The sequence below is a fragment of the Paenibacillus pedocola genome, assembly GCF_031599675.1.
GTDB lineage: Bacteria > Bacillota > Bacilli > Paenibacillales > Paenibacillaceae > Paenibacillus_AQ > Paenibacillus_AQ pedocola.
Genome location: NZ_CP134223.1, coordinates 2,997,979 through 3,113,321 on the forward strand (window position 1 = coordinate 2,997,979; position 115,343 = coordinate 3,113,321).

Genomic DNA, 115,343 nt, shown 5'->3' on the forward strand with positions numbered 1-115,343 from the left:
AAGATCAGCTTCACACTGGATTCCAAGTTTAAAAAGACGGTGACCCGAATTCTTTATCCGGATAAGACCGTCATCCTTGATGGTCATGAAGTCGTACTTAGTAAGCTTGAATTGTCCCCGTTAATGATATCTGCACGGTTCACTCTAAAGAACCCGGATGAGAACAGCTGGGAAGTACGGCTGAAGATTAATGAGGCTTCTCTCAGAACTGTGATAAAGTCCAAGACTGAGGATGGCGCACTGGAGATGCCTATGGTTTCAGGAGGCGGAACAGAGGACGGGTTTGAGAGAGTGTATGCCAGTAATCTGTTGGATAATCCGGAATCTCTCATACTGGAGCTTACGACAAAAACAAGTAATGAAGCAGTGAAGCTGAGAATTAACCTTTCAAAATAGACGGAGGCTTTTTGGAGTCAGACTGATACTCGCATCAGTCTGACTCTAAAAGAGGGTATGTATTATCTCATGGACATTCCCAATAAGGTACACTTTCTCCATTTGTCTCCATAACTGCATCATTCCTTAATCTGAATGCTCAGCTCCCCGGCAAAAACGGCGGTGCCCGTAATTGCGACCTCCTGACCGTTTGTATTCACTGTTACCCTAACGCTGCCATTGCGTCCGATCTCCTGTCCTTGCTCAATGAGCAGTTCCAGATGTTCCTGATCCGGCCGGATGTATTTGGCATAATATGCACCCATTACGCCGGAGGCGGTTCCTGTTACCGGATCTTCAATGGTGCCTGAGTAAGGGGAAGAGAAGTGCCGGCCATGCATGTCCGCCTCAGCAGCATAGGTTTCCAGGCAAAAAGGATGCAGGGAAGCATGCGGCAGTTCCTTTAAAATATCAGGGAAGCGGTTATTATCCGGTGACATTCGTTTGAAGGCAGCGAGAGAACGAATAGGAAGCAGAAGCGTCCATAACCCCGTGCTTCCATACATTATAGGAAAGCGTGGATCGATATCCTCCGCCCAAAGACCAAGACAGGCGGCCAAGTCGGCAGGTGAGCCGTTGAAAGGCATGAACTCCGGTGCTGCCTGCTGCATGGTAATAAGAATTTGATTGGAGTGATCCTCTTTAATGTGAACGGGCAAAATGCCGGCTTTTGTTTCAATTGTTATTCCGGATTGATCACCCAGAAGTCCTTTGGTTTTCATAGCATAGATGGTGGCAATAGTGGCGTGACCGCAGAGGTTGACTTCATGGCCAGGTGTAAAATAACGGATTCTCATATCCGCCTGGTCAGAAGGCAGCAGGAAGGCCGTTTCATTAAATCCCACTTGTTCGGCGATTGACTGCATTTGTTTCTCTGTGAGTTCACCTGCGTTCAAAACGACCCCTGCCGGATTCCCCATACCCGCCTCTCTACTAAAAGCATCCACATGATATACTGTTACCCCGCTCATAAGAACCTCCTATTTGTTCCCGTTGTTAAATCTGAATACCATTTTTGTTCCGTCAAAGGTCTCTTCAACAGCTTCGTGGTAGTCACCCTTTGTATAACCCGCTACAGTCTTCCGCCAAAATTTCTGTCCGGTAATATTTTTTGCGGCCGGGTTGGTGTACAGCTCCCACACCCCTGCAAAACGTTCAAATACACGAAGTGCGGCTTGTGCTGCGAGACCTGTCCCTCTAAATGGCTGAAGTACAAAAAATTCGTTTACGAAAAAATCAACACCTTTTGCACAATGAGGAGGGGTGGCTATAAGTGCGAATCCCGCGGGGACAGAGCCAGCTTTGAACAAAAAAGGAAATAGGATTCCCGGTTTCTCCCACCATATATTTTGCGCATCATATTGCTGTTCCAAGGTGCGGATCTCCGGGTCGTCTTCAAAAATCCCATGCTGGTTCATCACGGTTCCTTCAGTAAATCCATAATGGCCGGATAGGTCATGGAGATAGAGCGGATAAAGATTTTTAATGATATGTGCTTCATGCTGTTCAGCCAGTTCAACGGTCAGGTTCATGATTTTCCTGCTTTCTGTAGTGGTTAGTTAATATGTTCCAAGTGTATTAACGCTTAAATGCCTGAGCAAGTGATTGTTTATTTTAAATTAAAAAATACTTGGAGAAGCAGGACTGGTATTGATAATGATTATCAATTAGAATGAAATATAGATTGAATTTTACTAAAATTGCCTAGGCGGAGAGAGACTCTTGCAGCTTATTGGCTCATTGGAGGTATAATCGATGTTCATTCAGACGAGATCCATTGTAGTTGAGAAAGGAAACAGTGATAAGGTCATTGAGAAATTCAGTGCACCGGGTGCGCTGGAAGAAATGCCGGGACTCATTGATATCAGTGTAATGGTCAATAAGAAAAGCAAAGACAATGAGGAGGTGCTGCTGCTGATCCGCTGGGAATCCGAAGACGCGTGGAAGAACTGGGAGAAAAGCGATGCCCATATCCAGGGCCACCGTAACAGCAGAGGGCAGGAGAAACCGGCTTTTATCCTCAGTACAACTGTAAATATGTATGAAGTGCAGAAGGTAAAAGAGGGAAAAATTTACGGTAAATAGGTTTACGGGGAAATTACAGCCAGAGGTTGCCTTAAAGTGGATTTTTCCACAAAGGAGGCAGCCCCTGGTTTTTTACTGAAAGGCTAATCCATATATTTGATATCTCTCGCTACCTCCAGAAAGACTGGGAGAACTGTTTCTTTGTTTCTGCTGAACAGCGGATTATGATCATTCCTTTGCTGCATAAATTTGATCCTATTATTTACACTTTATCCTCCGGCTGGGATACTCGAAAAGTTTTTAGCTCAGCCACTTGAAATCGCTAACACATAGAATTATAATGAGTTTATCGAAACGATTCGAATTAATTATTCGATTAATCAGCTTTAGGATCAGCTGCGGCACTCATTCACTTTTGAAAACGACTAAAATGTCGTTTTATCTACCGGATAATGGGTTAATAGTAACTGTGATGAAGGTGTAAACGCGAAAAACAACGAATAAACTCGAATTTTTTTTCGATAACAATCGAAACGTTTCGATGTAAGGGCTTTAATCATAGTAATCTTACGTTTGGCTCACACTAAAACAGGGGTGAAAGAGAATGAAAAAGAAAACTGGCTTTACCATTGCTTCATTGCTACTCAGCTTCTCGTTGGTTGCGGCAGGCTGCGGCAACTCAGACAATTCCGCTTCCGGGGACAGCAAGACTTTGAAAGTATGGTTCATGGGTACATCGGATACCGTTAAGCCGATTGCTGAAATGTATGAAGCTAAGAATCCTGGAATTAAAGTAGATGTTCAGGCGATTCCTTGGGACACTGCCCATGATAAACTGCTGACGGCTGTAGCTTCCAAGAACGGTCCTGACGTTGTCCAGATGGGAACAACCTGGATTCCGGAATTTGCGGCTGCCGGGGCCCTCAAGGATATGTCTCCATATATCGAGCAGTATCCAAGTATGAAAGCGGACAACTTCTTCGACGGGGCTGTTCAAACTACACAGTACGAAGGTAAGACGGTCGCTGTTCCGTTTTATGTTGAAACCCGTGCGATGTTCTACCGGACCGATCTGCTCAGCGGTGTAGGCTATCCTGAAGGCCCGAAAACCTGGGATGAGCTGAAGGATGCCAGTAAGAAGCTGGTCGAAAAAGGCGGAGCCGGACATTATGCTTTGCCGATTGAAGGAAAAGACTCCATCTACCCGGTCATTTTTGCCTGGCAGAACGGAAGTGAAATCATCGACGAGAACCGTCAGCCACAGTTCAATCAGCCGGCGTATGTAGAAACGGTTAACTTCCTGAAGAGCTTCTATGATGAAGGTTTATCTCCAAAAGGCACGGACCTGGATACCGTGGCAGCATTCAAAGACGGTACGATGGCGATGTTCATCAGCGGTCCTTGGATGATCCAGACGGTTAAAGAAAAGGCTCCGGAAATTGACGGCAAGTGGGCAGTAACTACGCTCCCGGCCAAAGTAACCAATACTTCATCCATCGGCGGTGCAGATCTGTCGATCTTCAATTACAGCAAAAACCCGGACGAAGCCGCTAAGTTCATAGCTTTCATGGCTGAACAGGAAGCACAGCTGAAATACTATGAAACCTCCAATTCCATGCCTGCCCTGAAGGCTGCCTGGACGAATGAAGCGCTTAGTGATCCGATGATTGCCGCTTTCGGCAAGCAGCTGGAGAATTCACGTCCTGCTCCAACGGTGAAGGAATACGAGGAAATTGCCCAGGCGGCAATGGCTGCTTTTGAACAGATTACAATTGGCGGCGCAGACACGCAAACCGAGCTGGATAAATTGAATGATAAGGCCAACGAGCTCCTTGGCAATAAATAATATCTGATTTTCCTTCAGGCGGACTGCCGGGATCTCCATCTGAGGTTCCGGCAGTAGGCTTGTTTCTCTTCCCGAAGGAAGAAAGTGAAAGAACGTGAAAGGGTGTGAGGCAAGTGAATTCATTTGTGAAGCAATGGAACAAGCATAAGTATCCTTATATGTTTATCGCTCCGGCAGTTATTCTGCTGACGCTGTTCTCCATTATTCCGATTATTATTGCACTGGTAATCAGCTTTACGGATATGGATCTGGTGGGGCTTGCGGATTATTCGAACATTCGCGGCGTTGGATTCAGCAACTATATTGATATTTTCAAGGATCCGATTTTCCTCAAATCGATGTACAATACGTTAATTTACGTGGTCATTGGAGTTCCGCTTGTTGTGATGGCCTCGATGGGCGTTGCCCTGCTGCTCAATTACGGCTCCGGCTGGCTGTTCAAAAGCTTCCGGGTCATCTATTATATGCCTTCCATCACCAATATTGTGGCGGTAGCAGTGGTGTGGGGCTATTTGTATAACGGCTCCTACGGCTTGTTTAACTATATACTCTCCTGGTTTGGTTTACCGGCGCAGCAGTGGCTTCAGGACCCCGTTCTGGCTAAATTATCTCTGATTCTGCTGGCGTTCTGGAAATCCATCGGACTCAATATGATCATTTTCCTGGCTGCGCTGCAGGGAATTCCGCGCTCCTATTATGAAGCGGCTGAAATCGACGGTGCGACCGGCTGGAAAAAGCTGCGCTATATTACCGTTCCTTTGCTTGGATTCGCTACTTTCTTTGTGACCATTACGACTTTGATCGGCTGGATTCAATTCTTCGAAGAACCGCTGGTAATGACCAAAGGCGGCCCGCTGAATGCGACCATGTCCATGGCGCTCTTCATTTACAACAACGGGTTCCAGCTGAGCAAATTCGGCTACGCAGCCTCGGGTTCCTTCGTGCTGTTCATTATCATCATTATCGTGACACTGATTCAATTCGCGGTCAAAAAGAAAGAAGTAGAATATTAAGCTTCCGCTATTGCTGAAGGCTTAAGAAGGAGGGAACTGGCATGGCACTCAGAATGAAAAGACTGGAAAAAGGAATAATGATCGCGCTGCTTGTTATCGGAGGACTGCTGATGATGGTGCCGTTCATTTGGATGATTGGCTCATCCTTTAAGCCTGAGAACGAATTTACGGTAATTCCGCCGTCATTATTTCCGAATCACCCTACGTTTAACAACTACCGCGATTTGTTTGTGAAAATGGACTTTCTGATCTATTTGAAGAACACGCTGATTATCGTGCTCTGTTCATTTGTCGGACTGTTCCTGAATGCGATGGCAGGCTATGCCTTTGCTAAATTTGATTTTCCCGGTAAAAATAAATTCTTTTATGTGATACTGGCGACCATGATGATTCCGGGTCAGGTTACCATGATTCCAACCTATCTGATTATCAATCAGATGCATCTGGTGAATACGATGGCGGGCATTGTACTTCCGGGTCTCGTAGGCGCGTTTGCGATCTTCCTGTTCCGCCAGTTTATGACCACAATCCCGATGGATCTGCTGGAGGCGGCAAGACTGGATGGAGCGGGCGAGCTGCGGATCTTTTTCCAGCTGATGGTGCCGATTGTGAAGCCGGTATTTGCCGTTCAAGGGATATTGACTTTTATCGGGGCATGGAACAGCTTCCTGTGGCCGCTGATTATTGCCAATGACGAGAAACTGTACACCTTATCCGTCGGCTTGTCGCTTTTGAAAGGACAATATGGTACAGCCTTTGGTCTGCAGATGGCGGGTGCTGCATTTATGGTTGTTCCGATCGTAATTATATTTATCTTCTTCCAGAAGCACATCATAGAAGGATATACGATCTCTGGCATAAAATAGTATATAGAAGCATATTGCAGTGCTGAGGAAGGATTGAACAGGATGGCAACGATCAAGGATGTGGCAAAGCTGGCAGGGGTGGCACTGTCGACGGCCTCCTATGCGATGAGCGGGGACAGTAAAGTCAGCGCAAAAACAAGAGAAAAGGTGCTGGAAGCGGCACGGCAGCTCAATTATCAGAAAAATGGTTTTGCCATGGATTTGAAACGGAGCCGCACCAATACAATCGCCCTTATTCTAAGGGACCTGTCAGGTCCATATTATTCGGAATTAATCCGCAGCATTCAAGATGTGGCCTTGTCCAACTCCTATGATCTGATTGCCTGCAGTTCAATGGGCGGAAAAGAATCAACCGCAGTCAGATACATGCTGGAAAAACGCGTAGACGGGGCAATCGTGCTGGCCCATAACATTACAGATGAAATTCTGCATGCGGCGGCGGGACCGCGTTTTCCAATCGTGGCGATGGACCGTCTGATTGCCGGTGAAGGTCTCATTAATGTTGTGGTAGATGGTGAACAAGGGGGCTATATTGCAACCCGGCACCTGATCGAAAAAGGGCATAGCTCCATCGCTTACATCAGCGGACCTGTCGATTCCTATGACAATGCGCTGCGTTATCAGGGATTCTGCCGGGCGATGCGCGAAGCCGGACTGACCGAGAAGACGAAATGGAAGCTTAGCGGGAACTTTGTACGTGAAGGCGGTTATAAAGCGACCAAGATGATGCTGATGCAAGGCGAACTGCCCTCAGCGGTATTCTATGCCAATGATGAAATGGCGGTCGGGGGATTGAAAGCACTGGAGGAAGCTAAAGTTTCGGTGCCGGATGAACTTTCGGTTATCGGATTCGACGATATTCAGCTGGCTGAATACATTCAGCCTTCGCTGACCACAATCCGCCAGCCGATGTACGAGTCCGGTTCTTTGGCGGGACATCTGCTCTTCCAGATGCTTAACGGAGACCTGGTCAATGATTTCTATAAGCTTAAGATTGAACTGATTGAACGGAATTCGGTTAAAACCAACAACTAACCGGTGAAGAAATAGCTTGGCTTATTAGCTGATGTCTTGTGGCTTCAGCTGAATGCTCCGCTCTGGGAGAGCGGGGCAGCGGTCTTATCCCGTAGAAACAGTGGTTTATCGAAAATTAGTGAAACGTTTATGAAAAATTAAAACAATATATAAATAAAACCTTATAAATAAAGGGATACGGAGAAAGAAACGATTCGATATTATTCGAATCGGTGGAGGAGTTACAACTATGACTGAGCATCTGTATAACAAATATGTAAAGAACATGACACTGGAAGAGAAAATAGCCCAGCTGCTGCAGCTGGCAGCTCCCTTTTATGACGAACCGGGTGATCATTCGGAGATTACCGGCCCCATGGAAGAGCTCGGCATCCAAAGCGAAACGGTACGCAATGCGGGTTCCGTGCTCGGGGTAGCCGGTGCAGCCAAAATGATGGCCGTACAGAAAGCTCATCTGGCGAATAACCGGCTGGGAATTCCGCTGCTGTTCATGGCAGACATTGTCCACGGTTTCAAGACGATTTTTCCCATCCCGCTGGCCATCGGCAGTTCATGGAATCCGGAACTGGCTAAGCAAAGTGCGGAGATCGCAGCTCGTGAGGCGGCTGTATCCGGCCTGCATGTGACGTTTGCTCCGATGGTCGATCTCATCCGTGATCCGCGCTGGGGACGGGTGATGGAATCTACCGGCGAAGATCCTTATTTGAATGGCGTCTTTGCCAAGGCGTTCGTACAAGGCTTCCAGGGAGATGACCTGGCAGGAGACACCAGCCGTGTGGCGGCCTGCGTCAAGCACTTTGCGGCCTATGGTGCTGCAGAAGGCGGGCGGGACTATAATACGGTCGATTTGTCTGAGCGCCAGCTGCGTGAGTATTATTTACCCGCCTATAAGAAGGCCCTTGATGCCGGAGCCGAAATGGTTATGACCTCGTTCAATATTGTAGATGGTGTTCCGGCTACAGGAAACCGCAAATTACTCCGTGACTTACTGCGCAGGGAATGGGGCTTTGAAGGGGTTATCATTTCTGATTGGGCCTCTATTAAGGAAATGGTTGCCCACGGTGCAGCTGAAGATGATAAAGAAGCAGCGTTTAAGGCGATACGGGCAGGTGTCGACATCGATATGATGACCACCAGCTATCTGCATCATCTGCCTGAGCTGGTTGATGAAGGACTTGTCCATGAAGCTTGGATTGACGAAGCTGTACTGCGCATTCTGCGGCTTAAAGAGAAGCTTGGACTGTTTGATAATCCGATGCGCGGTGCAGATCCGGTACGGGAGAAGGAAATTGTCTATTCTGCTGAGCACCGTCAGGCTGCGCGGAAGCTTGCCGAGAAATCAAGCGTGCTGCTCAAGAACGAAGGCGTGCTCCCGCTTCGTGCAGAGCAGCGGGTGGCGCTGATCGGGCCGTTTGCGGACAGCGGAGATATTCTGGGCTGGTGGTCCTGGACCGGCTCCAAAGAGACAGCAGTGAAGTTAAGTGATGCCATGCGGGCTGTAACAGGCAATCCTGATCATATAGTCGTTGCCGGAGGCTCAGGGATTGATTCCATTACGGAGGCTCAGAAGGAGGAGGCTCTAACGGCAGCAGCAGGAGCAGATGTGATTGTACTGGCCGTCGGTGAATCGTCCCATATGAGCGGCGAAGGCGGGAGCCGCACCAATATCCAGCTGCCGGATGCGCAGCTGGAATTAATCCGGCTTATGAAGGGGCTCGGCAAGCCAGTTGCCATTGTACTGTTTAACGGACGGCCGCTTGACCTTCATGGGGTGTATGATCAGGCCGAGGCTGTGCTGGAAGCCTGGTTCCCGGGCAGTGAAGGCGGAGCCGCACTGGCGGATCTGTTATACGGCAAGGTCAATCCTTCCGGGCGCCTGACCATGTCTTTCCCTTATTCTGTTGGCCAGGTTCCGGTGTATTATAATTCATTCAGCACCGGACGTCCGAAACCGGCTGTGGAAGATGAGAACCGGTATGTCTCCAAGTATCTCGACAGTCCGAATGACCCGCTTCTGCCTTTCGGTTATGGACTTAGTTATACGACCTTTGCTTATGAAGGGCTTATGCTCTCATCCGATACCATGAAAGAGGATCAGCCCATTGAAGTGAAGGTGATAGTCACCAATACGGGCAATACAGCCGGAACCGAAACTGTACAGCTGTATGTGCGTGACATTTCCGGGGAGGTTGTCCGTCCGGTCAAAGAGCTGAAAGACTTCCGGCAGATTGAATTGGCTCCGGGAGAAAGCGCTGAGGTCGTATTCTGCATGGAAGAAAAGCAGCTTCGCTATCATCATAGCGACTTGAGCCTATCCAGTGACCGCGGACTGTTCCATGTTTATGTAGGCAGCAACAGCCGTGATGTGCTGACAGCCGGATTCCGGCTGCTTAAATAACAGAAATGTGACTACTCATAATAGCGGTGCGAAGCCGTAATAGATAAGGAAGTGAATAGAAATGACAATCACAACGAAATCCAAGGTTTCACTTCAAAAAGGCGGGCTGAAATTTACGTTCCTGAACAGCGGTGATCTCTACCAGGCAACCGGCGGTACCACGATGATTAATCAGTTGTTGTCTAACAGTGTGGACGGAGCCCCGGGAAATATTTATGCGCGCCTGCATCTTCCAGGCGGCATTCAAGCGTTTCCGCTGCTTGGTGTGAAATCGGGCAGCCGTTTCCGCCGGGATGGTGAGCGGCTTATTTGGCAGGGGGAGATTCCTGTTAGCTCTGAGATCCAGGGCCTTCAGGAGAAACTCCGCTATCAGGTTGTATTTACATTAGCTGAAGGTGATGTGTGGTTCTGGGATGTGAAGATTGAAGGAAGCGGCGTAGAGCTGGATGTTCTCTATACCCAGGATGTAGGGATTGCCTCACCGGGGGCTGTTACCAGCAATGAAGCTTATTTGTCCCAATATATCGACCATGCAGTATTCAAGGATTCAGATAACGGCTATGTAGTCTGTTCCCGTCAGAATCAGCCACAGGGTAGTGAATTCCCTTATCTGCAGCAGGGCCTGCTGGGCGGAGCAGCCGGTTACTCCACTGACGGCTTCCAGTTTTTCGGGCTGTCCTACAAAGAAACCGACAGACCGGAAGCCTTGTATCAGCAGAATCTGGCCAATGAAATCTATCAATATGAATTCGCCTATACTGCACTGCAATCAGCTAAGCTACCGTTGAACGGTGAAGCCGCTTTTACATTCTACGGATTGTTCCGGGCGGACCATCCTGAGGCAATAACTTCACTGGAGTATGCCGATGCTGTGCAGGCTGCCTGGAGCAAGTCTCAGAATCAAGGGAATGCAACAGAGGAGGGGGGCTGGCTTGAACGCATATTTACTGCCCCGCAGATTGGAGCACCTCTGCAAACGGAGTCGATCTCTGAAGCAGAACTGGATTCATTGTTCCCTGAGCGGTTTCAGGAGGAACGGGTCGGCGGGGAATTGTTGGCCTTTTTTACCGAAACCTATGAGCATATAGTCCTTAAGCGTAAAGAGCTGCTGGTGGAGCGCCCGCACGGACATATTTTGATGAGCGGGAACAATGCACAGTTGAATGCCGAGGTTATGACGACTACCTCATATATGTACGGAATATTCAATTCCCAGGTTGTTGTAGGCAATACCAATTTTCATAAAATGATATCGAATGCCCGCAGTGCGCTGAACGTCTATAAGACATCGGGGCAGCGTATCTATGTGGAGATTGACGGGCAGTATCATCTGCTGACGATGCCTTCAATGTATGAGATCGGCTTTAATTATGTTCGCTGGTACTACAAGACAGCTGAAGATACCTTGGTGATCACCAACTATACAGCCGTCCATTCCCCGGAGATCAGACTGCATGTCCGTTCCGCGGAGGGGAAGGCGTACCGTTTCCTGGTCAGCAACCAGATTACTATGAATGTTGCTGAATATGAAATACCATATCACCTGTCAGAGGATGCGGACGGCGGACTAATCTTCCGTGCAGACAAGGCAGGAACGAGTGCTGCTGTGTATCCGGAGCTGGCATACAAGCTTATGCTAGAGGGAGCGGGCTATCAGCTGGGCGATGAAACCCTGCTGGCATCTGGGGCAGTTCCAGGCAGTGCTTCGCTGGTTGTTCTTGAACTTAATGCAAGCAGCGAGTGGACATTAACCTTCCAAGGGCTGCTTGATGGACAAACACGTTCTCAAGGGATAGCGTCGTTTGAAACCGAGAAAGCGGAATATCGTGAGTTTTTTGCCGGGGTCATGAATGGCTTCAAGCTTACTAAGGAAAGCGGAGCTGATGGTGAGCTGTTCAAGGTAAACGCTCTGGCCTGGTGGTACACCCATAATATGCTTGTTCACTATTCTGTACCTCACGGCCTGGAACAGTATGGCGGCGCCGCCTGGGGAACGCGGGATGTATGCCAGGGTCCAGTGGAGTATTTCCTAGCGACCCACAAATATGAGCAGGTCCGGGAGATTCTCCTGACAGTCTTCGCCCATCAATATGAAGATGACGGGAACTGGCCGCAATGGTTCATGTTCGACAAATACACGTCTATCCAGCAGGAAGAAAGTCACGGCGATATTATTGTCTGGCCGCTTAAGGTGCTGGGCGATTACCTGCGGGCAACCCGTGACTATGCTGTGCTCGATGAGCAGATTCCTTATACGCGCAAACACAGCTTTGACTTCACGGAGCGGACATATTCGCTTAGAGAACATGCTGTGAAGGAGTTGGATTACATTAAGTCACATTTCCTGCATGATACGTTCCTCTCCTCCTATGGGGATGGGGACTGGGATGATACCCTGCAGCCGGCGAATGCCCAGCTGAAGCAGTATATGGTCAGCAGCTGGACGGTAGCGCTGACTTATCAGACCGTTCTTGGGCTGGCTACAGTCATGAAGGAAACAGATGCAGACTGGTCGGATGAGCTGCGCGGAATGGCGGAGGGGATCAAAGGCGACTTCAACCGCTATATGCTCAGGACGAAGGTTATTCCGGGTTTCCTCTACTTCGAGGATCCGGAGCAAGCCAAGCTGTTGCTTCATCCAGAGGATAAAGAGACAGGCATCCAGTACCGCCTGCTGCCGATGACCCGCAGTATGATCGGGGAACTGCTTACCCCTGAACAGATGGAGGAGCATTATAAGCTGATCCAGGAGCAGTTCCTCTGCCCGGATGGCGTCCGTCTGATGAATCACCCGGCCCAGTACGCCGGCGGGGTCAGCACTCACTTTAAACGCGCAGAGCAGGCAGCCAATTTCGGACGTGAAATCGGTCTGCAATATGTACATGCACACATCCGCTTCGTCGAGGCGATGGCCAAGATCGGTAAACGGGATCAGGTATGGAAGGGGCTGGCTACCATTAATCCGATCGGGATCCAGGATGCCGTTCCTAATGCCGAGCTGCGCCAGAGCAACGCCTATTTCAGCAGTTCAGACGGTAAGTTTGCCAACCGCTATGAAGCACAGGAACGTTTTGGAGAGCTGCGTGACGGAACGGTTCCGGTAAAAGGCGGCTGGAGAATCTATTCCAGCGGTCCGGGAATCTACATGAACCAGCTGATCTCGAATGTCCTGGGTATCCGCGAGGACGGCGGCGATCTGGTCATAGACCCTGTATTGCCTCCTGAGCTTGACGGCACATGCTTTGACTTCGAATACGGCGGTGCCCCGGTATCCTTCATTTATCATTTGACGGAGGGAAGTCTCCGCTCTATCTCAGTAAATGGACAGGAAATACAGGCTGAGCGGCTCCCTAATCCTTACCGCCTCGGCGGACTTCGGGTTAGCCGTGAAGATATACAGCGCCTCGGCAGCACGGAAAAAACGACAATAGATATTTATCTGTAACAACAGCAGCGGCATGGTCTTAGCTTGTATCCGGATTACGGACCAAGCAGCCCATGCCGCTTTTTTTAACTCGTCTTCATTTTTGCTTGAATACGCCATTTTCAGTTTGGTATAGCCGGCATTAATTAGACAAGCAATATAAAAGTACCGCCTGATGCATGCATAATAAATTCTTTTTGAACTGGAATCCGGCAAAATAGGGGGAGTCTATAACCTCTGCGCTGACCTCTTCGTTCCGGTAAAAAGGAGGACAGGGGTTAAGCAAAGCGCCGGGACGGGTACGCTTCATCCGATCCAGAGTGATTTGGTATAGATTCAAGTACTCGGCATTCTTAAATTCACCGGGCAAAGAGTCGGTCAGAATGATATCACTTTCCGGCAGAACATCCTCCAGATTGGTTAGGTATGTATAGTTATTTGTATCCGGCCCCAGTGCATTTCCAGCCGAACAAACATGTTTAAAGGTAAGGTTCATAACTTTGGCCATTTCGTGCCAGGTTCTTGAAATATTGCTTGCAGGTCCTACGAAGGTATAAGTCAGTTCCCGGTAATTTTCTCTGATCTGGCTGATTGTATATAGATCACTTAAAATTTCGCAGGGGTGGTTACGGGCAGTCATTGCATTAATGATTGGTATAGAGGAGCGGGCAGACATTTCGGCCAGTTTAGTGAAGCTGGAATGTCTGGCTACAACACCATTGGCCCAATTTTCGAGATAATGGATCACATCGCTTGATTGCTCCCGCTTATCCAATGTTTCCGGAGGGAAGATCATATATTTGCCCCCCAAATCCTGAATGCCCTTTTCAAAAGTAATACGTGTCCTCAGGCTGGATTCAGGAAAGAACAGGATGAAGGTTTTGTCCTTCAAAAGCTGTGCCGGCTTTTCCGAGCTTAAATGGCTGGCCAATTGAAATAGCTCAATAATTTGCTGTGAACTCAGGCTTTCAAGATCCAATAGATGCATTTATCTCTCTCCTAAGGAACTCAAAACCATGAATGGTTTTTGAGTTCTCTTCATTTTTAAAGGGACAGTCATCTTCCCCTAGCGCTGGTACAATCAGATTGCAGTTATCGTTATTATTTGTGAGACGGGATCCGCGGAAAGTCTAAGCTTTGTTTTACCATCGTTGCTAAGCCGGTACAGGCTGTCATTGTCCAGTTCATTAATATAAAAGAGTCCTGGAATGTTCAGTGCGTAAGCCATATACTCCCACACTACTCCTGCAGCTTTAGTAAGCGACAAATCAGCATTTAGTACATAGGCATCGGTTTTGTTGAAAAATATCGTAGATCCGGCAGCCGCACCATACATTAGTGTCCGAACAGCAGTAGCATTACTTATTGGAAGCATTTTGGTGCTGGTTACTTTACCATTGGCTACTGTACTAACATAGGCTTTGCCTTTGGCATCAACATAAGCCAGCTTATTGCTGCTAATTTCACTGATTTCTACCACGCTGGATTGGCTTAACTGAAAAATCTTACCGTTTTTGTCGATCAGATATCCCTTGCCTGTGGAATAATTATACTCTCCGTTGGCATCTAACTTAATTCCTTTATTATACAGATAATAATTACTTGTTAATTTGCCGGAGAACACCTCATTTGTATCTAAAGGGGCTTTGGCATTGGCGGCCTTTGGTGCTCCGCCGTTGAATGGCAGACTATACAGCACCATGCAGTTGAGTGAATATTCGGTTTCCGACGGATCGGTATTTACCATCAGAGACAGAGTGGTATTGTTCTCTTGGATGTGTCTTGCTCCATAAACGGCTCCGCTGGCAATCCACAGGATATTACCGCTGCCGTCTTTTGCTTTTGAAGCTACCCAGGTTGTGGAGTTGCTTTTAAGGGCATTGTAATAGACCCGGCCTTTCACAATACTAAAGCTTGGGAAATTGGCATCGCCGTTGTCAATAATCCGCTTGATCTGGCTCTCGTCAGCTGCATCCGCAGGAGAGCGGTATATGCTGCCGGTGGTATCCATGAAATATATATAGTTATCATTAATTGTATAATTCAAAATTTCTTTATCTCCGCCAAAGCTTGTAATCAAGGCAGAGGGCTCGGTTAGAGAGAGGCGCTGTAGGCTTGTAGAATTCTCATCCATCATGAAATAAAGATACTTATTAGTTGATAGGCTGTAGGCACTCTCAAAGTTCTCTGTAATAAGCTGGGCTGATCCGCCGTTACTAGGGACCCGGTACAGATCGTTATCGGATATGTAATAGACATAAGCATTGCTGGATGCTGCCGAAGCGGGAAGTGTGTTCAGGCCACCTCCGGCTATACCGATAATTGTCAGTACACTTACAAGCAGCATGAGGGAAAATTTTTTGGCGTAGCGTTGATAATCGTTCATTGGAATGCTCCTTCTTAGGATGGAATATGTATTAAACTCTTCTATTGAAACTATCGGTTTGCTGCAGATTCTATAAATCAATCAAAAGTACTATTATTGTTTGCATTTTGATGAAAGATGACGGGATCATTTGTTCAGTACGAACTACTGATAGCTGTATCCGGACTGAATGATGTACCGAACGCTCCGAATGGAGGGAGCGGTAACCACAACCATTTTGTATAAAAAAAAGAGCACCGGCGGATGATCCCGCCAGGCTCTCCTTTAGGCATGTGGTTAACAGCTTTACAGTCCGAGAGTAGACCCTTTCTCCAGGCGCAGAATCTGCTTCTCGCCATTATCAGCCAATTCACGGAACTGGCTGATGGTTTCACGCATTTTGGGCAGTGCCTCCTGCTTGTAAGTGCTGATGGAGTCCAGTGCAGACAACACATCGGAGAACGCCTGCTTCAGCGTTTCGGCAGAAATACTGGTTTCAAGCGACTGCTTATGAATTGCAGCTCCTTGCTCTTTAAGCATTCTTGAGGTGCCGCTGATCAGATTGTCGGTTGTCTGATTCAGCAGCTCGATTTTTTTCAGCACAATCCTCTGGTTATATAAGGCACTGGCAACCGTAACTGAAATTTTAAGGGCAGAGACGGTCACGTTTCTGGCTCTGTCGACGCCCCGGATCAGCTCTTTGTTATTGCGGATGACGACCTCGATGGCCATTATTCCCTGCTGGTTCACGACCAGCATCTGCTGCAGATCCATCACCCGCTGGCGAAGAGGGAAAAGAACCTCCTCTGTAATAAAGCGGATTTTGTCCTCGGACTCACCGCGCACCTTGGCAGCCTCAATCTGTGTCTCAATCTCCTGATCCATCAGGAGCCCGAGCTGGATTTCCTTTTGCAGTTTTTTGGTCAATTCACGAAGAGTCTGCTGTTCAATTTCGAGTGTTGTATTATCGTTTTTAAGAATGGTCTTGCCTTTATCCAAAGATAGAATGATGTCAGAGATAACAGCGTCAGCTTTCTGGTATTTAGCGAAATAAGTGCGCAGCGGGTTAAAGAATTTGCCTAACAGCCCGCTTTTGGCAAAGTCGACGGCACTCGGGTCCAAATCTTTCAGCTGCAGATGCAGCTCTGTTAAACTTTTAGCGACCTGGCCGCCTTCATCGCCGGTTTTGGAGAGATTGCCCACGGAAACCTGAAGGAGGGAGTTCTTCTCCGATGAAGAGCGCATGGTGCCCATTCCGAAGCTGTCAATGGATTGCAGTACCGCCTTGCGTTGCTCCAGGGATTCCAGATTAAGTTCCAGGATGCTCGAAACATTGCTAATCGCAAGCTCTTTCAGCTCAGTAATCTCTTCAGGCTCGGGCTTTACCTCTTCGGCAATCGCAGACCTCAGCTTCTCAGCGCTTGGAACTTCCATCGTAAATGACATGACAGGCCTCCTTGTTAAATGTCTTACATTTGCACATTGAGCAGATTGCCGATTTTGTAGACGACGTCATCTGTATCTGCATTGATGTTCGCGGCTTCGTTGATGCTTGAAATGCTCTCCAGCGCTTTGATGTTAGCGTTATAGCCAATCGTGTAGACGGGGATTTTGTAGGTTTCGATCAAGCCCCTAATCTCATTGAGGGAATGGCCCTCGTTGGTTTCTCCGTCACTGAGCAGGAAAATCACAGGCTTTACCCCGGGGGTCAGGGCGATCTCATCCTGCAGCATTTTCATTGCCACCACCAAGCCGTCAAAAGTAGCTGTACCTCCCGCAGCCTGCAGGCTATTAACCGCACCGACAAACATCGATTGCTGGTTGGTATCATATGTGGCGATGGGGAGGTTGATGGTTACATCACTGGAGTACGAGACAAAGCCGATGCTGTTGTCTTTTCCCAGATTCTTCTGGCCTTTAAGCAGCGATTCCTTGAGACGGTTCAGCGGTTCACCGGCCATGCTGCCGGAGACGTCAGCCACGAATACCGCTGCGACCTTAGTGCTGCCGTTTTTCTTTTCCTTCCACAGCTTCTGCGCAGAGGAGAGGAGATTACCGTCCACCGGGGTCAGTTCGGAGACATAATCATTCAGGCCGTTGAACCCTTTGGCCTCTGCCGACTTCTGATACTTATCCTGTGCGGCAAATTCAGCGAACTTATGGATAATCTCCATCTTTGACTGCGGCAGATCCCCAAGAGCATAGAGCGGACTGTCATGCCGTACTCCAAACGGAGTGAAGACATAGCCGCTTTTCAGATCGGATGCATTGACAAAGGTCTGATATTCAAGGACAAAAGCATCGAGCATCCCGGTCTTGGCCGCATCCCGCATCTGCAGGGTAGTGGAGGCGATAAACGGTACATTAGCCTGGAATTTCTCGAACCCCTGAACCGCTTGCTCACTCAGCAGATCCGAGCTGTCAAAGGTACTTAAGGCAGTTACCAGAAAATTAAGGCCGGTCGAGCTGGCAAAAGGATCGGTGTATCCCATGGCCAGCTCGTTATCAGCAATCGCATCGGTAATTGTTTTGACGTTTATAGCGCCGTATTTCTCAACCAGCTCGTCATATTTTTTCTTGCCTGTTACAACACCTGCTACATTGCCGGCCAGCCGTTTGGACACGAGCTCGGTCTGGATTCCGTTTGCTTTTACCATCTCGCCCCATAGCTCATTAGAAGGTGTAAAAGCATCCGGGACGTACTTGCCGGATCTTATGTAATCGGCGGCCGTACCGGAAGCAATATTGCGGATTTTCACGGATACAGGTTTCCCGTCCACCAAGAGGTTGGAATCATTGAACGCTGATGCCACTTCATTCAGCCAACCGTCATTCCCCGTACCGGATTTCTCGGTGGAAGAGAAGATCTCAACATAGCTGTCAGTTGTATTCTCTACGGAGACCGGGAATTTGGAGATGTCAGGCAAAGAGTCTCCGACAGCTGCAGGGTCCAGATCTATTTGTCCTTTTACCGCCTGGGCCTGGGTTACTTTAATATCTTTATAGATCTTGTTCAGTCTTTTATCGGCATCTTCTGCCGTTATTTCTGTTTTGGATTTGCCCAAGTTCGAGGTTAGGGAAATTCCGAAATAGACTAGTGCAAAGACACCGGCTGCGATCAGCGTAAGGATCAAGAGTGTTCTGCCTTTCCTGGCCATATACATCCTCCTCCGGCTATTGATATAGTTTCGTCTGATTGATCAAGGCGCTTAGCTCCTGCATACAGGGCATTTCTTCGATCCTTTCGTAATTGGTGCTGTCCAGCTCCGAAATCTCCAGCAGCAGCTGATCCAGCTTGAGCAGAATCTCTTCATTTGCGCCCAGATAGCCTTTTAAGGCGGTAAAGAAGTCGTTATAAAGAGCTGTTTTCTTTTGGATCAGTTTCTCGGAGAATGGAGGAGGTTTGTGGGTATTGGCAAAAAGGGAGAACTCGGTGGTGTCGAACAAACTCAGCTTGTTAAGCATTCCCCTGACATTGAGATAAAGCAGCTTCTCTACTTCGGCAATTACAGAACTGAACTTCCTGTAGCTTAATTCCAGCGGATCAAACCGCCCGCCCAGCACACGGGTTAAGGTTGTTTTTTTCTTCTCCATCCGTTCCATCTGATCCAAGGCGAGAAGGATATCATTTTTCAGCACCTTCACATTTTTGTATTGGTGAAGCAGGGCAGCGTAATCTTCAGGTGAGGTTAACGGGCGGGCAGATTTAGGGGCCGGGGCTTTGAAGAGTAAAGTATAACTACCGTAGAGCACAACAAGCAGACTGATGAATAATAACGTTACACCTGAAGCTGTTTCCAGTGTGCTTACTCCACCGATTTCCACGTCCAGCAGACCAGGTGATAAAACAGCAATATTAAGAATGACAACACCGGCAATAACGCCAAGCAGCTTAACGGGTCCGGATCTGTTCAGCATTTACACCTCCCCTTAAGAGTATATTTCGTTAGCTTCTCTTGATTCATTTATCAGACAATAAGGGATCTGGATCCAAGATAAACATAAAATTTCCTGAAAAACAGGGTGAATGCGCAGATATATTTCTATTTATGTTGAGACAAGAATGAAGTTTCGCAGATATCCCTGGATAGACTGAAAAAGGCGCAAAAAAAGGATCATAGCAGATTGCATGAAGCAAGTCTGGCTTGATCTTTATTGAAAAACTTCAGGAAGAGGCGGAAAAATGTTTACATTTCATGTAATGTATATATACTTGTAATTTAAAGGAATATAAATCATCCGGAAGCTTCCGGCCAGGAGGAACATCATGAACAGACGGATTAGAGTAGGGATTGCAGGCTACGGCAACTTAGGAAAAGGAGTACAGCTGGCAATTAAACAAAACCCCGATATGGAGCTGGTTGCTATATTTACGCGCAGAGACCCGGAAGGACTGGCGAAGGAAACGGGGGTAACAGTGGAGCGCCTCGATAATGCCGGGCAGTACATAAACCGGATTGATGTGATGATTCTATGCGGAGGATCGGCGACGGATCTGCCGGACCAGACACCTCAGCTGGTGAAATTATTCAATACGGTGGACAGCTTTGACACACATGCCAAAATTCCGGAATTTTATGAAAAAGTAAACGCGGCTGCTGTGGAGGGCGGGAAGGTAGGAATCATCTCTACCGGCTGGGATCCGGGCTTGTTCTCCATGAACCGGCTGCTGATGCAGGCTGTTTTGCCTCAGGGGAAAGAGTATACGTTCTGGGGAGCCGGAGTCAGCCAAGGCCACTCTGATGCTATCCGCCGGGTACCCGGTGTTAAGGCTGGTGTTCAATATACAGTGCCGGTGCAGGAAGTGATTGACCGTATCCGCTCCGGTGAAACTCCGGAACTGACGACGCGCGAGAAACACCGCCGCAACTGCTTCGTCGTAGCGGAGGAGGGTGCGGACCAGGAAGCCATCCGCAGCACGATCACCCGGATGCCGGATTACTTTGCCGATTACGATACGACGGTGACATTCATTACGGAAGAGGAGCTTGCCAAGGACCATTCCGGAATGCCGCACGGCGGATTCGTCATCCGCAGCGGAGTTACCGGCAACGGAAGCAAGCAGATCGCAGAGTTCGGGCTGAAGCTGGACAGCAACCCTGAATTCACGGCCAGCGTGCTGATCGCTTATGCCAGGGCGGCCTCGCGCCTCAGCGCAGAAGGGGCGGCAGGAGCCAAGACGGTGTTTGATATTCCGCTTGGCTACCTCTCGCCTAAGTCACCGGAAGAGCTTCGCCGTGAACTGCTGTAGGAATGGACTTCACAGGTATGTTGTTAGATAAAGAAGACGCGCCGCTTGTTGATCAGCGGCGCGTCTTCTTGTGCTTATATTCAAAAACGATGACGTTCTCTTCATCGGCGGTCTTAGACCACTCCCTGGGCCAGCATGGCATCAGCGATCTTCAGGAACCCTGCGATGTTCGCACCGGCGACAAGATTGCCGGGCAGGTCATAATCCTCTGCAGCCCGGACGGCACTGCGATAAATATTCTTCATAATGAGCCGCAGCCGCTCATCTACCTCTTCGAACGACCAGGACAAGCGCATGCCGTTCTGGCTCATTTCCAGTCCTGAGACCGCTACTCCGCCTGCATTGGCTGCCTTTGCCGGAGCAAACAGGATTCCCTGCTGTAAAAAGTAATTGACCGCCGGCAGCGTGGAGGGCATGTTTGCTCCTTCTCCGACAGCCAGTACTCCGCCTGCCACCAGGGCACGTGCCGCTTCTTCATCAAGCTCATTCTGTGTCGCGCAAGGCAGGGCAATTTGACAAGGGAGGTTCCAGATCCCTGTGCTGCCCTTTATATATTCCGCATGCGGATGCTCTTTAAGATATTCGCTGATCCGGCTGCGGTTCTGTTCCTTCAACCGTTTCACCGTATCCAGCTTGATGCCCTGCGGATCATGGATGAATCCGCCGGAGTCGCTGCAGGCGATGACAAGCGCACCAAGCTGCTGTGCTTTTTCCATAGCGTAGATAGAGACATTGCCTGAGCCGGATACGACCACAGTCTGCCCCTCTAAGCCGAGTCCCTGCGCCGCCAGCATCTCCTGGACGAAATATACGAGGCCGTAACCCGTAGCTTCTTTTCTCGCCAGGCTGCCGCCATACAGCAGACCTTTGCCGGTCAGCACTCCGGCCTCATGTCCGCCGCGGATCCGTTTGTACTGTCCGAACATGTAGCCGATCTCCCGCGCACCCACACCAATATCTCCTGCTGGGATGTCCGTGTCAGGACCAATATGCCGGTACAGCTCTGTCATGAAGCTTTGGGCAAAAGCCATGATCTCCCGGTCAGACTTGCCTTTGGGATCGAAATCGGCACCGCCTTTACCGCCGCCGATGGGCAGGCCGGTTAAGGCATTTTTGAAGATTTGCTCGAAGCCCAGGAATTTAACAATCCCGGAGTAGACTGAAGGGTGGAAACGGATACCGCCTTTATAGGGACCTATAGCGCTGTTGAATTGAATCCTGTAGCCGCGGTTCACATGAATTGTCCCGGAGTCATCCATCCAGGGAACACGGAAGGAGAGACTGCGCTCCGGTTCAACGAGCCGTTCCAGTATGGCATTCTCCATGTATTGAGGATGACGCGCCAGTACAGGAACCAGGCATTCCAGAATTTCCTTCACAGCCTGATGGAATTCTTGTTCCAGCGGATCACGGCGTTTGACTGCCTCGAATACCTGCTGGACATAATTTGCGGCGGAAGCCGAAGCTTCTGATGAAATAGTGGACACTTGAATGAACACTCCCTGTCTGCATAATGTGGCTATCCATAAACGAATTATTAAAATTTTACTTAAACCTGACATCAAATTGCCAATTAATTCTTTTTTGATAGCCAATCAATTAATTCTATAAAACTAACAGATAGTGTTATATTTATGCAAATGGACAACCCTGGGCTGCATGATAAAAAGGCAAACGCAGCCCCATTAGGAACTTCGTTTGCCTATATGTTGTGCAGAGCGCCGTATTTAATCCGTGCTGATGACCGAACCGCCGGCTGCCTTGAGCAGCCTGTTCATTATAGCGGCACCTAGACCGGATTCGGGGCATGCCTCGGCAAGGATATAGGTAGCCCCGACTTCATCAAAGCGCCGCAGTGCGCCATAAAGTGTACGCGCACCTTCCTCCAGGGCGTTGAGCGAGCCCAGTGAAACCATGCAGCCGGCGGCAGCGGCGGGATACAAGGCCAGGTGCTCCTCGAAAAGCAACAGGCCGGTCTTCTCACCGCGGGCCTGAGCTGCTTCCAGCAGCGCAGCGGCTTGATCTGCCACACGCTGCTGCGATGACCCGCTCACGATGGTGAGCGAGCCTTGCGGCGCGTAGTGGGTGTACTTCATGCCCGGCGCACGCGGTGCCGGGCTGTTGCCGGCGGCCTCCTCCGGTCCGCCGGCTGCTTCTCCGCCAGCCGGGCTGACGGTCCCGGATGGCGGAGTGACTACAACACCGGGCACAGCCGCCAGCTGCTCGGCTGTGATCCCGCCCGGGCGGAGGATGGCGACCGTCCCGTCAGGCTGCACCTGCACGACGGTCGATTCCAATCCGACGCCGGTTGGCCCGTCATCGAGAACCCCGCCGATATAACCGGCGAGGTCTTCGCGGACATGGGCGGCCGTTGTCGGACTCGGCCGTCCCGAACGGTTGGCGCTGGGTGCCGCTACGGGGCAGGCAGCCGCGCTCAGCAGGGCAAGCGCCGTAGGATGAGCCGGCATCCGCACGGCGACTGTATCAAGCCCCGCTGTTACGCGAGTGGATAGCACGCCGGCGCGTACAGGCAGCACCAGTGACAGCGGGCCTGGCCAAAAAGCATCCATCAAGGCTTCTGCTGCTAGACTTACGCCGGCAACCATTTCAGCCAGCTGCTCACGGTCTGCAATATGCACGATCAACGGATTGTCAGCGGGACGTCCTTTTGCAGCGAACACGGCTTCAACAGCTGCCGTGTCGCGGGCATCGGCCCCTAATCCATAGACTGTTTCTGTCGGGAATGCTACCGTACCTCCGCCGGCTAATATTGCTGCAGCTTCCGCAATGGACTGCTTATCCTCGGCAGAATACTGCCGCTTCGCACCGGTTTCGCCGGCAGAACTGAGCAGCCAATATTGAGTATCACTGTATTGTCCTGTCTTCCTCTGAACAGCAAAGGAAAAGTTGTCAGACTTCATCGTTACATCACTAACTTTCTTCAAGAGTTTCTGCGCACATGCGTACTGAATTCCGGATTCAGTTTATCCTGTAAATAGTAACATATCTATTTTTCAAATTGAACCCAAAAGACTAAAGAACGGGAGAGGCTGGCTCTCCGTTCAGTATAATCAGACGAAGCTTCATCCATCCGATAAAGGTTTATATGGCTGGAGATAATTGGTAGAATAATAAAGATTCATTTCAAACCGGAGGCTATTGTTACAGTTATTTTCAATATACAAGGAGGAGATCTTGTGAATCGTCGTAAAGGATTTATACAGCTCTTGATAATGATGCTCGTGGCCGCGGCAATTGTTCCGTCAGGGGGTAGAGAGGTAAGAGCGGCGGCGGCTGCACATCCGGTAAGTGTATCTGGCGGTTATGCGCACGGGCTTGCTGCCTGGAGTGACGGTACGGTAACCGGCTGGGGCTATAACAAATATGGCCAGGTTGGCGACGGAACCAGTATTGATCAATTCATTCCGAAGAAGATTGCCGGTTTGACGGATATTGTGCAAGTGGCAGCCGGGAACAATGGCTCTTTTGCATTGAACGCAGCCGGAGAAGTATGGGGCTGGGGTCAAACCTATGGTTCATATATCAGCAATGATTCAGCTTTGCCTTATCAGAAAAGAGGCGGGCCGGCTAAGCTGGAAGGACTACAGCAAGTCTCCTTCATCACAACAGACGGTATAGCAGGGGTAGCAATCAGGAAAGACGGTACGGCGACACTATGGTACCCGTCCTATGATGAGAACGATAATATGCGTATGAAGGTCCGCTACCTGCCGCTGCCAGGGATTACCGGAATCCGTTCTGCAGTGATCGCCGGCAATGATGCGCTGTTCCTTACGGGCGGAGGCAGTGTGAAGCAATTGAGCATCTATAACACTACTATGGGCAGAATCCGCTGGGCAAGTGATCCGGTTACCGTAAACACGCTTGCCGCATCAGGGATAAAGCAAATGGCCTCTTCCGGGGATAATGCCTTCCTGCTGCGCACGGATGGACAAGTCCTGCGCTGGAACAAGACGCTGAAAGCACCGTCCGAAATAGCAGGCCTTAGCAGCGTCTATAAACTTCAGACTGGCTACAATAAGCTGTATATACTGAAAACTAACGGAACACTCTGGCAATGGAATTATAATTCAGGACCCCTGAACAAACCGTTTCAAGTCAAAGGCGCAGAGAGTATCACCGATTTATGGGGCAGCACGGGCAGCTTCGGATTTGTACAGGATAAGAAAGGCACGTTATTGGGCTGGGGGGAAGGATTCGATGGCGGATTAGCCACAGGCAGCAGGACGGTTACGAATGATGATTCAATCGCTGTTGTCCAGGTACAGACACCATTGACCTTTCTTGTAAACGGTAAGAACGTAGATTTCTATAGTACCGCAGGCATTATCGACGGGAAACTGTATGTTCCTTACAGCAGTGTGTTTAAGGCGCTAGGCGTGAAGATGAATATGACTCAGTCCAATCCCGATCCGAAGTTCAATAATTACCGCTTTAGAGTTTGGTCATTCGCATATGGCGGCACGGTTATTCATATCAAAGCCAGCGATCCGGAACAGCTGTTTATTAACGGTAAGAAGACTGAGCGTGCAATCATGCTAAAAGTCTTATCCGATACCACCCAGTTTCCGCTGCAGGATATCTGCGAGCTGCTTGGGATAAGCCTGAAGTGGAACACAGTCTCCGGAGAGGTTTGGCTTGGGGATAGCGGTGAATAGGAGATAAACCACAAATTTAAACAATTAAAGGTTGACACCATCTCACTTGCCGTGTAACATATGAAAAGTCGTCATGCTGATAATTATATAAAGTTCTCGTATAACCTCGCAGCCATTTAGGTATTTATAGGGCGAGGGTTTCTACAGGAAGCCTATTCTTCCTAACTACGATGATAAAGACCATGTTTATGGTGTTTATCCCGGAGTTAGGATTTTTTGCGTGTTACGGCCGATACAGAAGTTTCAGGAGGCATAATAGATATGAAGGATATGAAGTATTTAATTTCGGTTCTGGTAGGAGCGATGAGCTATGGCATCTTGTCGACTATAGTTGTACTCGCATACGGACAAGGATACCAGCTGGGAGAAGTGGTCGGCACGCAGCTGATGACCGGATGTATACTGGCCTGGTTGCTGGCTCTATATACCAAAGTTAGAGAGACACGTAAGCAGCGGAAACAAGGAATTACACCGGCAGAAGCCGGACGTCTATCCCTGCGGATGACATGGAAGCACAGAATGCTGCTTATGCTGGCCGGGGCACCGACAGTCGTTACGGGCCTGCTGTATTACCAGTCTCTCCGCTATATCCCGGCATCGCTGGCGATTATCCTGCTGTTCCAGTTCACTTGGATTAGTGTGCTAATTCAGGCTGTCAGCAAACGCCAGCGTCCGGATAAAATAACCGTATTAACGTTGTTTCTGCTGTTCGGCGGAACACTGCTTGCGGCAGGTGTGCTTGGAGAGAGTACAGCTCATTTCAATTTCTTAGGCATTACACTCGGTCTGCTGTCAGCGGTAAGCTATTCGATGTTTATCATCTTTAGCGGTAAAGCCGTTCCCTCTGTACATCCGGCTTACCGGAGTGCCTGGATGGTTACAGGCGGTCTGGTGCTGCTCTGCATCTTGTTCCCGCCGTATTTCCTGTTTAACGGCTTGCTGTGGGGACAGCTGCTGTTGTTCGGATTCCTGCTCGGGTTGTTCGGAGCGTTTATTCCGCCGGTGCTGTTTGCGATTGGCGTGCCCCATATCGGAGGCGGAATGGCCGGAATTCTCGGTGCAGCCGAGCTACCGGTGGCAGTACTGCTGTCCTCGTTCGTGCTGCATGAGCAGGTAAGCGGGCTGCAATGGACCGGGGTAGTTCTGGTATTGCTTGGGGTTGTAATGCCTGAGCTGTATAAACTGCGCTGGAGAAACACAGAGACGGTAACCTCTTGAGGTTGGCCGAAAATTACAAATAGTGATAAGCCATAAGCTTAAGAAGCCCGCATCCCATGCGGGCTTCTTGTTTTTTTATCATCTGTCTTAGGGAGGCAGGAGGGATTATTGTTTGCTGCTGCAAACGGCAATGTATTTCAGGTTTTTACCGCAAATACTATAAAAGATGCCGGATATGCTAGTCCACTATTGAGATTCCATCAACTCATCTTAAAAGGCATAAAAAAACGCCCCTAAATGTGGCGAAATTGTGAAAATTATAAAATTATCACCTTTATTATACCATAAAATAGCAGAAAAATCAAGTATTGTTTCGTATTCCGGCTGAATGGTACAACAGATGAGAGGTGATAACTAATGAAAAATAAAAGCATCACAGCGCTTGTAAGTGCATTTGCGAGAGCCTATCACGCAGAGCATAATCAGATCAAAATTTTTGATGACCGGCTCGCTAGAGAACTATTAACCAACGAAGAATACGCGAATATCTCCAGCAATATGTCGAAGGGGATAACCTTCTTCCTGCCGGAATTTACCGGCACACAGGAGGAGTGCCTGCGGGCAATCGTCGATTGGCAGCTGTCGCCGTCTCCGCTGGGGCGGGCTGCCTTTGCGGAACAGGCGCTTCAGAATGCGGTCACACTAGGGGCAAGGCAATATCTGATTTTTGCCGCCGGATATGATACCTTCGCTTACCGCCAGCCGGACTTTGCAGATAATCTGCAAATCTTTGAGATCGATCACCCCGCTACTGGTGATGACAAGCAGCGCCGGATCTCTTCGCTGCATTGGCATGTGCCGTCCAATGTGCATTACATTCCGGCTGATTTTCTTGACCCTGACTGGCAGAAGAGAGTGCTGGCCTGTCCCGCTTTTGACCCGGATCAGATCAGCTTCAGCAGCTTACTGGGCATCAGTTATTATCTGCCCAAGAATTCATTTAAACAATTATTGTCCGCTATAGTGTCGCTGCTCCCTAGCGGCAGCAGCATCGTTTTTGATTATCCTGATGAGCTTACCTTTACACCTCAGGCAGGTGAACGGGCGCAGAAGCAGTTAATGATGGCAGCGCAGGCAGGGGAGCCGATGCAGGCAAGCTACTCCTACCGGGAGCTGGAGCAGATGCTGGAAGAGCTTAATCTGCTGATCTATCGGCATCTGACGCCAGCTGAAATTACCCGACAGCTGTTCAAGGCATATAATGACAGCCAGCCGGCTCATCCCATTACGGCCTTTGATAATGTGAATTATTGCTTGGCGGTTAAGCGGTAACGATCTTAATTCTGCAATCCGAGCAAATCGTTTCCGGTGATCAGTCTACAGGTCAATATTTTCGCAGATCGTCCATGTTATTTACGGAAATAATCCATGTTCAAAAGGAGCAGATTTATCTATGATTATTGTGATAATGATTCTCATTATTAATAAGATCTGAGGTGGGGTAGCAGGCATGTTAAAAGGATTAAAAGGTTTAGTATTAGCTAGTGTAATGGTTTTGGGCATCGGATCAGCTGCAGGCGTCAACGCGGCACCGGTGAATGTAGGCAAAGCCACCACGTCGGCTACGCAGAAGATTACCTATAAAGGCAAGGTATATACGGTTCCTGCAAAGACCGATAACATTGTGATCGCCGGCGCCCTGGAGGCTCTTGAAGACGCCCTGGTGCTGAATTTCAAACCCAAGGGAGCCCTTACCGTTGGGGGTAAGTTTCCAGCGATGTTCTCCAAGATTACAACCGGCGTAACACCGGTAGGGGAGAAGATGGAACCCAACTTTGAGACCATCCTCAAGCTCAAGCCGGCCGTTATTCTTAGCAGTACCAAATTTCCGGCTGAGACCAATGAGAAGCTGGCAAAGATAGCTACAACCATTCCGGTATCTCATATCGCTACGGATTGGATGGACAACCTTAAGCTGCTGGCAGCACTTACAGGCAAGCAGAAGGAGTCGACAGCCGCCATTCTGAAATATCAGAATGAATTGAAAGTAGCAAAAGTGAAGCTCGCTCCTAAGTTTAAAAACAAGACGGTGATGGCTCTGCGTATCCGGACAGGCAACCTGTTCCTGTATCCGCAGGATATCTTCTTTAACCGGTCCCTGTACGCAGATCTGGGTGCAGCTGTACCAAAGGAAGTTCAGCAGGCGAAGGCCCAGCAGAACATTTCGCTGGAGGCGTTTGCGGCGATCAACCCGGATTATCTCTTCGTCCAGTTCTCGCCGGATGAGAACAAGGATAATCCAAAGGCCCTGGAAGAACTGCAGAAGAATCCGATCTGGAAGAGCCTGAAAGCCGTCAAGAACGGCAATGTTTATGTCAATCTGGTTGATCCGCTGGCCCAAGGCGGAACGGCATACAGTAAATTCACATTCCTGGAAGCTTTGATGAAAACGAAGCTTTATACAGGTAAATGAGTCAATATTCATACTAAGCATAATCGTACAAGAGAGCCGCAGGTCGGCTCTCTATTTTTTATGCATACCCTTCTTTTTGGAAGAAATATGGTTTTTAATCATTTCGGTTTATGGTATAATTTGGTTGATATGTCGAAATTGCTCGCTTGATTAGGGAATGGGTCGAAATGAGGAACAATACCGAACCGAAACTCTATAACAAAGAAAGTGGTGTTTTGATGAATCACAGATTTAGCGGGAAAGTAGCCATTGTAACCGGAGCGGGGAGCGGAATTGGAAGGGCTTCTGCCAAAAGACTTGCCTTAGAGGGGGCTTCTGTCGTTTGTGTAACCATTTCAGACTCTGGAAAAGCTACTGCGCGGGAAATTACTGAACTGGGAGGGGAATCGCTTTTTATTCAGGGGGATGTTTCAAAAGAGGATGTTGTTAAGGGCATAATCAAGGATACTATTGAGCATTACGGTAAAATTGATTGCCTGTACAATAATGCTGCTATTACCGGTGATAATCAGCTAGTGGAAGAATACTCGGTAGAGACTTTTGAAAGAGTAATCGACACGAATCTTATCAGCCAGTTTATGATGATGAAATACGCAATTCCGTACATGCCGTCCGGTTCAGCCATTCTAAATTGCGCTTCCCTTCATGGTACCATTGGGATGGCCGGTGATGCGGCCTATTCCGCAAGCAAGCACGCGATTATCGGTTTAACGAAGTCTGTTGCGGCTGAGTTGGGTCCGCGCAATATCCGGGCCAATGTACTGGCGCCAGGGCCTGTACCGACAGTCATGATGGGCCGTTATGAACGGCTCCTTTCGGATGACGTAGAAGGCTTACAATCTGCAATTGCCAGCGGGACAGCGCTTAAACGCTACGGAACCCCTGATGAGATTGCGAATTTTGTATGCTTTCTGCTAAGCGATGAAGCCGGCTTTATCACAGGCACTGTCCATCTTATCGATGGAGGATATTCCGCTACCAAATGAGCTCTCTTATTAAAGAGAAAACTGAAATTCGTTAAATACATTAATAAAATTTCCTTTTTCTCTCAACTCGCATTTAAGAATAGCCGATATAAATTTAGTAGGTACATATTTTATATTCATATTTGGAGGAATCAGCATGCCTTACACAATGGAAGTAAATGTTCAAAAAAATCAAGTGGTGGTAAAAGCATTAGGACTTACAGAAGCAGACGTGCCATCTTATATATCTGATTTTGAAAAAGCAATGAAGCAGCTTAAACCGAGCTTTACGGGAATAACTGACGTTACAGGTTCAGCGACCATTCTTTCCCCTGAGGTTGCAGGAATGCTTGCACCTACTGGCGAAATGGCTGTTGCTAACGGCCTCGGCGGATGGGCTTATGTAGCAAACTCCCCAATCTGGAAAATGCAGATGAAGAGACTTTTCGGAAGCTTTGCAGTGCATTATCCAACTTATGAAGAAGCAGATGCTTATCTTCAAAGCTTGTCTAAATAATTCCTCCACCTTAAGAGAAGGTCCTAAACGGGCCTTCTCTTTTTGTTATATACAGATAACGTTAAGGTCTGCGGGAGGGAGGAATGCTCTGCGGATTGTTAAAGACATTACCAGGGTCATATTTAGCTTTTACTCTCCGCAGCCTCGGATAATTACTTTACTTTCGGGAAACGGTCAGTATGGGGATCCCAATTTCTGCGTGCTTTTTCATAACCCGGATCTCCTTTGAAGATAACCCGTCCGGTAAGCTGCGTTTGTAATTTCATAAATCACAACTCCTACTTTAGTGATAAATTCGATGTAAGCAACTAAATCAAGACCTGATAGCTTATGAGGGGCATCCGTCCAGGGAGTGGGCGAATATAAACATTTTCTGATCCTGTTGTCTCATGAACCGCTAATAAATATAAGCGTGACCCTCCGGATGGATTTCGTAACCTAACTGCTTATTGTCCGTATAAGGATAAAAAGCTTGAACCGAAAGCATGCATTCTCCAAGGTGAATTGCAGCTATGTATATCAAATAAGACATTGAGGTTGTGCATTATATGAATGTGAATATTATGAATCATGTTAATGAGAGCTACCAACTGGCTGAGGAGAGGGCGGCCCGGTACTTTACATCGCTCTATAATCAGGTCAGGAATAAGTCTTATGTGCCAGCCCTGACAGAGGATATTCAAATATGGAAACGGAAGCATATGCGGGGTTATTCGGGCGTAAGCTTATTTTCACGGGGAAAGAACAAGCCGGATACCCGGGATTACTACCGGTACATTCAATGGCTGAATTACACAGGGAAATTGGATGATTACTTGGACCGCAGTGTCTCTTACATTTATTTGCGAGATCTGGGGAAAACGCTGGATTCATTGGTTACCCAGAACCGGATTCAGAAAACTGTGGCTGATTTGAACAAACATTTGCTAAAGTCCGTCAACACGAACAAAGGTGAGCAGCCGGAATTTATGAATCTGGCAGGGGTGTACAGGTGGGCCCAGAAGGAAGGTACTGAAACTGCAGTGATCTGGTTGTTCAAAAAACTAAGATCGGTAGCTTCACATATACCTGAGGGAATGAGTGCGGAGCATGCCCAGCGTAAGCTGATCAAGATTATTCTGGGCGTTGTTCTCCATGTGATGGATGAGCTGGGGGATGCTGCACCGCCCGGTGAGCGTTCCCGCAGGCTCGATGAAGCGATCAGGCTTGGATATTCCTATGGTCTTACCTATCCATTTATTGATGATCTGCTGGATTCTCAGATTCTGACTCTTCAAGAAAAAGCGCAATATTCCGATCTGATTCGTTCTGCACTGCTTACAGGAATTGTGCCTGCGCTGGATGTATGGAACGGGGAGAATGTGAAGCTGATTCGTTATATCCATTCGGAGCTCACAGAGGCTTTTGAGTATATTAAGCAGCATCAGAGCCCTGACACGCAGCAGACCTTTTTCGAGCAGTCCTATGTCTTTTTTCATGCTCAGGATATCGACCGTGTTAAGGTGCTTTCACAGCCCGGTTACACCAATGATGAACTGTATATCCCCGTTATTTTGAAGTCATCATCATCCCGGTTGGTTGCGCGTTCTGTAATCAGTGCGCCTGAGGATGCCGGCTTTGAAGAGCGGACCTTCTTTTTTGGGATCTACAATCAGCTTGCCGATGATTTCGCGGATATGGAGCAGGATCTGAAGGATGGTGCGGTGACACCTTATACTTATTATTTGCAATATCATGAGCAAAGACCGGATTTGATCAATCCCTTCGAATTGTATTGGGCAGTTGTATCCAATCTCATCCGCAGCGTTTATAATTCCAATGCTAAAGTCCGTGAGGTAATATTGGACCGGGCGATTAATGGACTTAAGCGTTTCAAGGAGCGGGCAGGGGCTGAGAAATACAACGAGACGATGGGGAGGTTTGCAGCCGGCCATCCGGAACTCAATCGGCTTATTCAGAAAATGGTGCGCAAAGCGGATGATGTGGACTTTTTCGATAAACTGCTGCGCGACCGGATGGTTGAGCATTTGAGAACGGAGGCAAGGGAACAGGAGGACTTCCACGCTACATTCAAAAGTGCCCGCAGTCTGATTAACAGCGAGCTGAAATTCACCAAGCCGCAGGGGATTACGGCAATGAAGGAACAGCTGATCGATGCGGCCAATTACAGTCTGGAAGGGGACGGGAAGCGGGTTCGTCCTATTCTGACCTGGGTCATGGGCGTGAATGAATACGGGTTGGAGTCTGAGGCCATTGTTCCGCTTCTGAGATCACTCGAATATATGCATACTGCATCCCTGATCTTTGATGATCTGCCCTCACAAGATAATGCGTCTACCCGCAGAGGGCGGGAGACCTTGCATCAGGTTCACAATAGTGCTACTGCCGAATTAACCGGGCTGTATTTGATTCAGAGAGCGATTGGAGAACAAGCCTCCCTGAACCGCTTCAAGGCTGAGACCGTTATTGCCCTGATCCGCTACTCGGCCCAAAAGGCAGAAGACATGTGTATGGGGCAGGCTATGGACTTGGATTCAAAAGGAAAGAATTTGACCCTGGAGCAGCTGAATATGGTTTGCTTTTATAAGACTGGTGTGGCCTTCGAGGCATGTCTGGTCATGCCGGCTATGCTTGCAGAGGCTAGCGAAACGGAAGTTATTGCCCTCAAAAAATTTGCCTACCATATGGGGATTGCGTTTCAGATCAAAGACGATCTGCTCGATGTGGAGGGAGATACGGATGTACTCGGCAAACCGGTCGGCAAGGATGTGGCGAACAATAATTCGAATTTCGTCTCGATTCTTGGAATCGAAGGTGCGAGTAAAGAAATGTGGGAACATTATTGTCTTGCTACGGAAGCGTTACAAGCGATTCCCCGCAATATACCGTTCTTGAAACATCTAATGAATTACGTGGTGAACAGGGAGCGTTAAGCCTGTAAAATGCGTGTTAGTTTGCACGAAATTCTCATTGTCGTTATTCACTATAACAAGCCCGCACAGGTTGCGGGTTTTTTTATTCGGTCCACGATGTAAAGAAAACTTGACACTGAGAATGGTTTGATATACATTGTGTATAACAAACTTAACTTTTAATTATTCTGTAGGGGGGGCACAGCATGACTTATCAGGAAAAGAAGAGCATCGTATCGATCATTAGCGCCATTCTCATTTTCGTATCTTTTAGCGCGTACAAGTATGTGCATTATCCTGCGGAAGGAATGGAGCAGACAGAGATGTATCACTACTGGGGCTCTTTTGTCCTCGTACTGACTTTGGTTTCCATCTTTGCGCATATCGTGATCAGTATCATTTTCAATATCGTTTTTCGGATCACAACCGGGGAGAAGGAGCCGAATTTCGCGGATGAATTGGATAAACAGATCGAACTGAAATCGCACCGTAATGGCTTCTTCATCTTTATTCTCGGTTTCCTTCTTGCCATGGGATCACTGGTCATCGAACAGCCAGTACAGGTGATGTTTGTCATCCTGATTGTCTCGGGATTCATATCCGATGTCGCGGGCTCCGTGACGAAGCTATATCACTACAGGAGAGGAGTCTAAAATGAGTAAAAATCTTGTTGGCAATCACATCCGCAAATTAAGATTCGAATATAACGAAATGACGCAGCAGCAATTGGCTGACAAGGTGGGTGTAACCCGGCAAACCATCGTGGCGCTGGAAAAGGGCAATTATTCGCCTTCGCTCGAGCTGGCTTTTCGCATCGCTCAGGCATTCAGCTTGCATTTGGAAGAGGTATTTTTTTATGGGGAACAAATTCGTAAAGAAGAAGATGGAGGTTAAAACATGAAATCAGCCAATTCAGCCAAATCAGCCGGGAAAGTCGTAGGGGTGCTGTTTATCCTTGCAGCGGCATCATCGATCGTTGCGCTTATCCTTTACAGTCCGATTCTCCAAGATACCGGTTACCTGAATGATGGTGCTGCACACGCAAACCAGGTGATCCTGGGAGCGCTGATGGAATTGATCCTTGTTGTTTCGGCGGTGGGGACGTCTATTACTATGTTTCCATTCTTGCGCAAGTACAATGAAAGCATCGCGCTTGGTCATGTTCTCTTCCGGTTTATGGAAGCAGTAGTCATTACTGTCGGCATCGTCAGCATATTGTCCCTGCTAACCTTAAGCCGGGAATATGTGGCTGCAGGCACCCCGGATCCTGCACCGTACCTGGCGTCCGGCACTGTATTGCAAGCCGTTCACGACTGGACATTCCTGCTTGGGCCTAACTTCATGCTGGGAGTTAATACATTGTTGTATAGTTACATCTTCTATCATACCAAGCTTGTTCCCCGATTTATTTCGATCTTGGGAATGACAGGTGGCGTCTCCGTTTTCATTGCTTCATTGTTGGAAATGTTCGGCGTATTTTCTCAGCTTTCAGTCTGGGGCGCCTTATTCTCACTTCCTGTAGCGGCGAATGAGATGATTTTAGCGGTATGGCTTATTGTCAAAGGATTTAATGAATCTGCGGTTGCACGTGTATACAAGTCGCAGGCTATTTGAAATGTTGAAGAGACGAGTTTGGAAAATAGCACTCTGGATGTTGGCAGCATGTGTTGCTCTGATAGCTGTCGGAGCCTGTTATCAGTGGTATTGTGCGGTTCAGGACAGGAAAACATACCAGCCGGTTGGAAGGCTGTATGAGGTCAAGGGAAATAAGATGCATCTATATTCGGATGGGGAAGGGGAAACAACCGTTGTATTTGCATCAGGTTGGGGGACAACGAATCCATACGCTGACTTTTCGCCTTTATACGAAGGACTGAAACAGCATGTGAAAATCGCAGTCTACGATCGCTTCGGTTACGGATTTAGTGACGTGACAGGCAAAGAACGGAATATTGATGAGATTACAGGTGAAATTCACGAACTGCTACAAGTCTCAGGTCATAAGCCGCCATATGTTTTTGTTGGGCACTCGATGGGTGCACTGGAGACGATCCGTTATGCCCAGCGTTATCCCGAGGAAGTGAAAGGAATCCTGACGATCGATGGCGGAAGCCCTGAATATTATGCCCTTAGCCCTGAACTGATGTTTATTCCAATCCTCTACAAGGCGCTCAGGACAACAGGTGTCCTTCGGACTTTATATCATTTGGAATCCTTTAAGAATTGGGCAGCCAGCGAAAGCAACGAAGAAAAATTGCTCCCTGAAGCGCAAAGGACATTAAACCGTAAATCAATGCTTCTGCTGGCCGGTAACCGGGATATGGTTGATGAAATGCGCAGGAGCCAAGAGAATGCACAGATTGTATTAGCCGGTGAGAAGCCACTGCATATACCCATTCGCGTTCTGACCGCAGATTATTTCGGCAAGCTGGCAGAGGATCGGGCATGGGCAGACAGTCAAGCCGAGCTGGTTTCATGGTCGGTTGACGGCAAGCAAATTATTGTAGAGGACAGTTCACATTACATCCACAGTTATCACCCTGATCTTATTATCAAAGAACTGTTGCAATTGATTGAGTAGTTCACCATACCCCGGTGAAAGCGTTGAATATAAAGCAGACAGCGGTTCTCCAGTACTGGGGGCCGCTGTTTGTTATGTGGAGGAAGTGTGGAGAACCGAAATCCGCATGTGGTTTATTTTACAAAATTATGCGCTTTTGTGTGAAAATTCTTGTTAGAATAGGAGAGCTGCAGGAATTTACTCGACTAAAGGAGAGGTTTTATTGTTAAGAAGAGGATTCACACTTGCGTTCTCGATACTATTATTGTTGTCTTTTAGTATCACAGAGTTTGCAACGGAGAAAGTTAGCGGTGGGGCAGGGGGGACAACCCCTTCCGGGATTTCGTTGGCTGGTTTGGAAGATTTTGTCAACGATTATGTAAAGGAATACATAGGAAAACATACCGTAGGTGCGTCTGTTGTTATGGTGAAGGATGGCCGGGTGGTACTGTCCAAGGGGTACGGTTACGCCGATGTGGAGAAGCAGATCCCTGTCTCGCCGGGTACGGTAATGGAGTGGGGCTCGATCAGCAAGCTTACAGTATGGACGTCCGTGATGCAGCTGGCAGAACAAGGGAAAATTGACCTGAATACAGATATCCGCAGCTATTTGCCGGAGAATCCTAACTAAACTGAAATATGATGATCCTATAACGATGTTCAATCTGATGAACCACAATGCCGGATTCGAGGAGTATATGTTCGATATGGCCTATCAATCTCCTCAGGAAGTGCGGTCGCTGGAAGAGGGGCTGCAGCTTGCCCAGCCGACACAGATTTACAGACCCGGTGAGGCTGTAGCCTATTCGAACTATGGCAACTCCCTGGCTGCATATATCGTGGAGAGAATCAGCGGCCAGCCTTATCATGAATATGTTCAGCAGCATATCTTTGATCCTCTGGGCATGAAAGATTCCATTGCCTATTCCGTCGTAGAGGACCGCCCGGAGCTGCTAAAGCATAAAGCTAAAGGGTATTTCTTCCAAGAAGAAGGGTCCTTTAAGCAGGGTTCATGGAATTATATGTCTATGTACCCTAACGGCGGGAATAACGGCTCTGCTGAGGATCTGGCAAAGTTTGCGATGGCATTCCTGCCGGCAGCCGGAGAACTGTCCCCCCTGTTCGAGAAACCTGAGACGCTGAACACGATGCTGGCACGGAGTTATACCTCAGCGGAAGGTATGCCGGGCAATGCACATGGGTTCTGGGAATATCCCGGGCTGCACCGGACGTTAGGACACGGCGGGAATACAATTGCTTTTGCCACTAATCTGCAGATCGTCCCTGAAGACCGGTTTGCGATCGTAATTATGTCTAATCAGGCCAGCGAATCCAATATTGTTTATGGCCTGACCAAAGCGATCGTTGGCATGCGTGAGCAGGCGGGTGCTGTCAATCTGCCCGATCCATCTGAGGTTCAAGGTAAGTTTATGGCCGCGCGCCGCCCTGGACATGGCTTCATGAATCTATTCCCTTACCTTACGCTGATGACGCTTGAGCCGCAGGGAGCAAACCAGCTCCGGGTATCACTGGCAGGCATGACCGGAAGCTATAAGCAGGTACAGCCTTATCTCTATCAGAAAGTTAGCGGAGACTCGGCGCTCGATGCCTGGCCCATGCTGCATGCAACAGTCAGTGATGGTAAGGTAAAGGCGATTTCGGTGTATACCACTGATTATTTGCCGCTGCCTGCCGGTAAATCGATGACGGTGCTGCTCTTGAGTGCTGCGCTCGCGGTGCTGGCCGTTGTCTATTTCTTGCTAGCCCCGTTTGTATTACTTGTGCAGACGGTCTTATCCAAACGGAGAGCGAGAAGAAGTCAGGCACCGGCACGTGCTGCCGTTAGCCGCAAGCTGGCTGTAGGCCTCACCTTAACCGGTACCGGCATTGTGGTGAACAATCTGGTCCTGGCCCTGCGGATGATCAGCAATAATGAGCGAGCCTATGCAGAAGTGTATCCGCAGATTATGGTTAACTATGGTCTGACTGGACTGGCGGTATTGTTCTTGGCGGCACTGCTGGTACCGAAGAAGAAAAAGCGGTCTGCTTCAACTGCCCGTGACAAGTGGTCGGCCATTCTTCCAGGGGCGATGATGGTTGTTCTGGTGAGCCTGCTTGTATTCTGGCAATTCTATAGTTAAGCTGGAAGTGTTCTGAGCTGAAGTGATTAGTAGAGGTGTTCCACAAGCCATTCGTATGGCAGTGGACACCTCTTTTTTTAAAATAAAAGCCTTGAAATTTAGCAGTTGCCGTGGTGATGAATAATTCGGAAACGTTTCCGATTAATGGTCTTGTCCGGATAATTTTCGTGTTATAATGCGAATTGAAATTATTAATTATTATGGGAGGTTTTGGATGGTGGATCGCTATAAAACATCCCTGGTTATATTGGCGGCATGTTGTATGTTAATAACTGCATCAGGTTGTACGGCAGCGCAACCGGACAATCAAGCGGAACCCAAAGCGACAGCAAATACTCAAGCGGTAAGCCCTGAGAACACAGTAACGGCAGAACACACTGATTTGAAATCGTCAACGGATCAGCCGGATTTTACTCAGCTGGTGAATACATACGGGCATCTGGGACTGATCGACGCTCATAATCATGATGCATCTGGCAAGCAGTTTCAAAGGATGGAGGATGTATGGACGAAGTATAAAGTGCGAAATGTCATTATTTTCGGAGACGTTTCCGAACATAGCGCAATTCTGACCGATTCTTACAGCTGGTACGCTTACCAGAGCAATCCCGACTTTTATATTCCCTATTTCTCCGGCTTCGATCTCCACGATCCTGGCAGTCTTGATGTAGTCAAAGACAATTTAGAAAAGGGTTACTTCGGCCTGGGCGAGATTGCTGCGGCTTCAACTCATTCTCCGGTACTTTCGAATGTGGAATGGAAGGCGAACGATCCCATGGATGGTTATCTTCCACAGATTTATGATCTGATTGCGAAATATAAGGCACCAATTCTTTTGCATATCGATCCGCCAAGCGGAGAGCCGGTAGCCAAGCTGGAGCAAGCCTTGAGCCAGCATCCGGATACGACTTTTATTTTCGCCCATATCAATGCCTACAACACTCCTGAAGAAGTCGATCGCTTAATGGCGAAATATCCGAACCTTTACGCTGATTTTTTTGCCGGCTTCTCCGTCTACAATCCAGAAGGGGGGCTGCACCCGGAAATCTTTATTCCTGTGATTAAAAAGTATCCCGATCGTTTTATGCTAAGCACAGATTCCGGATATGGACTTGATGGCGGGGAAGAGAAGGCCATTGAGGGTATGTACCGCATGCTGTATCTGTTAGACGATCCCCAGATAGCACAGATGATCGCCAGGGATAATCTCATGAACCTGATTCAAAGGCAACCAGCGACAGAGACGCAGTTGAGAGCCATTGTTGAACTGGAGAAAAGCACCGGTAAGTCCTACGGGGATAGTCTAAGCAAGCTGGAGGCAGGGGAAATACTTGCTCTGGCGGATAAAGGTTTATAGCATAGGCGGCAACCATTAAGGACTTGTCGAAAAAGGTTGGATGCTGCTCCATCAGGGGCAGCGGAGCGAATTGTGCGTAGCTACTGATTGAGAAGGTTCCGGATCTGACGGCAATTAGCTGCGCAACAATGTCCGTATATTGCTGAACCTCCAGCTTGCCGATGCATGAATATAATTTCAGCACAAAAAGCCCGCACCCCGTGCGGGCTCTTCCTGTTGACTATTCACCAGTGGCGATAGGGTTTGCAGGATAAGATATCCAGTCACCCCAGCTCCCTACATACAGCCGCACATTCTTATATCCGGCCTCGGTTAGTGCAAGCACGTTTGGACAAGCGGTGACACCTGCGTTGCAGTATACAGCATATTCAGCATGTGGCGGTAAGTCGGCAAACCGTTTTTTTTGCTCCACGGAATGTAAAAATACACCTTCGCCGGAGAGGCCATCCTCCCAGTAGCGGTTCAGCGCGCCGGGAATATGGCCGTTGACCGGATATTTGGTTGGTTGTTCGGCAGTATAACTGCCGTGTACCCTGGAATCAATCAGCAGCAGACCAGGGTCACTCAGTCGCCTGCTAATTTCGCTGGCGTCTATCGTCATTTCTTTGCAGATGTGCGGTGTAAACACGTTTGAGTTCGGAGCAGCAGGTGCTGCGGTTACGGCTCCGCCAGCTATACACCACTGCGTAAAGCCGGTGTCCAGCATTCGTACATCGTCATGTCCGTAATAGCGGAGCATCCACCACAGCCTGGCAGCAACGGCTCCCTTCTGGTCATCATAGACGATGACGGGTGTGGACGGGCCGATACCGGCTGCCCCCAGTTTGCGGGCGAAGAGGTCCGGATCAGGCAGAGGATGCCGGCCGCCATGCGCCATGATGGGACCAGAGAGGTCTTCATTCAGATCAAAATGAATAGCACCGGGAATATGGTTACGCTGGTAAGCCTCTTGTCCCGCAGTCGGTTCACCGAATGTGAAGCGGACATCCAGAAAGACGGTTTGTCCTTCCCGGAAGCGAAGGATGGCTTCTTCTACTGAAATCAGATGTGACATAGTACTCCTCCTCGGGTTTGTTGCTTGATTCTGTACAGCATTGCTGATCAGCAATGCTTCTCAGGACACGATGGGAACGATCAGTTCCGTGACATAATGCTCCGGGACACGGGTACTCCAAGGATCAATAATGTTTCGTTCATAAGCCGCGCCTTGAAATTTGAAGTTGTGCTGTCTGGCCCAGCCTGTAAGCTTGTGATATGTATCCGCAATTCGGCTGTAGCTGCCTTTGTGTATCGCCGTAATCGCCTGGAATCCGCCCAGGGTAAATGTTTCCACACCAGGATACTCCTCCTCAATTACAGAGGTGTAGGCGTCAAGTTCCCGAAACGTGCCGTTTATCCGTTCCTCAAGGCTGTTGAAGCGCAGCATAAACGGACCATACGCGAAAACGTCTTGGCGCTGGCACAGTTCAACAAAGGAAGGGCTGTACAGCATTTCCTCATGATTTTGCCCTTCTTTCAGTTCATACCGGAAATGAACGGTTTGATAAGAGGGAATTGTCCGCACATCGATACGCCCATTTGTGTCAGGTTGAGTGAGATAAGCTTCACCGTGCCGGAGCAATTTGCTCCATTCGGTAATCGCAAAATGTTTCTTTTGAAGATCAGCAATTTGTTTCTCTACAGACTTTAATTCTTTTGTGAAAAAATCGCTGAGGACGCCGATATCGAGTACCCCAATCAGTTCTTTGATATCATCTAGACGGAAACCAAGCTGTTTATAATATTTGATCAGCGGAATCTTAAGGGCACTTTCTTTGGAATAATACCGGTAGTGGTTTTCATCTGAAATTTTGTCCGGTCGCAGCAGACCGATCTCATCGTAGTAACGCAAAGTCTTAACGGGAATACTGCACAGCTTGGACACTTCTCCAATTGAAAAAAATTCCATGTTTTGCCCTTCTTTCCGGTTGCTACAGCAATGTTAGAATGTCTTCCTTGATGGAGAGCAGTTCACCTGAGACCAGCCGTTTCGTTTTGTCTTCGCGCAGCATGGGCAGGTGGAGCTCCCTGATGATCCGTCCCGGTCTGGAAGACATGATATAAAGCCTGTCTGACAACAGCAACGCCTCGTCGATATCGTGTGTAATGAGCAGAATAGACAGATTCAGATTTGTCTTGATGTCCAGGAGCCAGCGCTGCATTTTACTCTTGGTGATTGAATCCAGAGCACCAAACGGCTCGTCAAGCAGCATGGTTTCTTCAGAAGCGAGAAAGGTACGCAGAAAACTTGCCCGCTGCTTCATGCCGCCGGACAAGCGGTACGGGTACTCATCTTCATATCCGCGTAAACCCATCAGCTCTATATAAGAGTTTGCACGCTCACGTCCTGCTTTTCGCGATTCTCCCTTGAGTACCAGCGGAAGTGCAATGTTGTCCAGCACAGTTTTCCAAGGCAGGAGCAAGTCTTTTTGCTGCATATAACCGACACTGCCCTGGATCGACATGTGCCCGGAATGGTCATCAATCAAACCTGCAATCAGGTTGAAAATAGTGCTCTTACCGCAGCCGCTCGGTCCAATGATAGAGACGAATTCGCCGCGGTCCAGGTGAAGGGAAATATCTTTAATGATTTCGCTGGAACCGTAATGTTTCCCGACACCACCCAGTGAAACAAGTGTATCCAATCTAGCTGAATCGGTGGCAGACACGCTACCCCCTCCTTATAAACTATATATATTTCATTTCCAGTGCGTTACTTTTTTGGACACATAATCGATCAAATAGATCAACAACACACTAACAAGTGTAATGACGAGGATCGAAGCAAAGACCTTGTCTAGTGTATATGCTTTTTTGGCACGAACCATATAGACACCGATGCCCTTAACGCCGCCTTGCCATTCGCTAATGACAGCAGCCATTATCGTATACGTTGCCGCAATTTTTAAGCCTGAGAAAAAGTTCACCGCAGCAGCAGGAAGCTTGAGATGGAAAAAGACTTGTATTCTCGAAGCACCGTAAGAGCGAAAGAGGTTCAAATAATCCCGGTCCACTTTAGCGAACCCGTCTACAAGGCTGACAGCAATCGGAAAAAAGCAAACTAGAATAATAACCAAAACTTTGGTCAGCATCCCGAAACCAAACCAGACGATCAGAATGGGTGTCAAGGCGATGATCGGCACCGTTTGGGAGATGATCAGAATCGGGTAGAATGACTTTTTCACAATAGTGAAATTATCCATGATAATACTCAGAATGAATGCCAGAGCAACGGACAGAGAGAATCCGGTAGCGGCTTCAATAAGTGTAACTTTTGTATGCGCGGCGATCAGGGGAAAATCGGATACTAGTGCCTGAATGACCGCTACAGGTGATGGGAGGATATAGGACGGAAGCTGTGCGAGGGAGACAATAATCTGCCACAAGCACAGTAAAACAAGTACGGCAGCGACCGGATATACTCTGTCTGTTAGTCGGAGCGTTTTTTTGAACATGAGATCACGCCTTTGAATGTTAATAACTATTAATCACATTAAATTAATGGGTAATAAGCCTACGATAACAAAACCGCTGATCATCGTCAATATCAGAATGAGGCAGACGTCCACCGGGATTGCAGTTGCTCTAGCACATAGCGCCCCTCGAAACTATGGAACCAACGGGCATGTCCCAACAGAAATTCATGATACGCTAGATCCGCATTTTCCTGTGAGCCGACGATCCCGGCAAAATAATCAATTTCGGACAGGGCGTATTCAGCGTGCACCAGCGGCAGCATAAACGGTAACGCACTCCGCTCTGCTGCCGTCAAGGGACGTACAGCTTCATAACCGTCGAGCAGGGCGACCATTTGATCAGGGTGGAAAATGCTGCTCCGGCCAGGCTCGTCCATACGCAGCCATTCAATCGTATTTCGTTCAATCGTGGTCGCCAGATCGTAGACGGCATTGGTGCGGTCGGCCAGCCCGAAATCGAGAATGGCGGCGACCTGTGCATCAGCACCTTCACCGGTCCACAGCATGTTGGAGGCATGCAGGTCATTATGTGTCCAGAGCGGTGGAAGGGCCGGCAACAATGGAGCGAGCTTTTCATGGAAGGGGGAGAGCCACGCCATGATCTCACTCACCCAGTTACGCCCCTTTAAGTAGTCTAACAGGGCCGGCCTAGCCTCGACATAGGCGGCTAGCTGTGCCGACGGATCTATGTGCGCAAAGATACTGAAGCCGGAGACGAGCGGGCGCGGAGAGCGTGCCGGAGCATTATAACCTGCCGACGAGACATGCAGCTGCGCCAGTGCACGTCCTGCTTCGCGGGCATGGGACGCATGTAAAAAAGGCGTCCATGATACGGCATGACGGTAGAGGTCAGTCCCTTGTGCCAATGGCTGAAGCTCGTAAGTCCAATCGCCAATCGAATGAGCTGTTCTGCCATGCGCATCCGCCATGATTTGGCTTACAGCCGCGCCGCAGCTATGCAGATGCTGCAAAAAACGATGCTCTTCCAGTAAGCCTTCGGTATCCCGGACGGAGGAATGATGCCGCTTGACAAATACCGGTCCAGACTCGGTAATGACGATGGCTGCGCTGGAAAAAGGTCTTGGGCTGTGCCAGGCGATCTCCCGTAATTCACCTAGTGCAGCATAACGGGCAATCAACTCGGAGGCCTCTGCGGGTTCAATGATCTGCCAGTCGCGCGCAGTCGGTTCCAGCCCCATGCCGTGACCATATTCTCTATCCGATTGTGCAGACATAGGCTACACCTCCGCTGGTAAAAATTCATTTGTGTAACTTTCGTGCCAGCGTTCGGGATGCTGTAAGATACCGTGACGGGAGAGCCATGCGGCATATGGTTCGATCATTTCCTGTCGCTGATACCCCCAATGACCCTCATGCAGCCAGGTCCCGGCGATCAGTGGAAGCGACCTGGCAATCAGTTCGGCCGGAAAGTAAGGCAGAATGTGCTCATAGATGTCAGCAGCCTGTTTGGGATCGGCAGCAACAGCGTGAAAACCACGTGAAGTGACAGCAAGAAAGGTGCGGATTTCATCTGGACTCGCGGTAACTTTGTCTGTTCGTGTGCCCAACTGGTAACTGTGGTAAGGTGGAGCACCGATCTCATCCACGGGCCAGATGATTCTTTGTCCAGCAGGGACGGATGAATCCATCTGAAGTTCCCAGGCCCAGTAACTGCCAAAGGTTGCATCAATTTCACCCGGAACGATGGACTCTGCCGGAAGCTCGCGTACTCCGCTGTTCACCCAAATAATTTCATCCGGGTTGCCGCCGTCGGTGGCGACCAGATGCCGAACCATCGCAAGCCCGCGCGGGGTCGGATTGAGTGCAACCCGTTTGCCGCTAAGGTCCCGCGGACGCAGAATGCCTGTATGTTTCACAGTCTGTATCGTCTCCATAGCCCGATGATTGATAGCCGCAATGGCTTGCACAGTCGGGCTGCTTTCCCGCAAAACGAGCAGACGGTTGCTTGGGAATATGCCATAATCCGCTTCGTTCCGGTCCAGATACGCGAGAGTATCTCCCCGTCCCGGATCGGCAGCAACCAGTTCAACATCCAGACCGGCCTCTTCATACCAACCTTGCTGGCGCGCATAATAAAATCCGGCGGAGTTGGTCCATGGATAGAAATATTCAAGAATAACCCTAATTTTGGTTGTCATAGCTGTGGTCTCCTTTAGTTCCAGCCCCGGAAGGTTCAAGGCTGTGGCAGAAATTCATTGGTATAAGCTTCGCTTGCAGGCAAGTTCTTCGTAATCAGGCCCCTTTGTTTCAGGAAAGCGGTATAACGGTCCCACACTTCAGGTTTCATCTCTCCCCAGCGCGGAGCATCGTCAATATATTTGGATGCCAGAAACTTCTGGCTTTCCTTGGCCAGTTCCGGATTGATTTCCGGGGCGTATTTCAGCAATATTTCGGCACTCTCTTCCGGGTGTGCGATCGCATATTGATATCCTTTTTCCGTTGCTTTCAGAAATTTGCTGATTTGTTCTGGATGTTCCTGTATTGCTGTACGGTTTGTGATGAGCAGCGGGGTATAATAATCGAGCGCCGGATCAAGCTCACGAGCCGAAATATAGTTCAGTTCCATACCTCTAAGCTTTGCTTCAATACCAGTCCAGCCTTCGAAAATCCAGGCGAAATCAATGTTGCTTTGCGTAGCGGCAAAGAAATCGTCATCTCCGAAGTTGACCATCTTCAATTTGCTGAAGTCGGCACCGTTGTTATCCATAACGGCTTGGAGTACAGCTTCTTCCGATGCGGCTCCCCAACCGCCATAGAACTTGCCTTCAAAGTCTTTTACCGTTTTGATATTTTTGGAAGCAGGGGAGGCAAAGCCTGACGTGTTGTGCTGGATCAGCGCAGCGATCGCCTGGATGGGCAGCGGTTCCTCGCTGGTCAGCGCATAAGTGACATCCTCTTGGTAGCTTACGCCAAAGTCTCCTTTTCCGGCAGCAATCAGTGTTGCGGTTGTCCCGTCCGCTGGCTGGATAATATCAGTGTCCAGCCCAACTTCCTCGTAGTACCCTTTATCAAGGGCGACATACAGACCGGTATGATTCGTGTTGGGCGTCCAGTCCAGAATCACTGTCGTCTTTTCCAATTTGTCCGTCGTGTTTCCACTAACGGCACTGTTAGTTGCGGAGCAAGCGGACAACACCAGCAGTAAGGTAAGTCCTCCTGCCATCCATAGTGATGTGCGTGTACGTAATTTTTTCATAGCCTTTCCTCCAGTTCATCTGCTGCCCAATACTGATGTACATAAATTCAGATCAGGTTACTAGGTAATGAAGCTATAATAAACCCTCCCGTTAGGGGGAGGGTCAAGAACAAATAGTGCGGTCGCGTTCATTCCGAAAAAAGAACCAAAGCAGAATGTCGGAAAGATTGCAGATTTGCACCAATGTCTATATAGTTTTATACTTGTAGCTTACAGAATCGTATTACAGGGAGGAACGGTAACTATGGTGAAAAGTGGAAAATACATGCTTGCGGGTGCGCTTCTGACAGGGGTAGGCGTCTCTTTGATGACCTATACAGCTAGTCGCTATACTTCTTTTAAACGAATCGTAGCAAATACCATCCGTTTGGAAGACATCGCCTCTCTAGAAATCACGCGATTGTCGTCAGTTCCCGGTGAGAAGAAAGACGTCATTATTACTGATCCTGCAGTCATTGAGAGAATTTTTGCTGATTTTTCACATGTTCAGTTAATGAAATCGGCCCGAAATGTAAACTCCGACAATAAATTCAGCTACTATATTACGATCGTTCAGGCTGACCGCAAGCAACGATTTGATATTATTTTAAAGGGCAGTCAGCATATGATCATCTATGACAATGATTTGAACAATCCTCACTTGAATGCATATAAAATCATTAGCCCTTATTATCCGCAAGTGCTGGAACAGGTTTTTGACTGATTAGTGTTGACATAATCTGCTTCCGGGTATTATAAACAAGCTCTCATCGTTATAACTACAGCATAAAGAGCCTGCAGCTTGCGCAGGCTCTTTATGCTGTTCTCCGTATTATGAATAACAGATATGATTCTAAAAATAAGGTGTCGGTGCTAGCCGGAGTTCATATTCTGTTGTCAATTTATATGTAAGTGCATTATGGCGTAAATACAGGTAAAGCTCTGCCTTCGTGGCATTGATGTAGGGCTGGACGAATAATACGCCGATGCCGAGTGCCAGCAGGCCAAGCAAAATCCATCCAATAAAGCTCAGATCAAGCACAAACATGCGGAACTTATGTCCCTGTGTCATTTGCTTGCTTAACTCTACTGCACGGTTATATCCGATATTCGGATTGTCTGCTAGGATGTAAGGTACCTGACTGTACGCATAGGCTTTTACTATTCCTGGAATGATCAGCAACAGGAACCATAAGAAATTCAAAAAACCTCTCCAAAGCATAGTTAGAACTATAGCCCAATACCATTCCTTATTAAACGCATAGCCGATATTGCCCATACGGACTTCACCCTCGGCAGCCTGCTTGAAGTAACGCAATGAACCTACAGTAAGAGGAGAACCGATCAGGATATAGAATGCAATTCCAATTACCGCCATTATACCAACAATGAATAATACGATAACTAGGAAGGGGCCTAAAATTCCCCAATCCATGTCATGAACGGAGTTAGATAGTTCTGAACGAATTGATGAGGAGCCCATTCTCTGATCCAAGCTTGGGATACCCGAGCCTTCTCCAAGCAAAACCAGTATTAAACTCACCACAAAAGCCTTCCAATATGAAGTGCGCAGAACATCCTTAGCCCTTCGTTTTATTTCTTTACGATCCCACATCAAAACCTCTCCCTTTGTTTGCATTTTGTTCTTCGACTTACAATAGATACCATAGATTATGCCGAAAAGAAACAATTAATTGCCATTCGCACGAAAAAAACCGCGTGGGCCGCGGCTCATCTTTTTTTCGGTTGACCAACGATTCTCTGAGCAGAATATCTGCTGTTTACCGGTGAGAGATTCACGCTGCACACTACTTTCCATTCAAAATGGAAACAAAAAAGGGATATTTAAATTTTATTCTTATATTATGCTATTCGCTTCGGACAACATTTTCAGTTCTGAGACTAGTTCAGTCTTCAATACTTTGACAGCTTGAATACCGGCTTCATAATCATGCGGATCCAATAAGCAAATACAGTCGTTCCGGTCCATGAGCTGCGTTTATTCTGTAAGTATTGATCGTTAATAATATAAGTCCTGGTGGAGGCAGGGCTCTTTAACCCGAGCTTTTCCCACTCCGCCGGGTCATTCGTACCTCCGAGTCTTTCAAGCATATTTTCCGAGGCACTATTTACTTTAGACGGAATTTGCTCGTAGGCTTCGGTGATTTGCGCATGAAATTCGTCAATCGGATTACGGCTGGCAAGGCTCTCCAAATGGATGCTTTCGCGAAGGTAAGAAATGTATGCAAGATGTTCAGCCCAGAACTCGTCGATATAAAAAAGCCTGACCCGCTGCTCCGAAGGACTCATCGGCGTCTCACCTTTCAAAATTCGGAGCCGCTCCTCGTAAAGAATCCGTCTCTGATCCTCCACCATATCTGAATAGCAGTTCAGCTCCTTGTGGATATCGAAGTTTTGGCCCATAACAATACGCTGAATACTTGTGATCTTGCTGCCGAGTACTGGCTCTTCAAGAGCCTCATCCTGCTTTGGATCGCGAACCGCTTTGTAGATGCCGAAGCGAAGCAGCAACTCGTCCTCCATGCTTACATAAAATATGGAAGCTCCCGGGTCGCCTTGGCGGCCGGAACGCCCGCGCAACTGGTTGTCGATCCGCACGCTTTCGTTCACATGGGTGCCAATCACATATAACCCGCCCAGCTTAGCGACTTCCTCTGCTTGCGCGGGGTCGCCACCGCCAAGCCGGATGTCGACGCCGCGTCCCGACATATTTGTAGACACCGTCACTGCGCCGGTTTCTCCCGCTTTGGCGATGATTTCGGCTTCTTCAGCGTCGTTTTTCGCATTGAGAACATGGCAAGGTACACCGGCAGCCGCTAATGAGTCAGCCAGCATGGCAGACTCTTCGACGCTTGACGTACCAATGAGAATTGGACGTCCCGTTCGATGGACGGAAGAGATTTCTTGTACGAGTGCCTTAAGTTTGGCTTCTTTATGGGTATAGATCCTGTGCGGATGGTCGATCCGGATATTTGGCCGGTTCGGCGGGATTTGCACGACCTGCAGCGCATAAATATCTTGGAAGTCCATTGCCGAAGCATACGCAGTAGCCGTCATTCCGCAAATCTGCGGATACAGGCTGATGAAGTGTTGAATGGTGATCGTCCCGAGGATTTTTCCGCTGGTTGTAGAGGACAGCCCTTCTTTGGCCGTAAGCGCGGCTTGCAGCCCATCCGGCAAATACCTGTTCTCCGCCACGCGGCCGGTGTATTCTTCGATCAGCTCGATTTTGCCGTCCCGGACGATATAATCGATGTCTTTCATTAACAATGATTCCACATGCAGCGCGCAATTTAATGACGTCAGCAAGTGGCTGTTGTGGCTATCGTACAAATTGCCGCATCCCAGCAGCGATTCCGCTTTCTCAGCACCTGCTTCATTCAAGTAAACGTTCCGCTGGAAGTCGTCGAAGTCGTAATGTTCTGCTTGCTTGAGCTGCCGGGCCACTTCTGCGAAACGAAAGCCGTCGCTCCTGGAAGAGGCCGAATCGCCGCTGATGACTAGCGGCACCCGCGCTTCGTCGAGCAGAAGCGAATCTGCTTCGTCGACGATGACGTAGTGGAAAGGACGATGCACGGTATCAGCTTCGCTTAGTGCAATGGTGTCGCGCAAGTAATCGAATCCCGCTGTTTTAGCTGTAACATAGGTAATATCCTTGGCGTATGCTTCCCGTTTATCGTACAGGCTCATGCCAGCTTGAACCGAGTTTACCGTTAACCCGAGGAAACGATAGACCGGGCCCATCCACTCCGCATCCCGCTTAGCCAAATAATCGTTAAAAGTCAGCACATGAACGCCTTTGCCGGTCAGTGCATTTAGATATGCAGGCATAACAGCAGAGAGTGTTTTTCCTTCACCGGTATGCTGCTCGATCAGATTTCTCTCATGCAGAGCGATAGCTGCCATGATCTGGACATCGTAAGGCTGTAATCCGAGCTTTCTCTTTGCTGTCTCACAGACTAACGCATAAGCATCGACAAGCAGTTCGTCCAAGGGGGTATCTGACCGCGCTTCTTTTTGCAGCCGGAGGGATTCCGCTTGGAGCTGCCTGTCATCCCAGCCTTCCATATTCCGTTTCCTAATGAGCTCCGTTTTGTCCCGATAGACCTTCAGCTTATTCTGGTTATCAAGATTTTTGAATTTTCGCATGAACTTGACGGCTATATTCATATTAATCTGATCTCCCCTCGGTAGATATACGCTTAGTTTTGAACAACATTTGCGCTGATCTGTTGCCTACCCGCTTAATAGAATCAGATGTAGCTGATCCGAAAGTGATTAAAGTATAAGGTAAAACAAATGCAACATGCCGAGAAACTATGTGATTGAAAGGAATGGCGAACGTAGAGGAGTTTTCCAGTTATTGGTTGGGAATGATTGTAACTTATGTATTACACAATGTAAATACTATATTGCATTTTTGGAAAGCTTCCTAGAATCAAACAGTAGAAGGGATCTCTTATGAATAACTCCTATAATTTCACAACTGATTTACCGTCTATTTAAAGTACTCTAGCTCATTTCTCAAAATCTAAAAGGTAAGGCAATTGCTCCAAAATTTAAGATAAAAGAATGTAAAATGAACCAGCCACCATAAGAAAATACATATATAAGTTTGGGATCCCATCCAGCTCGTAGACTGTTTCTGTCGTGACACGGATGTTATTGGTTTAACCATGGCCTATAGTTTTATATAGGTGGTAAGGATAACATTACATGTTAAATTTTTCTGGTGTACAAAAAAAGGAGCATTCCTTTACGGGGAATGCTCCTTTTTGTATCACTCAACGAACCAATATTTTACCTTCACCAGCCAGTGTGCGCAGCATTTTTGGAAGGCGATCCTTGTCAGCTTCAGGAATGTCCAATTGAATGCCATAGTGAAAGCTATCAGATTCCTCCTTATACCATCTCAATGTTCCTTCTAAGTACATAGATTCTGCGGAGAGGGCCATATCCATGCCTATACGTACCAGGTTAGCTTCCGGGTTAATGTTCAAAGGAATCGATAATCGGCATCCCGAACGGCTAATGTCATATAGTTGTGCACTTACGGGTTTGGGGGGGACGGGGATACCGTTAATGGTAAGAATATGTAGATCAAATGTAGCAGGTTCTTTTAGAGTGTAGCGAAAAGGTTCAGTTCTGCGGTTACTGTTCATATGCTCCTCCATACTTTTCCATGTGTACTTAAAATTTATCGACACGGAAGCAGGATTAGTGAAGAGCTATAATCCCGGTGGTCCCAAGTTTAAGCCGTCATGCCACAGGCTGGCTGATTAGCGCCTCAACCAAATGCTGCGTTGCTTTTGGCTAATTTCAGAAAAATATGCCTGACTGACGTGATCATCTGACAGTCTATTGGCGGGATCATGCTCTAATAATGTCGTGTAGCGAACAAAAGGAAGAAATATCAAGAATCTATTGACAATAACATAGTTATCCTATAGGATTTAAAAAAGACAACTGACTGACGAATCAATCGGGAGGGGGAGATGGATTGCCCATAGATGATAACAACGGAAACATAGACCGCAGAACTCAGCTGATGCAGATCGCTCTGGAGAAGTTTGCCAGGCTGGGATATCATCAGACGAAAATATCGGACATCGTTCAGGAAGCGGGTGTAGCGCAAGGAACCTTTTACTGGCACTTTAAGAGCAAGGAAGCCATTGCGCTGGAGATTATCGAAACGGGCGAGGAACAGCTGCTGCAAGTGATTGCCCAAGGATATCGTCAAGATCCGGGAGATATAGCGGATATGGTAAAAGCATCAGAAGCACTGTTCCACCGGTTGTTCAATTTCGCCGCAGAGAACCGCCATCTTATGGAGATCCTCCTGATGGGAAATGGAGCCGACCAAACGATAAGGAAGCGTATTTCGGCAACCCGGAATGCGATGGAGCAAGCTTTTCGCCGCAATATAGAAAGAGCGATAGAGCTGGAAATGCTGCCTGAGGGTATAGAGGTTGAGCTTCGCGCTGCTCTGTTGATGAGTATGTGTGACGGCTTGCTCTCACGCTGGTTATTTGGCTCCGAAGACATTCATTCTAAGGTTGCAGAGGCCTCGGCACAGCAATTAGCGAGTGAGTTGGCCAGTTTCGAATTTTACGGATTGTTGGGAAAAATATAGATAAAAGGGAGAGAAACAATAATGATAAAACGTAAATTTGCTATGGTTACAATAACTGCTCTGGCAGTGTTCGGTCTGGTTCTAAGCGCTTGCGGAGGGAACTCGGACTCGGGAACTACGGCTGCGAATGAACTGGAACAAATTAAAAAAGCGGGCGTGATCAAGGTCGGTACCATGGGAACCTATCCGCCGTATACCTTTTTGAATGATAAGAAAGAAGTAGACGGTTTTGACCCTGATATCGCCAAGGAAATTGCCAAACGTCTTGGAGTAACGGCAGAATTCACGACTCAGGATTTCTCCGGGCTGATCCCAAGTCTGCAAGCGGAGAAATTCGACATCGTGATTAGCCAGGTTACGATTACTGATGAACGTAAGAAGCAAATTGATTTCACGGATTCTTACATCACGAACAATGTCAAAATCATCGTCAATACTAAAAATACAGATATTACGAAGCTGGAAGACTTCAAAGGGAAAACGATTGGGGTGGGCTTGGGAACGAACGATGAAACCTACCTGCGTACCGAAGTGCTGCCAAAAGTAGGTGATTTCAAGATCAAGACGTATGATGATGTCATTACCTCACTGAAGGATCTGGATGCAGGACGGATTGATGCGACCATTAATAATCTGTATGCCTTGAAACCGATTGTGGATGAGAATGGTTTCCAGATTAAAGCGGTGGGCGAACCAATCAAATCCGATATGGCGGGTGTAGCTCTTCGCCAGGATAATGCAGAGCTTCGGGATGCCATGAATAAAGCATTGGCAGATATGAAGGCAGACGGCACATACGACACTCTTTTCAAGAAATGGTTCAATGAGACACCTGCAAAATAAATGTTGTAGCGTGCGCCCTATGGCGGGAAGGGGGTAGTATTTATGCAACTCGTATTCGACAATCTGCCCTTCTTGCTGAAGGGCGCCGGTTACACTTTACTGTTGACGATTGTCTCGATGTTCTTCGGTCTGATCATCGGACTCTCGGTGGCAATCGCCCGTCTCAAAGGGAATCCGCCGATTCGGTGGATTGCCCGTTTCTATGTATCGGTCATCCGCGGGACACCGCTCCTTGTACAGATTGTTATCATCTATTATGGGCTAGTAGATTATGGGATTACGCTTGGTTCCCTGACAGCAGCCTATATTGCGCTCAGTGTAAATGCCGGGGCTTACTTGTCTGAGACGTTCCGTGGAGCCATTCTGTCGGTTCCGAAGGGACAACTGGAGGCTGCTTATTCAACCGGAATGACTCCATGGCAGGCGATGCGCAGAATTGTGCTGCCCCAGGCCATGCGTATTGCTATTCCACCTATGGGAAATACATTCATTGGTATGCTGAAGGAGACCTCACTCGTTTCAGTAATCACGGTCAGCGAACTCCTGCGTCAAGCACAGCTCCTCATTGCCCAGTATTATCAATATATGCCTTTTTATTTGGGGATCGGTGTGATGTATTGGATTATGAGTACAGGGCTGGCCTTCATCCTGGAACGGTTCGAACGCAGATTGGCCAAAGCTTATTGAACATGGAGATGACGTAAAATGATAACGACTACAGGCTTATCGAAGCATTTTCAGGATCATGAAGTGCTGAAGGGCATTAATATACAGGTGGCAGCACAGGATATTGTCGTTGTCCTGGGACCGAGCGGTTCAGGCAAAAGCACATTACTTCGCTGCTTAAATGGTTTGGAGGACATCTCAGGCGGCAGCTTTGAAGTAAATGGGATTGTAGTAGATGCCACTGCCTCCAGACGTTTGCGTCAGCAGGCCACCCGGAATATCCGTAAGCAGAGCGGGATGGTGTTCCAGCAATTCAATCTATATCCACACAAAACAGCGCTCGGCAATGTTATTGAAGGTCTGATCACCGTGAAGAAGCTGCCGAAGGAACAGGCTGTAGATCTAGGCCGGAAGCTTCTGGACCGCGTTGGACTGGCAGATCGTGAAGAATATTATCCATCCCGGCTCTCCGGCGGGCAACAGCAAAGAGTGGCGATTGCCCGTTCTCTGGCTATGGAACCCGCAGTAATGTTATTCGATGAACCCACTTCTGCGCTTGATCCTGAGCTTGTGGGTGAGGTGCTGAGCGTGATGCGTGAGCTGGCTCAGGAGGGAATGACAATGCTGGTCGTGTCACATGAGATGAAATTTGCCCGTGAAGTGGCGACTAAAATCATTTTAATGGCAGACGGTCATATTATCGAGGAAGCGGCTCCGCAGCGGTTTTTTGAAAATCCCCAGGAGGAACGGACACGCAGATTCTTGCGTCAAATCAACGAAATTTAAGGAAGAAGGTAAATATAATGAAAGTAACGACCCTTTGGAAAGGTAAACGGATGTTTGATTCAACCGGTCCTTCCGGCTATTCCGTGGGGATGGATGCAACTCCTAAATATGGCGGTAACGGCGAAGGCATGACTCCGATGGAATTGCTGCTAGCAGGGTTGGGAGGCTGCATGGGCATCGATATCACGATGATTTTGGATCGGTTCCTGCCAGAAATCACACGACTAGAAATTGAAGCAGATGGAACCCGCAAGGAAGCGAATCCTTCCGGATTTACAGCGATTGATCTGTTTTTTCATATTGATGGGAATGTCCCCGATTACCGGCTCTGGAAAGCTATCCTGATGGCTGAGGAGAAGTACTGCGCCGTCTCGGATTCGCTTAAAGCAGAGATTCACCCCCATCTAATCCTCAATGGAGTAGAAGTAGAGAAACCAGAGAAAACAAGCTAAGGCTAGGACTGGAATGATCCAGGAGTGTTATGTATCCTCCCAGTCTCCCTAGCCTAAATCCTGCAAAGAGAGAGGATATATGACCCGAAGCCGCTCTGTAGCTACTTTCCGATCCGCGCTTCGGCTCAATTGTGGGACGACTGTTGACTTGAGTACCTCTAGGCACTCTGTAGCTACTCCTGCATCGATATAACTCCAGCACAAAGAGCCCGCGCCATGCGCGGGCTCTTCATGTTGACTATTCCCCAGTCGCCACGGGATTTTCCTCATAACTAATCCAGTCACTCCAGCTCCCCGCATACAGCCGTACGTTCTTAAACCCGGCCTTCTCTAGCGCCAGGACATTCGGGCAGGCGGTTACCCCGGAGCCGCAGTAGACGATGATTTCGGCAGCTTTATCCAGTCCTGCGAAGTGTGCTTCAAGTTCCTCTGCACTCTTATAGCTGCTGTCTGCATGTTGTGTGTCTTTCCAGAAGTAATTGACCGCACCGGGAATATGTCCTGCTTTCTTATCCATGGTCTCATTCTTACCTTGATAGCGGTCACCCGCGCGCGAATCGATTAATACGGTCCCTGTAGAAGAGGAAGCATCAGTCCCGCCATTAACCGTCTTCTCCGATATCTGCCGAACCTCTTCAACATCCGCCAGCATTTGCGGCTGCACATTGGGCACAAATGAACTTGGCACCCGCACAGGCTGATGATCTGTGACCGGGAATTTCTCAGCCTTCCAGTCACTGAAGCCGCCTTCCAGAATGAACACCTGCTCATGCCCGAGGTAGCGCAGCAACCACCACAGCCGTGCAGCATTCATGCCGCTCTCATCATCGTAAGCCACGATGCGGGAATCATTTCCGATTCCGAGCTTCGAGAGACGTGCCGCAAGCACCTGCGGATCGGGAAGCGGATGCCGACCGCCGTGTTCACCCACTGGGCTGGACAGATCCAGCTCCAAATCGAGATAAACTGCACCTGGAATATGCTCCTGTTCATAGCTCTCCCGGCCAGCATCAGGTTTACCTAGCGTAAACCGGCAGTCTACTATAGTTTGTTCCGGCTCATAGAGTCTGGCGAGCAGCCAGCGTTTAGAGACAGTAGCGTCCATTAGAATCCCATCCTTTATCCTGTGATATGTAATGGCATTATTATAACGGAAATGAAGAGAGGGTGCATGTCTGTACTTCTATCCGGTTTAAGAGATTTGACACAGTCTGCCACTAATTTTACAATTGCCTTTGAGCTGATAGATCAATGAGAGAGAGGCTTAAGCCTGTGGAAACTATAGTAAGTAAGGCCTGGCCGGAATGGGCCGGGACGCTGCGGAGACGGAGCGGGGGCTGGAATAACACTACCTATTTTGTGGGAAATCAGACAAAACGCGCAGTCCTCCGTATATATGATACGCACAAGGACAAAGGCAAGATTGAATTCGAGCACGCCGTGCTCCAGCAGCTGGGGAGCCAAAACCTGCCCTTTAAAGTACCTGTACCCGTATCTGCCGCAACTGGTGAAACGATGTTTCAGATAGATGAAAGCGGCAAATTCGCCTGCTTGTTCCGGTATATCGACGGAGATACGCCTAACGAGGAAGCATCTGGATATGCCCAATCCTTCGGGGAGGCTGCAGGCATTCTTACGACTGTGCTGGCTGATATCAATCCCGGACTGACTCCTGTGTACCGGCCTTATTATGAGCTGCGGACATCGTATCCGCTGTGCAGTACAGAGGTTATCCGCGAGCTGTGTCTGTATCCGCCGGAACCCTTTAGGGAACTGGGCATGGAACTGGAAATGCTATACAAGGCTTATGAGAACATTACAGATTCGCTACATGAGTTTTCTGGACTGCCGCATCAATTAGTGCATGGTGACTTGAATGCTTCTAATCTTCTGGTACAGTCATCCAACCCTAGTGTGGTAGCTGCGCTGCTTGATTTTGAATTCTGTACCTTCGACGTACGGGTGATGGAGCCTGCGGTTATTTTGTCCGGGCTGCTCGGACATGTGGAGGAGAAGACGATGATCCGCGATTTCTGCCGGGGCTTCAGCCGCAGGGTCCAGCTTACTCCGGCTGAAATCAACGCTATTCCGGTATTGATGCTGCTAAGGAAGATCGATGTTTTCCTACATTTTGTCACCCGCTATCTGGAGGGTACAGATGAATCTCAGGTGCTGCATGAGCAGATAAAACTGCTGTCCGCAGATTTAATCCAGCTGTCTGAAGGGACAGCAGAAATTGGGACGATTGTGCGGGAAGAGCAGGGAAGAGCAAGCAGGTTATAGCTCATTCCCGTTGGCTGATTTCACTGCAGCTACTTTGCGGTTCAGGATCTCTTTATATATCTCTATGGCTAGTGCTCTCGAGCTTTTCAGATCAACGATGGCATCCGGTCTGGGCAGATGGATGACTTTATCCGGCAAACCTGCCAGCTCCGGCAGCCAGGTACGGATGTAGCTTCCGCTTGGATCATGAGTTTGGGATTGGGTTACCGGATTCATAATCCTGAAATAAGGCGAGGCATCGAATCCGAGGGATGAGCTCCAGAGCCAGCCGCCCCGGTTCAGCACATTGTCATAATCACTTAGCTTCAGCCTGAAGTAACGCTCCCCGTAAATAAATGGACAACCAAGATTTTTGGTCAGGAACATAGCGGTAATCATCCGCAGACGGTTAGGCATCCAGCCGGTTTCGTTCAGCTGGGTCATGGCGGCATCGATTACCGGAATACCTGTCCTTGCCATCGACCAAGCCTCAAAGTACTTCGTTTCCAGACGACCCAGATCATAAACCTTCTCATAGCTGAAAAAGTCAGCATCCAAGCGGGCCTGATACAGATAGAAATCCCGCCAGGCCAGCTGTCTCAGCCATTCTTCTATACCTGCCTCTTCTTCAGTCAACCGGTTATACACGGTACGTGCTGAAATTGCCCCCGTATTTAGATGCCGGCTGATCCGGCTTGTACTCTCCAGTGCATACCTGTCACGGCTTACATGATAATCCTGCAAATTCAGATTTAGAAAATGCTCAAGCGAACGGCTTGCATCCATCTTCTGTCCGGCAGAGGTTGGCTGCTCTAACTGCAGTTTAATCTCATCGGGAACCAGGAAGTCTTGGGTAATTCGCTCGTCCAGCGCTGAAGTTTCCAGCTCAGTCAAGGATGAAGAAAAAGGCGGATGAAACCGCTCAGCCAGGTAGCTGCGCCAGCGGCGGTAAAACGGGGTGAATACCTTGAAGGGCTCACGGCGTCCGCACCATTCCATGAAATCGTCCAGATCACAGAGCATACTGTCATGATAGAGTTTGAAGGTGATGCCCAGTTCAGCGGATGTGTTACGCAGGCTCTGGTCTCTATGTAATGCATAAGGTGTGTAATCAGCATGAACCATCAATTGCTGGATCGGATAGGCTTCACTCAGCCTCCTGACAATGGTATCAGGCTCGCCATAAAGAATATGCAGCTGCTTGCCCTGAAGGGTATAATCCTGCTGCAGACTGGACACTTGAGCCAGGAAGTTTCTCCCGCTATGCTCCAGATAGCGCTGCCTGCGCAGCAGGAAGGGCTCCAAGATAAGCACATGAAGGCTGCGGGAACCGGCAGCACGGATGGCATCAAAGGCCGGAAGATCGGTAGTCCGCAGGTCCTTGCGGTGAATGAAAAGAATCATTTGTCAGGATTTCCTTTCCGTTATCAGAGTCAAACAACTTTGTTACCATTTGTCCATAATACGATGGAAGATGCAGTTTTGGCGATAAGCAGTGTCTTTTTTGTGTACCCTATTTGCCGAGGAATGTAACCGGTTTTTCAACATTACATACAAAATAATAGAGAGTATGCCGGCCGCTGTTTAAGCCAACCAAGGCATACTCTCTTTGTTTGCCGCGTATCGATCGTTTCGAGTACAGCGTATAGTACGGATTTGTGCCAAAGTAAGCCTTTCTCTCATGCCACTCTATTCTATGTATCCTTGATGTTTTGGTGTGGTTGGGAGACTACTGCGGAATAAAATAATAAAATCCATATCTTTACATCATGATCATCTTAGTGTACTATGTAACTAACACACCGATACAGAAAACCAGAACTTAATTTTACTCGATATAGGGAGGATACCATGGAGCAGACAACAGTTAGCCATGAACATGCCGGGGCCCAAAGTGAACCGGTGGTGCTGCAGATGAAGGGCGTCAGCAAAATGATTAAAGGGAAGGCCATCGTGAATCAGCTGTCTTTTGAGATCCGCAAAGGTGAGATTGTAGGGCTGCTTGGCCCAAACGGGGCGGGTAAGACCACTACGATCCGCATGATGACTGGCCTGATCAAGATGACAGAGGGAGATGTGCTTGTCCACGGCCACAGCATCCGTAATGAATTTAACAAGGCGATTGCCCATATCGGTGCGATTATTGAGAATCCCGAGTTTTATGGCCATTTGACGGGCCTGGATAATCTGAAGCAGTATCTGCGGATGAGTGACGGTGTTGCCGAATCGCGGATCGCCGAGGTCGTAGAACTGGTCGGGCTGCAGGGAGCGATGGATAAGAAGGTAAAAGCGTATTCGCTCGGCATGCGCCAGCGGTTAGGTATCGCCCAGGCTCTGCTGCATTCCCCGAAGCTGCTCATTCTGGATGAGCCGACCAATGGTCTCGATCCTGCAGGGATCCGGGAAATGCGTGATTATATGCGGAATATCGCGGAGGTGGAGGGAATCTCCATCTTAATCTCCAGCCACATGCTGGCGGAAATTGAGCAGATTTGCAACCGGGCGGTAGTGATCCAGAACGGTTCGCTGGTCACGGTAACCCAGCTTGGAGCTGAGGCAAAGAGTGAAGATGAGGTAACCCTTACCGTTCGTGTTGATAAGGTTGAAGCTGCACAGGCCGTAATACAGGCAATGGATGGGGTAGAATTTGACCCGCTCTGACGAAATGCAGAAGGAACTCCATATCCGCCTGATTGACCATAAGGTACCGGAGCTTGTTGCAGCATTCAGCGCAGCGAAAGTCGGCGTATACCGGATTACCGAGAATAAACAAAGTCTCGAAGAAGATTTCCTGAAATGGACAGGAGGGAACCGCATTGCGTAAATTTAGTAACCTGGTTCTTAATGAGTGGCTGAAACTGTTTAAGAAGCGCTCCTTTTTTGTACCCCATCTGATTCTTGTGTTCTTTCCGCTTGTGCTCAGTTATATTGTTCATTCAGTATCACCGGAGACGTTTGCTTCTGCCGCGGAGTTTACGAAGGAGATGCTCCTCCCGACCGGAATGGGCCAGGTCATGGCTATTTTGACCATTATCGGAACGGCAGGGATTGTAGCCAAAGAGCATAGTCAGGGAACCGTCAAATTTTTGCTCATCCGTGCCCGCAGCCGCACCGCAATTCTGGCTTCGAAATATGTAACGGTGCTGCTGTATGCCCTTAGCCTGACCCTGGTGGCAGCGGCAGCAATATTCCTCTCGGGCCTGCTCTGGTTTACTGCCGGAGGCGGGGATACAGGAGTAGCGGATATCCTGCAGTCCATGCTGTACGGATTTGTGTATACGTTCATTTATGCAACTCTTGTTTTTATGCTCGGGGTGCTGACCAACTCTACAGGGGTGACCATCGGGATCGCCATGTTTGCAGTAACAATGGATAAAATCGTGATTAACCGGGAGTTCTATAAGTATTTTCTGTTCCCTAACCTGGATTTGTCGGCTTACAGCAATGGCGGCAATCCTCCGCTGCCTGGAATGACCCTAGGTTTCTCGATCATTATGCTAGCCGTGTATACGCTGGTATTTCTCCTGGCAGGATTTGCCGTCTTCAGACGAAGGGACGTTGCTTGATGACGATTGAATTTGACAACAACCAGCCGATTTATTTACAGATCATGAACTACCTCAAGGGTGAGATCATCACAGGCAAGCTGAAGCCCGGTGACAAAATCCCTTCGGTGCGCGAACTGGCGGCAGAACTGCAGATTAATCCAAACACGGTGCAAAGAACCTTTCAGGAACTGGAGCGTGAAGAGATTGTGGAGACACGGCGCGGCATGGGCAGATATGTGACCGGGAAGGAAGAGACCATTATGAACATCAAAAGAGAAATGGCCCAGGATATTCTCGACCGGTTCATCCGCGGAATGCAGGAGCTAGGCTTTCAGAGTGAAGAAATTGTAACGGCGGTGGCGGAGAATATTGCTGCGAAGGACAGAAAGTAGGGGGATGTAAGGGTGGACAGGATACTCAAGGTAGAGCAGGTTTCGAAAAATTACGGCTCTAAACAGGCGCTGCACAATGTCACTTTTGAACTCGGCGCTGGTAAAATTATTGGACTGCTTGGCAGCAACGGCAGCGGAAAAAGCACTCTGATGAAGCTGATCGCCGGACTCGCACAGCCGGGCTCAGGCAGCATTTCCGTGCTGGGAACTCCGGTAGGCGGGGAGAGCAAATCACTGGTCTCCTTCATGCCGGATCAGCCGCTGACGGAGGACTGGATGAAGGTGGGCGATGCGCTCAGGTTCATGGAGGATTTTTATCCTGATTTTGATCCGGCCAAAGCACGCCGCATGCTGGAGTTTATGAAGCTGGACGTGAAGGATAAAGTACGGGCACTTTCCAAAGGGATGAATGAACGCCTGCAGCTTACGCTGGCGCTCTCGCGTAAGGCCAGACTGTATTTGCTGGATGAGCCGATTGGCGGGGTGGATCCGGTTGCCCGGACGAAAATCCTGAATGCTTTGATGGAGTTTTATGAAGAGGATAGCACTATTCTGCTCTCCACCCATCTCGTATCGGATATTGAACGGATCTTTGATGAGGTGATTTTTATAAAAGAAGGGGAACTCGTCTTGCATAGTGATGTAGAGGAACTGCGGCTGCAGCGGGGAAAAAGTATCGATGAGCTGTTCAGAGAGGTGTATGCGGAATGCTGAAGCTGATTCGTTATGATTTTAGACGCAGCCGTGACCGGATTCTTGCAGCATTTGTCATTATGATTTTAATTCATACCGGGATCTGGGTATCCTCAGGCACAACGAGCAATGATATCCTTTCCGGGCACCTGCTTACTTATTTTTCGATTGGAGCCGCATTCCTCTTCATCACGGTGATTAATTATAACCGCAACCTGAAATCCTATGCGCGCAGGCTGCTTCCTGTAAATACCCTGTATACCGTCCTGTCACCACTTCTTCAATTCTGGATGCTGCTGCTGACTCTTATGCTTATAGGACTGATCCACCTGGGGTTATATATCCTGTTTTATTCAGCAGATTTCTTGCCTGGAAATTTCTGGAGTGTTGCCTTACGAAGCGCACTGCAGTGTACATGGACTGCCGGATTAGTGTTGCTCATGACTATATTTGCCTGTACTGTTGCGAGAAGTCTTAAGGTTAGAGGGAAGATATGGATTGGAATTGCTGTGCTGGCGGGCCTGCAGAACGGGGTAGCTTATCTGGAGCAGCTTCTGTTCAAAAGCTATTTTTTAGGGATCGGCAATGCGTTCCAGTTCGAGGTGCTCAAAGCCTCCGATGTTCCCAGCGGACTGAAGCTGAACTACGTAGGATCTAATGTGTGGCCGGTTATATTTGAAGTAGCGATAGCAGGGCTATTAATCTATGCTACAACCGTACTTGTGAAAAGAAGAACAGATTTGTAGGCAGCGGGTTTCAAAATGACGAAAGCAGAGCTGTTCCGCAGCTTTGCTTTCGTTTTTGCGCAAAAAAAGATTCCTGGGAAGGGAGATCTCCTATACATATAATTGCGGATACAACCGCCTCTTATTGAGCCTTGCGTGTATTTGTCCAAAGCTCAAGCTCGCGCAGCAGCAGTTCCTCTTCTTCTTCATTAAGGACTAGTCTAACCCCGTATTGGTACTGACCAATACCGAACATCCAGCCCCAGCGTACACTGCCTTCAAACTGCAGATTCACGTCTGTTAAGCGGAAATGTATAATCAGCTTCGTATCCCCTGAAGTAAAGCGGAGGTTCAGTGAAGTGCGTACTTTACAGCCGGAACGGCTAAGATCAAGCAGCACACCTTCGGTTAATTTCCCGGCTCCCGGTCCGGAATTACCCGCTGGAACTTCTAGCCAGCATTCTATCGGCTGGTTCATTACATATCGGAACGGTTCTTTTCTGCTGGAGTCGTCCATCGTTTACCTCCGCTAGTTTTTTTGCTATTATATCGAAATGACAGAATGAGAACAATCTACTAAAGTGCTATTTTAATATAAAATATTTTATTTATTCAGTCAGGGAACTAAAGGAGCGCTATCCATGTATCAATACGACAATGAAACCTTTCAAGATCATAATTTTGATTACGCAGCTTTGCGGGACGGTGAACTGAACGGCTGTACCTTTGAGCGCTGCTCCTTTAAGGGGGCCTCTATGGAAGAAATGACCTCAACCGGCTGCCGGTTTGCAGATTGTGACTTTAGCGGGGCACAACTCAATGCATCCGTACATAAAGGAGCAGCATTTACCAACTGCAAATTTACAGGGGCGAATCTGTTCGTGTCTAAATTCGAGGATTGCAAGATGGTGGGCTCTGATTTCTCGAACGCCGCGATGGACGGGATTACGCTGGCTGGGGGCGACTGGTCATATACAAATCTCAGACATGTCAATCTGGCCCGGCAGGATCTGCGGGGCATCCGGTTTCTGGAAGCAGATATGCTGGGCTGCAATTTGCAGAAGAGTAATCTGCGGGGTGCTGATTTAAGCCGTGTACGGCTGACCCAGTGCAAGCTAGAGGGTGCGGATCTGCGCGATGCGAAACTGGATGGAATCGATCTGAAAAGTCTGGACTTAAAAGGTGTGCGGATCGATGTGGAGCAGGCTGTGCTGCTGGCCCGTTCTTTAGGTGCAAAGGTAGACTAAGCGAAATTTAAAAGCAGCTCCGCTCTTTTAATGAAGAGAACGGAGCTGCTTTTTTTTGCCTTACAGTTTGTATAGAGAAGCCATGCAGTCCACAAACATTTTGTTGTACTCGGAACGGGTAAGGTCATGAGTGGAGGCGATGTCGCGGCCTAGGAATTCAAACCACGTAATTTCTGTGCCATCTTTTTTGTAGACGAACTTCTCATGCCGGATGGAGAACGTATCATTCTCAAAAGAAGGAACCTGCTCATATTTGAGCTCAGTACCCAGTTTCTCGGATACAAGCGTCGCTAGAAGGATAAGCATTTTAAAGGGGTCATCATACATTTCAAATTGTTCTGTCATCAACGTCCACTCCTTAATTTGGCATGTGCTGCTGAGCAGAGTATACTATATCGTTCTAATGTAAGCACTATCATTTGAAGAAGTCAGTACAATTTTGATACAACATGTGAGCTTAATCAAGAAAGTACATACCGTATGCTTATCATTCAGGTATATTTATCCGATATAAAAAAATATCGATTATTTTCGACAAGGGGAATGAATGTGTATGTCGTTTAATCTGCGGACTCTATTTTCCAGCGCCTTTGCCGTAATTATCATTCTGCTCACTGCACTCCTGATTATTGTTATCGGCAGCCAGTCGACCAAATCAGTGGAGAAAAGTATTGGAGGTTCACTGGCGGAAGAAGCCTATCAGATGGCTGAGAAGCTGGACCACTTCATGTGGTCCCGTTCCGGAGAAGTGGAAGTGTTGAGTAAGCTGAATGCTTTTCAGGAGCCATATGACAAGGCGGAAATCAGCGGTTTGCTGAATCAGCTGAAGAGCAGTATGCCCGTATTCACATGGGTGGGTTTTCTCGATCCTGCCGGAAATGTACTTTCGTCAACGGATAATATTCTGTTAGCTCAAAATATAAGTCAGAGACCCGTGTTTCAGGAAGGGATTAAAGGTCTGTTTATTGGAGATGTGCATGACGCCGTTCTGTTGTCCAAGCTGTTGCCGAATCCGGGCGGTGAAGACTTGCAGTTCGTAGATGTCAGTGTTCCAATTTACAGCAAACAGGGGCAAGTCACCGGTGTACTGGCGGCGCATCTCAGCTGGGAATGGTCCCGTGAGGTAGAGCAGTCTATCCTTGCTCCGCTGAAAGATCGTATGACCGATGTCGAGGTGCTGGTGGTCAGTCAAAAAGATGATACAGTCCTGCTGGGACCGGACAGACTGGTCGGCCGAAAAATGACGGATGAAGCGCTCCTGAAAGCGCGGACCGGTGAAAACTCATGGACAGTGGAAAAGGAGAAGGGTGAAGATTCTTATCTGACCGGCTATGCTTACGGAGACGGGTATCTGAATTACCCGGGTTTGGGCTGGTCTGTGATTATCCGTCAGCCGGCAGAGATCGCCTTCGCTTCTGTCCATCAGCTTGAACGGTTCATTATCCTAAGCGGAATGGCGGCTGCTGTGATCTTCGGGATTCTTGGCTGGTTCCTGGCAGGCTGGATTGCACGTCCGCTAAATGCTATTACGTATACAGCTGATTTGCTCAGCTCCGGTACTGATGCAGAGATTCCATCCTCTTCGCTTATCAAAGATGTAGCCGTACTTTCAGCCTCCCTAAGGAATCTCGTAGGGAATCTGACCAAGACGGAAAGCAAGCTCAATTATATGTCTGATATGGCGCTGCATGATTCCCTCACAGGCTTGCCGAACCGGGCAGCCCTTGAAGAGTTTTTGGCTCTTGCAGTCAGCAAGGCGCAGCAAAGCCGGACAACGCTCAGCTTTCTTTATTTAGATCTGGACGGATTTAAGAATGTGAATGATACGTACGGGCATGCGGCCGGGGATGCCCTGCTGCAGCAAGTAGCCGTGAGGCTGCTGGACTGCACCCGTGAGCATGAGATTGTCGCCCGCTTAGGGGGAGATGAGTTTGTCATCATCCTTCATACTTCAGCGGCAAGACCAATGTATGAAGCCGAAATCGTTGCAGCGCGGATTATCAGCAAAATTAATCTTCCGGTTATGATCGGAGGCCACAGTCTTCATGTTGGCTGCAGTGTCGGTGCAGCGGTGTGGACGCCAGACGGGGCGGATACCAGTGAAACGATGCGGCTTGCCGACGAGGCGCTGTATATTTCTAAACGCAGCGGCAAGAACCGTATTACATTTGAGGCTGCCAGCTAAAACAGCTGGTGGTACTTAAAATAGCTCTTTTGGGAGGAGACGCCTAAAAACGTCCTGCTGACAAAAAGAGCTTTTTTTTGATTAAAAGTAGAAAATGCTTTCAGCTTATGTAAAAAATTAATGCACTCTTTTACGTGGATTAGACCACCACTTAATCCAGAGTTTTCCTTCATCATCATGGAAGAACTTTATTCCTATCCACTTTAGAGGTGTCCAAACCTCTTTGAAATAATATGATGGCATAGTCTATTAGCCCCTCCCGTATAGTTAATTTATACTATATTTTACGCCAAAATTTACTATTTAACAATACTAGATCCATAAAATTGAAATTAAGTGGTAGGAATTAGCACAAGCCATCCAGCGGAATAAGCATTTAATGTAGAGAAAGGATGTGAAAGAATGACAAATGCCGAATTCATATCCAGAATCGCACCCTATGCAATAGCAGATATGCAGCGCAGCCACATTGCCGCCTCGCTTACGATCGCACAAGCCGCACTGGAATCCGGATGGGGTAACAGCGGTCTGACGGTGAAAGCCAATAACCTTTTTGGAATGAAAGGAAGTGGTCCGGCAGGAAGCATTGCCATCCGGACAACCGAATATTTATACGGTAAACCTTTGCTCGTGACTGCAGCCTTTCGCGCTTACCATGACTGGGGAGAATCTGTAGCGGACCACTCTGCAGTTCTCATCGGGGGGGTCTCCTGGAACCGCGGCCTATACAGCAGGGTAATCGGCGTTAACGGGCAAACAGCCGCCCGTGAGATTGCTGCGGCCGGGTATGCAACAGATCCGAATTACGCTGCCAAGCTGATCCGAATTATGGATACCTATAATTTATACCAATTTGATGAAGTGAAGGAGGATGAAGAGATGTCGGCTGAAGATAAACAGAAGCTTGCGAATCTGGAGACGGAATTAAAAGAGCTGCAAGTTCTTCTTGCCGTTCATACGGACCGCCTTACGGCAATGGAAGGCCGGACAGTGATGAATGTTCCGGTATGGGCACGGCCGGCGGTTAATGCGGCTGTCGCTGCCGGACTGTTGGATACACCTGCCGGTGGAAGCTACGACTTTTATCGTTTGCTCACGGTGCTGAACAGGGCAGGCTTGCTGGTGACAGGGGAGGATTGAGATGAACAATGAGGTACTGAATAATGTGCTGGCTTTCGCCTCGGTGTTGGCTGTGTTTGTTATGGCGCTTGTGCAGCTGGTAAAGAACAGTGTGAATATCCCCCGTAATCTTGTTCCGGCCGTAGGTCTGGCAATCGGTTTATTTGTCGGTGCAGTTGCGTACCCTTTTACCGACATGACACTTGTACTCCGTCTGTGGGCAGGCGGGCTGGCCGGTCTATCGGCCACCGGACTCTTTGAACTAGCCTTTAACAAAAGAGACGGATCGACCAAAGACAAATAGCGTTACATGAATCGCATCTAATCATTATATTTATGCGTATGCCTGCTGGTGATCTGAACAAGCAATCTGCTGTTAAATCAATATAATAGGATATGCAGTAATGGAAGGAGGTGCTTTTATATGGGAACCTATCTGGATGCCAGAACCTCACAGAATGCCAGTACGGCGAACTCCATTGCCATCCCGATTCTGGCGATCAATGCCCCGCAGTTATTCGGTCAAATTGGCCTGATTACCTCGGGTATTACTACGAATCCGCGTGTGCTATTGAAGGGAACGATTTCGTTACAGCTTCCGCTGGCCCTGGTTGGTATTACGATTACCATAGTCCGGGGTACGCTTCCTACAGATCCGGTGGTCTATTCCGCAACCTCTACTTTCAACCTTAGCCTTCTTGCACCACAGGTCATTGCCTTTTCAGCTGCTGATTTTAATCCGCCGGTTTCACCACAATTGACTTATACGGCATTTGTAACCTCTAACCTGCTGGGTACAATCCGTGTCGGTCCGGAGAGCTTTGATGGAATTCTGGTTTCAGACTAATTGCAGCCTTACGTCTTGTCATGCCCTTAGCGGGTATGACAAGATGCTTAATTGCCTATATGATTTTCTTGCATTGGCTCGGCTCAGTCTAAATTAAACCGTTTCGCCCAATCTGAATGGAACAATCGTACATATTCTATTCTGTAGTCATTATTTTGAAGGAGGTTATCTCATGGGTGCAGATTGCGGATACGGCGGTAATGTAGGCGGTGCTAATGTAGGTCCGGTTGGTCCTTGGACATCTACTGGTGCGATCCTGGTTCTTTATATCTTGCTTGTTATTATCTTGAGTGCCTGCTTTATCTAAGAGCGTAAGCAAAAGGCGCGTTACCTGAAATTGTCAGGTTCGCGCCTTTTTTTGTGCGGAAAATTAGACTTTGGTTAAGTTATACTGGAGGAAAATGGATGAAATTAGGAGGGGTTTATGTATATTAGGAAGCTGGCTGCTGATGAACTGCCGCCGATGGACCTGCTGCTGACAGCAGATCCATCACACTTAAAAGTAGAGGCCTATCTGAAAAGAGGTGAATGTTATGCAGTATTTGATGAAGAGGAAATTGCCGGTGTTTATGTGTTGCTTCCTACACGCCCTGATACTGCCGAATTGGTAAATGTTGCAGTGGCGGAGGTACATCAGGGGAAAGGACTCGGTAAGCAACTTGTGTTACATGCGATTCAGGTAGCTGCTATACAAGGGTTTAGTACCATCGAAGTAGGAACCGGAAATTCGAGCATTGGTCAGCTGGCACTATATCAGAAATGCGGATTCCGGATTGTAGCTGTGGAGCTGGATTTTTTCACGAGGCATTACCCGGAAGTGATTTATGAGAATGGAATGATATGCAGAGATATGCTGCGTTTGACCCGGGAACTTTGAAGGGATAGCTAATTTACAATCTGCAATTTTTAGGATTATATCCGGTGAGGAGTGTTAAAGTGAGAAAAGGGTTATCCCTGATAATGATCTGCAGTCTGCTGGTTCTTGGGGGATTATGGGGTTCACCGGTGGTGCATAGTGCCGAAGATATAGCAGGCTTCAGCGTCAACTTCGAGAACTTGAAGGTACCGGCCGGAGTTAGCCCTTTTGTAGACGGATCTGTTATTATGGTGCCTGTCCGTCCAGTAGGAGAAGCGCTGGGTTATGAGGTCACTTACATAAAAGAACAGAACAGCCTGCTAATGAAGAGTGATGAACTGGAATATGTATACAGGCTGGGAGGAAGTACTGTTGTCACAAGTGGTAAGGGCCAGCTCGCCCTTGAGGGTAAGGCGGTGCTCAAGGATAACCGCATATATGTACCTTTATCCTTCTTTGGAGCGCTGGGTTTAATCACATCTTTTGATGCAAGTTCGTTTGAGGCTGCCGTAATCACCCCTCAGAAATACGCAGACTACGTAGTAGGTTTGCTGAATGCCGGCCAGTATGAGGAACTATGGCAGGACTTGTTCAATACAGAGCTTAAAAGGCTGGTTTCAATCTCTGCACTTCAATCGGGCTGGGAGAGTCTGGACGGTACCTATGGAGTCTATGTTCAATTGAACCCGGTGACTACCATGCAAGTTAAAGGACAAACCGTAATTCAGGCAACGGCGGAATTCTCCAAAGGCAATTTAAGCATGATTATCACTGTGGACAACAATGCCCGGTTAACCGGCTTAAGGTTTACACCTGCTGCTGCACCCGCTGTGGAGCGGGAGCTACCGGAAGGCTTAACCGAAGAGACCGTAGTAGTTGGTGAAGGCACTGCACATCCGTTAAAAGGAATTCTGACACTTCCTGAGCATTCGTCAGGCCGGCTTCCGTCTGTAGTGCTTGTTCATGGATCCGGTTCAACCGATCACGATGAAACGGCTTTTGCCTATAAGCCCTTTCGCGATATCGCATGGGGATTAGCGCAGCAAGGGATTGCTGTCCTACGCTATGACAAGCGTTCGTACACTTATCCCAAAGAGTTTATGGGAGATGAGGCAGCAGCAAGCTTTACTGTAAAAGAAGAAACGGTAGACGATGCCATACTTGCGGCCGGGTTGCTGAAGTTGGATAAACGGCTGGACCCGGGGCATGTGTATCTGGCCGGGCACAGCCTTGGAGGAATGCTGGCTCCAAGAATCGATGCTGACGGCGGTGATTTTGCCGGGTTAATACTGCTGGCAGGATCTCCGCGGAAGCTATGGGAAATTGTGTATGATCAGAACATGAATGTAATCGATGGTCTGGACGATAGTAATCCGCTCAAAGTGCAGACACGCTCGGCAATAGACGGTGAACTCATGAAAGCGAAGGCGCTATCCTCATTAAGCACTGAGCAAGCCAAGCAGGCACCGGCTGTGTTTGGAATCCCGGCGTTCTACCTACAGGAAATGCAGCAGCACGATACGGCGGAGCTGGCACGAAGGCTGGCAAAACCCGTACTCGTAATGCAAGGAGCAGATGATTTTCAGATATTTGCCGGTACAGACTTTCCCCTCTGGAAAGAAGTTCTCAAAAATAATCCTGCGGCTGAGTTTAAGCAGTACCCGGGGTTAAATCACTTTTTTGTCAATTATGACGGGGCCGGAGCCGGAACAACGGCTGAGTATAATGTACCGGACATCGTGGACCCGCAGGTCATTACAGATATGGGAGCATGGATCAACGCACAATACAGTCATTAGGACTTTAGGGAGGATATTAAAGATGCCGAAAATTTATAAGAACCTTACCGAGTTGATTGGTAATACTCCGCTGCTGGAGCTAGGGAATTACGGTAACGCCCACCATGTGGAAGCCAGGCTGCTAGGCAAACTGGAATATTTTAATCCGGCGGGAAGTGTCAAGGACCGTATTGGTTTTGCGATGATAAAGGATGCAGAAGCCAAAGGGCTGATAAATCAAAACTCGGTCCTGATCGAACCTACCAGCGGGAATACCGGGATTGGTCTTGCTTTTGCCGCTGCGGCGCTGGGCTACCGGCTTATGATTGTGCTTCCGGAATCGTTCAGTGTGGAGAGACGCAAGCTGCTGAAAGCACTCGGTGCAGAGCTGATACTAACCCCGGCATCCGAAGGTATGCTTGGTGCAGTCGGAAAAGCAGAGGAGCTGGCTGCTTCAATCCCGAATTCTTTTATTCCTCAACAGTTCAGTAATCCAGCCAATCCGCAGATTCACCGGGAGACGACTGCAGAAGAAATTTGGAAGGATACGGATGGCGGAGTGGATATTTTCGTGGCTGGAGTCGGTACAGGAGGTACAGTTTCCGGAGTAGGTCAAATATTGAAAGAGAGAAAACCCGGTGTCCAGGTAATCGCTGTTGAACCCGCAGACTCTCCGGTCCTGTCAGGAGGCAAACCGGGTGGACATCAGATTCAAGGCATCGGAGCCAATTTTGTACCTGGAAATTTCGATCCTGCGGTGGTTGATGAAATCGTTCAGGTGAAAAACGAGAATGCCTTTGAAGCAGCGCGCAGCCTTGCCAGAACTGAGGGCTTGCTCGTAGGCATTTCCTCAGGTGCTGCAGTGCATGCTGCGGTGCAAATTGCCGGTCGGCCGGAGAACAAAGGCAAGAATATTGTTATAATTCTGCCGGAAACAGGTGAACGATACTTATCTACTCCGCTGTTTGAAAATATTGAATAGACTAACTGACTCAATGTTCATATTTCTGTAACGACCGTCCCTAAGGGGCGGTTGTTTTTGTGTAGATCAGAACACGAATGTGGTGACTCATAGAGTTGAACTAAAGGAGGCAATATGGCACCAGCCGGCTGAAATAATAGATTTTTAGCTATACGTGTATAGGTCTAAAGAGATATAATTAATCCAATGAATGAAATTGATGCCAGGCGGTGTTGTGTGTTGTCGTGGGATATTGTAGGATTTATGTTTTTCTCAACGATTGAAACTGTATCATTATATTATTTGATTATGACACTCTTTCGGTTTAAATGGAGGGCATTCATCTGGCCGGCGATGTTTATTATTTTAATCAATAATCTGCAAAGCTATCTGCTCAGGAATGAACTTGATATGGCCAATATTTCACCTCTAGTCACAATTATTGTTTTCATATTCTTTTTTGCTGCTGTTGTCAGGATGCCGTTTGTTTTTTCAGTTATTGCAACGATCTCAGGATATGTGATCTTTGCCGTTATCCAGTCATTATTGGTGTTGCTTATGTTCGGTTCCCTTTCGCAGGTGGAGAATAACACAATCAACGGGTACATCCTGCAAACAGCATCTGCTGCAGTAGTGTTCGTAATCTTCTGGTTTGCTTACCGCAAAGGCAAGGGCTTTACGTTTGATATGGAAAAACTGAGATTCAAGCTGGAAGATATTGTGCTCAGCGTGTTAATCATTATTTTTCTGATCGGGATATCTGCGCTGCTGGTTTATAGAAACCTTTGGATCGATATTATGTTCTTCATGGTGATGTCCGCATTCCTGTTATATTATTCAACGAAAAAGGAGCGGGAGGATGCTTGAGAACCTGGCAGGGTGGATCGCGGCAAGAATCAAAAATGTCGTCCCTGAACATCCGGCATCCTATGCAGTCCTGAAATTTGCTGTATCGATTGTGCTCAATGTGATACTTGTTGTAGGATGTACGTTGTTGATCTCAGTGATCACAGGTAAAGCGGCAGAAGCCGTATTGATTCTGATCTCCTTCGCGCTGCTGCGGCAAGTCTCGGGCGGGGTGCATCTCCGATCAGGCTTGGGCTGCGTACTGTTTACAACGGTTTTGTTTACAGCTTTATCCTATGTACAGGCGGATATTTTGTATGTACAGCTAATGAACAGCCTGAGCCTACTGCTCGTTCTTCTGCTTGCACCTATCGGAATTGACAAGCAGACGAGAATACCCGCGAAGCACTGGCCAAAGCTGAAATTCATTGCAGCCGCACTTGTAGTTACGAATATCTTTATTGCATCGCCGGTTATTGCGGGCAGTTTTATGGCCCAGGCTGTGAGTTTAGTAATCGTATGGAAAAAGGGGAGCGGAAGTCATCGGAACATTTCAGCGCAAAGCCGTTTATAAACTGGCGTCGGTTTTAGCCTTCCTGGCTGTTTTTGTAGTAGATGCTGTTCCTAGTGTTCTTTTTGTACATCAGCCGGAGGTTCCGGAAGAATTATTGAAATAGTATTGGAGTTGGTCATCTTGAGCAGTATGTCTGTGACCCGTGATGTGAAAGGTAACAGCGGATTGTCCGCACTCGATATTACCGAAATTACATACATGGAATTCGAAAGAAATCTATATAGAATCGTAGTCCACACGAAGGATGAAGTGTTTTATACAGTCGGCACGCTGAAATATTGGGTAACTACACTTACAAGTTCAGGCTACAATTTTGTCCTGGCAGACCGCAATACCCTGATTAATGTCTCCAACATCATTCAGCTCGACAAAACCTTCCATGTCGCTTATTTCGGGGAGAACCTGAAGGGAATAGAGCAGAAGTGTTTTCTTTCGGAGAAAGGCTATAAGGAAGTCGTCAAAGACGTTAAAATCTCGCAGCCGCATATCCAATTTATTGAACTGCCTTTGTGGTAGTTCTTTTTTTATGAGCAGGAAAATATTGCATACCCGGGAACGATTCATTATACTCCCAATATAGGAATTTAAAATTTTATATATGCGGAGGGGAATTAACAAAGTGAAAAAGAAAATGACTGCTGCGTTTACCGCTTTTGCTGTGCTCGGGGGAATGGGAGCCGGAGTTGTTGCCGGTGCCAACCTGCAAGAGATTAAAGCATTCCTGAATCCAAGTATTAAATTTAAACTCAATGGTCAGCCCGTACAGCTTAAGAACAGCAGCGGTGCAGTTGTAGCCCCGATTACTTATAACAATACCACTTACTTACCAGTCAGAGCCGTATCTGACCTGCTGGGGGTTGCCGTTAAATTTGATCCCACCGCCAATACCATATTCTTAGGGGAACAACTCGAAGGCGTTTCCATTGCCTCTGGCTTTGATTCTTCATACCATACTAAAGACCCGGACAAAACGGTCTATCTGGACAAGGATTATAAAGACGTCCATTTCGACAACGGCAGCGGAACACGCGGCAGCTCCTTTATGCTCTACCCTAAAAATAAATATCAGAAGCTGTACATCCAGGTTGCGGCAATTGGCGGCGATATTAAAGACTTCACCATACAGGATAGTGATACCGACACGGTTCTCAAAAAGCAGACAATTACAGCTGAGCAAGGACTTGTAACAATAGAAGCTGATATTGCAGGAGTAGATTCAATTTTTGTAACCGGGCAAGTTGAAGACGGCGCGGCCATGTTCGTTCCTTTGACTACTTCGTATTATAAATAGCAGAAAACTATCGTGAAAAATCTGGTAATAACATATCAAAAAGCATTAGAGCACACTCCTTAGAGTCGCCACTCGGATAAACTTATAGTTTATCCGGTGGAGATTTTAGGGGGTGTTTTGATTATTTGAGCAGGATAACCTAAGGAAGGGATGGAATTTGTTAATTAATAAATTGTTCTGTAGTTCAAACAAGTGATGAAAGAAGGGGGGACTTTTTTGGGGACAGATATTCACTGCTTTGTAGAACAAAAAATGTATCGTACAGACACTTATGAAACCGATCCTACAGGGAATTGGATTTGGATTCATAAAACGGACCATGCAGGGACGTGGATATCGATAGATAAATGGACTAAAGACAGCATGGCTATTCTTTATCCTGAACGCAATGAAGGGCCTGTCTGGAATGTTGAGCGTGAGGATATGGTTTTCACCGATCGGAACTACGGTCTTTTTGCAATTCTGGCCAATCAACGAAACTCCGAAAATATGCCTTACATCAGCGCTCCACGTGGGTTGCCTGAGGACGTCAGTCCTGAGATTCCGCTACAAATCAGGGCTTTGGAAGGCCATGATACGACGTGGTTTACCGCTAAAGAATTAATCGATTATAATTGGGATCAAGTGTTTGAGTTCGAAGATGAGAACATGAATGGTGAGAAAATATATGAAACAGTAAACTATAGGGAATGTGGAAGCAGATTGTTGGAAGTCATTCACCTTATAGTTGCAAGAAATAACCCGGCAGATTTTAGACTGATTATGACGTTTGATTGTTGACCGAACGTTGAAAGAAAGTCAAATAAGACAGCGGCAGACTAGGACTTTGTTTTCATGTCCAGCTGCCGTTGTTTCTATTTTAGGCCAATGTTTAAGGCCACCTGAGTGCCATCCAAATGACACTTCAATATAAATTAATAGCTTGAGGAATCACGATGAAAAATCATATAGACCAAGGGTTCATTACATGAAAAATCGAGGCCCTATTTCTAGGGCCTCTTTCATGGGAGAGGAGAAACCGGACGAAGAGCTTATGGGGAAACGTAAGCCTGCTCCGCGGTTGTCTACGACATTTTGCAATGCCGATAGTTACATGTTGTCCCGGAATGAACGATCTTATACATCGAAGCTGAAAAATATCTGCACCTCTAAAATGACACATCCAGACAAACTTTTTATTTAACCAGACAATTGTGGTACTATAGGCTTGGACTTATGCCCTAACCGGCGTAATAAACAGAGACATAGAGCAGGTGAATCGGTGAGAGTTGTATCGGGAAGTGCAAAGGGGAGACCCCTGAAGAGTGTTCCGGGCAGCGGGACGCGGCCCACGACCGACAAAGTGAAGGAAGCGGTATTCAGCATGATCGGCCCTTATTTCGAGGGTGGAACAGCGCTGGATTTGTTCGCCGGCACTGGAGGCCTTGGGATCGAAGCGCTGAGCAGAGGGATGGACCGTGCGGTTTTTGTGGATATGGAGCAGAAGAGCATTGATACGGTGCGTTCCAATCTGAAAGCGGTCAAAATGGAGGAACAGGCGGAAGTGTACCGCAATGATGCCGGTAGAGCGCTGAGCGCGCTTGAAAAGCGGGGGCGTGCCTTTGACCTTGTTTTCCTGGACCCGCCCTATCGGCTGAAGCATGGGGATGAATTGATGCTGGCGATGGCCCAGAAAGGATTGCTTAAACCTGATGCAGTAATCGTGCTTGAACATGAATCAGGTTATGTCTATCCAGAGGATATTCCTGGGTTCTATAGAACACGGCAGGCTGTATACGGAGAAACGACAATCTCCATTTATCAGTATGAAGCTGCTCCGGGGGAAGCTGCCGGTGGTAGTAAGGAGGGTAATGATGAGTCTGCAAATTAGAAAAGAACGTGTCGCCATCTATCCGGGGAGCTTTGATCCGGTAACCATGGGACATATGGATATTATCCGGCGCGCAGCAAAACAGTTTGACAGACTGATTGTTACCGTACTCAATAATTTAAGCAAAAACCCGATGTTCACGGTGGAGGAGCGCACGGAGCTGCTGCGGCAGGCTACGGCGGATATTCCGAATGTCGAGGTTGACAGCTTCCGTGATCTGCTCGTTAATTATCTCCGGCAAAAGAACGCCCAGGTGATCGTGCGTGGGATTCGTACGGTCACCGATTTTGAGTATGAACTGCAGACCGCTTCAATAAATCATAGTCTAGATCCAGAGGTAGAAACCATATTCATGATGACTAACCCGAAATATTCCTATCTTAGCTCGAGTGTAGTGAAGGAATTGGCTCACTTTGGCGCGAATGTTTCGGACTTTGTAGCGCCTGAGGTCGAACGTGCTATGAAGCTCAAATTCAGCCAGCTGGACGCCCGGACGAAGTAACAGCATACACCAGGGCAGAGAACACCAATAATAACAGCAGCAATATGGATTGTAGGCTCAGCAGCTGCGGAATCAGGTTCCAGACGGTAATAGGACTTAAGGTTTCCGGAGTTACTGCTGCATCTGTACGGCTGATTGCCGGCAGAACAACTGCTCGGACGTTAAGCAGCGGCTTCCACAGCAGAAAGGTTAAGGCGAAAGCGTACAAGCCATGCAGCAGCCGGACAGCGGCGTAAGGGATAAAGCGGGCCTTGGCTTGTTTAAGTGCCGTCAATGATTGGAGTTGTCCGCAAATTCCGCTCCATCCCAGCGCTGCAGACAGGAGAGCCATGCCGGTTACACCCATGGAACTAAAGACAAATGGCGCCGCAACTTTTGAAGTCAGTGCATTTGCGCCCAGATGGATCTCCAGAATACTGGCAGCCAGAGCCGGCGGCAGCTGGGGGAACAAAGTAGCTGCTATGTTGATGACCACGGAGAACATAATCATATATCCGCCGACGACCATCAGATTCTGGACCGCAGAGGCCACAGCTTCACCAAGCAGCTTGCCGAAGCTCCGGCCATCCCGTTCACGGGCCTCTAAGATAGCCTGATGAACACGTTTGGGTAAGGTTTTTGTATCGTGTGTGATGTCTTGTGTTACACTGTTCCTTCTGCCTACGAATAGTGCAGCGGTGAATCCAGCAGCCAGGCCTGACAACCAGTGGATGGCAAGCAGGGTATATCCGGCGGCAGGGCTATGCAGGAAGGCAACCCCCACTACAATAACCAGAGTTACCGGGCTTGCAAAATGGGCAAGCGCGGCCAGCCGTCCGGCCTCCTTGTCTGATATACTGCCCTGCTTGTGGAGCTGCTGAACTCCCCCCGCACCTGCGGGAAATCCTGCAGTCATGCCAAGCGCCAGTGTCCACCCTCCGGCTCCGGGCAGGCGGAACACCTTGATCATTAACGGCTCCAGCAGGACGCCGAAGCCATGAACAAAGCCTGAAGCGGTCAGCATTTCCGATAAGATCAGGAAGGGCAGCAGTGCCGGGAAGATCAGCGTCCACCATAGCTTGAGGCCCTGAAGGGAAGCCGCGAAGGAGGACTCCGGTGCTGAGACAATGGCAACTGCCAGCAGAATGGCTGCAGTACCGGCCACGAAGGGTGCAGAGGCTGAAGTTAAGCGCCGTATTTTAACATTATTCATTATGAGCATCACCTCTTCATAACTTAGGACATGGGCTGAAGACTGTTATCAATTTATGCAGTGCAGACAACCATCATGCCATAGCCGGAGAAGGTACAGCTTCTGAAGTTCGTTGAAGGAAGCATAGAGCCGCGGGAAAGAAGGGAAAAGCATTGAGGCAACAGAAACGCCGGGTAGGATTCCGCGCCATCGCCTACTTGTTTACTTTAGTGGTTATACTCTATGTTACAGTTTTTATGAATACCCCTTACATCGTATATCAGCCCGGCAGTGCCTCGGAGGTTGCGCCGATGATCAAGGTGCAGAATGCAGATAAGGATGAGAAGGGCACCTTTATGATGACAACGGTGTCGGCCAGCTATGCCAATGTGGCTCTGCTAATTGCCTCTTTATTTAACTCCTATTCTGAGGTTGTCCTAAAAGAAACCCGGCTTGGAGATAAAACAGAGCAGGAGTATGCGGCTGAACAGGTGTATTATATGAACAGTTCGCAATCCTTTGCTGTACAGGCTGCGTATCATGCTGCGAATGTTCCTTATGAGGATGTAGTGGATTATTTGTATGTATTCTCTGTTCCAGACACGGATAATCAAGGACAATTTCAGCCTGGTGACAAGATTATCAGTGTGCAAGGCAAGCATATCGCGGATCCGGAGACTTTATCAGCACTCTTATCCACCAGTAAAATTGGCGATCAAGTGGCGGTAGTGCTGCAGCGGGGCGGCAAGGAAATCAAAGAGCAGGTAACCCTGGTAGAGGTTAAGGATAAAGATACCGCTGCTGTAAAACCCGGTCTGGGAGTGGTAATCGGTGCAGTGCAGAAAGTTAAGCCTAAGGTAGCAGGCAAGGATGTCAGCTTTGTAGATACCAATGTTGGAGGACCGTCGGCAGGACTTATGTTTACGATGGAAATTTACAACCAGCTTACTCCTGGCGACCTGTCCAAAGGACACCGGATAGCCGGTACCGGCACTATTGACGCAGACGGAAATGTCGGGGCTATTGGCGGGGTTAAGCATAAGATTGTAGCTGCAGACCGCGAGAAGGCAGAGGTGTTCTTTGTCCCTGTCAAAAATTATGACGAAGCAAAAGCAAGAGCCGATAAAATAGGCACCGACATGAAGCTGGTGCCTGTGTCGACGCTAAACGACGCGTTGGAATACATGGAGAAGCTGCCGGTTACACCCTAACCGGCGGCATGAAGTAATCGCTGTAAAAATCGTTGCGCAGCGGACAGCCGAAAGCTCCTGCGTAAGCGGCTGCCGCCTGAATATCACGCTCCAGGCCGAGATGGGAGAAGCCTGCCGGTGAGGTGATGACGGGCCATGCGGCGGTTTGTTTCATGCGTTTCAGCAACTTACGCCCGTTCTCCCGGAAACCGAGTATCCGGATATAGCCTGGACCCTGCGCTAAAGTGGAAGGGGTCATTTCTTTTTTTCTGTGATTCAGCAGTGTATGCACCAGCAGGCGCTGAAGGCGCGTATGCGTGTAGCGTTTGCTTTTTACAGCCTCCAGGAGCCCGCTGATGGTGAACTGCTCCAGCTGCGGCATTACCCGCAGGAGACGGTTCTCCAGCCCCTCGTTCATATCCTGGAGCAGCTGCAGCTCTGCTGCGGTCCGGGTTACTAGCACATGGCGCAGCTGGTTTCGGAAGTCTTCCAGACTTACCGGACCTCTGCCGGCCGCATGCTCTCTTTCCAGTATGGACATGCTATATTCCGGCATGTATGCAGCGGGTGATCCGCCTTCCAGGAGCAGGCGGCGGATCGCCGTGGCACTGGCAATGGACGACCCGCTCTGCAGCGGGTCGTGAAACCCTGCGCCGGTGCGCGGCACGGTCAAGGGCTGCATCGCGCTCCCCAGCCGGCGCAGCGCGATGAGGTAGTGCAGGCCGAGGCTGTTGTTCGGCTGCCGCAGCAGCGCCTCGGCACCACCGGGACTCCCGTGGCCGCCGGGAGTCCCTTCCCAGGCTGCTGCCGCCGCTGCGCTGTAGGCGGCAGGGAAGCTCGCTCCGAGCGCCATGCGGCGGCGGATCTCGGCCTGCAGTTCGCTGCTCTCTTCGGCCAGGAATGCGGCCAGGGGGAGCAGTTCACCCAAAGCGCCGGCTTCGGAGCCGAAGCACAGGCTTGAAGTGACACCGGTCGCCTCCAGCAGAGAGACGGCTCCGAAGGCGAACCATTCCGCCGGCTGCAGGGCATAGGCAACCGGCAGCTCAATGACGAGATCGGCGCCCATATGCAGCGCCATTTCCGTGCGGGCGCGTTTACTGACCACTGCCGGCTCACCGCGCTGGGTGAACGGGCCGCTCATCACGACGATGGCGCTGTCCGCGCCCGACAATCGTTTGGCCTCGTTAAAATGATGGACATGCCCGTTATGTAAAGGGTTATATTCGGCTATAATACCAACAGTAGTCACGGTCGTGTCACTCCAAATTCCTAATTGATATATTGATTCATTAGTTATATCATAAGTTGTCCAGCTTCCTGAAACAATATAAAGGAAAAATGGTTGACAAAGATCGGTAATTCTAGGTATAATAATTTTTGTTTGTTTGGAGTGATGATTATGAAGATTCACTTTCGCAAAATGGCAAATGCCGACGAGTCTCTGCAATTCCAGGAAACCCTGGATGTCAGCGAGCTTGTCAGAGGGCGGAAGGATATACTTGCTGTTGCACCACTCTCAGTGAACCTTAAAGCGCTGCCCGCGGAAACCGATAGTGTGAACGTGGTGGGAACATTGGAAGGAAATGTGGACATGTTATGTGCACGTTGCCTCTGTGAGGTGAACAGCAAATTGAACATTCCTTTTGCTGAGACTTTCAAATGGCTTAAGCAGCCGATTCTTCCCGAAGATGAAGATGAAGAACTCATCTACATCACGGATGAGACTGTGGATCTTGTTCCGTATGTGGAAGAAAACTTCGTACTGCACTTGCCGGATTCGGTATTGTGCAAGGCAGACTGTCTTGGTCTTTGTCAGAAATGCGGACAAAATTTGAACGAAGGCACCTGCAGTTGCGACAACACAGTGATCGATCCTCGACTCGCTGCGTTGAAAGGATTCTTTACCAAGCAAGATGACTAAGAACAAATCCCGGGTTATAACGGGTCAACAACACATTCAGGAGGTCGAAAACAATGGCAGTACCACAACGTAGAACGTCCAAGACACGCCGTGACAAGCGTCGTACACACTTTAAACTGGTAGTACCAGGTATGGTGAAATGTGAACAATGCGGAGAGCTTAAACTGGCTCACCACGTATGCAAAGTTTGCGGAACTTACAAAGCTAGAGAGATCATCAAACAATAGTTTTAATAAAAGGTAGCACTTCATCTTCTGGTGGGGTGCTATTTTTTATGAGAATAATAGAAAGTACTTTGCCCATACTGCAAATTATCAGGCAGGGCGGGCATTTGCAGGTTACGCAGTATGTCACTTTTAAGTCAATGCTTTATTTTTGCCGTTCCATGCTTTATACTACATATTAGTACCTGGTTCTAAAGTGATTTTATACCTTAATAGCTATGATAATAGCGGCCTTTTCTTTGGCCCGATGCTTTGATCTAATATAACGTTTCCGCTTGAGCATGTGCCAGGAGGTGAGCCGCCATAGAGCGGATGTCCAAGAAAGAGCGCCAGCAGCAGCTGCTGCACATTATAGATGGCAATCCATTTGTGACTGACCGTGAATTGACCCGGCAGCTCAAGGTCAGTATCCAGACCATACGGCTGGACCGGCTGGAGCTCGGTATTCCGGAATTGCGCGAACGGATGAAGCAAATGGCAGAACACTCCTACGATCAGGTGCGTTCCCTGCCTCCTGACGAAGTGGTTGGTGATATTGTTGATTTGCAGCTGGACCGCAGCGGCATTTCCATATTCGAAATCCGTGAGGAGCATGTCTTCTCCAGAAACGGGATAGCCCGCGGCCATTATGTGTTTGGCCAAGCCAATTCGCTGGCAGTTGCCGTGATCAACGATGAGATTGCCCTGACGGCTTCCGCCGATATCCGTTTTGTACGTATGGTGCGGTTAGGCGAGAAATGTATTGCCAAAGCGCAGGTGCGTTCACTTGCTGGCCGGAACGGCAAGGCTGAAGTGGACGTGTTTACATATGTCGGAGAAGAACTGGTGTTTCAGGGCCATTTTGTTGTCTACCGGTCTGCAATTGAAGAATACAGCGAAGGGGGAAACCGCAGTGCTGATCGCCATTGATGCCATGGGCGGAGATAATGCACCTGAATGCAACGTTGAAGGTGCGCTGTCCGCGGCCGCAGAATGGAGCGATACACAGCTGGTGCTTGTCGGCGATGAAGCCCGACTTGAACCGCTGCTTAAGAACAAGCCGTCCAATGTGACGGTGAGACATGCGGGGGAAGTCATCGGCTCAGACGAAGAGCCGGTGAAGGCGGTCCGCCGCAAGAAGGATTCATCGATGGTCGTAGCCGGCCGGATGGTGCGGGAAGGCGAAGCTGATGCGATGATTTCTTCGGGAAATACAGGTGCGCTCATGACTACTGGTCTGCTCGTTGTGGGAAGAATGGCTGGTATCGAACGTCCGGCGCTTGCACCGATGATTCCGACACTCGATGATGTTGGTGTACTGGCTCTTGATTTAGGAGCGAACATGGATGCGACACCTCAGCATCTGGTGCAGTATGCCCTGATGGGCAGCATTTACCGCAACAAGGTGCATGGAATCGCCAAACCGCGGGTCGGACTGCTGAATGTCGGTACAGAGCCGGGAAAGGGCAATGAACTGACGAAAGAAGCGTACCCGCTGCTGGAAGCTCTAGAGGGCATTAACTTTGTCGGGAATGTGGAAGCGCGTGATGTGCTTACAGGAAATTGCGATGTGCTCGTCTGCGACGGATTTGCCGGCAATATCCTGCTTAAAACACTGGAAGGCACGGCAGGAGCAATGTTCTCTCTGTTAAAGGAACAATTCAGCAAGTCCCTCAAAACTAAGCTGGGCGCAGCGATTTTGATGCCTGAGCTTAGAAGTCTCAAAGGCAAGATGGATTATAAAGAGCATGGAGGAGCACCTCTGCTTGGCCTTAGCGGGCTTGTGGTGAAGGGGCATGGCTCTTCGGACGGCAATGCAGTGAAGAATGCGGTAAGACAGGCGCGGATCGCGCTGCAGGCTGGCTTAGTGTCCAGCATATCTAAGGAAATTAGCGGGAAGTGAGTGACGATATGAATCAATTACGTTCGGTAGGCATCATCGGTACAGGAAAATACGTGCCTGAGAAAATATTAACCAACAGTGATTTGGAAAAAATAGTTGAAACAAATGATGAGTGGATCGTCAGCCGTACCGGGATACGTGAACGGCATATTGCCGCTCCGCATGAAGCGACCTCTGATCTTGCTTATGAAGCTGCACTGAAAGCACTGGAGTCAGCAGGAATGAAGGCGGAGGAGCTGGAGCTTATTATTGTAGCTACGGTTACACCGGACAGTTCTTTCCCGTCTACAGCCTGTATCCTTCAGGACAAACTGGGGGCTAAGGGCGCTGCTGCTTTTGATTTATCGGCTGCCTGCTCCGGCTTCGTATACAGTCTGGCAACAGCAACTGGGTTTATAAAGACCGGTATGTACAACAATGCGCTGATTATCGGTGCGGATACACTGTCACGCATTACGGATTATACCGACCGCAATACCTGTGTACTGTTCGGTGATGGCGCCGGTGCGGTCATCATCGGCGAGGTTCCTGAAGGCCGCGGATTCCAGTCCTTTGATCTGGGTGCCGAAGGCTCCGGCGGCAGCCTCCTGAAGATGGAAGCGGGAGGATCACGTCTGCCGGCTTCCCAGCAGACCATTGAAGACAAGAAGCACTTCATCTACATGAACGGCCGTGAAGTATTCAAGTTCGCCGTACGGGTCATGGGTACAGCTACAGAGCGGGTGCTGACCAAAGCGGGTCTCGGCAAGGAAGATATCGATCTGTTTGTACCGCATCAAGCGAACATCCGGATTATCCAATCGGCTATGCAGCGTTTAGATCTGCCGGAAGAGAAGTGCGTAATTAACGTAGACAGATACGCAAATACTTCAGCAGCTTCGATTCCGCTTGCTCTTGTGGAAGCTGCAGAAGCAGGACGAATGAAGGAAGGCGACACCGTTCTGATGGTTGGCTTTGGTGGCGGTCTTACATGGGGCGCATCTGTCTTAATCTGGTAATCTACAGCGTGTAATATTTGAACGGAACGGTGCTTCTGCCGCTTATTCCTAAGCGGTCAAGCGCTCCGGTTACGGGAAGGAGTTCATACTCATGGGTAAAATCGCATTTGTCTTTCCCGGTCAGGGTGCGCAGGCAGTCGGGATGGGTAAGGATGTATATAACGCACTGCCGCAAAGCCGTGCTGTATTTGAGAAAGGCGACGAGGTACTAGGATTTCCACTGAGTCAGCTTGTATTCGAAGGGCCGGACAGCGAGCTTAAGCAGACGGTCAATACACAGCCTGCTCTGGTTACCACCAGTGTTGCCTACCTTGAAGCACTAAGCGGAAGAGGTCTCAGTCCGGATTATGTTGCCGGTCACAGTCTTGGTGAATACAGCGCTCTTGTGGCAGCGAACGTGCTGACATATGAAGATGCTGTGAAGCTGGTCCGTTTGCGCGGACGTTTCATGGAAGAAGCGGTTCCCGGCGGACAGGGGGCTATGGCTGCCGTGCTCGGTGCAGAACGTGAGGCACTGGCTGAACTATGCCGCAGCATTTCCGCAGAAGGCAGCACGGTTGAGCTGGCTAATGTCAACTGCCCTGGGCAGATTGTTGTTTCCGGCTCTCAGGCAGGCGTAGACGGCGTTGTCCAGCGTGTCAAGGAAGCCGGCGGCAAGCGGGCTATTCCGCTTGAAGTAAGTGGTCCGTTCCATTCCTCGATGATGAAGGAAGCTGCTGAACGTCTGGCTGCTGAACTGAAAAGTATAACCTTTAATGCTCCTTCTGTGCCTGTGATTGTCAATGTCACTGCTTCACCGGTTACTGATCCTGAAGAGATTCGTGAACTATTGGTACGCCAGGTGTTTTCACCAGTACTCTGGCAGGATAGTGTAGAGTGGCTGATCGCGGCCGGTGTAGATACTTTTGTAGAGATTGGTTCCGGAAGTGTGCTGGCAGGACTAATCCGCAAAATCGACAAGAACGTTAAGGTAATCAACATCAACAGTCTGGAAAGTCTTGAGACTGCCCTGTAATTACCTGATCCATGACCTAATCACAGAGCATGATGAATGAAGGGGGAATAATAGAATGTTCTCAGCACTAAGAGGCCAGACGGCTCTTGTAACAGGCGGCTCACGCGGCATTGGACGCAGTATCGCGCTGGCACTCGCAGAGCACGGTGTGAAAGTGGCCGTGAACTATTCCGGAAGCGAAGCTGCGGCTCAGGAGACGGTATCCAGAATCGCCGAGCTGGGCTCAGAAGGAATTGCCCTGCAGGGTAATGTCGGTAACAGTGAGCAGGCGGAAAACCTGGTTAAAGAGGTTATTAACACATGGGGCAAGATTGATATTCTTGTCAATAATGCCGGTATTACCCGGGATAATCTGATTATGCGCATGAAGGAAGAAGAATTTGATCAAGTCATTGAAACGAATCTCAAGGGCGTATTTAACTGCCTGAAGGCAGCTACACGTCCAATGATGAAGCAGCGTTACGGGCGGATCATTAACATTTCTTCCGTCGTGGGTGTGACCGGTAATCCGGGTCAGATAAACTATACCGCCGCCAAAGCGGGAGTTATCGGTATGACGAAATCTGCGGCACGCGAGCTGTCTTCACGGGGAATTACTGTGAACTGTATCGCGCCGGGGTTCATTGATACAGATATGACCCGGGAGCTGTCCGATGAAGTCCGCAGCGAGCTGATCAAAGGGATTCCCCTTGCTAAGCTCGGGCGGGTGGAGGACATTGCTAATGCGGCTGTATTTCTTGCTTCGGAAGGGGCAGCCTACATGACAGGCCAGACACTTCATGTGGATGGCGGAATGTACATGTAAGGTCAAATAAGCTTATAGCATTATGGGGGAAGCGGGAAGAGGCGGCCGGAAAGCGTTTTTTGAGCTCTATGGTATTTTGACTTCATATCTCGTATAATACCAAAAGAGGAGGTGAACCGGATGTCCGATGTATTGGAGCGTGTAAAACGCATTGTCATCGACCGCTTAGGTGCCGATGAAGCTGAGGTAACATTAGAAGCGTCTTTCAAAGATGATTTAGGTGCTGATTCTCTTGATGTAGTAGAATTGGTTATGGAATTGGAAGATGAATTCGATATGGAAATCTCTGATGAAGATGCAGAGAAGATTACGACCGTGGGTGAAGTTGTGAAGTACATACAATCTCATACCTAGAGTCATATGATTGAGGGTCCCGTTCCTGTAAGGGCGGGACTTCTCCTCATTTTACACGTCAAACGGCAAGACAAAAGGCTGCTTAACGCACCTTTACACGGAAAATAACAGAACCGCAGATTGTTAATCTTGCGGCGACTGCAGTTTATATAGAGTTTTCAGAGAGCAAACAGCTTCGGAATAATGAAGCATACAGCCTACAGATGGGGTGATTGCGTTTGAGTCATAGAGTGGTTGTTACCGGTATGGGCGTAATAACGTCGCTGGGCAAGGATTTGGATACGTTTTGGGATAATCTGATGCACGGTAAATCCGGTGTTTCATTGGTTGAAGCCTTTGATGTCAGTGAGTACACCACACGAATTGCAGCGTCAGTAACAGATTTTGACCCGGAGGAGCGTTTTGGCCGGAAGGAAGCCCGCAAAATGGACCGTTTTGTACAGTTTGCGGTAGCTGCCGGTGAAGATGCGCTGAAGGACAGCGGACTTAAGATCGGTGAAGATATCGATCCGGAGCGAATCGGCGTATCGGTCGGTTCCGGTATCGGTGGATTAGGTACTTGGGAAGATAATCATAATCTTCTGCTGGAGAAGGGACCTAAACGGGTGAGCCCGTTCTTTATCCCGATGATGATTGCAAATATGGGTTCCGGACAGCTGTCGATTAATCTCGGCGCTAAAGGCCCGAACACTACGACAGTAACGGCCTGCGCAACAGGAAGCCATTCCATTGGGGAATCCTTCCGGCTGATTCAGCGCGGTGATGCGGATGCAATGATCTGCGGAGGTTCGGAAGCTACGATCCGTCCGACGGGTATGGCTGGTTTCTGTGCAATGAGAGCCATGTCGACCCGTAATGATGAACCGGAGAAGGCAAGCCGTCCGTTTGACGTTGACCGCGATGGTTTTGTTATGGGAGAAGGCGCCGGTATTCTGATTCTGGAATCGCTGGAGCATGCCGAGAAGCGCGGGGCCAAGATCTATGCCGAAGTTATCGGCTACGGTCTGAGTGCGGATGCTCATCACATGACTGAGCCTGATCCTGACGGTGCTGCGCGCTGCATGAAGATGGCGATTCGTGATGCCGGTATTGCACCGGAAGAGATTGATTACATCAATGCGCATGGTACTTCTACGCCGGTAGGCGACAAGTCTGAAACGGCTGCCGTCAAAAAGGCGCTGGGAGATCATGCTTACAAAGTTGCAATCAGCTCCACGAAATCGATGACCGGGCATTTGCTGGGTGCAGCCGGCGGTGTAGAAGCGATTATTTGCGGACTTTCCCTGCAAAAGAACATGATTGCGCCTACGATCAATTTGGACAATCAAGACCCTGAATGCGATCTGGACTATGTTCCGAATGTGCCGCGTGAGGCCGAGCTTAACATTGTTATGTCCAACTCCTTCGGATTCGGGGGACATAACGCGACCGTTATTCTCAAAAAATATAAACAGTAAGGGGAGAACAGTGCAGTGAAAGGAGACCTGAAGCAGTTACAAAATCAACTTCAAATCCAATTTCACGATCCTGTACTCCTGAAGCAGGCCTTTACCCATGCATCTTATGTGAATGAACACCGTTTCAACCAGCATCAGGACAATGAACGCCTTGAGTTTCTGGGCGATGCCGTGCTTGAGCTTACGGTTTCTGAATATTTGTACAACCTTCTGCCTGACCGGCCTGAAGGTGAACTTACCAAGCTGCGGGCAGCCATTGTGTGTGAGCCTTCACTGGTCAAGTTCGCCGAAAGTCTGGGCTTCGGACGGTTTGTATTGCTGGGTAAAGGGGAAGAACTTACGGGCGGACGAACCCGCCCGGCCTTGCTGGCCGATGTGTTTGAATCCTTCGTGGGAGCGCTTTATCTTGACCAGGGTCTGGAAACGGCCCGCAGGTTCCTTGATAATCACGTATTCCCGCTGGTGGAGACGGACGGCAAGCTGCAAATGCAGATGAGCGATTTCAAGACGGAGCTTCAGGAGCTGATACAGCATCACGGTTTGGGTACGCTGGAATATCGGATTATTGAAGAACGGGGACCCGCACATGAGCGTGAATTCGTTTCTGAAGTGTATATGGCTAATCAGTCTCTCGGCAGAGGCAACGGCCGTTCCAAGAAAGAAGCCGAACAGCAGGCTGCCGCAGCGGCGCTATTGCGTTTGAAGGAAGACGGCGCTTGAATCTTGTAGTTGCATTTGAACAAAGATTGGCTTACCCGGGGCAAGTAAGTTAGCGGAGGAGAGCAGCAATGGTCTGAATGCCGGCGTTTAGGCGGAGGTCAGACTTTTGCTGCTCTTTTTCGGATGAATAGCCCGCGCTATTCTTTCAGATAGAGCGGGCTATTTTAGGCTATAAACGCTATGTTATAATAGGTCAGAGGTGATAGGCGAGTCATGTTTTTGAAACGGATTGAATTAGCTGGCTTTAAATCTTTTGCTGATAAAACAGAAATGGAATTTGTTCGCGGCATTACGGCAGTAGTCGGGCCAAACGGCAGCGGCAAAAGTAATATTTCCGACGGCATCCGCTGGGTGCTGGGCGAACAGAGTGCCAAGTCGCTGCGCGGCGGCAAGATGGAGGATATCATCTTTGCCGGAAGTGATGCGCGTAAAGCGGTGAACTATGGTGAGGTTTCGCTGACGCTGGATAACGAGGATCATGTGCTTCCGCTGGATTTCAGCGAAGTGACAGTAACCCGCCGGGTACACCGCAGCGGTGAAAGTGAATACTTAATTAACAAGCAGGCTTGCCGGTTAAAGGATATCACGGAGCTGTTTATGGATACAGGTATCGGGCGTGAGGCGTATTCAATCATCGGCCAAGGCCGGATTGAAGAGATTCTCAGTACCCGGTCGGAGGACCGGCGCGGAATTTTTGAAGAAGCATCAGGTATTGTTAAGTATAAATCGCGTAAAAAGGATGCCGGACGCAAGCTGGATGAAACGGAACAGAATCTGCTGCGGATTCACGATTTGATCAGTGAGCTGGAGGATCAGATTGGTCCGCTTAAGGATCAGTCCGAGAAGGCCATTCGATATAAGGAACTGCGCGAACAGCTGAAACAGCTGGAGATTTCAGTATATGTGCACCAGATCGAAGGGATTCATACCGCCTGGAAGGAAGGCAATGACCGGCTCGAGGTGCTTAAGCATGAACAATTGGCACTGTCTACGGTGGTTTCCGCTCACGATGCCAAGCTGGAAAGCGGACGAGCCGAGCTTCGGGCATTGGAGGAGCAGGTTGAGAAACTGCAGGAGCAGCTGTTGCGATACAGTGAAGCCTATGAGAAGAGCGAAGGCTATGGAGAAGTGCTCAAGGAACGCAAACGGAATCTGGAGAGCAACCGTGAACAATTGATGCTCACTTTAGGTTCTGTAGGCGAACGCTCAGAAGGCCGCCAGCGTGAGCTTGCGGAGCTGGAGCTGAAGCTTGCGCAATCGCGGCAGGCGCTCGAAGATTTACGCAGCCAGCTGGCGGATGAAGAGACCCGCCTGGAAGGCGTCACCGGAGGCATCAGCCAGAGTAAGGAAGAGAAGCTGAAGAGCGCCTTGCTCGAGCTGATGAATCTGATGGCCCAGGCCCGCAATGAAATCCGCTATGCGGATCAGCAGAAGGAAAGCCTGGAACGGCGGATGAGCCGAAGCAGCGAAGAAAGCGGCAAATGGGTTGCAAGACTGCAGGAGCTGTCTGCCTCTCAGAAGACGCTGAAGGATAGAATTACCGCACTTGGCAAAGAAATCGGTGCTCTGCGCAACGCTTATATAACGGAAAGCGAGCAGTCGAGTAAACGCCAGAAGCTGCTGGAAGAAACGCAGTCCGGTCTCCGCAAATGGGAGCAGAAGCGCGAAGCGCAGGTATCCAGGCACGAGACAATGAAGGAAATGCAGGATGATTTTGACGGCTTCATGCTAGGTGTCAAGGAAGTGCTCAAAGGTGCGCGTAAGGGTCAGCTAAACGGCGTCCATGGCGCTGTGGCTGAGCTGATCTCTGTACCGGAGAAGCTGGAAATGGCCGTTGAAACGGCATTGGGTGCTTCACTGCAGCATGTTGTTATGGATAATGAAGCGGTATCCCGGCAGGCGATTGCTTTTCTGAAACAACGCCAGCTGGGTAGGGCGACATTTCTGCCGCTGGATGTTATCCGGCCCCGGCAGATTACAGGCAGCGACCGGGGGATGGTTGAAGGAGCCGAAGGCTTTGTCGGCATCGGATCTGAACTGGTGGGTTATGAAGATAAATATGCCAGTATCATAGGAAGCTTGCTCGGCAACGTGGTTATTGCTGAAAGTCTGGAGCAGGCCAACCGGATTGCCGCCAAATGCCAATACCGTTACCGTGTTGTAACCCTTGAAGGGGATGTCGTGAATGCAGGCGGTTCCATGACCGGGGGCAGCCAGCATAAAAAGAATAACAGCCTGCTTAGCCGAAAACGCCAGCTGGATCAATTGCTCAGTGAGATTGAAGAAAGTGAGCTGCAGATCAGCAAGCTGAAGCAAGGCATCAGCCGCTTGAAGGACGAGCAGGAGAATGCGTCGCAGAAGCTGGAAGAGCTGCGTCATGACGGTGACGAGAAACGTCTGGAGGAGCAGCGGGTTGCCGGTGATCTGAAGCAGCTGGAGCAGGAATTGCGCCATGTCCAGGAGCAGGTGGATGGTGCAGGGGCGGAGCGCAGCGGCTTTGAAAGTGAAGTCAAAGCACTGGAAGAAAGCCGGGTCCAGGCAGTCAAGGAGCTTGCGCGTCTGGAGCAGGAAGAGAAGGATGCCCATGAGGCGATCCGCAATGCTGAATCAGAGCGTAAAGCGAGCGAATCCGCCAAGGAAGAGCTTCAAGGTAAACTGACCGGGATGAAGGTAACGGAGGGCAAGCTGGATCAGGAGATTTTCTCACTGGAAGAACAGCTGCGCCGTATGAGACAGGATGCCGGATCGCAGGAGAAAGAGCTGCGCCAGAGCCGCAGCCTGCTCATGACGATTGAACAGGATCTGGAAGAGAATGCGCGGGAAGCTGTGAAGCAGAAGGAGAACCTCAATACTTACCGGCTCAAAAAAGATGAAACAGCGGCAGCGCTGGATTTGGCACGGGCTGACCGCACGGCTCTGACACGCAAGCTTGAGCTGGCCGAAGGGGAAACCAAAGACCAGCGCCAGGCCCTTAAGTCTGTAGAGGACAAGCTCCGTACAACTGAAGTGTCTGTTGGACGGCTGGATGTCGAACTGGATAATATCCTGCGCAAGCTAAGCGATGACTATGAGCTGAGCTATGAGCTGGCGAAGCAGCGTTATCCTGTTCCCGAGGATGTGCCGGCAGCCCAGGCCGAGGTGCAGCGGCTCAAACGCAGCATCTCCGCCCTGGGTGAAGTTAGCTTGGGGGCTATAGAGGAATACCAGCGTGTTCATGAGCGTTACACCTTCCTCAGCGGACAGAAGGATGATCTGGTAGAAGCTAAGACAACACTCTACCATGTGATTCATGAGATGGAAGAAGAGATGTCCAAACGCTTCAAACAGACCTTCGATGCGATCCGTCGGGAATTCGGGACGGTATTCTCGAAGCTGTTCGGCGGCGGCCGCGCGGATTTGCAGCTATTAGATCCGGAGCATATGCTTGAGACAGGCATTGATATCGTGGCCCAGCCTCCCGGCAAAAAACTGCAAAATCTGCAGCTGCTGTCCGGCGGCGAGCGCGCTTTGACTGCGATGGCACTGCTGTTTGCTATTTTACAGGTGAAGCCGGTTCCGTTCTGCGTACTGGATGAGGTTGAAGCTGCGCTTGATGAAGCAAACGTAGTCCGGTTCGCCCAGTATTTGCGGGAGTTCTCTGAGCAGACGCAATTCATCGTGGTTACCCACCGCAAGGGTACGATGGAGGAAGCGGATGTGCTTTATGGTGTGACAATGGAGGAAGGCGGCGTGTCTAAGCTCGTCTCCGTGAAGCTGGAGGATGAAGAAGCGGAAATTGCTTAATAAGAAGCGAGTTTTATTGTGAATGAATTCGAAGAAGGAACGCTCCATAAAATTTTTAGGAGGAACCATATGAGCTTTTTTAAAAAATTGAAAGAAAGCATTTCCGGTAAAACGGAAAGTGTGACCAAAAGCTTCCGCGACGGACTGGAGAAGACCCGCAAGGGCTTCGTCGAGAAGGTCTCAGATCTGATCATCCGCCGCAAAAAGATAGATGAAGAGTTTTACGAGGAACTGGAAGAAATTCTGATCGGTGCAGACGTAGGCGTAAACACGGTAATGACGCTCGTAGAAGAGCTGCGAACCGAAGTGAAGCAGAAGCGAATTGAGGATGCAGCGGAGCTGCAGCCGATTCTCTCCCGCAAGCTGATGGAGCTGCTGCGCGGTGATGACGACAATAGCCTGAAGGAGAATCCTGACGGTATCACCGTTATTTTGTTTGTTGGAGTCAACGGTGTCGGAAAGACTACGACAATCGGCAAGCTGGCGCACCGCTACAAACAAGAAGGTAAAAAGGTTCTCCTGGCTGCAGGTGATACGTTCCGTGCCGGAGCGATTGAGCAGCTGGAAGTCTGGGGTCAGCGGGCTGGCGTAGATGTTATTAAACAGCAGGCGGGGTCCGACCCGGCTGCGGTGATGTTCGATGCCGTACAGGCAGCGAAGCAGCGGAACGTGGATGTGCTGATCTGCGATACAGCAGGCAGACTGCAGAATAAGAGCAATCTGATGGAAGAGCTGAACAAGATTTTCCGGGTCATTCAGCGTGAAATTCCGAGTGCACCGCATGAGGTGCTGATGGTGCTGGATGCAACCACCGGGCAGAATGCTTTGAGCCAGGCCAAGCTATTTGGTGAAAAAAGCGGTGTAACCGGACTCGTGCTTACCAAACTGGATGGCACCGCCAAAGGCGGTATTGTCGTAGCCATCCGCCAGGAAATGAATTTGCCGGTGAAGCTTGTCGGGCTCGGTGAAAAGATGGACGATTTGCAGACCTTTGATTCCAGCCAATTCGTGCATGCCTTATTTGCAGGGATGATCAGCGAGGAAGAGCAGGCTGAAGACCAGGAGTAAACAGACTCTCCCCCATATACGATTATCGATAAGACAACAGGATTTAGCATAACCAGCTCCAGAACGAACATCAAAAGGCCCGTTTCCAGTTTTAACTGGAGATCGGGCCTTTTTTACGTTTGAAGGGACAGCCGCGAATGCGTCTTTTTAGTAGAAGAAAAAACGATTCAGGCAATTGAACAATAAACACATAAAAAATACAACATATGAAAAATTCATAATAGTACTGCTTGTCAACGCTCCTGCATACAATTCTATGTATAATTCACATCTCAGCTCCCTCTAAATAACCATGTGAGAAAGGAAGCGATTCCATTTATGAGGGATGGTTCATAAACTCCATATTGCTGTTATATATATTGACATAAAGATTAGCATTTACGTATTATTAAAGTAGTATTTTATATTTTCGAGTAAAATCCTTAAAATATAAGGATTCTTGTCAACAAACTTCACACATTTTGATGATCCGAAAGGAGTCGGGCTCATGTCCAAATTAGATCCTTTGCCCGGTATTTCCCCGTATCCGCTGCAGCATTTTTTTGATGAAATGTTTGCCGATGAACGGAGTATCCGGCCGCATTACAAACATGTGGGCCGCATGTTTTCCGGAATGAGCCCCGAAGAGCTGCAAGGCAAGCAAAGACTGATGCAGCGCCGGATGATGGAAGAGGGAATTACCTTTACACTGTACAACCCGGCTCAGGATCAACCGATGGAGCGTACGATTCCTTTCGATATGATTCCGCGGATTATTCCAAAGGGCGAATGGGAAAGACTTGAGGCTGGAATTGTCCAGCGGATTACGGCTCTTAATTTATTCATACATGATATTTACCATGAGCAGTACATTGTTAAGGATGGAATTGTACCGCGGCGAATGATTATCTCCAATGTGTATTTCCGTCCGGAAATGGCGGGACTGAGAGTCCCGGGCGGCGCATATGTCACCACTTCCGGCATTGATCTGATCCGCCATCATGACGGTGAATATTACGTGCTTGAAGACAATCTGCGAACTCCTTCAGGCTTCTCCTACCTATTTAAAGGCAGATCACTTATGAATCAGCTGTTCCCGGAATTGTCTTTTGCCAGTTCGATTAGAGATGTGGATCACAGCTTGAACCGATTCCTGTCTGTGCTGCGCAGCCTGTCCCCGTCGCGGACAAAAGATCCGGTAATTGCGCTCTTGACACCCGGGGAATATAACTCAGCTTACTATGAACATGCTTATCTGGCTCAGCAAATGGGCATTCATCTGGTAGAAGGACGCGATCTGGTAGCACAGGATCACAAGATTTATTTAAAGGAAATGAACGGCTTGCGCCGGGTGGATGTGCTATACCGCCGTTTGGATGATGATTTTATCGATCCTCTGGCCTTTCAGCCCAGCTCACTTCTGGGTGTCGCCGGTCTCATGAATGCGTACCGGGCAGGCAACATCGCCATCGCTAACGCTCCGGGAACGGGAGTCGCCGATGACAAAGCCATGTACGTCTTTGTTCCGGATATGATCCGTTATTACCTTAACGAGGAGCCGATTTTGGGCAACGTGCCCACCTATCTGCTGTCCCGGCCGCAGGAACGCCAGTACGTACTCGATAATCTGTCCGAGATGGTGGTCAAGGAAACCTCGTTGTCCGGCGGATACGGTATGTTGATCGGAAGTGAGGCTACAAAGGAAGAACTGGTAGACTTCCGGCTGAAAATTCTGGCTGATCCGGCCCGATATATCGCGCAGCCGATTATGTCATTATCCAGAGCACCTGTACTGTCCGGCGCAACGATGGCACCGCGTCATATCGATCTGAGGGCATTTGTGCTGATGGGGGCAGACCGTAAGCCTCATGTGATTCCAGGCGGACTGACCCGGGTAGCCATGAAAGAAGGCTCGCTGGTCGTCAACTCTTCCCAAGGCGGCGGGGTCAAGGACACCTGGGTTATGGCATAGGGCCGGAGAATAAGCTTATGAATGAACAAATTGCGGCATCAATATGGGTTAGGTGGAGGAGTGGTAACGATGCTGAATCGCAATGCGGAAGCTTTGTTTTGGATTGGACGGTATATTGAACGGGCGGAGAATCATGCGCGGCTAATCGATGTTCATTATCACATTCAGCAGGAAGAGGATTTTCAGGCGGAGGGACATAAATGGTCACGGCTGATCGATGCCCTCGGTGTCAGAAATGAATACCTGCAGCAATTCGAGAGCTTTGCTGAACAAGATGTATTGTCCTTTATCACGCTGGACCTCGGCAATGCTAATTCCTTATTTTCTTGCGTGCATCAAGCACGGAATAATCTGCGCACGCTGCGCCAGCATCTGCCCAGCGAGCTCTGGGATATTGCCAATGGCTTCAATCTCTGGCTTGGGGAACAGTCGGTGGCGGATATCATGAGCGGGCCGCATCAGTTCTACCAGCAAATCAAGGAGCGCACGGCAATGTTCCTGGGGGCAGAGCAGTCAGTGATGCTGAGAGGCAACGAATGGCATTTTATTGAAAGCGGGCGGTTCCTCGAACGGGCCGAGAATACGACGCGGATTCTGCAGGCCGTTACCGTATCCTGCAAATCGAAGGAGATCAACTCTATATACACCCAGCTGCAGGCAGTGTTGAAATCCGTGAGCGGCTACCAGGCTTTCCGGCGTTATTATGCGGATGATATGTCACCGGAATGCATTCTGGAGTTCCTGATTGTAAATGCCTATTTCCCGCGTTCGATCCGCTTCTCATTCCATAAGCTGGAGGAGCATTTAGCCAAACTTGAGCTGGATACCTCCGAGAAAGGTTCGGGACATGAGAAGGTAATCCGCCAAGCCGGTAAAATCAAAGCCGATCTCGATTATATGGAAAAAGAAGAAATGTCCGGCGATCTCGTCGATGATGTACTGAATTCACTGAAGATATCCTGCCAAAGATTAGGGAAAACGATGGAGGGCGCTTTTTTTCGGCGTGAAGGAGTACGTGTATGAAAATACAGATCAACCATACGACAACCTACACATATCCCGAACCGGTTACGGACAGTGTCAATGAAGTCAGGCTGACCCCGCGCACAAACTACCGGCAGTCCTGTTATCATCACGAGGTAGAGGTAACTCCAGCCGCTAACCTGCTGACCTATGAGGATTTTTTCGGTAACCGGGTGCATGCCTATTCCGTCAATAAGCCGCATACGGAAATGATTATTCATACCAAGGCGACCGTTGTTACGCTTGATAAAGCCCAGGGTGCAGATCTGCCGCATCTTCCGCTGGAAGAACAGGTCAGGCTGCTGAATGATGAGAAGTTCCAGAACCGGTATATTGAGTTCATTTTACCGACACGCTATACGGAAGTGACGCCTGAACTGGTTGAGTTTGCTTCACAGCATCCTTTTGACGAAGCGGACGATATGTATGAATGGACCAAGAAGCTATCCTCAACGATCTATGAACAGTTTACTTATGATCCCGAGGCTACGAGTGTAAATACCACGGTAAAAAAGGCACTAAAGCTTAAACGCGGTGTCTGTCAGGATTATGCCCATTTGATGATTGCGGTCTGCCGCAGTGTCGGCTTGCCTTCCAGATACGTCAGCGGGTACCATTTTGTCGGTGACCTGCAGGGCGGAAATGCGGATTTCGAGCAGGCCTCGCATGCCTGGGTAGAGACTCATATTCCCGGTACGGGATGGCTGGGCTTTGATCCGACGAATAACGTGGAAGTGAACTGGCGGTACATTAAGCTCGGGCATGGCCGGGATTACAAGGATATCGTGCCGGTAAAAGGCGTATACCGTGGTGTATCCGGGACATTGACGGTCAAAGTGGATGTTCGCAAACTGGAGAATTAGATGGGTTAGTACAAAATAGAATGAGACAGCGCGTGCCCGAATTTATTGGTGCGCGCTGTTTGTGTTGAATCAGGGATAGCTGCAACTCCCAAACAGATTATGCGTTATACTTATGGGATATAATGGATTATTTGTTGCGGGAGGAATATCTGTGATCATTAAAGGAAAACGCATGGTAATAACACTCATCTTCACAGTGGCTCTAATAGCAGCTATAGCGCTAATATTAATAAACAACTTCGCTGAGAGTTCTGCCACAGGTGAACCTGAAATTATTGCCGTAACCAGTCATCCGGATTATGCAGTAAGCGGTGATCTGAGCGGTCTTGTGGGTTTTGCGGATTATATTGTAACCGGACACTACGAAGAATTCATCGACAACTGGGATATGGGTGAAAAATATATCAGTGATGTCTATCAATTTGTTATTGATAAAGTAAACTATGGTGATGTAAGCGGGCAAATAGAGGTTGCGATACCTCATTATCAACAGCTAAGCACGGTTGTGGAAGGTCAGCAATATGAGGCTAAGATTGATCTGCCCAATTATACACAACCTGAAAAAGGGCGAAAATATATTTTGTTTCTAAAAAAAGTTGAGCCGAAGAATATTTTCACTCCAGCTTCTGTACCATTTCAAATTGAAATTGATCAAACCAATAAAGGTACACTAAAATTCAATAGCAATAAAAATACGGAGAAGGAAGTACTGACTGAGAGCAGAAAAGAAAAGATAGTATTTTCAATCGAAGGCGTTGATATTGAAGCCATTGATACGATTACAGGTAAAACATTAAAGGATCTGGAATCACAAATCACTAATGCTGTCCGTTTAAAAAAATGATAAAAAAATAATAGTCTCATTTTGTGCAACTTTTGCACAAAGTGATTATAAACAAGGTACATTTGGGTAATCTTGAAACAGAGCCATGAATATGGATAATGTGGAAGGAGAGTGTACATATGAGCCCAAATATAGCTAAAAAACAGCGATTCGTCGGTAAAACAGCCATAATTACAGGTGCGGGCTCGGGGATCGGCCGGGCGACGGCCATCCAGATGGCGCGTGAAGGCGCTAATGTAGCTCTTTTTGACCTGGTGAATGAACGTACCTCAGTACTGGAGCAGAAGCTGAATAAGCTGCGCAAGGACTGTGCACTGGCCATTGATGTCGATACTTCCGATGCAGAGCGGATGGAAGAGGCGGTACGGAAAACAATCGAGCATTTCGGGAGTCTGGATATTGTGTTTGCCAATGCAGGAATTAATGGTGCCGTTGGTCCGATTGAGGAGCTGAGCCTAAGCGATTGGGAGCGTACGATGTCGGTCAATCTGACCGGAACATTTCTGACGCTTAAATATACCATTCCCCACCTTAAGGAAAAAGGCAAGGGCAGCATCATCATTACGAGCTCGATCAACGGAAACACGCGGTTTACCAGCTTCGGCTGGTCGCCCTACAGCACGACCAAAGCGGGACAGGTGGCATTTGCCAAAATGGCTGCGCTGGAGCTGGCGAAGTTCAAAATCCGCGTGAATGTAATCTGTCCGGGTGCGATTTCAACGAACATCGATGAAACGACAGAATTCAATGAGGATGTGGAGGAAATCGTCATCCCGATTGAGTTCCCCGAAGGTGCCCAGCCGCTCGCGGACGGGCCGGGTAAAGCGGAGAATGTCGCTGATCTTGTCTCTTTCCTTGCTTCCGATGAATCGATTCATATCACTGGAGCGCAGATCGTGATTGATGGTGCAGAATCGCTGTTAAGTTAATCTGATAAAACGCAGTAAAGACAATGTTATACTACATTTTAAGCTGGCAGCCTTACTCTGTGGTCTTAGATCAGGAGTAGGGCTGCTTCGCGTCTATATAGGGTTGTAAAAGATACAAGTTATGGTAAAATCTCTGCATAGCCTGAAGCAGAAAGTAGGAACGATATCATGTCTACTCTGTCAACATCATCAGCTCAAGCTATTCGCGTGCTAATCACCGGATCAACGGGAATGGTAGGCGAAGGTGTGCTGCACGAATGCTTAGCTCATCCGGATGTCGAAGAGGTTCTGGTTATAAACCGGAGGACCTGCGGGATTACCCATTACAAACTGACTGAAATTTTGCTTACAGATTTTTTTGATCTTTCCGGAATTCAAGAGCAGCTGCGCGGATATAATGCCTGCTTTTTTTGTCTGGGTTCCACCTCGGCAGGAGTAAGCGAGGCAGCATATACCCGACTGACACATGATCTCACGCTATATATGGCAACGTTTTTTGCGGAGCAGAATCCGGGAATGGTTTTCTGTTATGTAACTGCCTACGGAACGGACCGAACTGAACAGGGGCGCAGCATGTGGGCCCGAGTAAAGGGGAAGACGGAGAATGCACTAAACAAGCTGCCTTTTGCCAGAACATATTTTTTCCGTCCGGCATTTATCCGTCCTACACCGGGGCTGACCCGGACCCACAGGTATTACTATGCAATACAATGGCTGTATCCCCTGCTCCGGCTGCTGTTTCCTAACTATGCGGTTACGCTGAGAGAGATCGGACAAGCCATGATTCATGTAGCCAGCCGGGGGTTTGACCGGGAGATTCTGGAGAGCCGTGATATCGCCGCCGCAGCCAGGCAGTAGGATGTAAATCATCATATACTATAGAGAAAAGGTGATCCCATGAATGAACAGGTTACGGATTTTATAAACAGTGTCAAACAGCCCTGGCAAATTGAAATCTGCAATAAACTCCGCCAGCTGATTCATGAATCCATCCCGGAAGTGCAGGAGCGGCTGCAATACGGCAAACCGCATTTTCTCAAGAACGGGAAATATGCGGCAGTGATTACAACAGCTAAGGGATGGGTCACCTTTACGATCTTTAATGCGGAGGAGCTCGAAGTACCGGAGGGAGTGTTTGAGCCCGGCAAACCGGAACGGATTACAGCCAAATTGCTGGAAGGTAAACCGGTAAATTTTGAGCTCTTCGCGGAGCTGCTCAGTCAAGCTTCGGCTGGACTGTAAACGAAGAAGGAGTGGTAAACATGGCAAACCTGTCATGGCTGGCGGAACAGCGGATCCAGGAAGCGATGAGGAACGGTGAATTTGAAGATTTGCCGGGCCATGGGAAGCCGCTGGAGCTGGAGGACCTGTCCGGAGTTCCTGAAGATCTGCGGATGTCGTTCAAAATTATGAAAAACGCCGGTATCCTGCCGGAAGAAATCATCCTGCGGAGCGAATGTGTAACACTGGAGGGATTGCTCGCGGCCTGCCACAGCAGCGGGGATCCCGGTGAGATGAAGTCGCTTCGTACTAAATTGACTGCAAAACGGATGAGGCTGCAGGAGCTGCTGCGTGAACGCGGTTTGGAGAGCAGCAGCGTATTCATAGAATATGGCGAACAAGTCCGCCAGCATTTACTGAATGATGAGAAATAGAGTAGTGCAGAGCATTCGAATCCGTTTGGATTGAATGCTTTTTTTTGTGGAATAACAGCATCTTGAAATCCGGCACAGTTTCGCCCATGATTATAAAGTGAAGAGTTTGGAGACCAGGGTGTCCAAATGTTCCTGAGACTATAATAGTTATGGAGAGAAATGATGAAGCAGCTTCCAATTATGCAGGTGCTCCCTGACCTGAAAAAAATACTAGAAAGCAGTAAAGCCGCTGTGCTGATTGCCGAACCCGGAGCAGGAAAAACGACCGGTACGCCTCCGGCTTTTCTGGACGAGCCCTGGATGGACGGCAAAACGATTCTGATGCTGGAGCCCAGACGGCTCGCCGCCCGTTCAGCGGCTGTGTACATGGCTGCTTGCCTCGGGGAGCAAGTCGGGCAGACTGTCGGTTACCTGATGAGAATGGACAGTAAGGTCGGCAAGCAGACACGGATTGTTGTAGTTACTGAAGGCGTGCTGACACGGATGCTGCAGAGCGATCCTTCACTTGGGGATGTCGGGCTTGTTATCTTTGATGAATTTCATGAGCGCAGTCTCCATGCCGATTTGGGGCTTGCCCTGACACTTGAGGCACAGTCTGTTCTGCGTGAGGACCTGCGGATTCTGATCATGTCGGCTACGCTGGACGGTGAGCGTGTTTCGGCGCTGCTGGGCGGCGCTGCCTTGGTGGATTGTCCGGGTCGGACCTATCCGGTAGAGACGTTCTATGCTCCTCCACAGCGCGATACTCCGCTGGAGCAAGCTGCTGCAGCGGCTGTCTTGCGCGCACTCGCTGAGCAGCCTGGGGATGTGCTTGTGTTTCTGCCCGGTGAACGGGAGATCCGCCGGACCGAACGCGAGCTTGAAGGGAGCCGGCTTCCGGCTGGAACGGTGGTGCGGCCGCTGTACGGCCAGCTTCCGCAGGCAAAGCAGGATGCTGCGGTGGCCGCGGCTGTACCCGGCGAGCGCAAGGTCGTGCTGGCGACTTCCATCGCCGAAACGAGCTTAACGATCGAAGGGGTGCGTACGGTAATTGATACTGGCCTGAGGCGCACCCAGGTATTCTCGCCGCGTACCGGCATGCCGCGGCTGACAACGGTGCCGGTATCGAAGGCATCGGCCGACCAGCGGCGCGGCCGGGCGGGCCGGACGGCACCGGGTGTCTGCTACAGGCTGTGGAGCAGGGAGGAGCATGCCCGTCTTCCGGATGACAATGTGCCGGAAATCATGGAAACCGACCTGGCGCAGCTCGCCCTGGAACTGGCGCTGTGGGGTGTGCGTGATCCAGCCGCGCTGCCCTGGCTGGACGCGCCGCCTGCCGCGCCTTACGCGCAGGGCGTGGCGCTGCTGCGCCAGCTCGGCGCGCTGGACGCCGGCGGCGCAATCACGCCGCACGGCCGCAGCATGGCCGCGCTTGGCGCGCACCCGCGTGCCGCGCATATGCTGCTGCGCGCGGCAACGCTTGGCGAAGCGCCGCTCGCCTGCCGGCTGGCGGCGCTGCTGCAGGAGCGGGACCTCTTCAAGGGTCCCGCGAATCAGAGCAGCGACCTCACGCTGCGCGTGGAGGCGCTGCTGAGGTACGAGCGCTCCGGCGACAGCGGAGGCGCGGACCCGGCAATCTTGCGCGCGGTGCAGCGCGAGAGCCGTAACCTCCTGGCGCAGCTGCAGGCCGCGCCGGGGGAAGTGCCCGGCGACCTCAGCCGCATAGGCCTGCTGCTGTCGTTTGCCTATCCCGACCGGGTCGGGCAGAAACGCGGCGATGGCGCGTTTCTGCTCTCCGGCGGCCGGGGGGCAGCCATGCGTGAAGGGCAGCCGCTCGCGCGCTCGCCCTATATTGTTGCCGCCGGCGTGGATGACCGCGCCGGACAGGGACGGATTATCCTGGCTGCGGACCTGCCGGAAGCCGAGCTGCTGAAGGAGCACGCAGACAGCCTGACCGAGGAACGGGAGGTCTATTGGGATAAAGAGAGCGGAAGCGTCAAAGCACGCCGGAGGACCCTGTTTGGTGCTCTGGCTCTAAAGGAAACTACCCATGAACGCCCCACCGCAGAAGAGACGGAGGAAGTGCTCCTGTCTGTAATCTCAGCGGAAGGCTTGGGAGTGCTGCCGTGGGATAAAGGCACTATCCAGCTGCGGCAGCGGATGGCCTTCATGCATGCCGTACGGACAGATTGGCCGGATGTATCGGACGAAGCTCTATTGCTATCCCTGCAGGAGTGGCTGAGGCCGTATATTCAGGGAATGCGCAATCTCCGGGATCTGCAGCGGCTGCCTTTATCCAAGGCGCTGGAAGGAATGCTCGATTGGAACGGCCGCCAGACCTTGGATAAAGAAGCGCCTACACATATTACAGTGCCCAGCGGATCACGTATACCGTTAGACTACGGAAATCCGGGGACGCCAGTACTGGCGGTAAGGCTGCAGGAGATGTTCGGCCAGGTGGATACACCGCGGATTGGGCTTGGAAAGGTTCCTGTGCTTCTGCACCTGCTCTCTCCGGCACGGCGGCCGATGCAGGTCACCTCTGATTTGGCCAGCTTCTGGCGGAGCACTTATTTTGAGGTGAAGAAGGATCTGAAAGGGCGTTATCCCAAACATTATTGGCCGGATGATCCGTTACAGGCTGAACCGACAAGCCGGACGCGCCCGGCCAAATAAAATAATTTCATCTGAATGCATGACCTTGTTTGATTCACCCGTTATAGGGTAATAATGTAGCGAACCACAATTACGAAGGAGGGCTTCAAGTGACTAACAAAATCGTAGGCATCTTCGAAACGGAACAAGAAGCGACCAGAGCAATTGAAGGACTGCACAGACAAGGGATTAGTAATGATGAGATCTCGGTTATCACAAGAGACCGTGATGAACTCAAAAACATTTCTGATGATACAGGTACCATGGCTCCGGAAGGAGTAGCTACCGGAGCAGCTACAGGCGGTGTGGTCGGCGGGGTAGCCGGACTGCTGGCCGGTATCGGAGCGTTGGCTATTCCGGGTATCGGGCCGATTCTTGCTGCCGGACCGATCGTGGCGACGCTGACAGGCGCAGCTATCGGCGCCGGTGCCGGCGGACTCGTCGGCGGATTGATCGGGATGGGCATTCCTGAAGATGAAGCACGCGAATATGAGGGTTATGTCGACAACGGTAAGATTCTCGTCCTGGTTGATGATAACGGAAGAGGACATGATATTCATGATGTTTTCCGCGGCAACCGCTCATTGAACACCAGCAGGTACGACTCTTTGTACGCTAACAACGGCTCAACGAATCCAGACCTAATTCCGGAAGACACTACCGTCGGAAATACACTGGGCAACCGGGGTTCGATGAACGCTGACAGCGACCCGGATCTGTATAACCGCAACAGAATGTAACGGAATAACTGAGGATATTCCATACATTTAAATTTCTGAATACAAAGACTGCATTTTCGGGCTGATGCCCGGGATGCAGTCTTTTTTTACGATAAATGGCAGGTATTCTTAGGCAGCAGGAGCATCAACAAAAAAGAGGTAGAGATAGACTGATTACAGTGTATTTTTGGACTTTCGGCCGACGCCCTTCCGCCACTTTACCTTAAACACCTGCACACTAATAACCATATTACAACATATGAGAAATTCACAATAGAAAAACAACTAAAACAATCCTCTCTACATCCTGCGATCAAATTCCAACATTGGTATTATCTATCTACTAACCGATGCGAAAAAGTGGGCCCTGCTCCGCAAAAATAGCTTGGTATATTCAAATTATGAAAGTTGGTAAATAGAGTTTATACTAGAGTTGTGCCGAAAGTTTTGGTGTTTTTATACAATATGACTGACTATACCAAAGTTCAATCAGGAGGGATTCCATGGCGTTTATGATTGCCCAGCGGGCTTTTATTAAAGTGTATTTGATTACGATGGTTGAGCAGCATAAGGGGTATGGGTATCAGATGCTGGAGGACTTGCGGAGAGATTTCAAGGCGTATGGCTATTCACCTCCCCAAAGTGAGGTTTACCGTGCCCTTCATGAACTTGTGCAGCAGGGAATACTGTACCGCACCAAGCAGCTGAAAGGGAATGATCCCAAGGTCGATTTTCAGGAAATCGTACTTTATCATTTTACGGCTGACGGGGAGGAGAAAGCCAGACTGTACAAAAAACAGGTGAAGACGGATCTGGACCGCTGCCTGGGCATATTAAACAAAGCCGTCACAGACAATTATTAGACTCAGGAATCCCCTTCTCCGTTGTCTTGTCCGGGAGGTGTGACAGGGGAACTAGCACTGCCGTAATCCTCTACAGAGTCCCATGCTCCTGCGTCATCGAAGCGACCGCTTTGCTCTTCGCGGCCCTGGCCTGCTCCGGCTGGCGGAGGTGTCATGACCTGTTCTTCGACAGGGCGTTCACCGGAGTTCGAACGTTCGGGAGAATAATCTACTGCATAAGCGGTATGCGGGATGGCTTCGAGACGATCATAAGGGATATTCTGTTTACTTACAATGCAGATGCCATAGGTACCGTCTTCCATCCGCTGCAGCGCAGCATCGATTTCGGCCAATTCATCGTTTAATGCGAGGTTTATCCCGAGATCCCGACTTCTTTCAAAGGTCTCCGTACCTGAATCTGCCGGGTGATTATCGACAGAGGAGAGTTCACCGGTAGACATTTTTAGGGAGTCGCCAATTAGGCTGTTTTCTTCGCCGTTATCTTTAAAATGCTGCTCAAGTTCCTGTTTATGCTGCTCCAAGGCCGCTTTAAGCTTGGCCAGCTGTGAATCTGTTAAATGACTCATAGTACCCTCATCCTTTCAGTAGTTAGAGTATTTTTGTTAGTGTATTCTTCTCCTTACCCTATTCACCGGGCAGACAATCAACAGAGCCCTGTAGCGGGAAACTGCAACTTTAGTGATATTTTCAGGCTGCTTTCAGCCTGCTATAATGAGAACTGCCAATAAACACAGATAAAGCTTGGAGGACACAACCATGGACGAACATATGAAACGCCGGCTGGATAAGCAAAGAAAGCTGTTCAGCCAGCTCGGCATCACACTTGATGCACTCACCATTCACGAGAAAGAGTTCAGTATGAAGCTGCGCGGTTACGATGCAGAGGAAGTGGATACCTTTCTGGATAGCGTAATTAAGGACTACGAACGTTTTTATGCAACGATTGCCGATTTGATGGATAAATGGCAGGAGCAGCAAATAGAGATGCGGGAATTGAGAGCAGAATCGAAGGCGGCAGCGGCAGCCCCGGCACCTGTTGTCAGAGGCATTGATCCGCTTGAGCTGGAGGATATTATCATCAGGCTGGAGAGTAACCTGCGCCAGTTAAAGGACAAGCTTCCCCGCACTGAAGGGTACTTATAAGCACGGACAAGCGGAGGCTTGTTGACATTATTTTCATGGTTTACAATTAGAGGGGCAGTATATATTGGCAAGCAAGATGGAGGTTGAACCTTTGCTTAATAAACAGGCTAGGAGCTTGAATATTCGAGGCAAAATCGCGCTTGGCTATGTCGTAATTTTAGTAATGTTAGGCCTGTTTTTGATCATTGTTTCGAATCGGATCTCTGAGTTAGAGAAGGAAACAGTTTACCTGAGCGATCACGATATTAAGGTTCACGAGCTTACATATCAGATAGAAAAAAATGTACTGGATATGGAAACGGGACAAAGAGGGTATGCGCTCACCGGAAACAGCACTTATCTGGAGCCCTATAACGATGGTCTATCCGAGTGGGATGTGAATTACTCGAAACTGAAGCCCCTGATTGCAGATAATCCGGAGCAATTGCACAATCTGGACAATATCAAAGCGGGTATCGAAAAATGGTTTTCGCTGGCTGGCCAATATGTGGTCAACCTCAAGAAAAACGGCCGGGATGCAGAAGTCGCTGCGTTCTTTCGGGAAGATTCCGGCAAAACCATTATAGATTCAATCCGCACACAATCCGATTATTTCCGGGATAAAGAACGGACGCTTACCAGTGAACGCATTAAGAGTCTTAAGAACGGGAATCATAAGCTCATTAACACGATGTATATTTTGTGGGCTCTAGTAGCGCTGTTGGCCTACCTTATAACACATCTGCTCTCATCAAGCATCGTAAGGCCATTACAGCATGTGATTCAGGCCATTAACAATATTGCCGGCGGCGGTAACATGTCTGAACGGATTAAAGTAAGGACCGTAGATGAAGTTTATGATCTTGGTGAAGCGACTAACGGGCTGCTCGATAAGATTCAGCAGGATCAATGGAGTGCGGAACAGCTGGCTGCGATGTCTCTCATACTGCAGGAAACAACCGATCTTTCAGTAATGAGTCAAGTCTTTATGAATAAGCTTTCGAAAATTTTCGAGATCCAATATAGTGCTATCTATGTTCTGAATCATGAGGAAGAAGTATATAAGCGGATGTACGCCTATGCAGGCAGCAGCGATAAAGATGCCTCGTTCGGTGCTGATCGAATTCACCCGGGTGAAGGACTTGTCGGACAGAGTGCCCTTGATAAGTCAGTCAAGTTCATCGAGAATTTGCCGGAGGACTATATTAGTATCAATTCAGGACTCGGCAGAACCGCGCCGAGGTTTGCGGTGATTGCACCGGTCATTTTTGAGAACAAGACATTAGCCGTTCTGGAAATTGCATCACTCACGAAGTGGGCTCCATATCATTTGAAGCTTCTGGAAGAGCTCCTTAAGACCATGAGCGTCTCGTTAAATTCTGTGATCACCCGCAGCGAGATTCAATCACTCTATCATGATTCTCAGGTGATGAATGAGGAGCTTCAGGTACAATCTGAGGAATTGCAGGTGCAGTCTGAGGAATTGCAGGTTCAAGCAGAAGAACTGCAGAACCATACGAACGAACTGCTTGTTCTGAACAGAGAGCTTGAAATCCAGAAATCTGTAGCTGAGAATGCTGCTGTTGAACTGGATAGATATAACAAGCAGCTGGAACTAAGCTCGCGCTATAAAAGCGAATTTTTGGCTAACATGTCCCATGAACTGCGCACACCGCTTAATAGTATGCTGATTCTGTCCCAGCTGCTTATCGAGAACCGCAGTAACACATTAAGCGAAGAAGAACTGGGGTATGTATCTGTGATTCATTCCTCCGGGAGTGATTTACTCGCCATGATTAATGACATTCTTGATTATTCCAAAGTTGAAGCCGGCAAAATGCAGGTGGAGATGGACGCGGTTAATCTCACTGAACTTCCGGCGCTGCTCACAGGCTACTTTGACAAAACAGCAGCGAAACGGAACTTGGAATTTTCGGTCCAGGTTGAAGAGGATGTACCTGACTTATTCTTCACCGATGAGATGCGGATGCATCAGATTTTACGTAATTTGCTGTCCAATGCTTTTAAATTTACAGAGCATGGCTTTGTTCAAGTGAAGATAAGCTGTGCGGAGAATCCCTTCGCTTCGCAAGACTACCAGCAGGAACGGATGCTGGCTTTTGCGGTAATAGATAGTGGTATCGGTATTTCCGAAGCAAACCGTGAACTCGTTTTTGAAGCTTTCAGGCAGGCAGACGGAACAACCGCACGTAAATACGGAGGAACAGGACTTGGGCTGTCCATTTCACTTCAGCTGGCCAGGCTGCTGGGCGGACATATCACACTGCAAAGTGAAGAAGGGAAAGGGAGCACCTTTACACTTTACCTCCCTTATCTGCAAGAGGAGACGGATATCCCTCTAATTCCGCTGGGAGCATTGTCCCCGGTTGCAGCAGCGGTTGAGCAGGATGCAGTATTAAATGACAACATCATGTTCGAGAAGGAGCATCTCAAGCTGCATGGCCGGACGGTGCTGATCGTAGATGATGACTCACGTAATATTTTTGCTCTGCAGAACGGGCTTGCCCCCTATGATATGAACATTCTTACAGCACAGACCGGCTTTGAATGCCTGCAAATTGTCAGAGAGCAGCCTGAGGTGGATATTGTGCTGCTGGATATTATGATGCCGAACCTGGACGGTTATGACACACTCTCCATTATCCGTGAAGAGCTGCTGCTGACAGAGCTGCCGATTATAGCGGTGTCTGCCAAGACCATGAAGGAAGACCGGGAGAAATGTCTGGCTGCTGGAGCCACCGATTTCATGAGTAAACCGGTTATCTTGCAGGATGTTGTAACCCGGATGTGCAGATTAATCAGACCGGCGGAAGGATAGGACATGGGCTCGCCTTGACTTTTCTAAATTTACCATTGACTCAAATATGGGCTATGATTTATGATGGTCTCATAAATGATCATTTATACAACAAACAAATGGCGTGTTACCGTAAAAGGGCATGAGCCAAGGATTGTCTCCATTAATCATATGGAACGGTTCTTGGCTCTTTTTAATGCAAAAATCTTTGAATTAAGGAGAGGAGGGAGAACTTGTCGCGGGAAATCGAACAATTTCAAGTACTACGGGTGATCGGGAATAATGTGGTTATGGTTCAGGGAAGCAAGAACGGCAAGGAATATGTCATTATCGGCAAAGGCATCGGTTTTGCGGTGAAAGATGCCGGAGTGATTGAAAGCAATGATCACCGGATCGAAAAACTGTTCCGCCTGGAAGACCGGGAGGAATGGAGCCAGTATCAGATTTTGCTGGAGGACATTGATCCAAAAGTAATGAGAATTACGGATGAGATTATTGGGGATATCACCTCTCAGTTTCCCGGCAAGTTAAACGACAAGATCTATTTGGCGCTCCCGAGTCATATCCAATTTACCATCTACCGGTTGAGAAGCGGAATGGATATCATTAATCCATTTCTACAGGAAACCAAAATGACGTTTCCCAAAGAATTTGAGATCGCTTCCAATGCGGCAGAGAAGATCAGCACTGAATTCAAAGTGCAGATTCCTGAAGATGAGATAGGTTTTCTCACCTATCATGTCTATTCCGCGGTGAGCAATGTACCTGTGGGCCAGGTGGTGAAGGCTTCGAACATTGTTAACGAACTGCTTGATCTGATCCGGACAGAGCGTAAGATCACTTTTGCGCAAGGCAGTATGAACCATGTGCGGCTGATGATCCATCTGCGGTTTAGCCTGGAACGGATTTTGCAAGGATCGCTCATTGACAATCCGTTCGTGAAGCATATTAAAAAAGAATTTAAAGCGGAATATAAGCTGGCGCAAAAACTCGGAAAGGTCATGCAGAGCAAACTTGACGTGGAGGTTCCTGAAGAGGAATTATGCTTCCTGGCTATGCACTTGCACCGGCTATTCCAAACCTTAGAAAAAAATAAATAGCAGCCCGGGAGGAGTGGTGCGGATGTTTTCCAAATGGAGATCCAAAAAAGAAGAGCAGCGTACTGGACATATAATCGAAATTGCAGCGCCTATCAGCGGGCAGGCTGTCCCGTTAATGGAAGTTCCCGATGAGACCTTTGCCGGAGGGCACATGGGTAAAGGACTCGCTATAGAGCCTGCGGAAGGCAAGCTATTGGCGCCTTTTGACGGTAAGGTTGCCCATATTGTCAAATCGGGTCATGCACTAATTCTTGAACACGCTTCCGGATTGCAGCTGCTGCTGCATATCGGGATCGATACGGTCAGCCTGAAGGGCAGCGGATTTAAGAGTCATGTGGCTACGGGAGACACAGTACGAGCCGGTCAGATTTTAATTGAGTTTGATCTTGAGGCTATAAAGTCTGCGGGGTTATCCGCAATCTCGCCGGTCATTGTAACGAGCATGGAGGAAACTCCGCCAGAGGTTGAATGCCTATACGGGCAGGTTACCGCAGGAGCGGGTCTCATTTTAAAAGTAGCTGCACAATAATCACGACTATCAATTATGAAATCGAGGAGATGATTTTATTATGTTGGCTTTTTTACAAAAGTTAGGCAAGTCCCTGATGCTTCCGGTAGCAACCTTGCCTGCGGCAGCTATTCTGCAAGGATTCGGATTAATTGACTACGAAAAGGACTTCCATTTGGGGAGTGCCGTTGGCGGATTTTTGAATCAGTATGTTGGACCTTTCCTAAATGCCGGCGCAGGTGCCATCTTCTCAAATTTGGCCTTAATCTTCGCGATTGGGGTAGCCATCGGATTTGCCGGTGATGCTGTTGCTGCCTTGTCAGCGCTGATTGCTTATATGGTGCTCAATAATGTACTGAAGATTGTTCCCTTACAATTTTCCTTCATTAATGACGATGTAGTGCTAAATATGGGCGTGCTTGGCGGGATCTTTGCCGGCGCGTGGGCAGCATTCCTTTACGAGAAATATCATAATGTAAAAATGCCTGACTGGCTCGGATTTTTTGCCGGCAAGCGATTCGTTCCAATTATTACCGCAGCTTCAACGATGGTCCTGGCCGTCTTTATCGGAATGATCTGGAGTCCGGTTCAGGACGTTATCAGTGATTTCGGAAACTGGGTAGTAGGCCTCGGGGCAATCGGCGCGTTCGCTTTCGGTACGGCCAACCGTTTGCTGATTCCAATCGGCCTGCACCATGTCATCAATACAATTGCCTGGTTCCAGATCGGTGACTTTACGAATGCTGCAGGAGAAGTGGTGCATGGTGACCTTACCCGGTTCTTCGCCGGAGACAAAACTGCAGGGATGTTCATGACAGGCTTCTTCCCGATTATGATGTTCGCATTGCCTGGTGCAGCCCTGGCATTCATCCATACCGCCAAGCCTGATAAACGTAAGCTGGTTGCATCTATCTTCATCGGCTCGGCGATCGCTTCCTTCCTGACAGGGATAACCGAACCGCTGGAATTCTCCTTCATGTTCGTGGCGCCGCTGCTCTATCTGGTGCATGCCGTTCTCACAGGTCTGGCAGGTTTGCTGATGTACGTGCTTGAGGTCAAACTCGGTTTTGGGTTCTCAGCCGGTCTGTTGGACTACCTTCTGAATATGAAGCAGTCTACCAATGCGTGGATGCTTATCCCGGTCGGTCTTGCTTTCTTCGTCCTCTATTATGTGTTGTTCCGCTTCATTATTGTGAAGTTCAACCTGAAGACACCAGGACGCGAAGATGATCTGGACGATACATTTGAAGAAGTTAGCGTTGGGGGAACAAGCGGAGCCTCGTCATCAAGAGCCGCAAAGATACTGGAGAATATCGGCGGGCCCTCCAACATCCGCACCATTGATGCCTGTATTACACGACTGCGGCTGAACGTGAACGATGAAAAAGCAGTCAAGGATGCCGCGTTGAAGCAGCTAGGCGCATCCGGGGTGATGAGACTGGGGCAAGGTGCAGTGCAAATTGTCTTTGGACCCCAATCCGAACAGATCAAGGATGATATTAAGAAATTAATGTAATACATCATCAGAAGTTCATAAATTAACGTAAAGCAAGGGCGGATCCATTACATCCGTCCTTGCTTTTTTGTTGTCTTCCGGCTTGTCAGCTAAATTGGACGGCTCCTTTTACCGATATAAAATTGTATGCATTTTGTATAAAGATGAAGGGGTGAGAGAAAATGGATATGGGAATTCCGGGGGAACGTCACAAACAATCAGTGCAGACATTAAGCACCTCATCCAATTATAGTATATTTGAGACCGATCTAATTGCCAGGCGGAATCTGATGATGGCCTACCTTATATTACTCATCTCTGTACTGGCCTCAATATTCCTCATGGTATCGGAAGGGATGATAACTGGACTTATCGCTGTCACGCTTAGTGTAGTTGTGAATGTACTCCTGTTCGGTGCAGTTAAGATAAAGATTGCCACCCGGCAGATTCCCTATTTCATTGCTGTCTTTTCATCCTTCCTGGTCCTGTATGCTAACCTAACGCAGCCGGAATTAATTACGATACTCACGTTTGCGCTGCTGCTTTTATTATATCCAACATATGGCCCGCTGCTGGTCTACAGTATAGTCAGCTTCATCCAATTAAATGTTTTCAGGATACATCCTGCTGTCTCCGATTCGCCTCCGTACCAATGGGGAGATAATCTAAAGCTGTTTATTCCGCTTGTGGTAGTATTTGTGCTCTCCATACTCTTCCGCCAGCTTAACATGAATGTATTCAGACAAACATCGGAATCTGAAGCGGCTAATGCAAGGATGGAGACACTGTTGGATCAAATGAGAAACTCGATTCAAGAGATGGGAGCTTTTAAACAGAAGCTGCAAAGAAATGTAATAACCACGGGGTACATTACAAGCGAACTGACAATGGGCTTTGCCGAGATGACCAAAGGGATTGAAAGCCAGGCAGCCAGCGTCGGAGATATCTCAGAAGCCATTAGCGCTGCAGGTACGGCCCTTCAAACAGTGGCGGATAATTCCAGCATGATGCGCGAGCTGTCGAATGCTTCTGCACGGACCGTTGAACGCGGCAATGAGCAGGTAACCTTGTTATCACAGAGCATACTGGAAATCAGTGCGATGATTGATAATATAACCTCTGTGATGGACGAGCTTAATGAACAAAATAACAGCATTGGCTCCATTGTTGAGACGATTCAATCGATTGCTTCCGAGACAAACCGGCTCGCAATCAATACTGCGAAGGAGGCAGCTGGCGCTACCGATCATGGACAGAGTTTGGATGTAATTACCGCCCAAGTAAGTAAGCTGGCAGAGCATTCTAATCAATCCGCAGAGGAAATATCCGGGCGTCTAGGCAATCTTAGAGTAAAAGTTATGCAGATGACAAACCAGATAGAGCAGGGTAAGCTTATGATTGAGTCCAGTGAATCTACGGTCAAGCAATCGGAGGAAGTCTTCCGTGAGCTGTCGAATATTGCTGTGAAGGTGGTTAAGCAGGCAGAGGAAGCAGCGGAGAAATCGATGGATGTGGCTAACTCTTCAAGTGTAATCATTGGCGAAGTCGACTCCATATCAGCGGTGACAAAGGAGTCCAGGGCTGCCTCGCGGGAAATACTTGCCAGTGTTGAAGAACAAAAGACGATTGTGGATCAGGTGGTTGCAGGATTTGAGCGTTTGGATGAACTGATTGGAGCATTACAGGTGCTTTCGGGGATAAAGCAGCCAGCTTAAAGGTAACATCCATAGACCAGACCACTGCGGGCATTTAGATGTCCGCTTTTTTTTATGCAGAATGGCTTTTTTCTCCTTAAGAACTATTGCAATATCTATAATACCGAGTATAATACTTGGTATAAATGGATTAAGGAGTCGGTACACATGTCAGTCGATGATTATCTGGATCTTCTAAACTATGCCAAAGCAATTAACGATGGACAGTGGCAGGCTGACATCATTGAGAGTTTGAAGAATTTTAAGGGAGCCTCGGAAGAATACAGAAGAGAAGAGAATGTCCGGGAGCTGTGGAACCGGTTCGATGATATTAATCGTAATTTGCTGGTATTGTTTGACAAGCTAAGAGCGAATGATGGTTCAGAGGATAGTTACCGGTGGAAAGAGCAGATCTGGGAGCTGAAGATGGAGCGGATTACAATAGCGAAGCAGATTCAGGAGCGGTACATCAAGATTAGATAAAACAAGCAGACTAGATATAAAAAATGGCATGCAGTTGGTCTGCTCTGCCAAGACTTGCGAATATCCGGTTAATGTGAATTTAACGGATTCACGGTAACCTATGAATTCATGATTACTTAGACATTTGCATTCCTTCGCGCATCATAGTCATACACATGGTCATCATTTCATCGCAGTCTTGCATTTTCTTCATCATCATGTCCATGTTCATGTCCATCATTTTCATTTCGGACATCATTTCCATACACATCTTCATTGAGTTCATCTTAGCCATCATGTCTTCCATACACATGTTCATCATCATTTCCATGCACATTTTTTCCATTGTTAGCTCCACCTCTCAATTTATAATAGATTACGCTTTTAAATTACTATATTTTCCTGCTGACTTCAACAGAAAAAAATTAAATGAATATTTAAAATGATTATAACAACAAATAAGCGCCCATTTGATCCGGAAGCCGGTTCAAAAAGGGCGCTTGTTTGCTAGCGGGACGGCCGTCACTGTTTCACACCGAGCTCAATCCAATCCGAAGACCAGTTTCCGATTTCCCCCAGAATAGGAGCAAGAGCTGTTCCTTTCGGGGTAAGCGAATATTCAATGCGCACTGGCATTTCAGGATACACTGTCCGTTGAATGATGCCTTCGTTCTCCATTTCTTTCAAGCGGTCGGAAAGAACCTTGCCGCTGAGATTGGAGAGACAGCTTTCGATTTCACCGAAACGGCGGGGGCCTTGCATCAATACAAATACGATCAATGCGACCCAGCGTTTGCTAAGCACGTCTACCGCTTTCTCAAAGCGTGGACACATCTCGAATTCATTCATTTAGATCACCTCTGCATTCATTATATCACAAACTTACAATAAGTAATTATAATTATTTAAATATATATTATAACTTGACGAAGTTATATTACAATGATAAACTAACTTACAAATAGTTACTAGTAAGAAATTAAATTATTAAAATTTAGGACGGTGCAATTATGATCAAACCGGATATCATTTCTATATTGCAGAATAAAATCAAATGGATCACTAACGATGACAACACTAACATATTAGTTGGACCGATTACTTTGCCTGTTAATCTGGACGGAGAGACCGTCACTTATAAATGGTACAGCTGGATCAAAGCGACAGATGCTGACCTGCTTCAAGGGGACTCCAAGGAGGCTACTGAACTGCTTATTTCGCGGTTGTCGTCCATGAAGCTTGCGGACGGGCAGCAGTCGAGTGTCCTCGTCTATGGTGACTTTGAATATTCGGACGAAGCGCTCATCCGGATGCACAGCATTTGCCATACCGGCGATATTTTTGGCA

The 115,343-nt window shown here is 48.8% G+C and carries 114 protein-coding genes, 1 pseudogene and 1 riboswitch (2 of these 116 only partly in view); of the genes and pseudogenes, 85 read left to right on the forward strand and 30 right to left on the reverse strand.

All coding sequences use genetic code 11. From position 1 onward, the window contains the following. Positions 1-396, forward strand: the 3' end of a protein-coding gene (locus QU597_RS12915) for a DUF4179 domain-containing protein (protein WP_310832984.1). The gene continues 735 nt to the left of window position 1, outside the view; 396 of the gene's 1,131 nt are visible here — the last part of the coding sequence; the start codon falls outside the window, past its left edge; its stop codon occupies positions 394-396. A gap of 119 nt (positions 397-515) precedes the next feature. Here the strand turns inward: QU597_RS12915 and QU597_RS12920 are convergent, their stop codons facing one another. After that, complete coding sequence (locus tag QU597_RS12920) at positions 516-1,406, reverse strand: PhzF family phenazine biosynthesis protein (RefSeq protein WP_310832985.1); 891 nt, start codon at positions 1,404-1,406, stop codon at positions 516-518. A gap of 9 nt (positions 1,407-1,415) precedes the next feature. Next, complete coding sequence (locus QU597_RS12925; RefSeq protein WP_310832986.1) at positions 1,416-1,967, reverse strand: hypothetical protein; 552 nt, start codon at positions 1,965-1,967, stop codon at positions 1,416-1,418. Positions 1,968-2,190: 223 nt separating this feature from the next. On the opposite strand from QU597_RS12925, the gene QU597_RS12930 reads away from it, so the two are divergent. From QU597_RS12930 to QU597_RS12960, 7 genes are all read left to right on the forward strand, one after another. Continuing rightward, positions 2,191-2,520: an antibiotic biosynthesis monooxygenase gene (locus tag QU597_RS12930; protein WP_310832987.1), complete on the forward strand. Its 330-nt coding sequence runs from the start codon at positions 2,191-2,193 to the stop codon at positions 2,518-2,520. 544 nt (positions 2,521-3,064) lie between these two features. Then, the gene (locus tag QU597_RS12935; protein ID WP_310832988.1) at positions 3,065-4,306 is read left to right on the forward strand and encodes a sugar ABC transporter substrate-binding protein; all 1,242 of its coding nucleotides are present in this window, start codon (positions 3,065-3,067) and stop codon (positions 4,304-4,306) included. 158 nt (positions 4,307-4,464) lie between these two features. After that, complete coding sequence (locus tag QU597_RS12940; RefSeq protein WP_370656265.1) at positions 4,465-5,319, forward strand: carbohydrate ABC transporter permease; 855 nt, start codon at positions 4,465-4,467, stop codon at positions 5,317-5,319. 41 nt (positions 5,320-5,360) lie between these two features. After that, a complete protein-coding gene (locus tag QU597_RS12945; RefSeq protein WP_236329418.1) occupies positions 5,361-6,185 on the forward strand; it encodes a carbohydrate ABC transporter permease in 825 nt (274 codons plus the stop codon). 42 nt (positions 6,186-6,227) lie between these two features. Next, entirely contained in the window at positions 6,228-7,220 is a 993-nt protein-coding gene (locus QU597_RS12950; protein WP_310832990.1) for a LacI family DNA-binding transcriptional regulator, read from the forward strand. 229 nt (positions 7,221-7,449) lie between these two features. Further along, positions 7,450-9,618, forward strand: a complete 2,169-nt coding sequence (bglX, locus tag QU597_RS12955) for a beta-glucosidase BglX (protein ID WP_310832991.1) — start codon at positions 7,450-7,452, stop codon at positions 9,616-9,618. Positions 9,619-9,679: 61 nt separating this feature from the next. Further along, positions 9,680-13,063: a GH36-type glycosyl hydrolase domain-containing protein gene (locus tag QU597_RS12960; protein WP_310832992.1), complete on the forward strand. Its 3,384-nt coding sequence runs from the start codon at positions 9,680-9,682 to the stop codon at positions 13,061-13,063. Between the two features lie 121 nt (positions 13,064-13,184). Here QU597_RS12960 and QU597_RS12965 read toward each other — a convergent pair whose 3' ends face one another. From QU597_RS12965 to QU597_RS12985, 5 genes are all read right to left on the reverse strand, one after another. Then, the gene (locus QU597_RS12965; RefSeq protein ID WP_310832993.1) at positions 13,185-14,030 is read right to left on the reverse strand and encodes an ornithine carbamoyltransferase; all 846 of its coding nucleotides are present in this window, start codon (positions 14,028-14,030) and stop codon (positions 13,185-13,187) included. A gap of 93 nt (positions 14,031-14,123) precedes the next feature. After that, positions 14,124-15,428, reverse strand: a complete 1,305-nt coding sequence (locus tag QU597_RS12970) for a DUF5050 domain-containing protein (protein WP_310832994.1) — start codon at positions 15,426-15,428, stop codon at positions 14,124-14,126. Between the two features lie 285 nt (positions 15,429-15,713). Beyond that, the gene (locus tag QU597_RS12975; protein ID WP_310832995.1) at positions 15,714-16,853 is read right to left on the reverse strand and encodes a toxic anion resistance protein; all 1,140 of its coding nucleotides are present in this window, start codon (positions 16,851-16,853) and stop codon (positions 15,714-15,716) included. A gap of 23 nt (positions 16,854-16,876) precedes the next feature. Next, positions 16,877-18,565: a VWA domain-containing protein gene (locus tag QU597_RS12980; protein ID WP_310832996.1), complete on the reverse strand. Its 1,689-nt coding sequence runs from the start codon at positions 18,563-18,565 to the stop codon at positions 16,877-16,879. Between the two features lie 16 nt (positions 18,566-18,581). Beyond that, a complete protein-coding gene (locus QU597_RS12985; protein ID WP_310832997.1) occupies positions 18,582-19,325 on the reverse strand; it encodes a hypothetical protein in 744 nt (247 codons plus the stop codon). 349 nt (positions 19,326-19,674) lie between these two features. Here QU597_RS12985 and QU597_RS12990 point away from each other — a divergent pair, with 349 nt between their 5' ends. Further along, positions 19,675-20,658 carry a diaminopimelate dehydrogenase gene (locus QU597_RS12990; RefSeq protein WP_310832998.1) on the forward strand — a complete coding sequence of 328 codons (984 nt, stop codon included), beginning with the start codon at positions 19,675-19,677 and terminating at the stop codon, positions 20,656-20,658. 113 nt (positions 20,659-20,771) lie between these two features. On the opposite strand, the gene gdhA is transcribed toward QU597_RS12990, so the two are convergent. After that, on the reverse strand, positions 20,772-22,145 hold the full coding sequence (gene gdhA, locus QU597_RS12995) for an NADP-specific glutamate dehydrogenase (protein ID WP_310832999.1): 1,374 nt from the start codon (positions 22,143-22,145) through the stop codon (positions 20,772-20,774). A 240-nt stretch (positions 22,146-22,385) separates the two neighbouring features. Beyond that, positions 22,386-23,579: an L-threonylcarbamoyladenylate synthase gene (locus QU597_RS13000; RefSeq protein ID WP_370656266.1), complete on the reverse strand. Its 1,194-nt coding sequence runs from the start codon at positions 23,577-23,579 to the stop codon at positions 22,386-22,388. A gap of 276 nt (positions 23,580-23,855) precedes the next feature. Here QU597_RS13000 and QU597_RS13005 point away from each other — a divergent pair, with 276 nt between their 5' ends. The 6 genes from QU597_RS13005 to QU597_RS13030 all read left to right on the forward strand — a co-directional run bounded on the left by QU597_RS13005 (position 23,856) and on the right by QU597_RS13030 (position 30,450). Further along, positions 23,856-25,337 carry an RCC1 domain-containing protein gene (locus QU597_RS13005; protein ID WP_310833001.1) on the forward strand — a complete coding sequence of 494 codons (1,482 nt, stop codon included), beginning with the start codon at positions 23,856-23,858 and terminating at the stop codon, positions 25,335-25,337. 76 nt (positions 25,338-25,413) lie between these two features. Beyond that, a riboswitch (purine riboswitch) is annotated at positions 25,414-25,525 on the forward strand. A gap of 82 nt (positions 25,526-25,607) precedes the next feature. Then, a complete protein-coding gene (locus QU597_RS13010; RefSeq protein WP_310833306.1) occupies positions 25,608-26,555 on the forward strand; it encodes an EamA family transporter in 948 nt (315 codons plus the stop codon). Between the two features lie 357 nt (positions 26,556-26,912). Beyond that, positions 26,913-27,827, forward strand: a complete 915-nt coding sequence (locus QU597_RS13015; RefSeq protein WP_310833002.1) for a class I SAM-dependent methyltransferase — start codon at positions 26,913-26,915, stop codon at positions 27,825-27,827. 178 nt (positions 27,828-28,005) lie between these two features. Then, a complete protein-coding gene (locus QU597_RS13020) occupies positions 28,006-28,968 on the forward strand; it encodes an ABC transporter substrate-binding protein (RefSeq protein WP_310833003.1) in 963 nt (320 codons plus the stop codon). A 218-nt stretch (positions 28,969-29,186) separates the two neighbouring features. Then, positions 29,187-29,954 (forward strand): SDR family NAD(P)-dependent oxidoreductase, encoded by a 768-nt coding sequence (locus QU597_RS13025; RefSeq protein WP_310833004.1) that lies wholly within the window; start codon positions 29,187-29,189, stop codon positions 29,952-29,954. 136 nt (positions 29,955-30,090) lie between these two features. Continuing rightward, on the forward strand, positions 30,091-30,450 hold the full coding sequence (locus tag QU597_RS13030) for a hypothetical protein (RefSeq protein WP_310833005.1): 360 nt from the start codon (positions 30,091-30,093) through the stop codon (positions 30,448-30,450). A gap of 61 nt (positions 30,451-30,511) precedes the next feature. Here QU597_RS13030 and QU597_RS13035 read toward each other — a convergent pair whose 3' ends face one another. Beyond that, positions 30,512-30,592 (reverse strand): BBE domain-containing protein, encoded by an 81-nt coding sequence (locus tag QU597_RS13035; RefSeq protein WP_310833307.1) that lies wholly within the window; start codon positions 30,590-30,592, stop codon positions 30,512-30,514. A gap of 16 nt (positions 30,593-30,608) precedes the next feature. After that, positions 30,609-30,716 (reverse strand): annotated as a pseudogene (locus QU597_RS13040) (hypothetical protein); the annotation flags it as partial. A 282-nt stretch (positions 30,717-30,998) separates the two neighbouring features. On the opposite strand from QU597_RS13040, the gene QU597_RS13045 reads away from it, so the two are divergent. The 8 genes from QU597_RS13045 to QU597_RS13080 all read left to right on the forward strand — a co-directional run bounded on the left by QU597_RS13045 (position 30,999) and on the right by QU597_RS13080 (position 39,420). After that, positions 30,999-33,383: a polyprenyl synthetase family protein gene (locus QU597_RS13045; protein ID WP_310833006.1), complete on the forward strand. Its 2,385-nt coding sequence runs from the start codon at positions 30,999-31,001 to the stop codon at positions 33,381-33,383. 185 nt (positions 33,384-33,568) lie between these two features. Then, entirely contained in the window at positions 33,569-34,015 is a 447-nt protein-coding gene (locus tag QU597_RS13050) for a hypothetical protein (protein WP_310833007.1), read from the forward strand. 1 nt (position 34,016) lies between these two features. Then, positions 34,017-34,256, forward strand: a complete 240-nt coding sequence (locus tag QU597_RS13055) for a helix-turn-helix transcriptional regulator (RefSeq protein ID WP_310833008.1) — start codon at positions 34,017-34,019, stop codon at positions 34,254-34,256. A 3-nt stretch (positions 34,257-34,259) separates the two neighbouring features. Then, positions 34,260-34,976, forward strand: coding sequence for a DUF4386 domain-containing protein (locus tag QU597_RS13060; protein WP_310833009.1), 717 nt, complete (start codon positions 34,260-34,262; stop codon positions 34,974-34,976). A gap of 157 nt (positions 34,977-35,133) precedes the next feature. Next, on the forward strand, positions 35,134-35,943 hold the full coding sequence (locus QU597_RS13065; RefSeq protein WP_310833010.1) for an alpha/beta fold hydrolase: 810 nt from the start codon (positions 35,134-35,136) through the stop codon (positions 35,941-35,943). Positions 35,944-36,145: 202 nt separating this feature from the next. Further along, positions 36,146-36,553 carry a serine hydrolase domain-containing protein gene (locus tag QU597_RS13070; protein ID WP_310833011.1) on the forward strand — a complete coding sequence of 136 codons (408 nt, stop codon included), beginning with the start codon at positions 36,146-36,148 and terminating at the stop codon, positions 36,551-36,553. 19 nt (positions 36,554-36,572) lie between these two features. Then, complete coding sequence (locus QU597_RS13075; RefSeq protein WP_369698852.1) at positions 36,573-38,063, forward strand: serine hydrolase domain-containing protein; 1,491 nt, start codon at positions 36,573-36,575, stop codon at positions 38,061-38,063. 262 nt (positions 38,064-38,325) lie between these two features. Continuing rightward, entirely contained in the window at positions 38,326-39,420 is a 1,095-nt protein-coding gene (locus QU597_RS13080) for an amidohydrolase family protein (protein ID WP_310833013.1), read from the forward strand. Positions 39,421-39,640: 220 nt separating this feature from the next. Here QU597_RS13080 and QU597_RS13085 read toward each other — a convergent pair whose 3' ends face one another. The 7 genes from QU597_RS13085 to QU597_RS13115 form a co-directional block, all read right to left on the reverse strand. Next, complete coding sequence (locus tag QU597_RS13085) at positions 39,641-40,474, reverse strand: sulfurtransferase (protein ID WP_310833014.1); 834 nt, start codon at positions 40,472-40,474, stop codon at positions 39,641-39,643. Positions 40,475-40,534: 60 nt separating this feature from the next. Continuing rightward, complete coding sequence (locus QU597_RS13090; RefSeq protein ID WP_310833015.1) at positions 40,535-41,368, reverse strand: MerR family transcriptional regulator; 834 nt, start codon at positions 41,366-41,368, stop codon at positions 40,535-40,537. A gap of 22 nt (positions 41,369-41,390) precedes the next feature. Continuing rightward, on the reverse strand, positions 41,391-42,128 hold the full coding sequence (locus QU597_RS13095; protein ID WP_310833016.1) for an ABC transporter ATP-binding protein: 738 nt from the start codon (positions 42,126-42,128) through the stop codon (positions 41,391-41,393). A gap of 30 nt (positions 42,129-42,158) precedes the next feature. Beyond that, on the reverse strand, positions 42,159-42,914 hold the full coding sequence (locus tag QU597_RS13100) for an ABC transporter permease (RefSeq protein ID WP_310833017.1): 756 nt from the start codon (positions 42,912-42,914) through the stop codon (positions 42,159-42,161). Between the two features lie 92 nt (positions 42,915-43,006). After that, positions 43,007-44,170, reverse strand: a complete 1,164-nt coding sequence (locus QU597_RS13105; RefSeq protein WP_310833018.1) for a phosphotransferase — start codon at positions 44,168-44,170, stop codon at positions 43,007-43,009. A 3-nt stretch (positions 44,171-44,173) separates the two neighbouring features. Next, positions 44,174-45,094, reverse strand: a complete 921-nt coding sequence (locus QU597_RS13110; protein ID WP_310833019.1) for an ABC transporter substrate-binding protein — start codon at positions 45,092-45,094, stop codon at positions 44,174-44,176. Positions 45,095-45,129: 35 nt separating this feature from the next. Further along, complete coding sequence (locus QU597_RS13115) at positions 45,130-46,152, reverse strand: ABC transporter substrate-binding protein (RefSeq protein ID WP_310833020.1); 1,023 nt, start codon at positions 46,150-46,152, stop codon at positions 45,130-45,132. A 244-nt stretch (positions 46,153-46,396) separates the two neighbouring features. On the opposite strand from QU597_RS13115, the gene QU597_RS13120 reads away from it, so the two are divergent. Next, entirely contained in the window at positions 46,397-46,855 is a 459-nt protein-coding gene (locus QU597_RS13120) for a hypothetical protein (RefSeq protein WP_310833021.1), read from the forward strand. 129 nt (positions 46,856-46,984) lie between these two features. On the opposite strand, the gene QU597_RS13125 is transcribed toward QU597_RS13120, so the two are convergent. From QU597_RS13125 to QU597_RS13135, 3 genes are all read right to left on the reverse strand, one after another. Further along, complete coding sequence (locus tag QU597_RS13125; RefSeq protein WP_310833022.1) at positions 46,985-47,746, reverse strand: DUF975 family protein; 762 nt, start codon at positions 47,744-47,746, stop codon at positions 46,985-46,987. A 299-nt stretch (positions 47,747-48,045) separates the two neighbouring features. Next, a complete protein-coding gene (locus tag QU597_RS13130) occupies positions 48,046-50,322 on the reverse strand; it encodes a preprotein translocase subunit SecA (protein WP_310833023.1) in 2,277 nt (758 codons plus the stop codon). A 614-nt stretch (positions 50,323-50,936) separates the two neighbouring features. Continuing rightward, positions 50,937-51,314, reverse strand: a complete 378-nt coding sequence (locus tag QU597_RS13135; protein WP_310833024.1) for a PilZ domain-containing protein — start codon at positions 51,312-51,314, stop codon at positions 50,937-50,939. 386 nt (positions 51,315-51,700) lie between these two features. Between QU597_RS13135 and QU597_RS13140 the strand changes: the two genes are divergently transcribed. From QU597_RS13140 to QU597_RS13160, 5 genes are read left to right on the forward strand one after another with little or no spacing between them, the layout of a single operon-like run. Beyond that, positions 51,701-52,285, forward strand: a complete 585-nt coding sequence (locus tag QU597_RS13140; protein ID WP_310833308.1) for a TetR/AcrR family transcriptional regulator — start codon at positions 51,701-51,703, stop codon at positions 52,283-52,285. A 21-nt stretch (positions 52,286-52,306) separates the two neighbouring features. Continuing rightward, on the forward strand, positions 52,307-53,128 hold the full coding sequence (locus QU597_RS13145) for a substrate-binding periplasmic protein (RefSeq protein ID WP_310833025.1): 822 nt from the start codon (positions 52,307-52,309) through the stop codon (positions 53,126-53,128). A gap of 42 nt (positions 53,129-53,170) precedes the next feature. Further along, positions 53,171-53,815, forward strand: coding sequence for an amino acid ABC transporter permease (locus QU597_RS13150; protein WP_310833026.1), 645 nt, complete (start codon positions 53,171-53,173; stop codon positions 53,813-53,815). An 18-nt stretch (positions 53,816-53,833) separates the two neighbouring features. After that, positions 53,834-54,580: an amino acid ABC transporter ATP-binding protein gene (locus tag QU597_RS13155; RefSeq protein ID WP_310833027.1), complete on the forward strand. Its 747-nt coding sequence runs from the start codon at positions 53,834-53,836 to the stop codon at positions 54,578-54,580. 17 nt (positions 54,581-54,597) lie between these two features. Beyond that, positions 54,598-55,032, forward strand: a complete 435-nt coding sequence (locus QU597_RS13160; protein ID WP_310833028.1) for an OsmC family protein — start codon at positions 54,598-54,600, stop codon at positions 55,030-55,032. 238 nt (positions 55,033-55,270) lie between these two features. Here the strand turns inward: QU597_RS13160 and QU597_RS13165 are convergent, their stop codons facing one another. Continuing rightward, on the reverse strand, positions 55,271-56,137 hold the full coding sequence (locus QU597_RS13165; RefSeq protein ID WP_310833030.1) for a sulfurtransferase: 867 nt from the start codon (positions 56,135-56,137) through the stop codon (positions 55,271-55,273). A 167-nt stretch (positions 56,138-56,304) separates the two neighbouring features. Between QU597_RS13165 and QU597_RS13170 the strand changes: the two genes are divergently transcribed. Next, on the forward strand, positions 56,305-57,315 hold the full coding sequence (locus QU597_RS13170) for a phosphotransferase enzyme family protein (protein WP_310833031.1): 1,011 nt from the start codon (positions 56,305-56,307) through the stop codon (positions 57,313-57,315). On the opposite strand, the gene QU597_RS13175 is transcribed toward QU597_RS13170, so the two are convergent. After that, positions 57,310-58,698 carry a cryptochrome/photolyase family protein gene (locus tag QU597_RS13175; RefSeq protein WP_310833032.1) on the reverse strand — a complete coding sequence of 463 codons (1,389 nt, stop codon included), beginning with the start codon at positions 58,696-58,698 and terminating at the stop codon, positions 57,310-57,312. The genes QU597_RS13170 and QU597_RS13175 overlap by 6 nt on opposite strands. 447 nt (positions 58,699-59,145) lie before the next feature. Between QU597_RS13175 and QU597_RS13180 the strand changes: the two genes are divergently transcribed. From QU597_RS13180 to QU597_RS13205, 6 genes are read left to right on the forward strand one after another with little or no spacing between them, the layout of a single operon-like run. Then, positions 59,146-59,955 (forward strand): ABC transporter ATP-binding protein, encoded by an 810-nt coding sequence (locus tag QU597_RS13180; protein WP_310833033.1) that lies wholly within the window; start codon positions 59,146-59,148, stop codon positions 59,953-59,955. Then, on the forward strand, positions 59,942-60,118 hold the full coding sequence (locus tag QU597_RS13185; RefSeq protein WP_310833034.1) for a hypothetical protein: 177 nt from the start codon (positions 59,942-59,944) through the stop codon (positions 60,116-60,118). The genes QU597_RS13180 and QU597_RS13185 overlap by 14 nt, the downstream gene beginning before the upstream one ends. Then, the gene (locus QU597_RS13190; protein ID WP_310833035.1) at positions 60,111-60,860 is read left to right on the forward strand and encodes a DUF2705 family protein; all 750 of its coding nucleotides are present in this window, start codon (positions 60,111-60,113) and stop codon (positions 60,858-60,860) included. Before QU597_RS13185 ends, QU597_RS13190 begins: the two co-directional genes overlap by 8 nt. Continuing rightward, on the forward strand, positions 60,860-61,234 hold the full coding sequence (locus tag QU597_RS13195; RefSeq protein WP_310833036.1) for a GntR family transcriptional regulator: 375 nt from the start codon (positions 60,860-60,862) through the stop codon (positions 61,232-61,234). Before QU597_RS13190 ends, QU597_RS13195 begins: the two co-directional genes overlap by 1 nt. Positions 61,235-61,246: 12 nt before the next feature. Then, positions 61,247-61,948 carry an ABC transporter ATP-binding protein gene (locus QU597_RS13200; protein ID WP_310833037.1) on the forward strand — a complete coding sequence of 234 codons (702 nt, stop codon included), beginning with the start codon at positions 61,247-61,249 and terminating at the stop codon, positions 61,946-61,948. Continuing rightward, on the forward strand, positions 61,942-62,673 hold the full coding sequence (locus QU597_RS13205; RefSeq protein WP_310833038.1) for a hypothetical protein: 732 nt from the start codon (positions 61,942-61,944) through the stop codon (positions 62,671-62,673). The genes QU597_RS13200 and QU597_RS13205 overlap by 7 nt, the downstream gene beginning before the upstream one ends. A gap of 121 nt (positions 62,674-62,794) precedes the next feature. On the opposite strand, the gene QU597_RS13210 is transcribed toward QU597_RS13205, so the two are convergent. Then, positions 62,795-63,169, reverse strand: a complete 375-nt coding sequence (locus tag QU597_RS13210; protein WP_310833039.1) for a PilZ domain-containing protein — start codon at positions 63,167-63,169, stop codon at positions 62,795-62,797. 124 nt (positions 63,170-63,293) lie between these two features. Between QU597_RS13210 and QU597_RS13215 the strand changes: the two genes are divergently transcribed. Beyond that, positions 63,294-63,899: a pentapeptide repeat-containing protein gene (locus tag QU597_RS13215; RefSeq protein WP_310833040.1), complete on the forward strand. Its 606-nt coding sequence runs from the start codon at positions 63,294-63,296 to the stop codon at positions 63,897-63,899. A 60-nt stretch (positions 63,900-63,959) separates the two neighbouring features. Here QU597_RS13215 and QU597_RS13220 read toward each other — a convergent pair whose 3' ends face one another. After that, positions 63,960-64,244, reverse strand: coding sequence for a hypothetical protein (locus QU597_RS13220; RefSeq protein ID WP_206104639.1), 285 nt, complete (start codon positions 64,242-64,244; stop codon positions 63,960-63,962). A 208-nt stretch (positions 64,245-64,452) separates the two neighbouring features. Between QU597_RS13220 and QU597_RS13225 the strand changes: the two genes are divergently transcribed. The 16 genes from QU597_RS13225 (at position 64,453) to coaD (ending at position 76,728) form a co-directional block, all read left to right on the forward strand. Continuing rightward, positions 64,453-66,084, forward strand: coding sequence for a diguanylate cyclase domain-containing protein (locus QU597_RS13225; protein WP_310833041.1), 1,632 nt, complete (start codon positions 64,453-64,455; stop codon positions 66,082-66,084). Between the two features lie 402 nt (positions 66,085-66,486). Further along, positions 66,487-67,224: a glycoside hydrolase family 73 protein gene (locus QU597_RS13230; RefSeq protein ID WP_310833042.1), complete on the forward strand. Its 738-nt coding sequence runs from the start codon at positions 66,487-66,489 to the stop codon at positions 67,222-67,224. Position 67,225: 1 nt separating this feature from the next. Next, positions 67,226-67,507, forward strand: a complete 282-nt coding sequence (locus QU597_RS13235; protein WP_310833043.1) for a holin — start codon at positions 67,226-67,228, stop codon at positions 67,505-67,507. Between the two features lie 120 nt (positions 67,508-67,627). Continuing rightward, positions 67,628-68,050, forward strand: coding sequence for a hypothetical protein (locus QU597_RS13240; protein ID WP_310833044.1), 423 nt, complete (start codon positions 67,628-67,630; stop codon positions 68,048-68,050). A gap of 172 nt (positions 68,051-68,222) precedes the next feature. Then, positions 68,223-68,357: a sporulation protein YjcZ gene (locus QU597_RS13245; RefSeq protein ID WP_197071804.1), complete on the forward strand. Its 135-nt coding sequence runs from the start codon at positions 68,223-68,225 to the stop codon at positions 68,355-68,357. A 117-nt stretch (positions 68,358-68,474) separates the two neighbouring features. Then, positions 68,475-68,927 carry a GNAT family N-acetyltransferase gene (locus QU597_RS13250; RefSeq protein ID WP_310833045.1) on the forward strand — a complete coding sequence of 151 codons (453 nt, stop codon included), beginning with the start codon at positions 68,475-68,477 and terminating at the stop codon, positions 68,925-68,927. A gap of 59 nt (positions 68,928-68,986) precedes the next feature. Next, positions 68,987-70,705: an alpha/beta fold hydrolase gene (locus QU597_RS13255; protein ID WP_310833046.1), complete on the forward strand. Its 1,719-nt coding sequence runs from the start codon at positions 68,987-68,989 to the stop codon at positions 70,703-70,705. 22 nt (positions 70,706-70,727) lie between these two features. Then, complete coding sequence (gene cysK, locus QU597_RS13260) at positions 70,728-71,666, forward strand: cysteine synthase A (protein WP_310833047.1); 939 nt, start codon at positions 70,728-70,730, stop codon at positions 71,664-71,666. Positions 71,667-71,885: 219 nt separating this feature from the next. Further along, positions 71,886-72,512, forward strand: coding sequence for a hypothetical protein (locus tag QU597_RS13265; RefSeq protein WP_310833048.1), 627 nt, complete (start codon positions 71,886-71,888; stop codon positions 72,510-72,512). Next, the gene (locus QU597_RS13270) at positions 72,505-73,065 is read left to right on the forward strand and encodes an accessory gene regulator ArgB-like protein (RefSeq protein ID WP_310833049.1); all 561 of its coding nucleotides are present in this window, start codon (positions 72,505-72,507) and stop codon (positions 73,063-73,065) included. Before QU597_RS13265 ends, QU597_RS13270 begins: the two co-directional genes overlap by 8 nt. 1 nt (position 73,066) lies before the next feature. Then, entirely contained in the window at positions 73,067-73,168 is a 102-nt protein-coding gene (locus QU597_RS28775) for a cyclic lactone autoinducer peptide (RefSeq protein ID WP_369698853.1), read from the forward strand. A gap of 26 nt (positions 73,169-73,194) precedes the next feature. Then, positions 73,195-73,581: a LytTR family transcriptional regulator DNA-binding domain-containing protein gene (locus QU597_RS13275; protein WP_310833309.1), complete on the forward strand. Its 387-nt coding sequence runs from the start codon at positions 73,195-73,197 to the stop codon at positions 73,579-73,581. 103 nt (positions 73,582-73,684) lie between these two features. Continuing rightward, a complete protein-coding gene (locus tag QU597_RS13280) occupies positions 73,685-74,356 on the forward strand; it encodes a stalk domain-containing protein (protein WP_310833050.1) in 672 nt (223 codons plus the stop codon). A 216-nt stretch (positions 74,357-74,572) separates the two neighbouring features. Beyond that, positions 74,573-75,136, forward strand: coding sequence for a hypothetical protein (locus QU597_RS13285; protein ID WP_310833051.1), 564 nt, complete (start codon positions 74,573-74,575; stop codon positions 75,134-75,136). Between the two features lie 427 nt (positions 75,137-75,563). Then, positions 75,564-76,226: a 16S rRNA (guanine(966)-N(2))-methyltransferase RsmD gene (gene rsmD / locus QU597_RS13290; RefSeq protein WP_370656245.1), complete on the forward strand. Its 663-nt coding sequence runs from the start codon at positions 75,564-75,566 to the stop codon at positions 76,224-76,226. Then, the gene (gene coaD / locus QU597_RS13295; RefSeq protein WP_054940410.1) at positions 76,210-76,728 is read left to right on the forward strand and encodes a pantetheine-phosphate adenylyltransferase; all 519 of its coding nucleotides are present in this window, start codon (positions 76,210-76,212) and stop codon (positions 76,726-76,728) included. The genes rsmD and coaD overlap by 17 nt, the downstream gene beginning before the upstream one ends. Here the strand turns inward: coaD and QU597_RS13300 are convergent. Beyond that, the gene (locus QU597_RS13300) at positions 76,700-77,920 is read right to left on the reverse strand and encodes a nucleoside recognition domain-containing protein (protein WP_310833053.1); all 1,221 of its coding nucleotides are present in this window, start codon (positions 77,918-77,920) and stop codon (positions 76,700-76,702) included. The two genes, coaD and QU597_RS13300, sit on opposite strands and share 29 nt — an antisense overlap. 152 nt (positions 77,921-78,072) lie before the next feature. On the opposite strand from QU597_RS13300, the gene QU597_RS13305 reads away from it, so the two are divergent. Next, on the forward strand, positions 78,073-79,110 hold the full coding sequence (locus QU597_RS13305) for a SepM family pheromone-processing serine protease (protein ID WP_310833054.1): 1,038 nt from the start codon (positions 78,073-78,075) through the stop codon (positions 79,108-79,110). Here QU597_RS13305 and QU597_RS13310 read toward each other — a convergent pair. Continuing rightward, complete coding sequence (locus QU597_RS13310) at positions 79,100-80,338, reverse strand: nucleotidyltransferase (protein ID WP_310833055.1); 1,239 nt, start codon at positions 80,336-80,338, stop codon at positions 79,100-79,102. The genes QU597_RS13305 and QU597_RS13310 overlap by 11 nt on opposite strands. A 150-nt stretch (positions 80,339-80,488) precedes the next feature. Here QU597_RS13310 and QU597_RS13315 point away from each other — a divergent pair, with 150 nt between their 5' ends. The 23 genes from QU597_RS13315 (at position 80,489) to QU597_RS13425 (ending at position 104,797) form a co-directional block, all read left to right on the forward strand. After that, complete coding sequence (locus tag QU597_RS13315; RefSeq protein WP_206104654.1) at positions 80,489-81,010, forward strand: YceD family protein; 522 nt, start codon at positions 80,489-80,491, stop codon at positions 81,008-81,010. Between the two features lie 53 nt (positions 81,011-81,063). Next, on the forward strand, positions 81,064-81,237 hold the full coding sequence (gene rpmF / locus QU597_RS13320; protein WP_019911234.1) for a 50S ribosomal protein L32: 174 nt from the start codon (positions 81,064-81,066) through the stop codon (positions 81,235-81,237). Between the two features lie 309 nt (positions 81,238-81,546). Further along, positions 81,547-82,143 (forward strand): transcription factor FapR, encoded by a 597-nt coding sequence (gene fapR / locus QU597_RS13325; RefSeq protein WP_310833056.1) that lies wholly within the window; start codon positions 81,547-81,549, stop codon positions 82,141-82,143. After that, on the forward strand, positions 82,127-83,116 hold the full coding sequence (gene plsX / locus QU597_RS13330) for a phosphate acyltransferase PlsX (protein WP_310833057.1): 990 nt from the start codon (positions 82,127-82,129) through the stop codon (positions 83,114-83,116). Before fapR ends, plsX begins: the two co-directional genes overlap by 17 nt. Before the next feature lie 8 nt (positions 83,117-83,124). Next, on the forward strand, positions 83,125-84,114 hold the full coding sequence (locus tag QU597_RS13335; protein ID WP_310833058.1) for a beta-ketoacyl-ACP synthase III: 990 nt from the start codon (positions 83,125-83,127) through the stop codon (positions 84,112-84,114). 91 nt (positions 84,115-84,205) lie between these two features. Then, positions 84,206-85,129: an ACP S-malonyltransferase gene (fabD, locus tag QU597_RS13340; protein WP_310833059.1), complete on the forward strand. Its 924-nt coding sequence runs from the start codon at positions 84,206-84,208 to the stop codon at positions 85,127-85,129. 55 nt (positions 85,130-85,184) lie between these two features. After that, positions 85,185-85,934 (forward strand): 3-oxoacyl-[acyl-carrier-protein] reductase, encoded by a 750-nt coding sequence (gene fabG / locus QU597_RS13345; RefSeq protein ID WP_310833060.1) that lies wholly within the window; start codon positions 85,185-85,187, stop codon positions 85,932-85,934. Positions 85,935-86,054: 120 nt separating this feature from the next. Continuing rightward, entirely contained in the window at positions 86,055-86,288 is a 234-nt protein-coding gene (locus QU597_RS13350) for an acyl carrier protein (RefSeq protein WP_019911228.1), read from the forward strand. A gap of 218 nt (positions 86,289-86,506) precedes the next feature. Further along, positions 86,507-87,745 carry a beta-ketoacyl-ACP synthase II gene (fabF, locus tag QU597_RS13355; protein ID WP_310833061.1) on the forward strand — a complete coding sequence of 413 codons (1,239 nt, stop codon included), beginning with the start codon at positions 86,507-86,509 and terminating at the stop codon, positions 87,743-87,745. A 15-nt stretch (positions 87,746-87,760) separates the two neighbouring features. Beyond that, complete coding sequence (gene rnc, locus QU597_RS13360; RefSeq protein ID WP_054940417.1) at positions 87,761-88,465, forward strand: ribonuclease III; 705 nt, start codon at positions 87,761-87,763, stop codon at positions 88,463-88,465. Between the two features lie 213 nt (positions 88,466-88,678). Continuing rightward, positions 88,679-92,248, forward strand: a complete 3,570-nt coding sequence (gene smc, locus QU597_RS13365) for a chromosome segregation protein SMC (RefSeq protein ID WP_310833062.1) — start codon at positions 88,679-88,681, stop codon at positions 92,246-92,248. Between the two features lie 69 nt (positions 92,249-92,317). After that, positions 92,318-93,316 carry a signal recognition particle-docking protein FtsY gene (ftsY, locus tag QU597_RS13370; RefSeq protein WP_310833063.1) on the forward strand — a complete coding sequence of 333 codons (999 nt, stop codon included), beginning with the start codon at positions 92,318-92,320 and terminating at the stop codon, positions 93,314-93,316. A gap of 487 nt (positions 93,317-93,803) precedes the next feature. Further along, positions 93,804-95,267 (forward strand): circularly permuted type 2 ATP-grasp protein, encoded by a 1,464-nt coding sequence (locus QU597_RS13375; protein ID WP_310833064.1) that lies wholly within the window; start codon positions 93,804-93,806, stop codon positions 95,265-95,267. A gap of 69 nt (positions 95,268-95,336) precedes the next feature. Further along, entirely contained in the window at positions 95,337-96,290 is a 954-nt protein-coding gene (locus QU597_RS13380; protein WP_310833065.1) for an alpha-E domain-containing protein, read from the forward strand. Then, on the forward strand, positions 96,287-97,153 hold the full coding sequence (locus QU597_RS13385; protein WP_310833066.1) for a transglutaminase family protein: 867 nt from the start codon (positions 96,287-96,289) through the stop codon (positions 97,151-97,153). Before QU597_RS13380 ends, QU597_RS13385 begins: the two co-directional genes overlap by 4 nt. Positions 97,154-97,304: 151 nt before the next feature. Then, positions 97,305-97,997 (forward strand): hypothetical protein, encoded by a 693-nt coding sequence (locus QU597_RS13390; RefSeq protein WP_310833067.1) that lies wholly within the window; start codon positions 97,305-97,307, stop codon positions 97,995-97,997. Positions 97,998-98,116: 119 nt separating this feature from the next. Further along, on the forward strand, positions 98,117-98,926 hold the full coding sequence (locus tag QU597_RS13395; protein ID WP_310833068.1) for an SDR family oxidoreductase: 810 nt from the start codon (positions 98,117-98,119) through the stop codon (positions 98,924-98,926). Between the two features lie 168 nt (positions 98,927-99,094). Then, positions 99,095-99,784 carry an NAD-dependent epimerase/dehydratase family protein gene (locus QU597_RS13400; protein WP_310833069.1) on the forward strand — a complete coding sequence of 230 codons (690 nt, stop codon included), beginning with the start codon at positions 99,095-99,097 and terminating at the stop codon, positions 99,782-99,784. 39 nt (positions 99,785-99,823) lie between these two features. Continuing rightward, positions 99,824-100,168 carry a DUF1801 domain-containing protein gene (locus tag QU597_RS13405; protein ID WP_310833070.1) on the forward strand — a complete coding sequence of 115 codons (345 nt, stop codon included), beginning with the start codon at positions 99,824-99,826 and terminating at the stop codon, positions 100,166-100,168. Between the two features lie 20 nt (positions 100,169-100,188). Further along, positions 100,189-100,581: a DnaJ family domain-containing protein gene (locus tag QU597_RS13410; RefSeq protein ID WP_310833071.1), complete on the forward strand. Its 393-nt coding sequence runs from the start codon at positions 100,189-100,191 to the stop codon at positions 100,579-100,581. Positions 100,582-100,743: 162 nt separating this feature from the next. Continuing rightward, entirely contained in the window at positions 100,744-103,236 is a 2,493-nt protein-coding gene (gene hrpB, locus QU597_RS13415; RefSeq protein WP_310833310.1) for an ATP-dependent helicase HrpB, read from the forward strand. An 89-nt stretch (positions 103,237-103,325) separates the two neighbouring features. Then, positions 103,326-103,955 (forward strand): general stress protein, encoded by a 630-nt coding sequence (locus QU597_RS13420; RefSeq protein ID WP_310833072.1) that lies wholly within the window; start codon positions 103,326-103,328, stop codon positions 103,953-103,955. A 482-nt stretch (positions 103,956-104,437) separates the two neighbouring features. After that, positions 104,438-104,797, forward strand: a complete 360-nt coding sequence (locus tag QU597_RS13425) for a replication termination protein (protein ID WP_206104671.1) — start codon at positions 104,438-104,440, stop codon at positions 104,795-104,797. 2 nt (positions 104,798-104,799) lie between these two features. On the opposite strand, the gene QU597_RS13430 is transcribed toward QU597_RS13425, so the two are convergent. Continuing rightward, positions 104,800-105,363: a TraR/DksA C4-type zinc finger protein gene (locus QU597_RS13430; protein ID WP_310833073.1), complete on the reverse strand. Its 564-nt coding sequence runs from the start codon at positions 105,361-105,363 to the stop codon at positions 104,800-104,802. Between the two features lie 190 nt (positions 105,364-105,553). On the opposite strand from QU597_RS13430, the gene QU597_RS13435 reads away from it, so the two are divergent. The 7 genes from QU597_RS13435 to QU597_RS13465 all read left to right on the forward strand — a co-directional run bounded on the left by QU597_RS13435 (position 105,554) and on the right by QU597_RS13465 (position 114,017). After that, a complete protein-coding gene (locus tag QU597_RS13435; protein WP_054940428.1) occupies positions 105,554-105,940 on the forward strand; it encodes a DivIVA domain-containing protein in 387 nt (128 codons plus the stop codon). 91 nt (positions 105,941-106,031) lie between these two features. Next, the gene (locus QU597_RS13440) at positions 106,032-108,758 is read left to right on the forward strand and encodes a CHASE3 domain-containing protein (protein ID WP_310833074.1); all 2,727 of its coding nucleotides are present in this window, start codon (positions 106,032-106,034) and stop codon (positions 108,756-108,758) included. A gap of 212 nt (positions 108,759-108,970) precedes the next feature. Next, positions 108,971-109,837, forward strand: coding sequence for a PRD domain-containing protein (locus QU597_RS13445; protein WP_310833075.1), 867 nt, complete (start codon positions 108,971-108,973; stop codon positions 109,835-109,837). A 22-nt stretch (positions 109,838-109,859) separates the two neighbouring features. Beyond that, a complete protein-coding gene (locus QU597_RS13450) occupies positions 109,860-110,366 on the forward strand; it encodes a PTS sugar transporter subunit IIA (protein WP_310833076.1) in 507 nt (168 codons plus the stop codon). A gap of 40 nt (positions 110,367-110,406) precedes the next feature. Continuing rightward, complete coding sequence (gene nagE / locus QU597_RS13455; protein ID WP_310833077.1) at positions 110,407-111,861, forward strand: N-acetylglucosamine-specific PTS transporter subunit IIBC; 1,455 nt, start codon at positions 110,407-110,409, stop codon at positions 111,859-111,861. Between the two features lie 161 nt (positions 111,862-112,022). Beyond that, a complete protein-coding gene (locus tag QU597_RS13460; protein ID WP_310833078.1) occupies positions 112,023-113,555 on the forward strand; it encodes a methyl-accepting chemotaxis protein in 1,533 nt (510 codons plus the stop codon). Between the two features lie 147 nt (positions 113,556-113,702). After that, the gene (locus tag QU597_RS13465; RefSeq protein WP_310833079.1) at positions 113,703-114,017 is read left to right on the forward strand and encodes a hypothetical protein; all 315 of its coding nucleotides are present in this window, start codon (positions 113,703-113,705) and stop codon (positions 114,015-114,017) included. Positions 114,018-114,129: 112 nt separating this feature from the next. On the opposite strand, the gene QU597_RS13470 is transcribed toward QU597_RS13465, so the two are convergent. Together QU597_RS13470 and catR are read right to left on the reverse strand one after the other, a co-directional pair. Then, positions 114,130-114,342 (reverse strand): hypothetical protein, encoded by a 213-nt coding sequence (locus QU597_RS13470; RefSeq protein WP_236329598.1) that lies wholly within the window; start codon positions 114,340-114,342, stop codon positions 114,130-114,132. 176 nt (positions 114,343-114,518) lie between these two features. Next, positions 114,519-114,845: a catDE operon transcriptional regulator CatR gene (catR, locus tag QU597_RS13475; RefSeq protein WP_310833080.1), complete on the reverse strand. Its 327-nt coding sequence runs from the start codon at positions 114,843-114,845 to the stop codon at positions 114,519-114,521. A 161-nt stretch (positions 114,846-115,006) separates the two neighbouring features. Here catR and QU597_RS13480 point away from each other — a divergent pair, with 161 nt between their 5' ends. Then, positions 115,007-115,343 carry the beginning of a GTP cyclohydrolase II gene (locus tag QU597_RS13480; protein WP_310833081.1) on the forward strand. The gene runs 446 nt beyond the window's last position, so the window shows 337 of its 783 coding nt (coding positions 1-337); the start codon lies at positions 115,007-115,009; its stop codon lies off the right edge, out of view.

Bases quoted from the DNA above. Each gene is read 5' to 3' on its own strand.
- QU597_RS13435 (WP_054940428.1), top strand. From the start codon at position 105,554: ATGGACGAACATATGAAACGCCGGCTGGATAAGCAAAGAAAGCTGTTC.
- QU597_RS12970 (WP_310832994.1), bottom strand. From the start codon at position 15,428: ATGAACGATTATCAACGCTACGCCAAAAAATTTTCCCTCATGCTGCTT.
- QU597_RS13110 (WP_310833019.1), bottom strand. From the start codon at position 45,094: ATGACAACCAAAATTAGGGTTATTCTTGAATATTTCTATCCATGGACC.
- smc (WP_310833062.1), top strand. From the start codon at position 88,679: ATGTTTTTGAAACGGATTGAATTAGCTGGCTTTAAATCTTTTGCTGAT.
- QU597_RS13315 (WP_206104654.1), top strand. From the start codon at position 80,489: ATGAAGATTCACTTTCGCAAAATGGCAAATGCCGACGAGTCTCTGCAA.
- QU597_RS13080 (WP_310833013.1), top strand. From the start codon at position 38,326: ATGTTAATAACTGCATCAGGTTGTACGGCAGCGCAACCGGACAATCAA.
- QU597_RS12935 (WP_310832988.1), top strand. From the start codon at position 3,065: ATGAAAAAGAAAACTGGCTTTACCATTGCTTCATTGCTACTCAGCTTC.
- QU597_RS13385 (WP_310833066.1), top strand. From the start codon at position 96,287: ATGAAAATACAGATCAACCATACGACAACCTACACATATCCCGAACCG.
- QU597_RS13145 (WP_310833025.1), top strand. From the start codon at position 52,307: ATGATAAAACGTAAATTTGCTATGGTTACAATAACTGCTCTGGCAGTG.
- QU597_RS13405 (WP_310833070.1), top strand. From the start codon at position 99,824: ATGAATGAACAGGTTACGGATTTTATAAACAGTGTCAAACAGCCCTGG.
- QU597_RS12965 (WP_310832993.1), bottom strand. From the start codon at position 14,030: ATGCATCTATTGGATCTTGAAAGCCTGAGTTCACAGCAAATTATTGAG.
- QU597_RS13060 (WP_310833009.1), top strand. From the start codon at position 34,260: ATGAAATCAGCCAATTCAGCCAAATCAGCCGGGAAAGTCGTAGGGGTG.
- QU597_RS13375 (WP_310833064.1), top strand. From the start codon at position 93,804: ATGTCCAAATTAGATCCTTTGCCCGGTATTTCCCCGTATCCGCTGCAG.
- QU597_RS13135 (WP_310833024.1), bottom strand. From the start codon at position 51,314: ATGAACAGTAACCGCAGAACTGAACCTTTTCGCTACACTCTAAAAGAA.
- QU597_RS13430 (WP_310833073.1), bottom strand. From the start codon at position 105,363: ATGAGTCATTTAACAGATTCACAGCTGGCCAAGCTTAAAGCGGCCTTG.
- QU597_RS13015 (WP_310833002.1), top strand. From the start codon at position 26,913: ATGAAAAATAAAAGCATCACAGCGCTTGTAAGTGCATTTGCGAGAGCC.
- nagE (WP_310833077.1), top strand. From the start codon at position 110,407: ATGTTGGCTTTTTTACAAAAGTTAGGCAAGTCCCTGATGCTTCCGGTA.
- QU597_RS12925 (WP_310832986.1), bottom strand. From the start codon at position 1,967: ATGAACCTGACCGTTGAACTGGCTGAACAGCATGAAGCACATATCATT.
- QU597_RS13050 (WP_310833007.1), top strand. From the start codon at position 33,569: ATGACTTATCAGGAAAAGAAGAGCATCGTATCGATCATTAGCGCCATT.
- QU597_RS13055 (WP_310833008.1), top strand. From the start codon at position 34,017: ATGAGTAAAAATCTTGTTGGCAATCACATCCGCAAATTAAGATTCGAA.
- QU597_RS13130 (WP_310833023.1), bottom strand. From the start codon at position 50,322: ATGAATATAGCCGTCAAGTTCATGCGAAAATTCAAAAATCTTGATAAC.
- QU597_RS13395 (WP_310833068.1), top strand. From the start codon at position 98,117: ATGAGCCCAAATATAGCTAAAAAACAGCGATTCGTCGGTAAAACAGCC.
- QU597_RS13120 (WP_310833021.1), top strand. From the start codon at position 46,397: ATGGTGAAAAGTGGAAAATACATGCTTGCGGGTGCGCTTCTGACAGGG.
- QU597_RS13270 (WP_310833049.1), top strand. From the start codon at position 72,505: ATGCTTGAGAACCTGGCAGGGTGGATCGCGGCAAGAATCAAAAATGTC.
- QU597_RS13030 (WP_310833005.1), top strand. From the start codon at position 30,091: ATGCCTTACACAATGGAAGTAAATGTTCAAAAAAATCAAGTGGTGGTA.
- coaD (WP_054940410.1), top strand. From the start codon at position 76,210: ATGAGTCTGCAAATTAGAAAAGAACGTGTCGCCATCTATCCGGGGAGC.
- QU597_RS12985 (WP_310832997.1), bottom strand. From the start codon at position 19,325: ATGCTGAACAGATCCGGACCCGTTAAGCTGCTTGGCGTTATTGCCGGT.
- QU597_RS13220 (WP_206104639.1), bottom strand. From the start codon at position 64,244: ATGACAGAACAATTTGAAATGTATGATGACCCCTTTAAAATGCTTATC.
- QU597_RS13180 (WP_310833033.1), top strand. From the start codon at position 59,146: ATGGAGCAGACAACAGTTAGCCATGAACATGCCGGGGCCCAAAGTGAA.
- QU597_RS12945 (WP_236329418.1), top strand. From the start codon at position 5,361: ATGGCACTCAGAATGAAAAGACTGGAAAAAGGAATAATGATCGCGCTG.
- QU597_RS13150 (WP_310833026.1), top strand. From the start codon at position 53,171: ATGCAACTCGTATTCGACAATCTGCCCTTCTTGCTGAAGGGCGCCGGT.
- QU597_RS13175 (WP_310833032.1), bottom strand. From the start codon at position 58,698: ATGATTCTTTTCATTCACCGCAAGGACCTGCGGACTACCGATCTTCCG.
- QU597_RS13160 (WP_310833028.1), top strand. From the start codon at position 54,598: ATGAAAGTAACGACCCTTTGGAAAGGTAAACGGATGTTTGATTCAACC.
- QU597_RS13230 (WP_310833042.1), top strand. From the start codon at position 66,487: ATGACAAATGCCGAATTCATATCCAGAATCGCACCCTATGCAATAGCA.
- QU597_RS13045 (WP_310833006.1), top strand. From the start codon at position 30,999: ATGAATGTGAATATTATGAATCATGTTAATGAGAGCTACCAACTGGCT.
- QU597_RS13115 (WP_310833020.1), bottom strand. From the start codon at position 46,152: ATGAAAAAATTACGTACACGCACATCACTATGGATGGCAGGAGGACTT.
- QU597_RS13140 (WP_310833308.1), top strand. From the start codon at position 51,701: ATGCAGATCGCTCTGGAGAAGTTTGCCAGGCTGGGATATCATCAGACG.
- QU597_RS13010 (WP_310833306.1), top strand. From the start codon at position 25,608: ATGAAGTATTTAATTTCGGTTCTGGTAGGAGCGATGAGCTATGGCATC.
- QU597_RS13215 (WP_310833040.1), top strand. From the start codon at position 63,294: ATGTATCAATACGACAATGAAACCTTTCAAGATCATAATTTTGATTAC.
- QU597_RS13235 (WP_310833043.1), top strand. From the start codon at position 67,226: ATGAACAATGAGGTACTGAATAATGTGCTGGCTTTCGCCTCGGTGTTG.
- QU597_RS13205 (WP_310833038.1), top strand. From the start codon at position 61,942: ATGCTGAAGCTGATTCGTTATGATTTTAGACGCAGCCGTGACCGGATT.
- hrpB (WP_310833310.1), top strand. From the start codon at position 100,744: ATGAAGCAGCTTCCAATTATGCAGGTGCTCCCTGACCTGAAAAAAATA.
- QU597_RS13250 (WP_310833045.1), top strand. From the start codon at position 68,475: ATGTATATTAGGAAGCTGGCTGCTGATGAACTGCCGCCGATGGACCTG.
- QU597_RS13100 (WP_310833017.1), bottom strand. From the start codon at position 42,914: ATGTTCAAAAAAACGCTCCGACTAACAGACAGAGTATATCCGGTCGCT.
- ftsY (WP_310833063.1), top strand. From the start codon at position 92,318: ATGAGCTTTTTTAAAAAATTGAAAGAAAGCATTTCCGGTAAAACGGAA.
- QU597_RS13210 (WP_310833039.1), bottom strand. From the start codon at position 63,169: ATGGACGACTCCAGCAGAAAAGAACCGTTCCGATATGTAATGAACCAG.
- QU597_RS13470 (WP_236329598.1), bottom strand. From the start codon at position 114,342: ATGGAAAAAATGTGCATGGAAATGATGATGAACATGTGTATGGAAGAC.
- QU597_RS13165 (WP_310833030.1), bottom strand. From the start codon at position 56,137: ATGGACGCTACTGTCTCTAAACGCTGGCTGCTCGCCAGACTCTATGAG.
- QU597_RS12940 (WP_370656265.1), top strand. From the start codon at position 4,465: ATGTTTATCGCTCCGGCAGTTATTCTGCTGACGCTGTTCTCCATTATT.
- fapR (WP_310833056.1), top strand. From the start codon at position 81,547: ATGTCCAAGAAAGAGCGCCAGCAGCAGCTGCTGCACATTATAGATGGC.
- QU597_RS12920 (WP_310832985.1), bottom strand. From the start codon at position 1,406: ATGAGCGGGGTAACAGTATATCATGTGGATGCTTTTAGTAGAGAGGCG.
- QU597_RS13450 (WP_310833076.1), top strand. From the start codon at position 109,860: ATGTTTTCCAAATGGAGATCCAAAAAAGAAGAGCAGCGTACTGGACAT.
- QU597_RS13155 (WP_310833027.1), top strand. From the start codon at position 53,834: ATGATAACGACTACAGGCTTATCGAAGCATTTTCAGGATCATGAAGTG.
- QU597_RS13380 (WP_310833065.1), top strand. From the start codon at position 95,337: ATGCTGAATCGCAATGCGGAAGCTTTGTTTTGGATTGGACGGTATATT.
- QU597_RS12930 (WP_310832987.1), top strand. From the start codon at position 2,191: ATGTTCATTCAGACGAGATCCATTGTAGTTGAGAAAGGAAACAGTGAT.
- QU597_RS13240 (WP_310833044.1), top strand. From the start codon at position 67,628: ATGGGAACCTATCTGGATGCCAGAACCTCACAGAATGCCAGTACGGCG.
- QU597_RS13000 (WP_370656266.1), bottom strand. From the start codon at position 23,579: ATGAAGTCTGACAACTTTTCCTTTGCTGTTCAGAGGAAGACAGGACAA.
- cysK (WP_310833047.1), top strand. From the start codon at position 70,728: ATGCCGAAAATTTATAAGAACCTTACCGAGTTGATTGGTAATACTCCG.
- QU597_RS13225 (WP_310833041.1), top strand. From the start codon at position 64,453: ATGTCGTTTAATCTGCGGACTCTATTTTCCAGCGCCTTTGCCGTAATT.
- catR (WP_310833080.1), bottom strand. From the start codon at position 114,845: ATGAATGAATTCGAGATGTGTCCACGCTTTGAGAAAGCGGTAGACGTG.
- QU597_RS12975 (WP_310832995.1), bottom strand. From the start codon at position 16,853: ATGTCATTTACGATGGAAGTTCCAAGCGCTGAGAAGCTGAGGTCTGCG.
- QU597_RS13465 (WP_310833079.1), top strand. From the start codon at position 113,703: ATGTCAGTCGATGATTATCTGGATCTTCTAAACTATGCCAAAGCAATT.
- QU597_RS13085 (WP_310833014.1), bottom strand. From the start codon at position 40,474: ATGTCACATCTGATTTCAGTAGAAGAAGCCATCCTTCGCTTCCGGGAA.
- QU597_RS12950 (WP_310832990.1), top strand. From the start codon at position 6,228: ATGGCAACGATCAAGGATGTGGCAAAGCTGGCAGGGGTGGCACTGTCG.
- QU597_RS13020 (WP_310833003.1), top strand. From the start codon at position 28,006: ATGTTAAAAGGATTAAAAGGTTTAGTATTAGCTAGTGTAATGGTTTTG.
- fabD (WP_310833059.1), top strand. From the start codon at position 84,206: ATGGGTAAAATCGCATTTGTCTTTCCCGGTCAGGGTGCGCAGGCAGTC.
- QU597_RS12990 (WP_310832998.1), top strand. From the start codon at position 19,675: ATGAACAGACGGATTAGAGTAGGGATTGCAGGCTACGGCAACTTAGGA.
- QU597_RS13025 (WP_310833004.1), top strand. From the start codon at position 29,187: ATGAATCACAGATTTAGCGGGAAAGTAGCCATTGTAACCGGAGCGGGG.
- QU597_RS13275 (WP_310833309.1), top strand. From the start codon at position 73,195: ATGTCTGTGACCCGTGATGTGAAAGGTAACAGCGGATTGTCCGCACTC.
- QU597_RS13090 (WP_310833015.1), bottom strand. From the start codon at position 41,368: ATGGAATTTTTTTCAATTGGAGAAGTGTCCAAGCTGTGCAGTATTCCC.
- QU597_RS13300 (WP_310833053.1), bottom strand. From the start codon at position 77,920: ATGAATAATGTTAAAATACGGCGCTTAACTTCAGCCTCTGCACCCTTC.
- QU597_RS13460 (WP_310833078.1), top strand. From the start codon at position 112,023: ATGGATATGGGAATTCCGGGGGAACGTCACAAACAATCAGTGCAGACA.
- QU597_RS13125 (WP_310833022.1), bottom strand. From the start codon at position 47,746: ATGTGGGATCGTAAAGAAATAAAACGAAGGGCTAAGGATGTTCTGCGC.
- QU597_RS13245 (WP_197071804.1), top strand. From the start codon at position 68,223: ATGGGTGCAGATTGCGGATACGGCGGTAATGTAGGCGGTGCTAATGTA.
- QU597_RS13105 (WP_310833018.1), bottom strand. From the start codon at position 44,170: ATGTCTGCACAATCGGATAGAGAATATGGTCACGGCATGGGGCTGGAA.
- fabG (WP_310833060.1), top strand. From the start codon at position 85,185: ATGTTCTCAGCACTAAGAGGCCAGACGGCTCTTGTAACAGGCGGCTCA.
- QU597_RS13335 (WP_310833058.1), top strand. From the start codon at position 83,125: ATGAATCAATTACGTTCGGTAGGCATCATCGGTACAGGAAAATACGTG.
- bglX (WP_310832991.1), top strand. From the start codon at position 7,450: ATGACTGAGCATCTGTATAACAAATATGTAAAGAACATGACACTGGAA.
- QU597_RS13350 (WP_019911228.1), top strand. From the start codon at position 86,055: ATGTCCGATGTATTGGAGCGTGTAAAACGCATTGTCATCGACCGCTTA.
- QU597_RS12980 (WP_310832996.1), bottom strand. From the start codon at position 18,565: ATGGCCAGGAAAGGCAGAACACTCTTGATCCTTACGCTGATCGCAGCC.
- QU597_RS13410 (WP_310833071.1), top strand. From the start codon at position 100,189: ATGGCAAACCTGTCATGGCTGGCGGAACAGCGGATCCAGGAAGCGATG.
- QU597_RS13400 (WP_310833069.1), top strand. From the start codon at position 99,095: ATGTCTACTCTGTCAACATCATCAGCTCAAGCTATTCGCGTGCTAATC.
- rpmF (WP_019911234.1), top strand. From the start codon at position 81,064: ATGGCAGTACCACAACGTAGAACGTCCAAGACACGCCGTGACAAGCGT.
- QU597_RS13425 (WP_206104671.1), top strand. From the start codon at position 104,438: ATGGCGTTTATGATTGCCCAGCGGGCTTTTATTAAAGTGTATTTGATT.
- QU597_RS12960 (WP_310832992.1), top strand. From the start codon at position 9,680: ATGACAATCACAACGAAATCCAAGGTTTCACTTCAAAAAGGCGGGCTG.
- QU597_RS13065 (WP_310833010.1), top strand. From the start codon at position 35,134: ATGCATCTATATTCGGATGGGGAAGGGGAAACAACCGTTGTATTTGCA.
- QU597_RS13195 (WP_310833036.1), top strand. From the start codon at position 60,860: ATGACGATTGAATTTGACAACAACCAGCCGATTTATTTACAGATCATG.